Origin of the sequence: Cellvibrio fibrivorans, from assembly GCF_031457055.1 — a bacterium.
In the GTDB taxonomy this organism is placed as follows: Bacteria; Pseudomonadota; Gammaproteobacteria; order Pseudomonadales; family Cellvibrionaceae; genus Cellvibrio; species Cellvibrio fibrivorans.
The window spans coordinates 115,343-230,685 of record NZ_JAVDVX010000003.1 but is presented as its reverse complement, the minus strand read 5'-3'; the positions used below and the strand labels follow the sequence as shown (position 1 = coordinate 230,685).

The 115,343-nt window shown below is 47.3% G+C and carries 91 protein-coding genes and 1 tRNA gene (1 of these 92 cut by a window edge); 37 read left to right on the top strand and 55 right to left on the bottom strand.

The window, feature by feature from the left end; translation table 11 throughout:
- From J2X05_RS09630 to J2X05_RS09550, 17 genes are all read left to right on the top strand, one after another.
- Nucleotides 1-1,910 carry the 3' portion of a TniQ family protein gene (locus J2X05_RS09630; RefSeq protein WP_310071840.1) on the top strand. 79 nt of this gene lie to the left of the window's left edge, so 1,910 of the gene's 1,989 nt are visible here — the last part of the coding sequence; the start codon falls outside the window, past its left edge; it ends in the stop codon at nt 1,908-1,910.
- A gap of 191 nt (nt 1,911-2,101) precedes the next feature.
- Nucleotides 2,102-2,560, top strand: a complete 459-nt coding sequence (locus tag J2X05_RS09625) for a hypothetical protein (protein WP_310071837.1) — start codon at nt 2,102-2,104, stop codon at nt 2,558-2,560.
- Between the two features lie 1,041 nt (nt 2,561-3,601).
- Nucleotides 3,602-4,606: a hypothetical protein gene (locus J2X05_RS09620; protein WP_310071835.1), complete on the top strand. Its 1,005-nt coding sequence runs from the start codon at nt 3,602-3,604 to the stop codon at nt 4,604-4,606.
- Between the two features lie 379 nt (nt 4,607-4,985).
- On the top strand, nt 4,986-5,447 hold the full coding sequence (locus J2X05_RS09615; RefSeq protein ID WP_310071833.1) for an REP-associated tyrosine transposase: 462 nt from the start codon (nt 4,986-4,988) through the stop codon (nt 5,445-5,447).
- A 179-nt stretch (nt 5,448-5,626) separates the two neighbouring features.
- Nucleotides 5,627-6,463 (top strand): hypothetical protein, encoded by an 837-nt coding sequence (locus tag J2X05_RS09610; protein WP_310071828.1) that lies wholly within the window; start codon nt 5,627-5,629, stop codon nt 6,461-6,463.
- A gap of 105 nt (nt 6,464-6,568) precedes the next feature.
- Nucleotides 6,569-7,201 (top strand): hypothetical protein, encoded by a 633-nt coding sequence (locus J2X05_RS09605; RefSeq protein WP_310071826.1) that lies wholly within the window; start codon nt 6,569-6,571, stop codon nt 7,199-7,201.
- Between the two features lie 68 nt (nt 7,202-7,269).
- Nucleotides 7,270-8,283 carry an energy transducer TonB gene (locus J2X05_RS09600; protein ID WP_310071824.1) on the top strand — a complete coding sequence of 338 codons (1,014 nt, stop codon included), beginning with the start codon at nt 7,270-7,272 and terminating at the stop codon, nt 8,281-8,283.
- 789 nt (nt 8,284-9,072) lie between these two features.
- Nucleotides 9,073-10,248: a polysaccharide lyase family 7 protein gene (locus J2X05_RS09595; RefSeq protein WP_310071822.1), complete on the top strand. Its 1,176-nt coding sequence runs from the start codon at nt 9,073-9,075 to the stop codon at nt 10,246-10,248.
- Nucleotides 10,249-10,469: 221 nt separating this feature from the next.
- Nucleotides 10,470-10,868 (top strand): hypothetical protein, encoded by a 399-nt coding sequence (locus J2X05_RS09590; protein WP_310071819.1) that lies wholly within the window; start codon nt 10,470-10,472, stop codon nt 10,866-10,868.
- Nucleotides 10,869-10,895: 27 nt separating this feature from the next.
- Nucleotides 10,896-11,537 carry a thiopurine S-methyltransferase gene (gene tmpT / locus J2X05_RS09585; RefSeq protein ID WP_310071817.1) on the top strand — a complete coding sequence of 214 codons (642 nt, stop codon included), beginning with the start codon at nt 10,896-10,898 and terminating at the stop codon, nt 11,535-11,537.
- Between the two features lie 34 nt (nt 11,538-11,571).
- Nucleotides 11,572-12,738: a hypothetical protein gene (locus J2X05_RS09580; RefSeq protein WP_310071816.1), complete on the top strand. Its 1,167-nt coding sequence runs from the start codon at nt 11,572-11,574 to the stop codon at nt 12,736-12,738.
- Nucleotides 12,739-12,786: 48 nt separating this feature from the next.
- Nucleotides 12,787-13,182, top strand: a complete 396-nt coding sequence (locus J2X05_RS09575) for a hypothetical protein (RefSeq protein WP_310071815.1) — start codon at nt 12,787-12,789, stop codon at nt 13,180-13,182.
- Between the two features lie 160 nt (nt 13,183-13,342).
- Nucleotides 13,343-14,527: an immunoglobulin-like domain-containing protein gene (locus J2X05_RS09570; protein ID WP_310071814.1), complete on the top strand. Its 1,185-nt coding sequence runs from the start codon at nt 13,343-13,345 to the stop codon at nt 14,525-14,527.
- 134 nt (nt 14,528-14,661) lie between these two features.
- Nucleotides 14,662-15,186, top strand: a complete 525-nt coding sequence (locus J2X05_RS09565; protein WP_310071813.1) for a lipocalin family protein — start codon at nt 14,662-14,664, stop codon at nt 15,184-15,186.
- 19 nt (nt 15,187-15,205) lie between these two features.
- Nucleotides 15,206-15,850 (top strand): sulfotransferase, encoded by a 645-nt coding sequence (locus tag J2X05_RS09560; RefSeq protein ID WP_310071811.1) that lies wholly within the window; start codon nt 15,206-15,208, stop codon nt 15,848-15,850.
- A 327-nt stretch (nt 15,851-16,177) separates the two neighbouring features.
- Nucleotides 16,178-17,737 (top strand): pectate lyase family protein, encoded by a 1,560-nt coding sequence (locus J2X05_RS09555; protein WP_310071810.1) that lies wholly within the window; start codon nt 16,178-16,180, stop codon nt 17,735-17,737.
- A 417-nt stretch (nt 17,738-18,154) separates the two neighbouring features.
- Complete coding sequence (locus tag J2X05_RS09550) at nt 18,155-19,798, top strand: family 43 glycosylhydrolase (RefSeq protein ID WP_310071807.1); 1,644 nt, start codon at nt 18,155-18,157, stop codon at nt 19,796-19,798.
- An 88-nt stretch (nt 19,799-19,886) separates the two neighbouring features.
- Here the strand turns inward: J2X05_RS09550 and J2X05_RS09545 are convergent, their stop codons facing one another.
- Complete coding sequence (locus J2X05_RS09545) at nt 19,887-22,601, bottom strand: TonB-dependent receptor (protein WP_310071804.1); 2,715 nt, start codon at nt 22,599-22,601, stop codon at nt 19,887-19,889.
- Nucleotides 22,602-23,220: 619 nt separating this feature from the next.
- On the bottom strand, nt 23,221-24,735 hold the full coding sequence (locus tag J2X05_RS09540; RefSeq protein ID WP_310071802.1) for a mannan-binding protein: 1,515 nt from the start codon (nt 24,733-24,735) through the stop codon (nt 23,221-23,223).
- Between the two features lie 252 nt (nt 24,736-24,987).
- Between J2X05_RS09540 and J2X05_RS09535 the strand changes: the two genes are divergently transcribed.
- The 3 genes from J2X05_RS09535 to J2X05_RS09525 all read left to right on the top strand — a co-directional run bounded on the left by J2X05_RS09535 (nt 24,988) and on the right by J2X05_RS09525 (nt 27,122).
- On the top strand, nt 24,988-25,461 hold the full coding sequence (locus J2X05_RS09535; RefSeq protein ID WP_310071799.1) for an acyl-CoA thioesterase: 474 nt from the start codon (nt 24,988-24,990) through the stop codon (nt 25,459-25,461).
- Complete coding sequence (locus J2X05_RS09530) at nt 25,458-25,862, top strand: DUF2956 family protein (RefSeq protein ID WP_310071795.1); 405 nt, start codon at nt 25,458-25,460, stop codon at nt 25,860-25,862. The genes J2X05_RS09535 and J2X05_RS09530 overlap by 4 nt, the downstream gene beginning before the upstream one ends.
- 81 nt (nt 25,863-25,943) lie before the next feature.
- On the top strand, nt 25,944-27,122 hold the full coding sequence (locus tag J2X05_RS09525; protein WP_310071794.1) for an acyltransferase family protein: 1,179 nt from the start codon (nt 25,944-25,946) through the stop codon (nt 27,120-27,122).
- 66 nt (nt 27,123-27,188) lie between these two features.
- Here the strand turns inward: J2X05_RS09525 and J2X05_RS09520 are convergent, their stop codons facing one another.
- On the bottom strand, nt 27,189-28,178 hold the full coding sequence (locus J2X05_RS09520) for a glycosyltransferase family 2 protein (protein WP_310071791.1): 990 nt from the start codon (nt 28,176-28,178) through the stop codon (nt 27,189-27,191).
- 247 nt (nt 28,179-28,425) lie between these two features.
- On the opposite strand from J2X05_RS09520, the gene J2X05_RS09515 reads away from it, so the two are divergent.
- A complete protein-coding gene (locus tag J2X05_RS09515; RefSeq protein WP_310071788.1) occupies nt 28,426-29,586 on the top strand; it encodes a glycosyltransferase in 1,161 nt (386 codons plus the stop codon).
- Between the two features lie 14 nt (nt 29,587-29,600).
- On the opposite strand, the gene J2X05_RS09510 is transcribed toward J2X05_RS09515, so the two are convergent.
- A complete protein-coding gene (locus tag J2X05_RS09510; protein WP_310071784.1) occupies nt 29,601-30,671 on the bottom strand; it encodes a stealth family protein in 1,071 nt (356 codons plus the stop codon).
- Between the two features lie 155 nt (nt 30,672-30,826).
- Here J2X05_RS09510 and J2X05_RS09505 point away from each other — a divergent pair, with 155 nt between their 5' ends.
- Complete coding sequence (locus tag J2X05_RS09505; RefSeq protein ID WP_310071781.1) at nt 30,827-33,682, top strand: valine--tRNA ligase; 2,856 nt, start codon at nt 30,827-30,829, stop codon at nt 33,680-33,682.
- A gap of 201 nt (nt 33,683-33,883) precedes the next feature.
- On the opposite strand, the gene J2X05_RS09500 is transcribed toward J2X05_RS09505, so the two are convergent.
- The 15 genes from J2X05_RS09500 to pgi all read right to left on the bottom strand — a co-directional run bounded on the left by J2X05_RS09500 (nt 33,884) and on the right by pgi (nt 51,726).
- A tRNA-Ser gene (locus J2X05_RS09500) sits at nt 33,884-33,974 on the bottom strand.
- 245 nt (nt 33,975-34,219) lie between these two features.
- A complete protein-coding gene (gene csrA / locus J2X05_RS09495) occupies nt 34,220-34,411 on the bottom strand; it encodes a carbon storage regulator CsrA (protein ID WP_062060719.1) in 192 nt (63 codons plus the stop codon).
- A gap of 223 nt (nt 34,412-34,634) precedes the next feature.
- Entirely contained in the window at nt 34,635-35,882 is a 1,248-nt protein-coding gene (locus tag J2X05_RS09490) for an aspartate kinase (RefSeq protein ID WP_310071776.1), read from the bottom strand.
- A gap of 34 nt (nt 35,883-35,916) precedes the next feature.
- Nucleotides 35,917-36,456, bottom strand: a complete 540-nt coding sequence (locus J2X05_RS09485; RefSeq protein ID WP_310071774.1) for a hypothetical protein — start codon at nt 36,454-36,456, stop codon at nt 35,917-35,919.
- Between the two features lie 309 nt (nt 36,457-36,765).
- Entirely contained in the window at nt 36,766-39,396 is a 2,631-nt protein-coding gene (gene alaS, locus J2X05_RS09480) for an alanine--tRNA ligase (RefSeq protein WP_310071772.1), read from the bottom strand.
- A 61-nt stretch (nt 39,397-39,457) separates the two neighbouring features.
- Nucleotides 39,458-39,652 carry a Trm112 family protein gene (locus J2X05_RS09475; protein ID WP_310071770.1) on the bottom strand — a complete coding sequence of 65 codons (195 nt, stop codon included), beginning with the start codon at nt 39,650-39,652 and terminating at the stop codon, nt 39,458-39,460.
- 90 nt (nt 39,653-39,742) lie between these two features.
- Nucleotides 39,743-41,575: a C13 family peptidase gene (locus J2X05_RS09470; RefSeq protein WP_310071768.1), complete on the bottom strand. Its 1,833-nt coding sequence runs from the start codon at nt 41,573-41,575 to the stop codon at nt 39,743-39,745.
- A gap of 57 nt (nt 41,576-41,632) precedes the next feature.
- Nucleotides 41,633-42,448, bottom strand: coding sequence for a M23 family metallopeptidase (locus J2X05_RS09465; RefSeq protein WP_310071766.1), 816 nt, complete (start codon nt 42,446-42,448; stop codon nt 41,633-41,635).
- Between the two features lie 79 nt (nt 42,449-42,527).
- On the bottom strand, nt 42,528-43,973 hold the full coding sequence (pyk, locus tag J2X05_RS09460; RefSeq protein ID WP_310071764.1) for a pyruvate kinase: 1,446 nt from the start codon (nt 43,971-43,973) through the stop codon (nt 42,528-42,530).
- Nucleotides 43,974-43,984: 11 nt separating this feature from the next.
- Nucleotides 43,985-44,989, bottom strand: coding sequence for a type I glyceraldehyde-3-phosphate dehydrogenase (gap, locus tag J2X05_RS09455; protein ID WP_310071762.1), 1,005 nt, complete (start codon nt 44,987-44,989; stop codon nt 43,985-43,987).
- A 126-nt stretch (nt 44,990-45,115) separates the two neighbouring features.
- A complete protein-coding gene (gene eda / locus J2X05_RS09450) occupies nt 45,116-45,751 on the bottom strand; it encodes a bifunctional 4-hydroxy-2-oxoglutarate aldolase/2-dehydro-3-deoxy-phosphogluconate aldolase (protein ID WP_007642915.1) in 636 nt (211 codons plus the stop codon).
- 87 nt (nt 45,752-45,838) lie between these two features.
- Entirely contained in the window at nt 45,839-46,549 is a 711-nt protein-coding gene (pgl, locus tag J2X05_RS09445) for a 6-phosphogluconolactonase (protein ID WP_310071758.1), read from the bottom strand.
- Nucleotides 46,543-48,030 (bottom strand): glucose-6-phosphate dehydrogenase, encoded by a 1,488-nt coding sequence (zwf, locus tag J2X05_RS09440; protein ID WP_310071755.1) that lies wholly within the window; start codon nt 48,028-48,030, stop codon nt 46,543-46,545. Before zwf ends, pgl begins: the two co-directional genes overlap by 7 nt.
- 96 nt (nt 48,031-48,126) lie before the next feature.
- Nucleotides 48,127-49,953, bottom strand: a complete 1,827-nt coding sequence (edd, locus tag J2X05_RS09435) for a phosphogluconate dehydratase (protein WP_310071752.1) — start codon at nt 49,951-49,953, stop codon at nt 48,127-48,129.
- A gap of 111 nt (nt 49,954-50,064) precedes the next feature.
- Entirely contained in the window at nt 50,065-51,726 is a 1,662-nt protein-coding gene (gene pgi / locus J2X05_RS09430) for a glucose-6-phosphate isomerase (RefSeq protein WP_310071750.1), read from the bottom strand.
- Nucleotides 51,727-52,158: 432 nt separating this feature from the next.
- Here pgi and J2X05_RS09425 point away from each other — a divergent pair, with 432 nt between their 5' ends.
- Entirely contained in the window at nt 52,159-53,244 is a 1,086-nt protein-coding gene (locus J2X05_RS09425) for a beta-N-acetylglucosaminidase domain-containing protein (protein WP_310071749.1), read from the top strand.
- 10 nt (nt 53,245-53,254) lie between these two features.
- On the opposite strand, the gene J2X05_RS09420 is transcribed toward J2X05_RS09425, so the two are convergent.
- Entirely contained in the window at nt 53,255-53,923 is a 669-nt protein-coding gene (locus tag J2X05_RS09420) for an alpha/beta hydrolase (protein ID WP_310071747.1), read from the bottom strand.
- Nucleotides 53,924-54,125: 202 nt separating this feature from the next.
- On the opposite strand from J2X05_RS09420, the gene ppnN reads away from it, so the two are divergent.
- Nucleotides 54,126-55,538, top strand: coding sequence for a nucleotide 5'-monophosphate nucleosidase PpnN (gene ppnN / locus J2X05_RS09415; RefSeq protein ID WP_310071744.1), 1,413 nt, complete (start codon nt 54,126-54,128; stop codon nt 55,536-55,538).
- Nucleotides 55,539-56,017: 479 nt separating this feature from the next.
- On the opposite strand, the gene J2X05_RS09410 is transcribed toward ppnN, so the two are convergent.
- From J2X05_RS09410 to pdxH, 9 genes are all read right to left on the bottom strand, one after another.
- Nucleotides 56,018-57,265, bottom strand: a complete 1,248-nt coding sequence (locus tag J2X05_RS09410) for a DUF1552 domain-containing protein (RefSeq protein WP_310071742.1) — start codon at nt 57,263-57,265, stop codon at nt 56,018-56,020.
- Nucleotides 57,266-57,307: 42 nt separating this feature from the next.
- Nucleotides 57,308-60,682, bottom strand: a complete 3,375-nt coding sequence (locus J2X05_RS09405) for a DUF1592 domain-containing protein (protein ID WP_310071738.1) — start codon at nt 60,680-60,682, stop codon at nt 57,308-57,310.
- A 24-nt stretch (nt 60,683-60,706) separates the two neighbouring features.
- Entirely contained in the window at nt 60,707-61,822 is a 1,116-nt protein-coding gene (locus J2X05_RS09400) for a cellulose binding domain-containing protein (RefSeq protein WP_310071735.1), read from the bottom strand.
- Nucleotides 61,823-62,010: 188 nt separating this feature from the next.
- Nucleotides 62,011-62,619, bottom strand: a complete 609-nt coding sequence (locus J2X05_RS09395; protein ID WP_310071732.1) for a DUF2214 domain-containing protein — start codon at nt 62,617-62,619, stop codon at nt 62,011-62,013.
- A 543-nt stretch (nt 62,620-63,162) separates the two neighbouring features.
- Nucleotides 63,163-63,699 (bottom strand): tRNA adenosine(34) deaminase TadA, encoded by a 537-nt coding sequence (tadA, locus tag J2X05_RS09390; protein ID WP_310071730.1) that lies wholly within the window; start codon nt 63,697-63,699, stop codon nt 63,163-63,165.
- Nucleotides 63,696-63,965 (bottom strand): DUF1653 domain-containing protein, encoded by a 270-nt coding sequence (locus J2X05_RS09385; protein ID WP_310071728.1) that lies wholly within the window; start codon nt 63,963-63,965, stop codon nt 63,696-63,698. Before J2X05_RS09385 ends, tadA begins: the two co-directional genes overlap by 4 nt.
- Nucleotides 63,966-63,975: 10 nt before the next feature.
- Nucleotides 63,976-65,178 (bottom strand): CaiB/BaiF CoA transferase family protein, encoded by a 1,203-nt coding sequence (locus J2X05_RS09380; RefSeq protein WP_310071725.1) that lies wholly within the window; start codon nt 65,176-65,178, stop codon nt 63,976-63,978.
- Nucleotides 65,171-66,169: an NAD(P)H-quinone oxidoreductase gene (locus tag J2X05_RS09375; protein WP_310072529.1), complete on the bottom strand. Its 999-nt coding sequence runs from the start codon at nt 66,167-66,169 to the stop codon at nt 65,171-65,173. The genes J2X05_RS09380 and J2X05_RS09375 overlap by 8 nt, the downstream gene beginning before the upstream one ends.
- Complete coding sequence (pdxH, locus tag J2X05_RS09370) at nt 66,169-66,813, bottom strand: pyridoxamine 5'-phosphate oxidase (RefSeq protein WP_310071724.1); 645 nt, start codon at nt 66,811-66,813, stop codon at nt 66,169-66,171. The genes J2X05_RS09375 and pdxH overlap by 1 nt, the downstream gene beginning before the upstream one ends.
- Nucleotides 66,814-67,052: 239 nt before the next feature.
- Here pdxH and J2X05_RS09365 point away from each other — a divergent pair, with 239 nt between their 5' ends.
- From J2X05_RS09365 to J2X05_RS09345, 5 genes are all read left to right on the top strand, one after another.
- Nucleotides 67,053-67,646: a gluconate 2-dehydrogenase subunit 3 family protein gene (locus J2X05_RS09365; protein WP_310071721.1), complete on the top strand. Its 594-nt coding sequence runs from the start codon at nt 67,053-67,055 to the stop codon at nt 67,644-67,646.
- A gap of 2 nt (nt 67,647-67,648) precedes the next feature.
- Nucleotides 67,649-69,349, top strand: a complete 1,701-nt coding sequence (locus J2X05_RS09360) for a GMC oxidoreductase (protein ID WP_310071719.1) — start codon at nt 67,649-67,651, stop codon at nt 69,347-69,349.
- A gap of 190 nt (nt 69,350-69,539) precedes the next feature.
- Entirely contained in the window at nt 69,540-70,163 is a 624-nt protein-coding gene (mobA, locus tag J2X05_RS09355) for a molybdenum cofactor guanylyltransferase MobA (RefSeq protein ID WP_310071717.1), read from the top strand.
- Between the two features lie 75 nt (nt 70,164-70,238).
- Complete coding sequence (locus tag J2X05_RS09350; protein WP_310071715.1) at nt 70,239-70,643, top strand: VanZ family protein; 405 nt, start codon at nt 70,239-70,241, stop codon at nt 70,641-70,643.
- A gap of 13 nt (nt 70,644-70,656) precedes the next feature.
- On the top strand, nt 70,657-71,271 hold the full coding sequence (locus J2X05_RS09345; protein WP_310071712.1) for a DUF1287 domain-containing protein: 615 nt from the start codon (nt 70,657-70,659) through the stop codon (nt 71,269-71,271).
- Here the strand turns inward: J2X05_RS09345 and J2X05_RS09340 are convergent.
- From J2X05_RS09340 to J2X05_RS09320, 5 genes are all read right to left on the bottom strand, one after another.
- Nucleotides 71,240-72,253 carry an alpha/beta hydrolase fold domain-containing protein gene (locus J2X05_RS09340; protein WP_310071710.1) on the bottom strand — a complete coding sequence of 338 codons (1,014 nt, stop codon included), beginning with the start codon at nt 72,251-72,253 and terminating at the stop codon, nt 71,240-71,242. The genes J2X05_RS09345 and J2X05_RS09340 overlap by 32 nt on opposite strands.
- A 162-nt stretch (nt 72,254-72,415) precedes the next feature.
- Nucleotides 72,416-74,029, bottom strand: coding sequence for a dihydrolipoyllysine-residue acetyltransferase (gene aceF, locus J2X05_RS09335; protein WP_310071707.1), 1,614 nt, complete (start codon nt 74,027-74,029; stop codon nt 72,416-72,418).
- A gap of 95 nt (nt 74,030-74,124) precedes the next feature.
- Nucleotides 74,125-76,776, bottom strand: coding sequence for a pyruvate dehydrogenase (acetyl-transferring), homodimeric type (gene aceE, locus J2X05_RS09330; RefSeq protein WP_310071705.1), 2,652 nt, complete (start codon nt 76,774-76,776; stop codon nt 74,125-74,127).
- A gap of 452 nt (nt 76,777-77,228) precedes the next feature.
- Nucleotides 77,229-80,189: an insulinase family protein gene (locus tag J2X05_RS09325; protein ID WP_310071703.1), complete on the bottom strand. Its 2,961-nt coding sequence runs from the start codon at nt 80,187-80,189 to the stop codon at nt 77,229-77,231.
- A gap of 72 nt (nt 80,190-80,261) precedes the next feature.
- Nucleotides 80,262-80,522, bottom strand: a complete 261-nt coding sequence (locus J2X05_RS09320) for a sulfurtransferase TusA family protein (RefSeq protein WP_310071700.1) — start codon at nt 80,520-80,522, stop codon at nt 80,262-80,264.
- Nucleotides 80,523-80,742: 220 nt separating this feature from the next.
- Here J2X05_RS09320 and J2X05_RS09315 point away from each other — a divergent pair, with 220 nt between their 5' ends.
- Nucleotides 80,743-82,221 (top strand): M48 family metalloprotease, encoded by a 1,479-nt coding sequence (locus tag J2X05_RS09315; protein ID WP_310072527.1) that lies wholly within the window; start codon nt 80,743-80,745, stop codon nt 82,219-82,221.
- 22 nt (nt 82,222-82,243) lie between these two features.
- Here J2X05_RS09315 and J2X05_RS09310 read toward each other — a convergent pair whose 3' ends face one another.
- From J2X05_RS09310 to J2X05_RS09300, 3 genes are all read right to left on the bottom strand, one after another.
- Complete coding sequence (locus J2X05_RS09310) at nt 82,244-84,811, bottom strand: sensor domain-containing protein (RefSeq protein WP_310071698.1); 2,568 nt, start codon at nt 84,809-84,811, stop codon at nt 82,244-82,246.
- A 195-nt stretch (nt 84,812-85,006) separates the two neighbouring features.
- On the bottom strand, nt 85,007-85,228 hold the full coding sequence (locus J2X05_RS09305) for a SlyX family protein (RefSeq protein ID WP_310071695.1): 222 nt from the start codon (nt 85,226-85,228) through the stop codon (nt 85,007-85,009).
- Nucleotides 85,221-86,429 carry a serine hydrolase domain-containing protein gene (locus J2X05_RS09300; RefSeq protein ID WP_310071692.1) on the bottom strand — a complete coding sequence of 403 codons (1,209 nt, stop codon included), beginning with the start codon at nt 86,427-86,429 and terminating at the stop codon, nt 85,221-85,223. Before J2X05_RS09300 ends, J2X05_RS09305 begins: the two co-directional genes overlap by 8 nt.
- Before the next feature lie 100 nt (nt 86,430-86,529).
- On the opposite strand from J2X05_RS09300, the gene yciH reads away from it, so the two are divergent.
- The 4 genes from yciH (at nt 86,530) to J2X05_RS09280 (ending at nt 88,095) form a co-directional block, all read left to right on the top strand.
- Complete coding sequence (gene yciH / locus J2X05_RS09295) at nt 86,530-86,859, top strand: stress response translation initiation inhibitor YciH (protein WP_310071689.1); 330 nt, start codon at nt 86,530-86,532, stop codon at nt 86,857-86,859.
- Between the two features lie 2 nt (nt 86,860-86,861).
- Nucleotides 86,862-87,083 carry a DUF3820 family protein gene (locus tag J2X05_RS09290; RefSeq protein ID WP_049629270.1) on the top strand — a complete coding sequence of 74 codons (222 nt, stop codon included), beginning with the start codon at nt 86,862-86,864 and terminating at the stop codon, nt 87,081-87,083.
- 74 nt (nt 87,084-87,157) lie between these two features.
- Entirely contained in the window at nt 87,158-87,694 is a 537-nt protein-coding gene (locus J2X05_RS09285; protein ID WP_310071686.1) for an energy transducer TonB, read from the top strand.
- Nucleotides 87,695-87,831: 137 nt separating this feature from the next.
- Nucleotides 87,832-88,095, top strand: a complete 264-nt coding sequence (locus J2X05_RS09280) for a rhodanese-like domain-containing protein (protein ID WP_310071683.1) — start codon at nt 87,832-87,834, stop codon at nt 88,093-88,095.
- A 60-nt stretch (nt 88,096-88,155) separates the two neighbouring features.
- On the opposite strand, the gene J2X05_RS09275 is transcribed toward J2X05_RS09280, so the two are convergent.
- On the bottom strand, nt 88,156-89,172 hold the full coding sequence (locus tag J2X05_RS09275; protein WP_310071680.1) for a hypothetical protein: 1,017 nt from the start codon (nt 89,170-89,172) through the stop codon (nt 88,156-88,158).
- A 161-nt stretch (nt 89,173-89,333) separates the two neighbouring features.
- Here J2X05_RS09275 and J2X05_RS09270 point away from each other — a divergent pair, with 161 nt between their 5' ends.
- Together J2X05_RS09270 and J2X05_RS09265 are read left to right on the top strand one after the other, a co-directional pair.
- Nucleotides 89,334-91,877, top strand: a complete 2,544-nt coding sequence (locus J2X05_RS09270) for a YgiQ family radical SAM protein (protein ID WP_374725267.1) — start codon at nt 89,334-89,336, stop codon at nt 91,875-91,877.
- Nucleotides 91,878-92,002: 125 nt separating this feature from the next.
- The gene (locus tag J2X05_RS09265; RefSeq protein ID WP_310071678.1) at nt 92,003-94,201 is read left to right on the top strand and encodes a bifunctional serine/threonine-protein kinase/formylglycine-generating enzyme family protein; all 2,199 of its coding nucleotides are present in this window, start codon (nt 92,003-92,005) and stop codon (nt 94,199-94,201) included.
- Nucleotides 94,202-94,273: 72 nt separating this feature from the next.
- Here J2X05_RS09265 and J2X05_RS09260 read toward each other — a convergent pair whose 3' ends face one another.
- From J2X05_RS09260 to pyrH, 16 genes are all read right to left on the bottom strand, one after another.
- A complete protein-coding gene (locus J2X05_RS09260) occupies nt 94,274-95,221 on the bottom strand; it encodes an acetyl-CoA carboxylase carboxyltransferase subunit alpha (RefSeq protein WP_310071675.1) in 948 nt (315 codons plus the stop codon).
- Nucleotides 95,222-95,470: 249 nt separating this feature from the next.
- Nucleotides 95,471-95,920: a CBS domain-containing protein gene (locus tag J2X05_RS09255; protein WP_310071673.1), complete on the bottom strand. Its 450-nt coding sequence runs from the start codon at nt 95,918-95,920 to the stop codon at nt 95,471-95,473.
- A gap of 186 nt (nt 95,921-96,106) precedes the next feature.
- Nucleotides 96,107-99,640 carry a DNA polymerase III subunit alpha gene (gene dnaE, locus J2X05_RS09250; protein ID WP_310071669.1) on the bottom strand — a complete coding sequence of 1,178 codons (3,534 nt, stop codon included), beginning with the start codon at nt 99,638-99,640 and terminating at the stop codon, nt 96,107-96,109.
- A 27-nt stretch (nt 99,641-99,667) separates the two neighbouring features.
- Nucleotides 99,668-100,276 (bottom strand): ribonuclease HII, encoded by a 609-nt coding sequence (gene rnhB, locus J2X05_RS09245; protein ID WP_310071668.1) that lies wholly within the window; start codon nt 100,274-100,276, stop codon nt 99,668-99,670.
- A gap of 17 nt (nt 100,277-100,293) precedes the next feature.
- Complete coding sequence (lpxB, locus tag J2X05_RS09240; RefSeq protein ID WP_310071666.1) at nt 100,294-101,439, bottom strand: lipid-A-disaccharide synthase; 1,146 nt, start codon at nt 101,437-101,439, stop codon at nt 100,294-100,296.
- 94 nt (nt 101,440-101,533) lie between these two features.
- Nucleotides 101,534-102,304 carry an acyl-ACP--UDP-N-acetylglucosamine O-acyltransferase gene (gene lpxA, locus J2X05_RS09235; protein WP_310071663.1) on the bottom strand — a complete coding sequence of 257 codons (771 nt, stop codon included), beginning with the start codon at nt 102,302-102,304 and terminating at the stop codon, nt 101,534-101,536.
- Nucleotides 102,305-102,337: 33 nt separating this feature from the next.
- Complete coding sequence (gene fabZ, locus J2X05_RS09230; protein WP_310071660.1) at nt 102,338-102,775, bottom strand: 3-hydroxyacyl-ACP dehydratase FabZ; 438 nt, start codon at nt 102,773-102,775, stop codon at nt 102,338-102,340.
- A 30-nt stretch (nt 102,776-102,805) separates the two neighbouring features.
- Complete coding sequence (gene lpxD / locus J2X05_RS09225; RefSeq protein WP_310071657.1) at nt 102,806-103,831, bottom strand: UDP-3-O-(3-hydroxymyristoyl)glucosamine N-acyltransferase; 1,026 nt, start codon at nt 103,829-103,831, stop codon at nt 102,806-102,808.
- Between the two features lie 17 nt (nt 103,832-103,848).
- Nucleotides 103,849-104,361 (bottom strand): OmpH/Skp family outer membrane protein, encoded by a 513-nt coding sequence (locus J2X05_RS09220; protein WP_310071654.1) that lies wholly within the window; start codon nt 104,359-104,361, stop codon nt 103,849-103,851.
- Between the two features lie 37 nt (nt 104,362-104,398).
- The gene (gene bamA / locus J2X05_RS09215; RefSeq protein WP_374725273.1) at nt 104,399-107,059 is read right to left on the bottom strand and encodes an outer membrane protein assembly factor BamA; all 2,661 of its coding nucleotides are present in this window, start codon (nt 107,057-107,059) and stop codon (nt 104,399-104,401) included.
- A 72-nt stretch (nt 107,060-107,131) separates the two neighbouring features.
- Nucleotides 107,132-108,484, bottom strand: a complete 1,353-nt coding sequence (gene rseP, locus J2X05_RS09210; protein ID WP_310071650.1) for a sigma E protease regulator RseP — start codon at nt 108,482-108,484, stop codon at nt 107,132-107,134.
- Between the two features lie 22 nt (nt 108,485-108,506).
- Nucleotides 108,507-109,706 (bottom strand): 1-deoxy-D-xylulose-5-phosphate reductoisomerase, encoded by a 1,200-nt coding sequence (ispC, locus tag J2X05_RS09205; protein ID WP_310071648.1) that lies wholly within the window; start codon nt 109,704-109,706, stop codon nt 108,507-108,509.
- The gene (locus J2X05_RS09200; RefSeq protein WP_310071646.1) at nt 109,707-110,561 is read right to left on the bottom strand and encodes a phosphatidate cytidylyltransferase; all 855 of its coding nucleotides are present in this window, start codon (nt 110,559-110,561) and stop codon (nt 109,707-109,709) included.
- Nucleotides 110,554-111,288, bottom strand: a complete 735-nt coding sequence (gene uppS, locus J2X05_RS09195; RefSeq protein WP_310071643.1) for a polyprenyl diphosphate synthase — start codon at nt 111,286-111,288, stop codon at nt 110,554-110,556. Before uppS ends, J2X05_RS09200 begins: the two co-directional genes overlap by 8 nt.
- Before the next feature lie 142 nt (nt 111,289-111,430).
- Nucleotides 111,431-111,988, bottom strand: a complete 558-nt coding sequence (gene frr / locus J2X05_RS09190) for a ribosome recycling factor (RefSeq protein WP_310071639.1) — start codon at nt 111,986-111,988, stop codon at nt 111,431-111,433.
- Nucleotides 111,985-112,719 (bottom strand): UMP kinase, encoded by a 735-nt coding sequence (pyrH, locus tag J2X05_RS09185; RefSeq protein ID WP_133683125.1) that lies wholly within the window; start codon nt 112,717-112,719, stop codon nt 111,985-111,987. Before pyrH ends, frr begins: the two co-directional genes overlap by 4 nt.
- Before the next feature lie 227 nt (nt 112,720-112,946).
- On the opposite strand from pyrH, the gene J2X05_RS09180 reads away from it, so the two are divergent.
- A complete protein-coding gene (locus J2X05_RS09180; RefSeq protein ID WP_310071634.1) occupies nt 112,947-114,266 on the top strand; it encodes a GGDEF domain-containing protein in 1,320 nt (439 codons plus the stop codon).
- Between the two features lie 84 nt (nt 114,267-114,350).
- Here J2X05_RS09180 and tsf read toward each other — a convergent pair whose 3' ends face one another.
- Nucleotides 114,351-115,220, bottom strand: coding sequence for a translation elongation factor Ts (gene tsf / locus J2X05_RS09175; RefSeq protein ID WP_310071632.1), 870 nt, complete (start codon nt 115,218-115,220; stop codon nt 114,351-114,353).
- Nucleotides 115,221-115,343 lie beyond the last annotated feature (123 nt).

Below are 115,343 nucleotides of genomic sequence, written 5' to 3'. Positions count from 1 at the left end.
AGGCAAATGGCCATGAATCGGCTCACCGTCTATTTACACTTGTCTTGGATCGTGAAGATAAATTTATCAACCATGGAGACTTACATGATCAAACTCGTTTTGATAATCTGATTAAACTCGTAGGGTTTAATTTATCGCACGAGCTGGTTTATCCAAAACTAATTTCCACTAACTTTTCAGACGTAGCTATCAATGACATCCAATATCCACAATCCTTTTTTCGAAAAGATGGAATAGCATATTGCCCAGACTGCATCAGGGAATACGGATACTTAAGAAAGATTTGGCGTTTTATCCCCTACTCAGTCTGTCACATTCATGGAAAAGAAATCATTACAATCTGCAAAAAATGCCACAGGGAAACCAACGCATTTCGCGGGTCTATTAACTATTGCAAGAAGTGCGATGCTGAACTGCCAAGCTCACCATCAGTAGATGCGTCCAAATTTCGCTTCCTCTTTGAAAACCACATTTTCAAATCACAGGATGATGCCGACCAATATAAGAATCTATGGCTATTTATTGAAAAATTTACCAGAGAACTAAATACCTCATTAACTCCCTACGAAACCAACGAAATACTATATGAGATGTATTGTGATCATAACAAAGCAGCAAACTTGCTAGCTTCATCCATATACACAAAAGTTCGCGTTAAAAACCCTCATGATTTCCTGGATTGGATTAATTTACAGTTCAGCCTACCGACGAGCTTCATCAATCCTTTATTGCATGAGCTGATAAACAGGGAAGAACTTAATGACCTGCAAACGTATATACAAGCAGACATATCCAAAAAACAGGCTGCCGAACTTCTCCGAATAAGCCCAAAAAAATTAAATACCTACATAGAGAAAGAAATTGTCGTTTGGCCAACGACTACAAGCCGGGAAGCAAAGGCACCGTTAGATATTCTAAAAAAGGCAAATGCAGATATTCACCAAAGCAAGGCGTTTTTCAAACCCAGGAAGCTGGCTTTACCAAATGAATATACCGATTTTCCGACGGCTGGAGATGAGCTTATGATCAATACAGAATATGTTCGAAGTCTCTGTAAACATAATTGGCTTAAAACGGAGGAACTGCTGGTAGAAGGGCAATTCAGAAAAGTCATCCTCAAACAGGATCTGATCGACTTCGACACGCAATATGTACTTGTTGGGACACTCGCGAAAGAGCTTGAGGTAAACTCAACGAATCTTGCTGAAAAACTTAAATCCATTGATATAGAGCCTATCGCAGGCCCCTCAATCGATGGACTTCTAACGACATTATTTCGGCGCAGTGACTTGGAAAAAATTTCCAAGGAAATGATAAACGGTATTAAGGTTTACAAGACCAATGCTGGCCGAAAGCCCAATGGCTCTCGAACGCAGGCACAGGACGTCAAAACAAGCGTATCAGTTCCAGAGGCATCTCAGCTGCTACAGCTCAGCCAACAAAAGGTAGCCACGCTGGTTAGAAAGGGAATTTTGAAAAGAGATAACTGCGAAAAGGTTAAAATTTTCATAACTCTTGAATCCGTTACATTTCTAAAACATCAAATTAATCGGACGGATCTAATTAGTATCGATGGCGCATGTAAGCTGATTGGCTGCACCAAGCAGTGGCTTTACATCAATATAATCAACAAGGAAGTTTTACCCATATACGATTACAAATATTGGACTCTGATGTCCCTCTCTGACGCACAGAGGATGATGGATATACGTGATACTCACTTTACTTCATACGAAGCTAGCAAGTTTCTTGGGCGGCACCGCACCCATATAAATAATCTGAAAAATCGAGGTCAAATAATACCCTGTCACGCACCATTCGACACAGAGAAAAAGCTCGACCTGTACCCAATAGACGATATAAATTTTCTGCGTTTAAAGGAAAAATTTGGTATGGCCGCCGAAAGATAATTGGAAGTGCGCATAAATGTTCATCTGAGGCATGGGACGCATAACTGGATACGCACTCACTGTATATAAAAACATACTGTATTCTTGACCATACCAGAAATCAAGGATAGTATATTATTTAACCGATTCCAAATTCAATTAGATCGGGAAATTACCTACCTTGCTGACCCATACTAAAAGGAAACCTCATTATGCTAAGCCCTGATGTGTTTACTGCGCTAACTGAAAGCGAGCCACTTAAAACAATAGTGCTTTCAGCTTTTTTATTTGGATTATTTGACACAGTGCTGAAAGGAAAGCTCAATCGGTTAATCGACCACTTAGTCCGGCTCCTCGTTAGAGCAATTCCTCTGATAATTGCCAAAATAAAACAGGAGATTAGAAGTCACTTCTCCGCTATTCCTGCCCCGTCGCCCTTAACACGAAAAATTTCGGCTTGGGGAATGGTCGTTGTAGAGGTTCTTTTTGCCGCGCTGATGACCGTCTATGGGATAGTTTTTATGATTCTGACGGCGATGATCATACTTAAAGATGATCCAAGCATGATCAAAGTATTGATTGGGGGATTAATGGGAGTTTTAATGCTCTTTATAGCCTACTACTACAGAGCCGGGGCACATAAAACAGCAAGAGATAATAATCTCCTCTAGATCTGTCCATTTCCTTGTGAGAGACCTAGGTAAAGCAATATGGCATTGTTTAACTGATCGCTTTCGCTATTTATCGGTCACCCCTGTAATGCTGATATCTACCCGCCATATTTTGGCTAGAAACTAAACTGCGTCCAAAAACTCCCCGCCCAAAACAACAAAACCGCCTTTCGGCGGTTTTGTTGTGACAGATCAGTGGTTAGTTGGTCTGTCGTCGTGCAGATACTTTGTCGGCTCTCTGATTATAAGCTGCTTTGTTACGGTGTAAACCCTAATTTATCTATACACAGATAAATAGTTTATTGCTATAAAAAACCCATATTCAATAGCCCTAAATCGAAGTATTTTTTATGTCACAGGTTGTGTCGTTTTTTCCGGAAAATGACATATGATGTGTCGCAATGAGATGGTAGGTTGTGTCGCGGCGGAGGGGTAACCTATTGATTTTGCTGAGCGAGCTATGACACCGGTTGTGTCGTTCGCCGAAAGAACTGCGGTGGAGCGAGGCGGTGCCTTTCCATCAAAGAGGAGTGCTCAAGATTCTTGAATTCCCCGTCGCGTTTGACAAATTAGGGTGAAGATTTTGAGGTTCGACACTCCGATGCTGGTATTCGAACTATCAGCAAAAATCCATGAAAGAGGTTGCACTCCTCTGATTGGCGTGGTGGCCAACCACGTTAAATATGGGTGATTAATTTTATCCTGAGCCGGCTTGGGACTGACTGAGGAACACAAGATGTTCACTTTTAGTACCAAGAGAGTAACAATTACAATAGACATTACCTCGATTATTAGAGCATCTGCGCTTTTAGTCTTGGTGTATCCGTTGTAAGAAAAATGTGGGGGCAATCTTGCCCCCATTTTTTTGTCCCAAATAAGCACATAGGATTGACTTGATGTAGGTTGCTGGTGAGCTTGCGAACCGCAACATTCGTAAGCGCAAATGGCACATTACTTTGTGAATGCGCAAGGCCTATTAACAGCACATGTATTTTGGGTTGCGCTTGGTAGCGGGTGTTTTAATTTAAAAAAGGAGGCGCAATGAACAACAATCTACAGGCGACAGAAAGCCGAAACAACGCGGGGGGATTAATCTCTTATGATCAATCTCAAATTGACTTATTTTTTACCATGCACCAAAAAGTAAACTCGAAAAATGAAGAGATATCCAAATCATATACAAACAATATTTTAGTATCATTCAATGATCTGAAAGAACTGCATCAAAAAACCGTTCAATCAATAGAATCAACTAAACCAATTAAAAGCACAATTGGTGTGAGAATTGCCATCTCTCACAATGAAGGCGAGTCTGAAAAATTCAATTCTTTTGAAGACTTTGAAAAACATAATATAACAAGCCCAAACCCAACATCAGACATAACATTTATATACATTTTCTCAATATATGATCAAGAGAAATCCGACTTTGAAAACTACAAAATAACCAACAGAGTGCGCTCACGAGTAGCCGAACTAGATCAACTAGAAAAAGAGGCACCACCGTTTATTTCATCAGCAATAATATCCAGCATGGTCACTCAAACAGCAAAAATATCCATTGAATATGCGGATTATGTAAAGGCACGCCACTTTACTGCAATGTTTGACGAATGGATAAAAGGATGTGATGAGTCGAAAAGCATAAAAGCAATGAACTACTTTAAAAGAATATCACACCTAATTCCCAAACTAGGAAAACTTGCTATTTATGCATTGCTAGCAATTTTTACAACTCAAGCGATTGATACAAATTTAATAAATAACGATCTCTCAGTAAAATTTATTGTCATGTATGCTTCTGTATTCGTTATAACAGGCGGCGTGTGTGAGTTATTTTTGCGAAAAATTGAAACCTCAATTGATGGCTATCTTGCAATTTCTTATCTGAATATTAATAAAGGCGACGCAAAGCTGATAAAGCGATTTTCCAATAGAAATATAGTCTCCATAGTTTGGTCAGTTATTGGGGCAACTGGGACAATTGTCATAGGCTTGGGCACAAGCGCAGCTTACGATGTAATAAAATGGTTGATTTTAAAATAGCTCGCAAGCTTATCTTGCTAATCTCAACCGGCATATTGTTTTGTAAATGCGAAAAACCAATGAACGGAACATGTATTTTGGTTTTGGTGGTTGCGGGTGCATGGTCATGTTGCGGTTCGCTCCTCAACAGCAACCTACGTTAGAGCACCACCTTGACATGGTGGGGGTCAAAACGGAGAGACCGTAGGTTGCTGGTGAGCTTGCGAACCGCAACATTCGTAATCGCGAACGGCACATTTTTTTGTGAAAATGAAAAACCAATTAAGGGCACATGCATTTTGGTTTTGGTTGTTGCGGATGCATGGTCATGTTGCGGTTCGTTCCTCACCGGCAACCTACGCTGCCATGAAATAAATTGGGTTAATTACAGGGAGGGTTTATGCAATACCGGCGGGTTTATGTTGAGGGTGGGTGTTATTTTTTCACCCTGGCGCTGGCGGATCGCAAGAGCGATTTATTGGTGCAGGAAGTTGATTGTTTGCGGGCGGCATTTAAAACGGTAAAACAAAACCATCCATTCGAGATCAACGCGATGGTGGTAATGCCGGATCACCTGCACTGCTTGTGGACATTACCGCGCAATGATTGTAATTACTCCATGCGCTGGTCATTAATCAAAGCCAACTTCTCCCGCCGCATTGCCAAAGACGAATTAATAAAAAATAGCCGCCTAAAAAGAGGCGAGCGCGGAATTTGGCAGCGCCGCTTTTGGGAACACACCATCCGCGACGAACGGGATTTTTACAACCATATTGAATACATACACCACAATCCTGTTAAACACGGTTACGTAAGCAACGCGCAAGACTGGCCATATTCAAGCATCCACAAGTTCGCGTAGGTTGGGCAGCCATGCCCAACACCACAAACAACAAAACAGGAACAATACAATTAAAAACACAGAAGCACATTGTTATTTTTTGGCTTAACCGGAAAAATGGACATATTGGGCATGACTGCCTACGCAGCCCGGCCTTACCTACACTAATAAATAGCGGCATCTGTAAATAAGGAAAGACTATGAAGCTCAAGCGTGTAACATCATTTGCAACCTTGTCGGGTACAATTTTATTGGCCTATTTGCTAACCGCCTGCACCAACACAAGTACACAATCTGATCACCAACACGATCACGACGACTCCGCCATCACGCAATACAATCCCAAAATTTTAAATTGTGTTGGTCCCAGTGGATACCACGTCTATGAAGCTGACTACACCTGCCCTAGCAATGGAAAAAAATTCAAAGCACTGGAGTTGGGTACCCACTCCACCATGGGATTGCATTTGGATTGGCAACCCATTTCTTATATGCGCTTTCCCGTCGCCATTCCGGTATGCCATAACGGGTTTATTGTTGACGAAGCAGACATTAATGGAACAGCATTAGCTGCGCGCAAAGCCTATATTGAATCCGCAGAATACCAACAACTCTATAAACAAAAACACGCATCTTTTTTCTTGTTTGCCAAACAATCAGAAGCCTTAAAAGAAAACCTGGATAATCTCTGGTGGTATTACTTGCAAGCGACCTGGGAAGCAGATGGCTGCGGCGACCACAAGAAATATGATCAGTACGCCGCATTAGTGATTGAAAAAGCCAGCGCCCAAAAAGCCAAGCTGACCGATAAGGATGAAGAGTATTGGCCTATGAGCATAATCATTGCCGACATGTATCGCCGCACCGGTCAGTTCGAAATAGCTCAACAACAATTAAACGCCATAGGCACACCAACTTTTGAAAAACAAAAAAGCAATGATTTTTACTTGCTCGCCAAAAAAGTCATGCAGCAAGCAATTGACAATAAAAACACTAAAGCTGTGCCCATCAAAGAAATGACTAAAAAAGCTGAGTAGCAGATAGATAGAAGCGGGCTGCGCAGGCTGAGGAACGAAATGCAACACTCGTCCTCATCGATGGCACACCATTTAATTCAAGCGAAAAACCAACAGAGAACCACTATGAAAATAACGAAAGGATTTATCTCTGCAGCAACCTTGGCCACATTGGTTAGCATGTCCGGTTGCGACAATTTTTGCTTTGGAGATGACTTAGTGTGTTTTATGGATGACATTGAAATCAAGGAGCGTATTTATCAGCCAGAGGCTAATACATTTACAGTAACCTTGGATGCCGAAGGTGAATTTAATTCGCACCAGTTCACTCTGGGTGAACTGCAAACAATTGACGAACTCAGCTTTGGCATACGTGATGCCAGTGTGCTCAGAAAATACGCCGCCATTAAAAAAGTGCATACACTCACTGCTGCAGCATTCAAAACCTACCAACAGGAATATGTAATACCCGGCAAAGACTGCCCGGTGTCATTTATGCACCAGAATCTGCAAAGCATGTTACTGATCCCTGCCAATGAAGCAGTCGCAAAACAGCTGGAATTTTTTGATATTCCGTTTGACGGAAAAGGCACTCCATTTAAGTTACGCGGCCATTATATGCAGCACAAACATTCCTATTTTATTGATGGCGGAAAAACGTTTACGCTAACCCTCCCTAAATATGAAAGCGCGATGAGCAATTTCGGCAGCGCACGCCACACCTTCATTTATTTCTTGGTAACGGAAGTATACCCTTAATAAAAAACGCACTCGTACCCCACTTACAACCCTTAACACTACGCCAACAACATCGGGACCAGACAAATATGAAAATTGGAATTTTCACCTTTTATATAATGTTAATTGCTACCCTAACGATACAATTTGCCAATGCAGCCGAAGATAAAAAAGAACTCAACGAACAGGAGATACATTTTTCGCAAGCCACAAAGCTGGGCAACGCTGGCCTCAAGAAAATTGTAAAAATAGCTGCATATGACAATAAAAATTCCGATGTAAAAAAAGCTATCGAAACGGCAAAACAAATACAAACAGGACCTGACTTTAGTAAATATAGCCACGTAGATTTAGCACAATTTTATAGTCACGTCGGCTGGCTATATGCTGAGGATAATAATCCATCTGAAGCAATCAACTACTACATGCTCTCGCTGGAAAATCGCTCGCCCTACGACTATGGCTCCTACAGATTTTCAATCAACCAACTATTAGCAGCTAGCGTCAAAGCAAAAAAAATGGACGAAGTTTATAATGCCCTAGCTCCGAAACATCTTCCTAGCCTATCACTGAACCAAATACTGTTGATCGCTGAGCTTTACTCACAAAATCTACGATTTGATTTAGCGGAGAAGCTATTCGCTTTGGCGGATGAAGAATCAAAAAAATACAATGACACTCAACGCTATCTTTATTTTGCAACTTATATAAAAAATGCAACGCTCCATAAACGTCAGGACGTCTTGGAAAAAATTGCCGCTCAATACTCCAGCGAAAATAAAACCATAAAATGGAGCCAACTGGTAGCCTGGAAAAAGAATGTCGCAGATGAATGGCTGCCGATAAAAAAGGTGCCACCACTCTATCCGAGAACAGCCCTTGCTCGTGGAATCAATGGATACACCGTTGCTGAATATACGGTTGACGTGAATGGAAAAACCAAAGATATAACCATCATTGAGGAATATCCAGAAGGTTACTTTGGCAAAGAGAGTATCAAGGCTGCAAAACAATTTCTCTACAAACCCTATATTGGTCCCGATGGTTTACCCGTCGAAATGCACAATTTACGAAATCGATTCACGTTTTACATAAACCCTTAACCTACAAATGAGAAAGTGATTATGCTGGTCATTTGAGGAGAAAAAATCAGCGTATACACGAGAACCTCAAGAACAGTAGTAAAGTAAGCACGCAACTGCAATGTAGATAATATTAGTTCAGCGCACCTGGTGGGGTTTTGCTGCACCGGCCGGCGCCCCTCCGCAATTTAAAATAACCAACAGCAGGGGCGGTCAGAAGGATAAGTTGTGTAGGGGCGCAACCTAGCCATGTGCATTTTTCCAAACAGCCTATACCTCATAGAAACACATAACCAAAACCTCAATTAAAGGTACAAGCATTTTCAATCTGTAGGGGTAAACACCTCTACCCCGCAAGAAGGGAGTTGTTGTTACCTAAGGGATGGGTCGGCCTGATTTATCAACCCGTTATCAAAGAGAGATTAAGAGCGAACTTTGCTTGTGAACGACGTGCTGTTTAACGTAACGCCTGTGCCACAGCAAACCACCCGGAGCCTGAAACCTTGCGCCACTCCAGCCTGATCAATCCGGCGGCTGTGCACCACAAAATCAACCCAGTTCACACTTCCGCACTCCAAGTTGGCGCCCAACTAACCATCTGTGCATTCTGACGCGGATGACTAGCATAAAAAAATACACTTATTAGTATTTGTCATTGCTGCTTCACGCTTTTTTGCCATGACGGCGAACGATTACAAATAATCTCTATAAGTCTTGTAATCGCACCGGTCAGAGGGAAGGACATTAGCGAAACCTACTGCAGCAACTATTCATTCGACTATAAAAATAATTTCTCGAGGTATTTTACATATGCGCAATAACCTATTGAGTCAACTCGGCACAACACTGCTGTTCATCGCCGTCCCTGCTTTATGCACGCAGGCCTGGGCGCAAACACCAACACAAATTAGCAATGCGACGATCAAGGCGTCGGCCAGCAGTAATGATGGGCATCTCCCGGCGTTCACTTTAGACAACAGTCTGGATCCAAACTCGCGCTGGTCTGCCCAGGGTGATGGTCAGTGGATTAACTATGATATTGGCTCGATCAAAACCTTGGCGCATATGAATATTGCATTTCACCAAGGCGATATTCGCAAAACCAATATTGAAATTAAAACGTCTACCGATCAAACAAATTGGAAAACGGCCTTTAGCGGTTACAGCTCCTCGTCCACGTTAGGCTTTCAACGCTTCGACTTAAAGGCGACTCAAGGGCGTTACGTAAGAATTATCGGGCATGGCAACACCAACAATAATTGGAATAGCATCACTGAAGTTCAGTTGTTCGCAACGGCGCCAACCGAGCCGGTCTGTAATGGCTGCACATCTCAACAAGAACTGCAAAAGTATTTTGATGTAGAAGGTCTTTCGCCCTATGTCAGCACTGGCCTTCTGCGTTTTGATGCACTTGCGTCTAAACATGTCACACCCAATGGCCACGGCTGGCGCAATGAGTTAACGATTAAAAAATCACTGCGAACCGCATTTAATAAAACCTATGAGCGCCTTTCTGCAAAGGTGAGTGTGAATTTATCCAAAGGCTCCAAAACCATCATTTCGCAATTTCATGCTGCCGATACGGGCACTTTGGTAAAGGTATATGTGTCGGATACATCTGAATCAGGCTTTTCTAACAGCGTATCGACTGATGGCATTTTTGATGTTTATGTGCGAATGAAAAACGAAAGCGGTAAAGAGCAAAAGTTTAGCCTTGGTTCAATCAAAAGCGGCGGCAGCTTTTTACTGGACATCGTGAATAATTATGGCGATGTAACCGTAAGTGCGCTCGGTACCAGTGCCTACCTGCGTGTTAAGAACGATCCGGGCGCATTCTTCAAATTTGGTAATTACCTGCAAGCTCAAGATCCAGACACTATGGATCAGGTAGAAAACAGCAGTATGTTTGGCGATTTCTATCGAAAAAATAACATCACCACCAGCATTGTAGAATTTACCAACCTAACTTACGTACGCATCCAGTAAGTAATTGATAAAGCGCTGAGGTTCAATATTTATCTCAGCGCTTTCACATTAAAATAGAGAAGCACCCCGCCCCTAAAATTATCCTCTCTACGCTCCCTAATCCGCACACCACTTTATGTGCAAACCCCCTAACCTTTGCTATTCTGGCTGCCGTTAACTTCTTGCTCATGCTTTACTAACACCATCAATTACCCCACTTGTTAAACACTCTAGGGAAGTCTATGAAACCGCTATCGTTATTCTTGCTGTTAACCCTCGTCAGTACACCTGCCCTCGCCCAAGACTGCGACCCACTAGTGACAGCCCAGCAGGCAAAAGCAAAAACCGAACAGATCGATGCGGATTATGAAAAGAAATTCGATGCCTTGGGACTTGAGCTGCAAAAGAAAGCAGGCATGTCCGATGAACAACTTATGAGAGTAAAAATGGCCGCAGTCTTAAACGACGAAGTAATGAACGAGCAACGTGACCTGCAAGCGGACATGATGACAATGATGACCGCTATTAGCAAAAAAGACTGCGCGACCATCGAAAACCTTGCCAAGCTCAATCATGAGAGAGCCATAAAACAGTGGGAAATTTCCCTTAAAAATATGGAAAATGAAATAAAGAAATATTAAAAAATCGCCTATATAAAAGAGCAATTTATGCAACACGACTTCTGGCATAAGAAATGGCAAGAAAGCGATATTGGTTTTCACAACAATGATGCACACCCGCTATTAGTTAAACACTTTCCCGCACTGGATTTGGCAACTGGTAGCCGGATATTTTTGCCTTTATGTGGAAAGACTTTGGATATTCATTGGCTGCTCGCGCAAGGCTTTCAGGTAGTGGGAGCAGAGTTAAGCCCTATCGCCATCGAACAGCTTTTTGATGAGTTGGGAGTAGCACCCGAGATTACGCAGCTAGAAAACCTGCAACATTATCGAGCGCCCAATATCGATATTTTTGTAGGTGATATTTTTACTGTCACTGCAAGCTTACTCGGCCAGGTCGACGCCATTTATGATCGCGCAGCGTTGGTTGCCCTGCCCTTTGATATGCGCACGCATTACACATCCCACTTAAAAACAATCACTCATAACGCCAAACAGCTGATGATTTGTTTTGTATACGACCAAAGCCAACTCGCAGGCCCACCTTTCTCTATCAGTGATGATGAGGTAAAAGCGCATTACAGTTTCGACTACGCACTCAAGCTATTAGAAAGCGTCGAGGTCTCAGGAAAATTAAAGGGCCAGTGCCCTGCTTTCGAAAATGTTTGGTTACTGGATAACAGACTTTAAGCCAATTCAAGCTTTTTCTGTACTAGGACGACTCATGCTCAAGAAAACCTTAACCAGTTTGGTATTCATCGCCTGCGCTACAAGCAACGCGCAATCGCCGCATGAAAATATCATTGTCAATGGCAGCTTTGCGCAAGGTACTCAGGGCTGGCGACTGGAGCCGGAGATAGAGGTATCAGTTCCGCCCTCACCAGACCCGGACGTTTTTGCCAATGCCCCAGCCTCCTTGTTAATGCGCGCACAAGAGGCGCCGAAGGATGGCTATATTCATTCGCGCAACGCGCGCCAATGCATTCCTATTGGCGATGCACGAAAGCTGCAATTCAGCGGCAATTTTCTTTACCCGGATGAGTTGCCCGCAAGCAACTATGGCCACAGAGCCAATCTAATTTGGCATTACCAATCTGACTGCTCTGGCAGCGCGCAATTCGGTACCTATCTTGAACCTGAAATTAAAAATGGCTGGCAAGCGCTGCTGATTGACGACTTGAGCCCCGCATTGAATGCACAGGCAGTTGAAGTGGAAATTACGCAAGACCAACAACTATCGCGTAAAGATTTTGGCGTTTTGGAATCGGCTTATTATTGGTTGCTTGAAAAATTAGGGGTCTTTGGCGACGATACACTTGCCAGAGGCTATTGGGACAATCTCAATTTACAAATCACCCAATTGGAAGAACCGGAACACCCCAGTAACCAATTTGATGGAGCACCGAGTGTGCCAACTAATACGAATTTATTGCGCAATGGCAGCTTTGATACCGGGCTTGAACACTGGAAACATTATCACAGCGAATGGAGCACCGATGAAGGTTACAACTCTGAGGGAGCCATTCGCATCACGTTAACGTCCGATGACGGCTCCATGGGCACGGGTGTATTTGAACAGTGCGTTAACATCGGCTACAAACGTCAATTTAAAATGGGCGTGAGTTTTAAAGCGGATGAACATTCAAATCAAACCGGCGGTGGACGAATGAGAGTGAGCTGGTATGAAGAGGAAAACTGCCAGGGTCGCCATAGCACCGATGGGCGTCACGTTGATCCACAGAAAATCGCTGGTTGGCAGCCACTGTCTGTCCCGCTGTTAGAAGCAGCACCTAATTCGCGTAGCGTCTCAGTCGATGCAATCCAAACGATTGATGGCAAGGGTGAGTTCAGTGCCTATTGGGATGATATGTATTTTATGGCGATTGAATAAACGCACTTTACAAAAAATATTTTTTATTTTTTCTACGCGGATATATTTATGAAAAAATCAAGCATCCAGGCATTCATGTTGCCATCGATATTACTGCTGTTAACCGCATGTAACGATAAAGCAGCCCCCTCCACTTCCAACATTGCTTCAAGCACAGCAGCCACACCAGTTGCAACCGATGCATGGGTTGGTAAGTGGAATGGCCCCGAGGGAACATTTCTTGAAATTTCCGGTAACAATGGAAACTATAAGATCACCATTCAAGATCTTGACGGTCCCAAGCAATTTCAAGGTATGAATAAAGGCAACGAAATATCCTTTGAGCGCAATGGAACCACTGAAACAATTCAATCCAGCAACGGAACTGATACCGGAATGAAATGGCTTGCTGAAAAAGCGGATTGCCTGCGAGTACGCCTGGGTGAAGGTTGGTGTAGGGACTAGGATTGCATTGCCAGCGCGCACCGCGCACTCAAACCTGGCGGATTATTTTGTTTTAATGCAGTAGATAAAAGTAAAATTAATCAAGCTTTGGCTTTTCAGAGAACACGTTACATCACAGCAAATCACAATTAACGCCATAGCTCATTATCAAGTGGATAAAATGATACAAAATAATTTGACTTTTTTTGCAGCGTTGGCATTTGTTTTTTTGCTCATTGGCTGCGGTGGAGGATCCTCCAGTTCAGAAAACCGACCACCAGTAGTCTCCAACTCATCTGTTCCCGCGCCACTACCACGCGAGTGCATACTGCAACCGGTAGTCGCTGTAGCAACAGATGCACCGCTGATCACACTCAATGGCGACCGGGTGATAGATATTCCCTTGGGAGGCACTTACCTGGATGCCGGTGCAATCGCGAAAGACCAAAATGGCAATGATTTAACATCCCTAATAAGCACAACGGGGCTAGATAAAATCAATACTAATCAACAAGCAGATTATTTTATTCGCTATGACGTTAAAGATTCCGCTGGCCGGATCGCTGCATCCAAACATCGCATTGTGCGGGTATTCACTAATACGCCCAAAAAATACAGCCTGCGTCCTTTTGATAGCACCAGTGCGCCTATGGGATTTCTTGAACATCTACCTGTATATATCGGCAGCGAGCCGCATAAACAATATCCGCTGTTAATTGTTGCTCACGGTTGGGAGCATTTTGTTCAGCAGTCCCCCGTTAATAACCGTTTACTGACATTGCAATATGGCGCCAATATTTATCGGGTATTCGACGAAAATCGCTGGCCTGACTCGCGCCCATTTATCGTACTGGAACCGCAGCGCTGTCTGGACATTGGCGATAATGAGTGGCATCAGGTTGATCAATTAATTGAATGGGCATTGGCAGCCTACCCTGTGGATCCACAACGGATCTATATGACAGGCATGAGTGCGGGCGGCTATTTCACCTACCGCTATCCTCTGCTCTATCCCAATCGTCTTGCCGCGATTGCCCCTATGTCGGCTGGAGGCCCGGTCGAGAATCCCACTGCAATTACGCAATTTTGCAAAGCCATGACGCAGCTACCAATATGGGCATTTCACGGTGATGCAGATTCCACAGTCCCCGTAAACCACACGTTTTATACAATCGACATTCTCAAGCAACAATGCCTGACCAGCCCTACACCTAAAGTCACTATAGTCAGCAATGGTGATCACGTTATTGCCAACCAAATATGGGACGACAGTTATATCGGCAAAGGTGATTTAAAATATGACCGCCAAAGCGAGTCCATTTACGATTGGTTTTTACGCTTCACGCTCGACAAAACTAACGAATAAAAAATCCTCTGTATGTTAAGCCTTATCGGTGGTACTGCGCACCGATAAGCAGAATACAATAGGCCAAAATTGAAATTGGTTTTACTTGGGATTCAATCGAAAAACCCATTTTCAATTTTTACAGGAGCATTGCCATGAAGTATTTTTTATTGAGTATCACCCTGCTATTAGCCAGTTGCACCGGCATGCCGGAAAATATTAAACCCGTAGCGCAATTCGAACTGCCGCGCTACCTGGGCACATGGTATGAAATAGCTCGCCTTGACCACAGTTTTGAACGCGGTTTAAGTCATGTAACGGCTAACTACACCCTGCGTGATGATGGCGGAGTGAAAGTCATTAACCGCGGATACTCGCAGGAAGACCAAGCGTGGAAAGAAGCCGAGGGCAAAGCCTACTTTGTTGATACGCCGGATATTGGTTATTTGAAAGTGTCCTTCTTCGGGCCGTTCTATGGCTCATATGTTGTATTTGAGTTGGATAAAGAAAATTATCATTACGCGCTGATCAGCGGCCCGGATAAAGACTATTTCTGGATACTCGCTCGCCAGCCACAAATGGACCCCGCCCTTCTTCAGCGCCTGATTGCACAGGCAAAGTCGCTCGGCTTTGCTACCGAAAAATTAATTATTGTGAATCATTCAGGCACACCGCAATAAGCGGTGCATCCACAACACTATGAACAAACTCTTCATCATCGGCCTACCCCGCACCGGCACTACCAGTATCAGTGTGGCGCTGCTGGATTACGGGTTTAAGGTTGCCCATACCGCCTACACCAAGCGTGCCTTTGAGTTGGCCGATGTTATTTCCGATGCACCCTGTTTTGCAGACTATAAAGAGTTAGATCAATTATTTCCCGAATCAAAATTCGTTTATTTGGATAGGGCGTTGGAACATTGGGTGCCCTCCATGCAAATGCTACTGAATAAAATGCTACCGGAATTAGCACCAAAATCGGGTTATCTCAATCCGGTTTTGAAACGCTGTATCAATAAAACCTTTGCGCCATTAACGACAGACAATTCATTAGATACAGAGCATTTGGAGCGCTGTTATCGTGCACACCAACAAGAAGTATTCCACTATTTTTCAACCAGGAATGACTTGTTAAAAATAGATATAAGCCACAGCGGAAGCCTACATAAACTGCTGGCGTTTTTAGGTATTAACACTGAGGACACAGGGGAATTTCCCCATTTAAATATCGGCAAGCTAGTAGACAACTGGAAGGAATATAAGCATCCCAATAAAGTTAATTCGCTCAGTGCTGGTAAGGAACACCGAAAATTTTTTGATTATCAAGACATAGTTATTCAGTAGAAAGACCGCGTCAATAGTTTACTCAGGTAGCATCAGGGCACAGGTGCGCGCAGCTCTGTCACTTTTTGAAACAGCCAAAATCAGTGCCAGCATTTTATTTGTATTTCTAATCCTATAAATGCAAGAATAGCTGCACGTCACACCTCCTTGGTAGTGCCGGGCACTTCCCCAAGCGCTGATCTACAGCAGGTATCGATAGCCGCACTGGGTAGTCACATATAACAATAATACTGCGTTGTTTTCTGGAAAGATGTAATTCCTCAAATTGCAGAATGGCATATCGGTCAATCCGTCCTTAATTTTAATAACTAAGACGAGATTGTAATTATGTTCACTATAAAAACAGCTAAACCTCTTGAGAGAGATATAACCTTCACCTTGAAAACCATCGCTGCCGCCGTCGCTTTCTGTGCTGGCAGTTCAGCTTATGCAGCGGCAACCGGTGGTTTCTCCACTACCGATGGTGGCAACGTATCAGGCGCTCAGTCTTTTACCGCATCCACTTACGAACAAATCAACACTATCATCGCCAACGCCAAACTCGATGCCAATGGCAACAAAGTTACCGGCGGTGCTTATCCTGTTGTCATCACCTACACCGGCAATGAAGATGCGTTGATCAACCAAGTCATTAAAGATCACACAGTTGATGCCGCAGGCAACTGCCCCAAGCCACGCTGGAATGATGCTTACCGCTTTGTGGAAATCAAAGAATTCACCAAGGGTGTCACCATCCTCGGAGCAAATGGTTCATCGGCCAACTTTGGTATTGTGATTAATAAATCGAACAACGTGATTGTGCGCAATATGAAAATCGGCGCACTGGCCGGCGCAAATAACGATGCGGATATGTTGCGTATCGACAGCGGCAGCAATGTGTTGATCGACCACAACGAATTGTTTGCGGTGAATAACGAATGTAACGGCTCACCCGATGGCGACCTGACGTTTGAAAGCGCGATCGACATTAAAAAAGATTCGCACAACATCACTGTGTCGTACAACATTATTCGCGATAGCAAAAAAGTCGGTCTTGATGGTTCAAGCAGCACTGATATTGCCGGCGGCCGTGAGATCACTTTCCATCACAATATTTATCGCAACGTAAATGCGCGTTTGCCACTGCAACGCGGCGGTTGGACGCACATGTATAACAACTTGTACGACGGCATTACCGGTTCCGGTATTAACGTGCGTCAAGCGGGTTATGCATTGATTGAAAGCAACTGGTTCCAAAATTCCGTTAACCCGGTTACCTGCCGTTACGACAGCAGCAACTGCGGTAAGTGGGATCTGCGCAACAACAACATCACCAACCCAGGTGACTTTGCCACCTATAACATTACCTGGACCAGCGGCGGCACCATCGATGCCAACAACTGGACAACCACTGCAACCTTCCCGATTAGCTTGCCCTACAGCTACGCACCGGTAACGCCCCAGTGCGTGAAGGATAAGCTTGCGCAATTTGCAGGTGTTGGTAAGAACGGTGCGCAACTGACGGCGGCAGCTTGTAGTGGTGCGGCATCGTCCGTGGCTGCATCAAGCAAACCTGCCAGTTCAGTCGCAGCTTCCAGCAGACCAGCAAGCTCAGTAGCTGCATCCAGCAGGCCAGCAAGCTCAATTGCCGCATCCAGCAAACCAGCAAGCTCAGCCAGTGGCGCTCCGGTGTTAACGGGCACCGGTGATTATCCCGATGGTTTCTCCAAATGCGCTGACTTGGGTGGTACCTGTTCAGTCACTTCTGGCGATGGTTGGGTAGCCTTCGGCCGCAAAGGCAAGTGGGTCACCAAGCGCGTTTCTGTACCGGGTTCAATCGCCTGTACCGTTGCTGCATTTGGTTCCGATCCACTGGGCGATCCTAACAAGTGTTCTTATAAGCGTTAATTGTGTGGCGGCAAAACGGCTTCGGCCGTTTTGCCCAATGCCATCTGATTAAACATACTATCTACAGCGATGTGCTGGCTCGATTGATGACTCCCATCTCGCCTGATCAGCTTCCTGCGTTTTACTTTCCCCCTCTTCAAGCTGCACCCTTCACGTATCACCGGCATCTGCGTTTTACCAGCAGAAGTATCATCGATACTTAGGTAATGATATGTAATAAATTTCAATCAGAGCTGACAGCTTTCCGGTTTTGCGCGATCCTGCAAATCTGAATTGTTTGCATCGAATCAATAATAAAATCTTTTATCCGGCATGTATTTTCGGTCTCCACCAATCCAAAGTAGCTCAGTAGATATAACCATCAGCAAGACAGTTATATTCAAGAACTACCCGCATAAAAATGATTGTGAGACGATTATGAAAAAAAATTATCAACTGTTATTCAGTATGTTATTGGTCGCGGCAAGTGCCGGAAGCCACGCTGGCGAAAGCCGCACCAACAATCAATGTACTCCGCACTTAGGCAACGCGTTTTTGAAACATTGCCAGCAATGGGCACAGGGCATTGAAGGCCAGCGTAAAGCTGATCTCGGCAATGGCAACTATCTAAATCCGATTATGGCTGGCGATCATCCCGACCCCAGCGTGCTTAAAGATGGCGATGATTACTACATGACGTTTTCATCGTTTGAGGCCTACCCCGCGCTGACCATCTGGCATTCAAAAGATTTGGTGAACTGGCAGCCCATCGGCCCCGCACTGAAAAAATATGTCGGCAGTATTTGGGCGCCGGAATTGACCAAACACAACGGCCGATTTTATTTGTACATCCCCGCAAAATTACCCGGCAACAACAATATTTACGTGATCTGGGCGGATGATATTCGCGGCCCTTGGTCTGAGCCTGTCGCACTCAATAATGACCGAATTGATCCGGGCCATATTGTAGGCGAAGACGGCAAGCGCTATTTGTTTTTATCCCACGGTGACCGCGTGCAATTAAGTGATGACGGGTTAAAAATTGTGGGCGAAATGGAGCACGTCTACGATGGTTGGCAATATCCGGAAGAGTGGGACGTAGAAAGTTACGCGCAAGAAGGCCCCAAAATGATGAAGCACGGGGACTACTTTTACATGACGCTCGCACTCGGCGGCACCGCTGGCCCACCAACAGGCCATATGGTGGTTTCTGCACGCGCAAAATCGATTCATGGCCCCTGGGAAAATTCACCTTACAATCCGATTATCCGCACTGAATCAGCAGCAGAGAAATGGTGGTCAAAAGGTCACGCAACCTTAGTAGCTGGACCCGCCAGCTCTAGCAAGAAACCTGATTGGTACATGATGTATCACGCTTACGAAAATGGTTTTCACACGCTCGGCCGCCAAGCGATGATGGAGCCGATTGAGTGGACCAAAGATGGCTGGTTCAAAGCCAAAGGCGTTGATGTAGGTAAACCGATTCGCAAACCAAAAGGTGGTAAAGCCGTGCCGCACGGCATGGCGTTATCCGATGATTTCTCCACTAATAAATTTGGCATCCAGTGGAGTTTTTTCCGCGGCGATGTCACTGAAAACCAGCGAGTGAATTATAAAAATGGTGCACTCGAATTAAGCGCGAAAGGCACTTCGCCCAGTAACACATCACCGCTGACATTTTTAACGGGTGATCAAGCGTACCAATTTGAAGTGGACATGGAAATCGACCCGGATGCACAAGGTGGCGCGCTGTTGTTTTACAACGATAAACTTTATGCCGGTGTGGGCATTAATAAAAACGGCATGGTGTTGCATCGCTACGGTATGGATCAACGCACCACAGCCAAACCCGCTGATATGCAAAACACATTGCGCATCCGCGTTACCAACAATCGCCATATCTTAACAATTCACACCAGTACTGATGCAGGAAAAACCTGGGTGAAATACGGTGTGCAAATGGACGTGACTGGCTACAACCACAACGTTGCTTACGGATTTATGAGTTTGCGTCCAGCAATTTATGCTGCGGGCAAAGGTAAAGTGCGTTTTAGCAATTTGGTGTATCGCGCACTGCCGTAAATAAAACCATTTCAATTTCTTGATCAGCAATAAATAAAAAAGGGATGCCAGTTAACTGGCATCCCTTTTTAACAACTTACAACGTTAATTAAAACTTGTAGCTGGCACCTACAAAGTAACTTGCGCCGGCTGAGTGATCCAACACTAAACGAGCAACACCTTCAGTCTCGTATTCATGCTTGGACTCATCGGTGATGTTGACGCCTTTGAAGGTAATCTTCAGCTGGTCGGTAACATCATAGCTTGCTGACACACCAACGTAATTACTATCATCCACTACACGAGTCTGCCATGGAGTAGTGCTGGAAGTATTGGAATAGTATTCACCACGATAAGAGTTGCTGATACGCGCCTGAAATCTCTCACCTTCCCAATAAAGAGTGAAGTTGTAAGAATCTTTCGATACGTTTCTCATCGGCGAGCCACTATCAAGCTCTGCCTCATCCACCAGAGTGTAGTTCGACTGAATGCCAAAACCACGTACCCAATCTGGACCAGGCAGGAATGACAACTGTTGTTGCCAGGAAATTTCTGCACCCTGGATATTACCGCCACCACCATTAACTTTACGGCTCACATCAAAAGGTTCATTGCGCAGGCTGTCAGCTTGAGCACCGAGCAGGCTGTCAGGCAAGCCGAGTTGCGACCACGGAACGTCTTGAGTAACTTCAGACGTTGGGAAAGATTCAACATCTTTTTGGAAGAGAGTTACACCCGCCAAAGCATCTTCCGAGTAGTACCACTCCAACCCCAAATCAAAAGAGTCTGCACGGAATGGTTCAATCAATGGGTTGCCGTAACTCACTTGATAGTTACCAAAAGTAGAAACAGATCCACCCGGGTTCAAATCAGTTAACTCAGGGCGCGCCAATACTTTGGCTGCCGCAGCGCGCACCACTAAATCTTCAGTCAGGTTATAAGCCAAACTTAACGACGGCAGTGTATCGCTGTAGTTATTTTTAGACACAACGGGCATCACAGTGCCATTTACAACGGTGATGCCACCTGCAACCAAATCGGTTTCCGCTTCACGCACACCAACATTACCGCGCAAACGGTTGCCAAATAATTCGGTATCTATATCCAACTGCGCGAAGTAACCAAACACCTCTTCCTCTACTTGGCGTGTGTTGTTAGCAACAGCAGTGAACTTCCAACAGCCTGAATCAAGGAATTCATTTCTACGGTTAAAGTCAGGGTAGAAGAATGTTTGGCCACCAGCAGTTTTAACAAAACCATCATCGGCAGTGAGCGCTGGCGTAATTCCGCAAGCATTACCATCTTTTGCACCACCGTTGGCTACATCAACAGTAGAGAACGGGTTATCGGCTTGCATTTGGGTAATTTCATAACCGTATGATTTTTGCGTTGCACCAAACTTGACGGTGTAGCCATCAGCGATATCGTAAGCAAAATCGATTCGCGCCATATCAGTGTCTGATGTGGCATCGTAAATACGGTCACGATATTCAGAGAATTCCCAGTTAGCAGGGTTTGAGGTATCGAAACTGTAATTGAGCACCGGCGATTTCATGTTGGTGTAATCCCAACTGATGGTATCGCTTGGGTCGGCATAGGTAACGTAGTCGCGCGTATCGTTGCTGCTAAAGTGTTCGTAGATTACAGTCACTTCGCGGTTATCCAATACAGATTCTGTTTGACCAGCCAAGATATTCATGCGGAAGTTGTCAGAGAACTCATGTTTCAAGTCCAAAGAAAACTGCGTGAATTCAGAAGACCAATCCGCACGAAACGCTTCAGAGCGGAAGTCAGCATCGGTAACTTCGGCTTTCACCAACGTCATGTTGGAATCAACCAGATAATCCAACACGCTCATTTGACGCATACCGGTGGCATCGTTACGCGCAAGTGAAATGGCTTCCATAAATGGTTCATCGCGAGTCACATCAATTTTTGAATAGAGACCATCAACACTTAGCAAAGTCGCATCAGCAATTTGCCATTGAAAACTGGTAGTAACACCCAAACGATCCTGGTCGTTAGTTTTATCGGCGTAGCGCGCAATACGTGGATGCCACGAGGAGCGAACCAAATTTGCATCTGCACCGCAATTTGCAGTAGTACAAACAAAACGGTTAGATCCTGACTGTTGGTTCCAACGGCCTGTTTCAGCACCAGTTAAAGGCGCTTCTTTTTGTGAATAGGCAATTGACGTCAGAAAGCCAAATACATCGTTATTAAAACTCAGCAAACCGGACATGCGCGGCTTAACACTGCCCGAACCATCGTAGTAGCCTGCTTCAACGTTTGCGGCGGCTGCAAATGAATCATAATCAAATGGACGCGCGGTACGCAGACCCACAGTCGCACCGAGCGAACCGTCTTCCAATTCACCGGAAGTCGATTTGTATACATCCAAACGGCTGAACAGCTCAGAAGCAAATACGTTAAAGTCAAACGCACGGCTGGTGCGCACACCACCTGAACCCGCTGCAAGTGACTGTGCTGGCATACCGTTTACGGTAATCATGGTGTAGGCATCACCCAAGCCGCGCACGGTGATAGAACGACCTTCTCCATCGTCCTGCTCAATTGCAACACCTGGAATACGCCCGAGTGATTCAGCCAGGTTTTGGTCTGGAAATTTACCGACGTCTTCAGCAAATACTGAATCGACGATACCGGTTGCTTCGCGCTTTACGTTAAGCGCATTTTTCAAACTCTGCGCATAACTACCCGTCACTACAACTTCTTCAACAGTATTGTCTTGTGAATGAACAACAGGTGCCAGCGATGCAGCTGCAATGGCTAACACAAGCGGATTAAGAGTGAATTTTCTCATGGCTATTCCCAGGTTTTATTGTGATGAACTCAATTCGTTTTTATTGGTATTAGAGACGCGAACATGCCGATGGGATTTAGCTGCAGAGCTAATTTTTTTATAAGTGCTTTTTTATGGCCGACAACCACAAGAAACCTATTCGTTAAAAAAGCCACCACAACGCAGTGGCAAGCATGGGGAATAGGCATCCTCACAGATGGCCTAAAATTATTATTATGTTCACCAGAAATATTTGCAATCACCCGCTGAGTCTTTTTATCGGATAATATATTTTTGTGTATTTAATACACACTTTTTGCAATGAATACGTTTACATTGCACAGTTACACCAATTTGATAACGATTACATTAAACTTGTAATATAAAACGGTGAAAAACCGGGATAAACAACAAAAACAATTTAAATATCAATAAACATAAAAAAGTAGGATAAACATCCCAATAAGGTAAGCATCAAAACCAGGTTCAAGCCGGAGCCTGAATTACCCTGTTGCAGGAACCGGGCTGCTTTCGGGGGGGAAGTTGACCAGCCAAACAATATGGAACCCATTAAACGAAAAACCGCACCTTTTTGAGGGGCGCGGTTTTTGTTTAACAAGTGAATCGAAAAAAGTGTTAATTATTTTCCACAACAACCACATACTGTCATAGGTAATTGCTGGCCGGTTTTTGCATCCTGATTTGTCCATTGGCCATTCCATTGTAATTGCGACGAAGAATTACCACAGGTGGTTGGGCAGTTAGCATTCGCCTGCTGTTGGTTGTTGATAAGGTTTGCTGCCTGCACATCCAAACACTGGCCGGAACCTATAGCGATATCATCAAAAATATGGCTCAAGCTGCCTGATGTCGTATTTTTCCCGGAAGCAGGAGATGCTGTACCGGTGTAATTATGGCAACCGAAACAATTGGATATAAATTGCGTGCCCGGGTCCGTATTCACCGCCTGATATTCCGTTTCAGCAACCGTATTAGCCAGGCGCAATGAGCCGCGTTGATTTGAAATTTGCGCCAAGCCAATTTTATTCGGGATATTCGAATCCTGTGTAATATCGCTAACCCAAAGTGCACCCACATTAAAATAATTCGTCAACACCGCAAAATTACCCGTTAGATACGGCTGCACACCCGCATTTACCGATTGAATATCGCTAACATTTTCCGAATATTTCAGATCACCTTCAGCAGAACCGTAAGGATATTCACGGCAAATTTCTGTTGGGTTACCAGTAACCTTTTTTTGCGCGGAGGGATTATTAAATCGGCACTGCACAATGCCGAGTGCATCTTTGCTTTGCAAATCGGCCGTGCAGGTTTGGCTTGCAAACGACCAGCCTGTTTTAGTGGAGGGCGCTGAGCAATCGGGTGCATTGACTTTATGCTCATAGGTCGCCCACACAAATTCAGGGTGATCCGGTGTTGCTACCGCTACGTGGAAACCAATCATCCCCAATTTGGTAGTGCCTTTTTCCGAACCGATTTGCGCATCAACGGTAATAAATTTGCTGGCATCGTCACCCTTACCTAATACCTTCCATGCCGTTTTTAATTCCGTAGTACCGCCGGGGAAATTTTGTTGCTGTTTGATGCCATTGACATCGCACATATTTTTACTAAAGCGCACATCGTAATAGACCACATTGCGATTCTGGTCATAAATAGTCGCTCCACCTCCAGCTTGGCCGATGCGCTCGGGAATGACAAAAGCAGTGCCCGCCTCTTCTGGTTTGCTGGTGCGAATGAAAAATGTGTGTGAATCATGTTTATCATCGCAAGAATTTGCCGGTGTTCCATCAGCATTGACTTCAAGTTCGTGGTACTGGCTAGTGTCTTCAAAGTTCCGGATTTTAGGATCAGTTTTGGATTGCGCCATTAAATAAGCAAAGGTTTGCCAGGAGAACTGGTAAAAATCGCAGAAGGTTGAATCGCCAACACCTGCACTTTGTTTCACCTCAGTGGGCATACTGGGTGCAGTAAACCAAGTGGGGTCAGCAGCACAAGGCACAGCAGCCGCTGACGACGTTGCTGCTTTTTCATTCGCAGCCATTACACTGGCTGCACCAAAACCAGTTGCACACAAGAGTGCGACGCTTAAAGCTACACGGGTTTTGTTATTGAATTTATTCTTCATCATAACTATCTCATCCTTCAGCAGAAAATAATCACACCGATACAAAGTATCAGCAACGATAGAGGCAAATCCCTGAATGATCCGCCCTGTCAATAACGCTAGACGTAACCAGCCTAGTTGGCGAATTGCGAATGAGTTATTACAGCCTATTACGCAAGGGCAAGTTGAGTAGGGATTACACAAGATGGAGTGATTAAAACGCCAAAGTGATTTATCCTCCCAGCCAGACCAATGATTACACAAAGAGGCACCAACATGAGCAGCCCACAGCGCGATATCACCCTACGTTTTTTGGCAGAGCCACAAGATGTCAACTTCGGCGGAAAAGTTCACGGTGGTGCCGTCATGAAATGGATTGACCTAGCGGCCTACGCTTGCTCAGCCGGTTGGAGCAGCCGCTATTGCGTTACCGTTTATGCAGGCGGGATTCGCTTTGTATCGCCCATCCATGTGGGTAACCTGGTTGAAGTCAGTGCAAAAATTATCTACACCGGAAAATCGTCCATGCATATTGCAATAGAAGTGAACGCATGTGACCCCAAATCACTCAACCGTCGCCTGACAACGCATTGCATAGTAATCATGGTCGCCGTGGATGAATCCGGCCAACCCGTCCAAGTGCCTACGTGGATACCGAAAACCGATGAAGATAAAGAACAACACGCCACCGCAATAAAACTGATGGAAATGCGCAAAAAAATTGGCGAAGAAATGCAGATTTTTGTTTGACCACTGTTCACCCCGCAACATTTGAGATCCAAGTTATGACACAGCCCCCAGCAGCAAAAACCAAACAGAAAAAAGACGCGCGCGATCTTCGTGCTGAAGCGTTAAAAATAGCTAACACTATTAAAACAGAAGGCCAGACTCCGGTTGAGACCAAAGCGATTGCCAATGGTATCCAACGGGGAATGGAAATGTTTTTGCGGCAGCAAAGTGAAAAAACACGCGAGTTGGATAAGCGGGTAAAAAAAGTTAGACAACTATCCAATCAAATAACGCAACAAAAACCAGCAGATGAAAAAGAAGTAAACATAACTGTACAAACCAATCCCCGCTTACCTTGGGTGCTACTTGCGCTCTCGTGGGGGTTGTTTTTGGTGGTAGGAGCTGTAAAGGCTTTTATTTAAAAAAAGCAATTGATGATGAAGCCACACTTCAATCTATGACAATACATTTTTAACAATAACCCGAGGAAATCAGGAAGACCTATGCATCACCCTATGGATATACATGACAATAATCGTCTCTACGGACTGGATACCCTTCGCGCTATCGCTATTCTTATCGTGCTGATCTATCACTACAAAGTGGTGGTAAGCAGGGAAAATATTTTCGGGTTTATGAGCCAACTGGGCTGGACTGGTGTCGATTTATTTTTTGTATTGAGCGGTTATTTGATTGGCAACCAGATTCTCTCAGCCTTTGCCAAAGGGCAGGATTTTTCCCTCAAACTGTTTTACATTCGCCGCTTCCTGCGCACCCTGCCTAATTATTATTTTGTGCTTGCGCTCTATTTTGTTTTTCCAGTTGCACTGAGTGGAACAGACACAGCACCACTCTGGTCGTTTCTCACCTTTACCCAAAATCTGGATTTGCGCGCAGGTGAAACCTTCACTCATTCCTGGTCGCTGTGTATTGAAGAGCAGTTTTATTTAATTTTTCCAGTTATCGCCTTACTTATTGCTTATGCCAAACGATCCATCCCTCTTGCATGGGTGGCAATTGCCGCCGCCATGTTGCTCGCTATATTTTTACGGGGATCTAATTGGTATAAACATGAGGAGGCTGCAATTTCCATGCAATCCTTTATGGAGCATATCTATTACTCCAGCTTTACCCGCTTTGATGAATTATTACCCGGGGTAGCGATTGCGCTACTGAAAAATTTTCATCCTGCTACCTATGCTGCAGTACTGCGCAGAGGGAATCTTTTATTAGCTATTGGATTGATAAGTACAGGAATAATGTTTTATGTATTTAAAAACTACGCCTACATCGAAGGCTACGGAACCACATTGACGGTAACCGCTTTGGGTTATTCGCTTCTGGCAATCTGCTTTGCCATTTTGGTACTCGCCGCACTCAGCCCAAACTCAGTATTGCATCGCATGCGAATTCCTGGCGCCGCGAGCATCGCACTTTGGTCTTATGCAATTTATTTAATTCACAAACCCATATTTCAGGTATTGAAGGCGCCGCTCACAGAATATGGCATTGATATTAATGGCTGGCTCGGGGTGGTGATTATTATGGCGGTGAGTATTGTTTGCGGATGGGCGCTCTACTTTTTTGTAGAAACACCTTTTATGAATATTAGGGGAAAATATTTTCCATCAAATTCAAGAGCAGAATTAACGCTAGATAAAAATCTACAACCAAGTCAGTAGAACCAAAAAATTGGCACCCCAGGAGATCCCCCCCCTACCAGCTATAACCAGAAAAGCAGTGCTGCATTACTGCAGCACTTTCAACGCCTTCATTAGTCGAAAGAAATCACCATTAAGCAGGTAATACTTAACCAACCCCTTTCTGCCCATGCCAATATTATGGTAGAGACGCGATCTATAGGCAGCTTTATCTAACGTAATATTTTCACCAATACGCCGACTTTCTTTAACAGCAGAAATGTAATTTCGGACGCAAAATCGGACAAAAAAATAACGGGTAGCGACTTTCATTTTTGGCAATTTTTTAGACCATAGCGCCCACACACCATCGACTCCCGACATCATGTGATCCACTTTTTTAACCGAGAATGACGCAAGAATACTTCCTTCGCGCTGGCGATAGCGAACCCACACTTGCGGACAGTAGTAATAAGTGCGCACATCCAACGCAAGGCGCGGAGTCGTCACCATATCCTCAAAATATTTCCCTTCTGGAAATTGCAGGCCCTGCGACCACAAGCTGCGCTTTGATACTTTTGACCATGCATGCAACTTCCCCTTCTTATATAACCCTTTAAACAGGCTTTCAGGATCTTCCAACAAACAATTTGTATTGCCATCGAAGGTAGTAACCTGCGACTCCTTTTTGTGCTTGCGAGAATTGATGCCAACGCCAGGCCGCCATATCTGATAGTCACACATAACCAAATCTGGTGAATGGCGATTGACAATACCTCTAAGCTGATCAATTGCTCCATCAGCTATTACATCATCGGAGTCCAGAAACCATACATACTCACCGGTAGCCGCAGCCACGAGCGAATTACGCGCAGCACTAAGTCCACGATTATGTGCATGTTGCAGAATTTTTACAGGATGAGGGGTTTTTGTTGCAAGTGCGTGTAAATACTCGAATGAACCATCGGTTGACTGGTCGTCGAGAGCGATGATTTCAATATTCTCATCGCACTGAGAAAGAATGGATTGAAGACAATCATCAAGATAATCCTTGACGTTGTATACGGGAATTAAAACACTTAACCAAGGCGTCGCCATAGTTATATTCCTTTAGCACTTCATTTTCGTAGATCAAAAAAGTGTTAACTATTCTTGTTATTGTCCTTTTTTAACAGCCACCATACTTGCGCTCGCATTTTATACCTACAAGCATAAAAAGCAAACAAGATAGAGCCCGCAAAATTCATAATTAACTTGCCACTTTGTAATGACCTGTGTAACTTTTGATTGCAATACCATCCGATACAACCACCTCCAGTTAAGACCTAATATTCAAAGAATGCTTATGAGCAAAAAAGTCATTATTTATCAAGATGGTTTGCTGTCTTATTCCGAAACGTTTATCAAGCAGCAGGCGCTTGCGCTTGTTTCTTGGAAGCCTATTTTAGTCGGGCATAAATATCTTGGTCGCAGCCTTGACTTCTCGATGATTCAGTCGCAATTACTCTTACCGAAGAGAAGCCCTCTCCCCCGCCGCTTGCTCTATATGGCTTATCGCTGGCTCAATAAAGCCGATCCAGCTGGCATCAATACATTAAAAGATATAAATGCGGATCTGGTTCACGCACACTTCGGAACATCGGCGGTTGACATTTGGCCTTATGCAAAAGCATTGGATTTGCCTATGTTGGTCACACTGCATGGTTTTGATATAAGTATCTATAGAGAATGGTGGGAATCCGGTAAACGTGGCCGCAGAAAGCGTAAGTATCCGCAACAATTATTGAAACTTGCCCAAGAACCCAAAGTGCATTTTCTGGCAGTGTCCAGCGCAATTAAAGAGCGTGCTATTAAGTTCGGTATTCCGGCCGAAAAGATTACCGTGAGTTATATAGGTGTAAATACTGAAGATTTTACTCCAGGTCCAGTTCCAATATTAGAGCGAAAAAACCGAATTCTTTATGTTGGTCGTCTTGTGGAAAAGAAGGGAGCAAAATATCTGATTGATGCCTTTGCGGCAGTTAAAAAGGCCGTTCCAGATGCTGAACTAATAATTGTTGGCAAGGGCGGAATGGAAGAGCAATTACGCAATCAGATAAATCAATTAAACTTATCTGACGTCACTTTCACTGGTGCGTTAACCAGCACCCAAGTCAAAGAGCAAATCGATAATTGCAAAATATTTTGCTTGCCGAGCATTACAGCCAATAGTGGTGACGCAGAAGGCCTGCCGATCTCTATTCTTGAGGCACAAGCCAGTGGTGTATTCGTGGTCAGCTCATCATCTGGAGGAGTTGGCGATAATCTGATAGACAGAGAAACCTGTTTTACGTTTGCCGAGAAAGATAGCAATGCACTAGCGAGCATACTGACCAACATACTCGCTACTCCAGAAAGCTATTTGGACATCATTAATAATCAGCAGGAGCTAATAAAAAGCAAGTTCCAACTAAGGAGCTGCGCTTTAGAACTTGAAAATCTCTACGCCATTTATTCCAAACAATGATGACTTGTCAAAACTCAAATACACTTAGATTCAGAGTAAAATTCACGGTCAGCAGCTGCTTCCTGCGCCAGGAAATGATCTAGATCACCAATACGCTTATCAATCCAGCCAAGAATTGTAGCCAGTGCTTCCGGTGATGCGTTTTCAAGACTCTGAAAGCATGCAAACACATAGGACGCGTCACGGTCAGCCTGAGCGAGCTTGGCTTTTATCCGTATCAAAGCCTGATCACCAGGCTTAATTTGTAATGTTCTTAGCTGATTATCTACTACTGCCAGCCCCATTTTTAATAGACAGTGGGCGCTGAAGCCCTCTGGAACAAATTGCAGCGGTGAACGAAAACGAAAACTGATATTGGTCTTCAAGATTTCTGGATATCGCTCGCAATAGTCACGCCACACTGATTTTCGCCAAGGATGTGGATTATGCTCTAACTGAAACACATTCTGCATGTAACCAAACATTCTTGCACTATTTTCCTGAACACCGATAAATCGCACCCTAGAATTAGAAGTATTTTTTTCTCCTACACCAAAACATCTTTTAAACCAATTGACTATTTTTTTTATCAATCGTCGCTCTGTTTGAACCTTCCATGAGCCACGCAGCACCACCTTTTCATCTCGATAAAATGCACTAGGAGACAATGAGCGAATTAAACAAAAATCATCATTCAAAAATATAAAGCGCTCTGATAAACCCGGGATTCGCCAAAGCAAACTCGCAATGGACATACTACTGAATGACGGAAGGCAATCTTCATACCCAGAAAAAATTATCCGGTGATCTATTACTTTCACACGCGACTCGTATTTTGTGCCAGCAAGTTTTTTAATAAAACCGGGAGCCTGATTATCACTCACCACAAATATAGTGCCAATCCAAGGTGCAAATTTAAGTAAGGATACAACACAATATTCAATTTCATTAAGACTATGAAAACGTGCCGTACTCGCAGCCCTAGGACGTTGCCCACCAATACTCAAAATATACTTCTCAAGCTTTTCTTTATGAGCAGGATCAGCACCATCCACCCAAGTTATCACCGCATCTATAGGAGAATGTTGTATTACTGAATCGGTCATAAGCAACCCAAGACTATTGAGGAAGTTGTATGTGATTATTCTAACCTATCAGATGTTCGACTAGGCCATACCAGCGCCAGAATGTATAATCGCCAGCCTGTTTTTACGCCTATTGATCAGCCGCGCAGCGGCATCCGCAAGAGTCTGTTATTGCTATGGAAAAAACCTACGAACCCCATGCTATCGAACGCCAGTGGTACCAAACCTGGGAAGAAAAAGGCTATTTTAAGCCTGCTGGAGACGGAACTCCCTACTGCATGATGATTCCGCCACCGAATGTCACTGGTAGCCTGCACATGGGGCACGGGTTTAACAATGCGGTGATGGACACGATGATTCGCTATCGCCGCATGAAAGGCGACGATACTTTGTGGCAAGTGGGTACCGACCACGCAGGCATTGCGACCCAAATGGTGGTTGAGCGTCAATTGGCGGCGCAAGGTGTAAGCCGCCACGATCTCGGCCGCGAAAAATTCCTCGAAAAAGTCTGGGAATGGAAAGAGCAATCCGGCGGTACTATCACCCGCCAAATTCGCCGTTTGGGCTCATCCGTCGATTGGAGCCGCGAGCGCTTTACCATGGATGACGGTTTATCAACTGCGGTACAGGAAGCCTTTGTGCGCTTGTTTGATGACGGCCTGATTTATCGCGGCAAACGCCTGGTGAATTGGGACCCCAAATTGCACACCGCGATTTCTGACCTGGAAGTGGAAAACCACGATGAAAAAGGCTCACTGTGGAATCTGCGCTATCCATTAGCGGATGGCGCCACCACCGCTGACGGCAAAAATTATTTGGTCGTTGCAACCACTCGCCCTGAAACCATGCTGGGCGATAGTGCCGTGGCGGTTCACCCTGAAGATGAGCGCTACAAATCGCTGATCGGTAAATTTGTTCTGCTGCCATTGGTTAATCGTTTGATTCCAATTGTGGCAGATGATTACGTTGATCGCGAGTTTGGTACTGGCTGCGTGAAAATTACTCCCGCACACGATTTCAACGACTATGAAGTAGGCAAGCGTCACAATTTGCCTTTGATTAATGTGCTCGATAAAAACGCCGCGATTTTAGGTGTTGCACAAATTTTTAATTTGGATGGAAGCCTCAATACCCAACTCGACGGCACCCTGCCCGCTCAATACGCTGGACTTGATCGCTACGAAGCGCGCAAGCAAATTGTCGCTGCATTTGAAGCAGCTGAATTGCTGGAAAAAATTGACGACCATGGATTGAAAGTACCGCGCGGTGATCGCTCAGGCGTGGTAATCGAACCATGGCTAACTGACCAATGGTATGTAAGCACCAAACCATTAGCAGAACCGGCAATCGCCGCCGTTGAAGACGGCCGCATCCAATTCGTACCGAAGCAATATGAGAATATGTACTTTTCCTGGATGCGCGACATTCAGGATTGGTGTATCAGCCGTCAATTGTGGTGGGGTCACCGTATTCCTGCATGGTATGACGCAAGCGGCAAAGTGTATGTTGGTCGAAATGAAGCGGAAGTACGCAGCAAATATAATCTTGGTGCAGATGTAAAACTGAATCAGGATGAAGATGTACTGGATACTTGGTTCAGCTCCGGTTTGTGGACCTTCTCAACACTCGGCTGGCCAGAGCAAACAGAATTCCTGAAAAAATTCCATCCGACCGATTTGTTGGTGACCGGTTTCGATATTATTTTCTTCTGGGTTGCACGCATGATTATGCTGACCATGCATTTGGTGAAGCATGAAGATGGCACGCCGCAAATTCCGTTCAAAACCGTATACGTACATGGTTTGGTGCGCGATGGCCAAGGCCAGAAAATGTCGAAGTCCAAGGGTAACGTGCTCGACCCACTCGATATTATCGACGGTATTGATTTGGAAACACTGGTACAAAAACGCACAACCGGTTTAATGAATCCAAAAGATGCCGGCAAAATCGAAAAGCAAACCCGCAAAGAATTTCCGGAAGGAATCCAGGCTTACGGAACAGATGCATTGCGCTTCACGTTCTGCTCGCTTGCATCAACTGGCCGCGATATTAAATTCGATATGGGCCGCGTAGAGGGCTATCGCAACTTCTGCAACAAAATCTGGAATGCCATGCGTTTCACATTGATGCAATGTGAAAATCACGACTGCGGGCAGGATGGGTCAAGTGATTATGAATTGTCGCTGGGCGATCGCTGGATTATTAGTAAATTACAAATCGCAGAAAAAATAGTAGCGGAAAATCTGGATAACTATCGACTGGATTTAGCCTCACAAGCAATTTATTCGTTTGTGTGGGACGAATACTGCAGTTGGTATCTGGAAGCGACCAAAGCGGTTTTGTTTAATGCCGATGCAACGGCAGCACAAAAGAAAGGAACCCGTCGAACACTGGTGCGTGTGCTCGAAACCATTTTGCGTTTGGTACATCCACTGATGCCATTTATCACTGAAGAAATTTGGCAAATTATCAAACCGCTCTCGGGTGCAGCGGGCGAAACAATCATGCATGCACCCTATCCGCAAGCGGATGACAGCAAAATCGATCAACAGGCACTAAACGATGTTGAATGGCTGCAATCGGTAGTTGCAGGTGTGCGCAATATTCGCGGCGAGATGAACATCTCTCCCGCTAAAGATTTACCGGTGCTATTTAAAAATGGGACCAGTGAAGATAAGCAACGCTTGAACAACAACCAGCAATTCCTGAAGAAATTAGCATCATTGGAAAGCGTTACCTGGCTAAACACCGGTGAGACCGAACCTATGTCTGCCACAGCCTTGGTTGGCCAAATGGAAATTTTAGTCCCTATGGCCGGACTGATTGATAAAGATGCCGAGATCGCTCGTCTCACTAAAGAGAGCAATAAATTAATTCAGGATATTGAGCGCACTGAAGCAAAACTTGGCAATGCCGCGTTTGTTGAAAAAGCACCTGCTGAAGTTGTTGCCAACGAGCGCAATCGTGTTGCGGAAAATAAAATTGCAGTGGAAAAGTTGCGCGAACAGATTCAAAAAATCAGCGCACTGTAACTATTAATTATTTGCGATTTATGAAAAGCCGATGCATAAACATCGGCTTTTTTATTGGAAGGTTTTTGTGTTAACGCTGATTGCGCTGCGCTCAGCCATAGCGCTCGACCTGGGCGGCCTTACCCAACCTACAAAATAACTTTTTAATCCCAGAAAAATAAAAAGCCCAATCTTTCGATTGAGCTTTTTAATTGAATTCAATGGCGGAGAAGGGGGGAGTCGAACCCCCGATACCCTTTTGAGGTATGCTCCCTTAGCAGGGGAGTGCCTTCGGCCACTCGGCCACTTCTCCACGTCTGCTGAAGCGGGATAAGCTCCGTCTCAGCAGGTGCGGCATAATACCATAATTCTCTAAAATTCAAAGTCTTGAAGACAAATTTACAGAACAAAATGACGATTATTTTGAGTATGAATAATTAACATTCAATTAGAGAAATATTTAAAAATTTAACCCCTATAAACGCCTACGCGGCGGATGATTTCTCATACCGCCGCGTAGTTGAAAAGCGCCGAACAACAAAACAATTAAGTAAAAACTTAGCTGTCTTGCTCTTCCTGATTTTGCTTTTCGCGCTGAATACGCTGATAAATTTCTTCGCGATGCACAGCAATATCTTTAGGAGCGTTGACACCAATACGAACCTGGTTGCCTTTGACACCTAACACGGTAACGGTAACCTCGTCACCCACCATCAAGGTTTCGCCAATACGGCGAGTTAAAATTAACATCTTTAATCTCCTTCACTCATCCTGTAAGAGTACGACTTAGACACCCCTTGCCACCATCGACCCCCGAATACCCCCTGTCGCGTCCTGACAACCGAATGCCTGGATTTAAGTATCGTCTACTTTTTGCGAAAGGGAAGAAACCCCCAACATTTTTCTGTCTATTTTTTAAGTAAACAGTAATGCGACTCAAACACCTTAACTAAACCGCCTTTTATTAGAAGGCCTAGCCCCTCACTCGGCCTTCTGACGGTTCGGCATCCAAACCAAAAGCGGTGTGCAGACTGCGCACAGCCAACTCCAAGTAACGCTCATCGATGATCACCGAAATTTTAATTTCTGATGTGGTGATCATTTGAATGTTGATACGATCTTCTGCAAGAGCAGTAAACATGCGCGATGCAACACCTGCATGAGAGCGCATACCAACACCCACGATAGATACTTTAGCTACCTTATCATCACTACGCACTTCGCGTGCACCAATTTCTTTGGCAACCGCTTCCAGTACAGCAACGGCTTTGCTCATATCATTTTTGTGCACAGTAAACGTCAGGTCAGTAGTACCATCTGCTGACACGTTCTGAACAATAACATCTACCTCAATATTAGCGGCACCAATAGGCGCGAGAATTTTTGCTGCCACGCCAGGAGTATCAGGTACACCAGCAACGGTTACTTTGGCTTCATCACGGTTAAATGCAATACCGGAAACAATAGGTTGTTCCATAGTTGAGTCTTCCTCATCGAGGGTAATAAGGGTTCCAGGGCCTTCTTTGAAACTGTGCAGAACACGCAGAGGCACCTTGTATTTGCCGGCAAATTCAACTGAGCGAATCTGCAGAACTTTGGAACCCTGGCTGGCCATTTCCAACATTTCTTCAAAGGTAATCTTTTCCAGACGACGGGCACGCTCGCATACACGTGGATCAGTGGTATATACGCCGTCTACATCGGTGTAGATCTGGCATTCATCCGCCCTCAGTGCAGCAGCAAGCGCAACACCGGTAGTATCTGAACCGCCGCGACCAAGCGTGGTGATATTGCCTTGCTCATCCACACCCTGAAAACCGGCAACAACGACCACACGACCTGCTTTAAGATCGGCACGCATATTCTCTTCATCGATAGACTGGATACGCGCTTTGGTGTGGGCATTATCCGTTAGGATACGGACTTGGCCGCCGGTGTAAGAGCGCGCATCTACGCCACGCTTTTTTAGTGCCATACACAAGAGTGCAATAGTCACCTGTTCGCCGGTAGACACCAATACATCCAATTCACGAGGATCGGGGGTATCCTGAATTTGTTGCGCCAAGCCGATCAGGCGATTGGTTTCCCCGCTCATAGCTGAGAGTACCACAACCATTTCATGACCTTGGGCATGAAAACCTGCCACCTTATCGGCAACCTGCTCTATACGCTCAATCGAACCAACTGAGGTACCACCATACTTCTGAACTAATAAGCTCATTACACAGCCTATCCTTTATCAATTGAAAGCTAATTTACACCGGGTACAAATACACCATCTGACCATATTCATTGGCAAGACGAACCAAAGATGGCTCTTCATTTGTTGAGTACCTTGTACGATAAAAAAATGCTTCTCCAGAATCGAGACGCAACGTCACTGAAACATCATCCAAGAATAAAGCGCTATCCGCTTGCCCCTCTGCCCGGACAGGCTCTTTTCTCAGATAAACACGCTGATCAAACTGCGCACCATCTGAGACCTCCAATGGGTAGGCACTTAAACTATTACTACCATTGCCTTGAGAATCCCATGCTGGTGGATAATCACCACCAGTCGCACTAAAACCAAACTTGTAAGTATGGCCACTAACAAAACTCATACCCGTCTGCTGATAGCGGAGCGGAAACTCCCGACCACCATAATGCTTGGTAACTACACCGACATAAACAGGGTCGGCAGTGGTGGCAGAGGCACCATTTACAACAACGTAAACTTCGATAGATTGAATTAGCGGCATGGCATTTTCCTTTTGATTAAAGAACGCTGAAACAACACTTATTGTCGACTGCATTCACTTGCACATGATTTGTGCACTAAAGTGAGCAAACATATCACTCACCGTTAAATTCCTGCTTAATCTCAACTCAACACATCACTCACTACTTACATGATTGCCTAAACCGAAAAAATCAGCCCACAGCAATCGACAACTTCTACTACCCGCTGTTGACACTAGTACTAAATACTTAGGGTAAGCCCCTAAATCATCTGGCAACCAGATCACAAAAAGGCGCCAATTAAACACCAGATTGCGACAAAAGTTAACTCAAATGGATGATTAAAAGCGGATTAATCACACTTCCTTCATCTTTCTGTACAGCTATTGACCGAGTTGGGTTTTTACCCAAGGCACTACTGAAGCCAAAGCAGCATCCAGCCCTGCGACATTGGTACCACCGCCTTGCGCCATATCCGGACGGCCGCCGCCTTTGCCACCCAGTTGTGCTGCAACAAAACCCATCAAATCCCCAGCTTTCACTTTGCTAGTTACATCCTGGGTAACACCTGCAATGAGCGCCACTTTATCGTCTTCAACGGTGGCCAATAGCACTACCGCCGAGCCAAGTTTGTTTTTGAATTGATCTGCCGTCTCACGCAAGGATTTGGCATCTGCACCCTCAAGATTCAAGGCCAGTACTCTAACACCTGCGATATCCACAGCCTGTGACAACACATCACCACTCCCAGCAGTGGCCAGTTTGGTCTTCAGGACAGCGAGATCTTTTTCCAACTTACGATTGTGCGCAACCAGCGCATCCAGTTTTTCTATCAATGTGTCGCGATTGGCTTTTAAGCTGCGACCAGCGGTATCCACCAGCGCTTCAACCTGATCAAACAACGCCAGAGCTTTTGCACCAGTAATAGCCTCAATACGACGCACACCGGCAGCAACACCAGATTCAGAGGTAATACGGAACAAGCCTATATCACCAGTGCGATTAACGTGAGTACCGCCGCAAAGTTCGACAGAGAAGCCATCACCCATGGTCAGTACACGCACAGTATCGCCATATTTTTCGCCAAACAGCGCCATCGCACCTTTGGCTTTGGCTGCATCCATATTACACAGCTCGGTGGCAACCGCCGAGTTGGCGCGAATCTGGTCATTGACCAACAATTCAATGGCTTTTAACTGCTCGGCAGTCAATGCCTCAAAATGAGAAAAATCGAAACGCAGGCGCTCGGAATCTACCAACGAGCCCTTTTGAGTCACATGTTCACCCAGAATTTTACGCAGCGCAGCATGCATCAAGTGGGTGGCCGAGTGGTTTAAGGCAGTCGCCTGACGCACATTGGCATCAACCTTGGCGGCAAAACCGTCGCCCACCGATACAGCACCTTGCAGCACACGTACAACATGCACATGCGATGCGCCCTGCTTCTGGCAGTCGCGCACCTCGAGGCGATTACCACCTAACTCCAGATAGCCACAGTCGCCTGCCTGACCACCGGATTCAGCGTAGAAAGGGGTGCGATCAAGCACTACTGCACCATCTTCACCTTCAACCAAACGCTCTACTTTTTTGCCATCCTTAACCAGTGCGAGAACCTTGCCCTGCTCTGCCAAAGAGCTATAACCAAGGAATTCACTGGCGGGCAAATCGAGGCCGGCAGCGTTGTAATCCACTTTGAAACTACCAGCAGCGCGAGCGCGAGCGCGCTGTTCAGCCATAGCGGCTTCATAACCCTCCTGATCAATGGTCAGGCCTCGCTCACGAGCAATATCAGCTGTCAGATCAACCGGAAACCCATAGGTGTCATAGAGGGTAAAAACGATTTTGCCAGGGACTTCAGTCCCGGAGAGTTTGCCCAGAGCATCCTCAAGGACGGCGATGCCTTTATCGAGCGTCTTTTCAAACTGCTCTTCTTCTTGCAGCAGCACTCGCTCGATTTGCGCCTGGTTCTTATGCAACTCGGGGTATGCATCACCCATTACTTCCGCCAGAGCTTTAGCCAACTTGTGGAAAAAAGGTTGCTTTTGGCCGAGTTGGTTGCCATGGCGGATCGCGCGGCGAATGATGCGGCGCAGCACATAGCCGCGGCCTTCATTTGATGGCACAACACCATCGCTGATCAGAAAGGAGCAGGAGCGGATATGGTCAGCAATCACACGCAGGGATTTGTTTTCCATGTCGTGGTTGCCAGTCGCATCAGCGGCAGCTTGCAACAAATGCTGAAACAGGTCGATTTCATAGTTGGAATGCACATGCTGCATTACGGCTGAAATACGCTCCAAGCCCATTCCCGTATCGACGGATGGCGCTGGCAGCGGATGTAAAACACCGTCTGCAGTGCGGTTGAACTGCATGAACACGTTGTTCCAGATTTCTATGTAGCGATCACCATCTTCTTCTGGTGAACCAGGTGGGCCACCCCAGATATCCGCGCCATGATCGTAGAAAATCTCGGTGCAGGGGCCACATGGTCCAGTATCACCCATAGCCCAAAAGTTATCGGATGCGTAAGGAGCACCCTTATTGTCACCAATCCGGATGATGCGTTCTGCAGGTACGCCCACCTCTTTATTCCAAATATCATAGGCTTCATCGTCTGATGCATAGACGGTAACCCAGAGTTTTTCTGCGGGAATATTGAGCCAATCTTTTGCGGTGAGGAATTCCCATGCGTAGCGAATAGCGTCGTGTTTAAAGTAATCGCCAAAACTGAAGTTGCCCAGCATTTCAAAGAAAGTGTGGTGACGTGCGGTATAACCAACATTTTCCAGATCGTTGTGTTTACCGCCAGCGCGCACGCAGCGTTGGGAACTGGTAGCGCGATTGTAGGAGCGCTTGTCACCGCCAAGAAAAACATCTTTGAACTGATTCATGCCCGCGTTAGTAAACAGCAGCGTAGGGTCATTTTCAGGAACCAGCGAACTGCTGGCGACAATGGTGTGACCTTTGCTCTCAAAGTATTTCAAAAAGGCGTTGCGAATTTCAGCGCTCTTCATATTGCATCCACTAAATGTTCGAATTAATGCGATTTGTATAAAAAGATAGGAACTCGCCTAATCAGGCGCGATGCTCTTCTATTTCTTCGGCGCTCAGTTTACGCGCCTCATGCTCCAGCATCACCGGTATGCCGTCGCGAATGGGATAGGCTAAACCACTATCCCAACACACCAACTCTTGCTGCTCAGGGCGATACTCAAGTTCACCCTTGCTCACCGGGCACACCAAAATACTGAGTAATTTTTTATCTATCATGGTCTTAGGTCACGCTTAGGCCAGTTGGGGGCGGTATCTTACACTGCATTTTGCAGCCCTGTCTCTACAGCCATGGGGCTATAGCGGCAATTAAGGAGCTAAATCGCCGGAAAGCGGTGGGATAAGTCCGTTTTGCCAGCGCTTTACCTGCCCCACAACCCGTTTATTCGAGTAAATTTGGGGATGCGATTTGGTAATTTTTTGTTCTTTTTCCCAAGTGGAAACCATCTTCTTTGCCTTCACAAAGGCCTGCTCAAAATCAACTCCGGGTTTGAGCGACTCCTTGAAGTAGGCTTTGCCAAAATAGGTGAACAGGCTGTCATCGGCGCAGCCAAAGGAGGTCTTATCGGCAGCTGCGGCGGTCATAATCAGGCTCTGCTCATCCTTAAGGTCATCAATAAAACCACCGGAAAAACAGGCCGACAACACAACAACGCGATGCTTGATGCCAGTAGCCTTTAGCAGATCACCAAGCCACTTTGCTTCTACATCCGCTAGTGCAAGACCATTGTGGTTGAGTGAGATTTTTTTATCCTTGGAACCATGGCTGGTGATATACAAAAAGAAAATATCCTGCTCCTTATCCATGCGTTCAGCAATACGTGTAATCGCTGCACGGATACTGGTTAATGTCGCCAGCGGACGTTCATTCAACGAGCGCTGGCTATTGGCCAAATAAATCGCCGTTGCGCGGTTGCCATATTGAGCGCTAAATAAATTTTCAATAAATTTACTTTCTCGACGAAATACTTCTTCAGTGCCATATCCAGCCACAACTAAACTGTACAATTCAATTTTTTGAGGATTTGATGTCTGCAGGGAATCCAACGCGAGTTGTAATTCACCGGATTCTTTATAGAGTGCGTGCTCCGCAACTTCTTCAGGGGTAAAAATTTTTACTGTCTCGCCCCCATCGACCAAACGACCATATTCCCAGCGACCGTCAATTCGACTAACACCATCGATAGGTGTTTGGTAAATCAATATGCCTTTGCCGTGTTTGCTACCATAGGAAAATTCGCCTTCGTAGATATCCCCATTACTGGCAATCAATTTTCCTTGCCCATCGTATTTTCCAAATTGAAATTCACCGGTGTATTGTTCGCCCTCTTTTGCGGTATAACTGCCTTTACCTTCCAACTGACCATCCTGATATTCTCCCTCCCAGTGATTGCCCTCGACATCGGTTTGAATTCCCTTGCCATTCAGCCGCCAGTTTTTAAATTCACCGACATAAGTGAAGCCATCATGGCTGGTGTAAGTTCCTGAGCCAGCAAAATTATCACTTTGAAATTCACCGCTGTAGCGATTGCCCCGTCCATCATCGAACACACCTTGACCGTGCATTTTTCCCGCGACAAAATCCCCAGTGTATTTTTCACCCGTTGCGCGCTGCAATTCACCCTTTCCTTGAATTACACCGTCAACCACTTGACCAATATAGAAAGATTTATCGGCGAACGTCCATTTGCCGCTACCATGCATTTTATTTTTTTCAAAATCCCCTTGGTAAACATCTCCACGTGGATATGCGAGCTTGCCCTTACCGTGAAATTGATTCCCGGCAAACTCACCTTCATAGCGACTACCGTCCGGATACGTCAATAAGCCACGCCCTTCCATTCGGCCACGCACATAATCCCCGCTGTAATTACCTGAGTAAGCAGAAACAAATTTACCTTTTCCATGCATGAGCCCCGCTAAAAATTCGCCATCATACTCATCGCCATTCGTCCAGCGCATGCGTCCCTGCCCTTCCAACTGACCTTGAGCGTTAAGATCGCCAACATAGCTCGCACCATCAGCAAAATTGAGCGATGGGGACAAAGCGAAGCGCAAATCGCGAAATGTGCCTTGCACCGCAATCAAGGTAAGAACAACGCCAGTTAAAAAAGCAACCACAATCAGAGCAATAGGCTTCATACACAATCCGTTATGAACGCTGACAAAAAATAATTGAATAACAACAACTGAAAAAAATTATTCGGCAGGCATAGGCTCAACCAACAATTGTGGATCAACGCGCTCTTCAAACCAGTTCATCCGCCAGTCAAGATGCGGGCCAGTAGCTCGACCGGTTTTACCCACTTTCGCAATAAATTGCCCCTGGGTAATCGCATCGCCTTTTTTCACCAGCACTTCACTTAAATGAATAAAAGTCGATGACAAGCCGTGGCCATGATCGATAATTAATGTCCCACCCGAAAAGAACATATCCGGGTGAACGAGCGTCACTACACCACCAGCAGGTGCTTTTACTAAAGTACCTACGGGCTTGGCTATATCAACACCGTAATGCGGTGAGTTGGGTACGCCGTTATAAAATCGCTGGCTGCCGTACACACCCGTTACCGGCCCAATCAGTGGCCATTCGAATTTCTGCGCAAAAAATGTCAGCGGTAAATCGCCTTTACGCGCATCGGCTGCCATTTGCGCTTCGCGTTTGGCTCGCTCAACTTGTGCCGGATCAGGCTCTACCGTTTGTTGCGGAACACCAGTTACTTTTTGAATATTGTAAGTACGCGTTTTCACATCAAATCGATGCTCTTGACGAGTACCAGCACTGTCAATTGTGACCAGAGTTGCCGCTTTCTCTGCATCGCGACCTAATCCAATGACAAACTGACCTGCAGCAGAAATTTGCAATGGTTTGCCGCGATATTCCACCCGGATTCCCTGCAACACCTTGCCAATAATCACACCACCCTGCTGCCACTCACCGGTCAATTCCAGTGCTGCAGACGCCATGCTGGCGAGTATAAATAAGACAAGTGCGACGAACTGTTGTAACTTCACGATTGACTCCAATAGCAATCAGTAAATTTTGGACAAAAAAAACGGCAGACTAGCTGCCGTTTTTTTCGTTGTCACACACTTATTTCATTGTTTCATCAACACGCAGAATCTTCATGGTATTGGTACCGCCCAGCAAGGTGGTATCACCGCTGGAAACGATGACCAAATCACCATCGACCAAGGTGCGCTGTGATTTGAGCATCGCAATTGCGCGCACAAAATCATCTGCACAAGGAGCGCTATTGGTGTCAAATGCAATAGGTTGTACGCCGCGATACATTGCCACTTTGCGCTGGGTGCTCACGTGACGAGAGAACGCAAAAATGGGCAACTGCGAACCAACACGCGACATCAAGCGCGGTGTACTACCTGATTCGGTAAAGCAAATAATCGCCTTAACACCATCAAGATGGTTGGCTGTAAACATAGACGCCAACGCGATTGATTCATCAACACTGCTGAAAGCCTGATCCATACGGTAGTTATCAAAACTCGCCGTGGGATGTTTTTCAGCACCGAGAATAATACGCACCATAGCTTCAACAGTTTCAACCGGAAAATTGCCGGCCGCTGTCTCCGCCGATAGCATTACCGCATCGGTGCCATCGAGCACTGCGTTAGCAACGTCGAATACTTCAGCACGCGTTGGCAGCGGGCTATTGATCATCGACTCCATCATTTGCGTTGCGGTAATCACCGCTTTGTTGAGGGCACGTGAGCGAGCGATGATGCGCTTTTGCACACCGATCAGCGCTGCATCGCCAATCTCGACACCCAAGTCACCACGTGCAACCATCACCGCATCGCTTGCCATGATAATGCCATCAAGTGTTTCATCATCCGCCACGGCTTCTGCGCGTTCAACTTTAGAAACCAAACCGGCACGACCACCTGCAGCAACCATCAATTTACGTGCGAAATCCATATCCTCTGCAGAGCGAGGAAAAGAAACCGCGAGATAATCCACATCGATTTCAGCAGCAGTTTTGATGTCGGCAATATCTTTTTCTGTCAGTGCTGGTGCAGTCAGGCCGCCACCTTGGCGGTTGATGCCTTTGTTGTTGGACAAAGGACCCGCCACCTTAGTGGTGGTATAAATACGTGTGCCTTCGATTTTGTCGACAGTCAGAACTACGCGGCCATCATCGAGCAACAACACATCGCCGGGCTTACAGTCATTGGGTAACTCTTTATAGTCGATACCCACTTGCTGCTGGTTACCTTCATCGCGCCCCAGGGCTGCATCCAACACAAACTTGTCGCCTACTTTGAGATGAATTTTACCTTCGGCAAAACGTGCAACACGGATTTTTGGGCCTTGAAGATCGCCGAGCACCGCCACAAAACGGTTGTGCTTGGCCGCCAATTCACGAACCATTTCTGCGCGACGCTTGTGATCTTCCGGCGAGCCGTGCGAAAAATTCAAGCGAACCACATCCACACCCGCCAAAATCAATTTTTCCAATACTTCTGCAGATTCGGAAGCAGGTCCCAAAGTACTGACGATTTTTGTACGTCTTAACATGATGGGCTCTCTTATTTAGCGGACATAAGTGCAAGGGTGTTATCCAACATACGGTTGGAGAAGCCCCACTCGTTGTCGTACCACGCCAATACTTTTACCCACTTGCCGTACACCTTGGTCTGCAGTGAGTCGTAGTTGGAAGAATGCGGATTGTGATTGAAATCGATTGAAACCAGAGGCTCATCAACGAAAGCCAATACCCCTGGCATTTCAGTTTCAGCTGCTTTTTTCATCGCAGCATTAATCGCTTCAACGCTAACTTCTTTTTCTACCAATACGTTCAGGTCAACCAGAGAAACGTTGATAGTTGGCACACGAACAGAAATACCATCCATCTTGCCTTTCAATTCAGGCAACACTAAACCTACTGCTTTAGCAGCACCGGTAGTGGTTGGGATCATGGATTGGGTAGCTGAGCGCGCACGGTAAATATCTTTGTGGAATACATCAGACAATACCTGATCATTGGTATATGAGTGAATGGTGGTCATAGAACCTTGCACGATAGTGAAGTTATCGTTCAACACTTTGGCGACCGGTGCCAGACAGTTAGTAGTGCAAGAGGCGTTAGAGATGATGGTGTCAGTCGCTTTCAACACTTTGTCGTTTACACCAAATACCACGGTAGCATCCACGTCGGTACCTGGAGCAGAGATAATGACTTTCTTGGCGCCAGCAGCCAAATGCAAACCAGCTTTTTCTTTGCTGGTGAATATGCCGGTACATTCGTACACCACATCAACATTCAATTCGCCCCAGGGCAACTTGGCTGGATCGCGCTCGGATGTGATGCGGATAGCATCGCCGTTGACGAACATGGTATCGCCTTCAAATTTCACGGTGCCGTTAAATCCGCCGTGAACAGAATCATATTTGGTGAGATGGGCATTGAGGTGCGCATCACCCAGGTCGTTGATACCTACGATCTGGATTTGGCTGCGCTTGCCTGATTCATACAAGGCACGCAGTACATTGCGACCGATACGACCGTAACCGTTAATTGCCACTCTAATCATTACATTCTCCTAAGTAAGCTGTTCAATAATTTTTGCTGTAGGGGCGCTGCTTGCTACGCCCTGTTCAGGCGTTTGATACGCCCAGTTCTTGTATTCATTAAGGGCGCTGCAAGCGGCGCCCTCAGGTTAACCGCGTGGCAAGCTGGCTGCTTCACGAGCGAGACGCTCAATCTCATCCCAGCGTCCGGCTTTCATCAATTCTTTCGGCGCCATCCAGGTACCACCAACACAATGCACGTTTGGCAATGCCAAATAGCTCGGTGCTTTTGCCAAATCAATTCCACCGGTTGGGCAGAACGTAATCTGCGGCAAAGGGCCGGCAATTGACTTCAACATAGGCACACCGCCTGCAGCTTCAGCAGGGAAGAACTTCTGATGGGTAAATCCTTGTACGTAGAGATTCATTGCCTCGGTTGGTGTTGCAACACCGGCTAACAGCGGAACCGGGCAGGCTTTAGCCGCTTCGATCAGCGCCGGTGTAGTACCTGGGCTAACCAAAAAGGTTGAACCCGCTTTTACCGCTTTTTCCAAATCTGCCGGAGTAATAATGGTGCCGGCACCAATTACCGCGTCATCAGGCAAGTCTTCTACCATGGCACTGATAGCATCCAGTGCACAGGGGGTGCGCAGGGTAATTTCCAACACTTTCAACCCACCGTTATAAAGCGCTCTGGCCAAGGGCACAGCATCTTCAATGCGCTCCACCACCATAACGGGTACGACTGGCGCTACTCTGACAATTTGATCGATAGTTAAAGCCACTGTATGTCCCTCGTTGTTCAAAAAAGTTCGAAAGAATAATCTGCCCTAAAAAAACCTTCCGCAGATCAGTTCGGAATTCGGTAAAAATCAAGGCGCCCAATAAACCACAACCGGCACTTTTTGCTGTTGCAACACTGCACGGATCGGCATTTCTTTTATATCGGTACCCGCCTGGGCTGCACGTAATACTGCCAATTTTTCATCGCCAGTCAGTAGCAACACCAAGGTTTTGGAGCGGAGCAAACCAGCCAATGTCAAGGTCATGCGCTCGGTAATTGCACCGGTTACTTCGCTTTGCTTGGCGATAATCGCCGCGCACAATTGCTCAGACTCCGGATTCAACGCCTCATCTAACCCCTGCGCATGAGGAAATAATGATGCAGTGTGCCCATCGGAACCCATGCCGAGTATGGTGACATCAAAAGGTTGCGCTAGTTGCTGATAAGCGCTTTCACAATCATCCAAACCTTCAGCTGCGGTTTCCGCTGAGTTTTTCATACCGACCAGATTGGCCACGGCGGCTTTATTCTGGATCAGGTGTTTTACGGTAAAAGCTTCATTGCTTTTATCGTGCGCAAAATCCACCCAGCGTTCATCAACCAAGGCGACGTAAACAGATTCCCAATCCAGATCGGAGTTGCTCAAAGCTTTGTACAGCGGTTCAGGTGTACTGCCGCCCGACACCATAAAAGTCGCTTCACCGCGATCTTCAATTGCCTCACGCAACGCTGATTCACATTCCGCCTGCAGCGCGGCTATCATTTCCGCGCGGCTGTCAAATAAACGCTCGCTTACCATTCCTGATCCGCCCCTGACAACACTTCATCGATGGAGAACCAGCGACGACGATCACTGGCCATCAGCTGTGCTGAGGCTTGTGGACCCCAGCTACCGGCCATGTAGCCGTGCGGTTTGTTTTCCGGACGTTGCCAGGCTTCGATAATCGGGTCGATCCAAGCCCAAGCTGCATCCACTTCAGCGCGGTGGATAAACAAACTGGCATCGCCAGCGGCAGCATCCAACATCAGGCGTTTATAGGCATCTGAATAGAAGTCTTTATAGGTATCGGCGAAATTCAGGTTGAGCACAACCGGGCGCAAATGTGTCTCGTGCTTCTCCAGATCTTTGGACACCATAATGATCTTGATGCTTTCTTCCGGTTGCAGACGGATGATCAAGCGGTTTGGCGTGGCCATGCCAGCTGATTCAGGATATACACGGTGTGCGACATCTTTGTACTGGATAACGATTTCGGCAAAACGCTGCTTCATACGTTTACCGGTGCGCAGGTAGAAAGGCACATTCGCCCAGCGGGAATTGTCGATGTAAGCGCGGATCGCAACGAAAGTTTCGGTATTGCTCGCTTGCCCCAGCTCATCGAGATAACCGGGAACAGCCTTGCCGCCCATTTCGCCGGCGACATACTGGCCGCGCACAGTATTGTACTTAACTGTGTTGCCATTCAGAGGACGCAGGCTTTCCAATACTTTCAGTTTTTCCGCGCGGATGCGATCGGCAGTCATCTTATTCGGTGACTCCATCGCCACCAAGCAGAGCAACTGCAGAATGTGGTTTTGCACCATATCGCGCAGCGCACCAGCGCCATCATAGAAGCTGGCACGACCTTCGAGGCCAACAGTTTCCGAAATGCTGATCTGTACGTGATCGATAGATTTCGCATCCCACAGATGCTCAAACATGCCATTGGCAAAACGCAGCGCCAGCAAGTTTTGTACGGTTTCTTTACCGAGATAGTGATCGATACGGAAGATAGCATCTTCACTGAAGTATTCAGCGATCTGACTATTAATTTCCTCTGCCGTTTTGGCGTCATAACCCAAGGGCTTTTCCACCACTACACGGGAGGTGGCGGTAATCAAACCAGTCTCGTGCAAATGTTTGCAGCAGATACTGAACACTGAGGGGGGGGTAGAGAGATAGAACACACGCTGGCTGTTGCCACCGCTATTTAGCAATTGCGCCAAAGCGTCCCAATGCTCATCTTTAGTACCAATATCGACAAATACCGGAAACAGGCATTTGGAAAATGCATCCCAAGCGGCAGCATCAAACTCATCTGAGTTGAGGTGTTTTTCTGCAGCATCGCGCACCTTGTCTTTGTATTCAGCAACCATCTGGGTATTGCGGCAGGTTGGAATAATGCGTGAGCCTGCGGCCAAAGAGCCTTCGCGATGGGCGCGATAGAGACCGGGAATCAACTTGCGCAGAGCCAAATCGCCAGCGCCACCAAAGATGACAAAATCAAATGCTTCAAGCATGAGGGGTAATCCTGTTTGTGAATCTTGAAAAGTGGATTTACTTTTTAAAAACGAAGACCCCGAACACAGGTTCGGGGTCCAGGATTTAACGGGCAATTACCAGTTAAATACAGTAGCTCCTTCTTCAGCCAATCCCACTGTGGCGCGGAGGGGCGCAAACAATTCACGCCCCATACCATAGTGAACTGCTGATAAATCACACTGGGCAGGTTGGCGAGCACTTAGCTCTTCCTCACTAACCAGCAGTTGTAATGTGCCGGATTCAGCATCCAATTCAATCATGTCGCCGTCGCGGATCAAGCCGATGGGACCGTTATCCAAGGCTTCCGGCGTCATGTGGATCGCTGCCGGAATCTTACCAGAGGCGCCAGACATACGGCCATCAGTCAGAAGGGCCACCTTAAAACCGCGATCCTGCAATACACCCAGCGGTGGAGTAAGCTTATGCAACTCAGGCATTCCGCAGGCCTTTGGCCCCTGGAAACGCACCACTGCAATAAAGTCTTTTTCCAGATCGCCGCGCTTGAACGCGGATTGCAACTCTTCCTGGCTGTGGAACACAATCGCTGGAGCAACCACTTTGCGATGATCCGCTTTGACTGCGGAAATTTTGATCACTGAACGGCCAATATTACCTTTCAGCAACTTCATGCCACCCTCGGGTGCGAAAGGTTTGGCAACCGGGCGCAAGACTGCATCATCGAGGCTTTCCTGTATCCCTTCACGCCAAACCACCTCGCCATTTTCCAAAAATGGCTCTTTGGAATACGCCGACAAGCCTGAACCACCCATAACGGTTTTTACATCGTCATGCAGCAAACCGGCATTGCGTAGCTCGCGCATCAGGAAGCCCATACCACCAACAGCCTGGAAGCGGTTTACATCGGCCAATCCATTCGGATAGATGCGGCACATAAGCGGAATTATATCTGAAATGTCAGACAAATCCTGCCAATCAATCAACACGCCTGCAGCACGGGCGATAGCAACGATATGCATAGCATGGTTAGTTGAACCACCAGTGGCCATCAAGCCGACAATACCGTTAACAATCGATTTCTCGGTCACTATGTCGGACAGAGTTACCAACTCATCGCGAGTAATTCGGGCAAGTTGATGTACCGAAGCGCGGGTCAAGGCCTCACGCATAGGGGTATAGGGGTTGATGAAGGTGCTGCCGGGTAAGTGAATCCCCATGATTTCCATCAACATTTGATTGGTATTGGCGGTGCCGTAGAAAGTACAGGTACCGGCGCTGTGATAAGAGGCGCTCTCTGCGGCCAAGAGCTCCTTGCGCCCTACTTTGCCCTCAGCAAATAATTGGCGCGCCTTGGCTTTTTCGGCATTTGGCAGACCGGGAGTCATCGGACCTGCGGGAATAAAAATAATCGGCAGCTGACCAAACGACAGTGCTCCCATCATTAAACCGGGAACAATTTTGTCACAGACACCCAGACAAATAGCACCGTCAAACATATCGTGTGACAGCGCGATTGCAGTACTCATCGCAATCACATCGCGGCTAAACAGTGACAGCTCCATACCGGGGAATCCCTGGGTTACGCCGTCGCACATCGCCGGTACACCGCCTGCCATTTGTGCGGTCATCCCCATTTCTTTGGCAGCCGCCTTGATGGGCTCCAGATACTCTCCATAGGGCACATGGGCAGACAACATTTCATTATACGCAGAGACTACCCCGAGGTTCGCAGCTTGGCCTTCAGCCAAGGCTTCCTTGTCGGAGCTATTGCAAGCGGCAAAACCATGGGCAAGATTTGCACAACCCAGATGGTGACGAGCAGGCCCTTTACTGCGGAATTTGTTGACGCGCGCAAGATAGGCGGCACGGGTGTCGCGGCTGCGGGCAATAATCCGCTCGGTGATTTCAACAAGTCTTGGATCTGTGCTTAATACGTCAGTCATGGGAATACCATTGCTCTTGGGGCTGTATCTAGCGCAAATCGGCTGATTTGCGCGCAATCGCGCCGGGTACGTTGCCCGGCGCTCTGCTTATGAATCTCTCGGAACTACTATTTAATTGGCTTTGGCGCGCTTGTAGAGATCAATCAAGTTGCGCGTTGAAGCATCGTGTTTTGGATTGGTTTCTTTTGCCAAATCCAATTCAGGCTGAATCCCCGCAGCGAGGACTTTACCCAACTCCACGCCCCATTGATCAAATGAATGAATGCGCCAAATGATACCTTGAACAAAAATTTTGTGCTCATAAAGCGCGATCAGGGCACCTAGCGAGCGAGCATCGACTTTATTTAACAAGAAAGTGTTAGTTGGGCGATTACCGCGATGCACCTTATGTTCCACGATCTCCTCAATGCGTGCAGCACTCATCCCTTTTGCACTTAACTCGCGGCGCACCTGGTCCGCATCAATTCCCAGCATCAAGGCTTGTGTCTGCGCGAAGAAATTCGCCATCAACGCGTCATGATGACCTTCCACTGGCACAGTCGGGGCGATTGAACCAATAAAATCGGCTGGGATAATATCGGTACCTTGGTGCAACATTTGGTAGAAAGCATGCTGGCCATTGATACCCACCTCGCCCCATACCAGCGGAACACTGCCATAACTGATCTGCTCACCCGCCCAATTAACAGACTTACCGTTACTCTCCATCTCCGCCTGTTGCATATAAGCTGGGAAACGGTGCAGGCACTGGTCATACGGCAGGAGCGCATGGGCAGGATAACCGAGGAAGTTGCGGTTCCAGATTCCCACCAATGCCAGCATTACCGGCGCATTTTCCGCCAGCGGCGCTGTCTGGAAGTGCTGATCCATCTCATAAGCGCCTTGCAGCAAATCATCAAACAGTTCGTAACCGAGCGACAATACGATCGGCAAACCAATCGCCGACCAGAGTGAGAAACGGCCACCGACCCAATCCCACATATCAAAAATATTTTCTTCGGCGATACCGAAACCAGTTACCAATTTACGATTGGTTGAGACCGCCACAAAGTGTTTGGCAATCTCTGCTTTATTACCCGCTGCCGCCATAAACCATTGCTCGGCAGTGCGCGCATTGGTCATGGTTTCTTGCGTGGTAAAGGTTTTAGAGGAGATAACAAATAAGGTAGTTTCCGGATTCAGGCCGGCCAATACCTCGGCAATTTGTACACCGTCGATATTAGAGACAAAATGCATATTGAAGCGTTTATCGCTGTAATCCTTGAGCGCTTCACACACCATCAATGGCCCTAGGTTGGATCCGCCAATACCGATACTGACAATGTCGGTAATAGTTTTGCCGGTAAAACCAATCCACTCACCCGAACGCAGTTTTTCGCTCAGTTTGCGCATACGCTCAAGCTCGGCATTAATTGCCGGACGCGCGTCAGCGCCGTCGATCACAATCGGCTTGGAGGATTTATCGCGCAGGGCAACGTGCATAACCGCACGGTCTTCAGTGGCGTTGATGTGCTCGGCAGCAAACATCTTGGCGCGCCAACTTTCAACATTGGACTCTTTGGCCAATGCCAGCAGCGCCGCTTTGGTTTCATCAGTAATTAAGTTTTTGGAGTAGTCAAATAACAGATGGGATAATTGCAGGGAGAACTTGGCAAAACGTTTGTCATCAGCGGCAAATAAGTCTTTCAGGTGTTGGGACTTCATTTGAGCTGCGTAGGCAGTTAGGGTTTTCCACGCAGGCAAATCGGTAGGGCGCACATCAGGGTTAGTCATTTCTACTCCACAAACAAAAATGCGTAGGTGATATACCTAAACAAGTGGTTGATTTCTATTCTGTTAGTTTGAGTCCGACCCGACTCCGACAAGTAGTGAAGGATAAACTTCCTACCAGTTTCAAAGTTATATGCTTACCATCCTAGAATTAAGCCTTTAAGCGCAAACGAAACTGATAAGCTGCGAATACGCCGAACGTTCGTGCCAATACAATCAGCAGCGGTTGCGTGGCAACAACACAAAAACAGCATAATTGCCGCGAGAATTGCGCTGTTTAAAAAGGCCGCTATGATAGGCAGATGGGTTTTAGGTGTCAATTAAAGCGCAGTGTTTACAGGGTCGATTGCCCTTGTTAGATCAGCTAAAAAATACAGTCGCTCACCAAGAGAATCCCAAGGTCATAATTACTCATTCAGCCTATAGATCCCACTTATGCATACGAATAAAAACTACACAGCATCTCTTGGTGTCATTGAAGGATTTTTTGGCCGCAGTTGGAGCTGGCAGGATCGAAAAAATTACGCGCAATTTCTTGCACTAAATGAGTACGGTTTTTATATCTACGCACCAAAAGACGACAAAAATTTACGCAGACAGTGGCAAATAGATTGGCCTGTTGATATTAAAAAATCACTGGCTAATTTACGCCAGATTTATCGCGCAGCTAATGTGCAGTTCGGTATCGGCCTCAGCCCCCACGAAATTTATCTCGACAACACGCGCAACCAGCGCGCGCAACTAGACTTGCGCATCCAACAGATTAATCAATTGGAGCCCGATATCCTATGCATTTTATTTGATGATATGCGCGGCGACATTCCCGGGCTCGCACAGATCCAGATCGATATCGCCCATCAGACAGCAGCGGCCAGCAACGCCAAAAAAATTATTTTCTGCCCCACTTATTACAGTTTTGATCCAGTACTGGAACGCGTATTCGGCCCAATGCCGGAGAACTACTGGCAAACCTTCGCGCAGCAACTGGATAAAAGTATCGATATGTTTTGGACCGGGGAAAAAGTCTGCTCAACCAATTACCCTGCTGAACATCTCGCACAAGTAACCGAGTTAATTGGCCGCAAACCGTTTTTGTGGGATAACTACCCGGTTAATGACGGCGCAGTGAAATCCAACTTATTGCAGCTGCGCGCATTTGATCAGGGCCACAGCCAATTAGCTGATAAAGTAGCCGGGCATGCCGTCAACCCAATGAATCAACCCTGGCTTTCGCAAATTCCCTTGGCCAGCTTACCCTTGGCTTACCGTGAAAAAGAAAATTACTCTGCAGATGCCGCCTTTACTAACATCTGTAGCTATCTATGCGGCGATGTTTTAGCGAAACAATTGCAACAAGATACCCATCAATTACAAGATCTCGGGTTGAAAAAACTTTCTCAACAAGAGCGATATCTTTTACAGACCACTTATCAGCGCTTTGGTAACAACCCATATGCGCAAGAAATCATTGCCTGGTTAAATGATGAATACCAATTTGACCCCGCATGTCTGACTGAATAATTAAACATTTTTATTTTATCAACACTGATTGAATCCAATTTGACATGGATTCAACTTGTTCCATGCATACGGTGTGTTCCATTGGATAGGACTCATAACGCACATTGCAACCGCGATCTTGTAAAAAGCGATAGGCGCGCTGCCCTAACGCCTCGTTCACTACAGGGTCAAGAATGCCATGCTGAATTAATATCGGCGTCTTTTGATTTGCGGCGTGAATACTAGCTGTGGTATGAGTGGCAAAATAGCTCGACAAAATCAACAACCCTGCCAGTGATTTTTCGTAGGTCAACCCCGCGTGATAGGCAACCGCTCCACCTTGGGAAAATCCCACCAGGATAATTTTTTCACTAGCCACACCACGCGCAATTTCACGCTCTACTAAACGCTGCACAGCTTCAGCACTGGCGATTAATTGCGATTCATCCACTTTACGTTCCAGATTCATCTCCAAAATATCGTACCAGGCAGGCATGATATATCCAGAATTAATGGTGACGGGAATTTGTGGCGCATGCGGAAAAATAAACCGTACCGATAACTCCTCAGGTAAACGTAACTCTGGCACTAAAGGTGCAAAATCATTGCCGTCTGCTCCCAAACCATGGAGCCAAATTACGCTAGCAGTAACAGGTATCTGCGGCTGATTTAGCTTTTCAACACAAGGTAAATATTCCATAAGGGTTCTCGTTTACGTAAATTTTGCTTAATTTTTGTTCAGAATTTTTATTGATGTGTAATATTGCTGACAATTACTCAATTGGGCAAGCGCACCGATACGCACATTCAGCAAAATAACACTACACTTGCTTCATAGCCTCAAAAACGCCATATCAAAACTGCTTATTGGAACAACTGCATCCGTGATGCTAAGGAACACCATGAATAACGTGAATCATAATCAACCTATCGCGCAAACAGCAGGCGCGTACGAAACAGTAAGCGCCATTATCGCCCCCATTGATCAACTCAATATTCTTTCCAAGGTTGAAGTCGCCAAGTTATTAGACTCCAGCCAAAGCGGTCTATACAAATTATTTCGCAGTTGTGCCCTTGCCGTACTCAATACGGGCAATGATACGGATAACGGCAAAGAACTACTGGAACGCTATAAAGATTTTGATATCAGCATCGTACAAGAAGAGCGCGGTATAAAACTCGCGGTGAAGAATGCACCCGGCAACGCGTTTGTCGATGGCAAAATGATTCGCGGTATTAGCGAGCATTTATTTACGGTATTGCGCGATGTGATTTACAACAATGATGAACTCAGTCGCAATCCAAAATTTAATGTGGGGACGTCTGAAGGTATAACCGATGCCGTGTTTCACATGTTGCGTAATGCCAATTTAATGAAACCGGGTCTTGACCCCAATCTGGTGGTTTGCTGGGGCGGTCACTCAATCAACCGAATTGAATATGACTACACCAAAGAAGTAGGCTATCAATTGGGCCTGCGCGGTTTGGATATCTGCACCGGCTGCGGCCCAGGCGCAATGAAAGGCCCCATGAAAGGCGCAACCATTGGCCACGCCAAACAACGCATCACCACTGGCCGATACATTGGAATTACAGAGCCGGGAATTATTGCTGCTGAAGCTCCTAATCCCATCGTAAATCAACTCACCATCATGCCTGATATTGAAAAGCGCCTTGAAGCCTTTGTGCGTCTTGGTCATGGAATTATTGTATTCCCAGGCGGTGCAGGTACCGCAGAAGAAATTCTCTATATCCTTGGTTTGCTGTTGCATCCGGATAATAAAAACATTCCTTTCCCGCTTATTTTTACCGGCCCGGAGACATCAGCTGAATATTTTGCACGGATCGATAAATTTATCGGTGACACGCTTGGTGCAGAAGCGCAAGCGCATTACAAAATTATCGTTAATGATCCTGCTACTGTTGCACAGGAAATGAAAGACGGTATTAGAAAAGTACGCGAGTTCCGCAAACATAGCGACGACGCCTACTACTTTAACTGGCAATTAAAAATCAGCCCGGACTTGCAACAAACGTTTGTTCCCAGCCATGAAAATATGCGCAACCTCGAGCTACACAAAAACCAACCGGTCAACCAACTGGCCGCCAATTTGCGGCGCGCATTTTCCGGGATTGTAGCGGGCAATGTAAAAGAAGAAGGTATCCTGGCAATTGAGAAACACGGGCACTTTGAGCTACATGGAGATTACGAAATCATGCACCCCGTTGATGAATTACTGGAATCCTTCGCTCGCCAAAGCCGGATGAAATTACCAGGGCGCGAGTATATACCTTGCTATAAGGTTATTAAGTAACCGCTTACATAGACTCAAGTGATCTAGGATGTAGTCAATGTCTCACAAAAACTAGCGACTTTAGCGACTATTCTCACACCCGCTACAGCAGCATAATAACCACACCAAGGAAGTAGACAATGATGTGTGCTGGCCAGGCAAGGTCAATGGATGCGCCCACCTGTTAGGGAAGCGATGTCGGATGACATCAAAGGATTGCACTAGCGCAGGAGGAAAGGCGGTCAGGGATTCGAAAGGAAAATCGACGCAAATTGACTACTTCTATTTAGGGAAAGCATTGTATGGGGCCGCTTTTGCGGCCCCTACTCATTTGTGGGTTTGCAAAAGCGAAAGAATCACCAATTAACTTACAAAAAAACAGACAATAAAAAAGCCGGACTGCGCATGCGTCAAATGCACCGCAACACCGGCTTAAAAACAGCATCCCTGCTATTGATCAGTAATCCTCTGTGATTTAGCAATTATCTAGTAGTTGGCGGTTAAAAAAGTCCGGAAATGGTGCTGGCACCCCAATTCCTAAACAACGCCCCATTTGCCCCCTGATTTGCCTTGAGTGCCAAACCAACTGTCTGGAACAAAGCAACTTGACTCAAACCACCTACATCAATCACTCCACCGCGCACACCACCACCAGCCACTAACATTGGGCAATTTTGTCCACTGTGAGCATCGACGTTACCCATGTCAGATACCTGGGTAACTATGGTAGATGCCAGCAAATTTTTGGCCTGTAATTTATCCAGTAACTGTGCTGTAAGCGACATGTAGTAACGCACATCCTGATCGTAATAACCGGCGTAATTAGGGTTACCTTGATTATGGTGAGAATCATGTGATGGGCGCGGACGGTAAGCGCCGGTCGTGTCAGTGATCATGGCTCCATCAAGTACATGAGTGTGCTCGTCAGTCCCAAACGCCAGTGATACAGACGAAGACAAACTGCACTCCAATGCCAATACTGCGATATCGGTCATTAGCTTTGAAGTTGCGTCAAAACCAACTGCAGTAGTATTGGGCGGGGCAGAACAAGTGCCACCTGGATTAGCCGCTGCAATAGATGCCTCTATTTCACTGATCGCATTAAAGTGGCTATCTAGCTTTTGCTTCTCATGTTGGCCCAACTTGGTTTTCAGATCATTGACCGCTGCATAATGGAAATCCACCATGGATTTGCGCGGTGCAACAGTTCCGCCACCACCGCCACCACCGCCCGCGAACAAAATATCCAACGCGGCTTGAGGGCTGGTGATAGTTGGAATACCCGCGTTGTCACGTGACAATTCAGATACTGCTGTAGTACCCAGATTCAGCCACTTCACCGGAGCATTAGAGTTGGCACTCAGCACCTTGCCGAGGTTTACGTCGAAGCTTTGTTTGCCCCAAGGGTTAGGGTCATTAAAGCGGTTGAACATAACGCCGTGGCCGCCATTCATCATGGTGGCATTTTTTAGCAAGGCGACACGGCCTGCCGAGAAATGACTCTGCAAGGGAGTGGACTGGGTTGGCAATGTGGTGCCCGTCGGGAAATACTTTGCGGGAGTACAACCACCCGGCATAAATACGGTAACGGATTTATTGGGCGAACCAGTTTGCGCTTCTGCTACCCGAGCCATCATCACGCCCGCAAGTAAACTGGACGCCTGTATCGCACCCATAGCGATACCCGAACGTTGCACAACACGCAGGAAGTTCCGGCGCTCTTGATCGAAGTAATCTTTATAACTCATTTTTTTGACTCCAATTCGTTAACAAGGAGAATGGAGCGCGCCTTAGCGCGCCCACTCCTGCCGGTAAATCACAGAATCCAACGCGGGAACTTCCTGCAACATCGCGCGCGGACCATTGCTGTTCAGAACATTGGTCAACTTTTCAATATTGCAGCGATAGGCGTTGTGCTCACCGGGTGACATTTCGAACGGCACTTCACGGCTTTCATCCCTGTCGATCAGGAAGTAAGAGCTAACACCGCTGCTGTAACTCACAAACTGGGTTGCCAAACAGGTTTTGGCCTGCTGGGACACCAGCGGATGCTCGACAATCGTACGCGCGAGGTCTTTTGCGCCGTTGAAAGTAATTTCAGGCTGGTGAATCACGCGATCCGGATCATTAGTGAACTGCAGTTGCTGGTAGGGTGAGAAGAAAGTCGCCACTGTATCGATTGCATTGCCACGCAGATCAGTGGTACGGATGCGGCCGGCAGCATCGAAGTTTTCCATGCCGCCACCCAGTGGATTGATGATTTCCAGGTGACAATTGGAGCAAGTCGTTGGCTCGGTGATTTTGTCCGCAATCATCCGCTCGGTGGTTTTTGGATCGTTGAAGAAGGCAGCATGTTTCTGTGCCAACGCTTCACGATCCAAAGAAACACCCGATGGCGGCTCAGGAATGTCCTGACACATCAATTTACGGCGCACGGCAACTGCACGAGTGATCAAGTTGGCATCATTGTCTCTTGCATAACGCGACATAAAGGCGCCCGAGGTCAAGATACCGCCGCGATCGCTGGTGTTTGCACGAATAAATCCGTCTGTATCAGCACCGGTAGCGCTGTAAGTCAGGCCATAGTGAGTCGCCAGACGTTGGTTCACGTGCGTGAAGGTTGGGTTGTACACCGTGGCAAAGGTAGTGGATGATTCAAGCACTGCGTAGGCAAAGTTTTTACCCAACTCTTTCTGCATATCACCCGCCAGAACGGCAAAGTTAGCAACACCGACTTTATTCTGGGTAGCCAGCTTTTCGGTGCCCAACCAGCGGTTGATGAAATCACCCATCAGTACTTTGGTGGTTGCCGAGTTCATCAACGTAGCAGCCTGTTGGCGTATCCCTGCGGCAGTATTCAAGTCACCACGGGCAGCTGCAGCCATCAAGTCCACAGAAGGTGTAGTGCCAGTGAAGGTGTAGCTCAGGTAGGTTGCCATCTCGTAGCCATTGAGCTTGTAGAGATTACCACCACTCAATTCACCCAACTCCGAGCGGTACAGGAATTGTGGCGCTGACAACATGGTCGCCAACGCAACCTTCATACCCTCTGTCACTGTGCGGCCACCAGTGGTGCCACGCGCCAAACCTTGATAGCTGGTTTGCTCGGCAGTGGTCAGTGGGCGACGGAAAATACGGGGCGCCAAATCACTGACCAACTTATCGGCACAAGCCGTGGTAGGTGTACAGGCCAGCACTGAACTCCAGCGAGTCGCAACCGAATCAGCAATACGCTCAGCAGTTGATAGGTAGGTTGAGTAGCGGGCGGTATCGACCAGCAAACCATTGTTGTTGAGGAACGAACCGGCAATGGCATCGTCCGGCAAACGTGAAACAACATCGTCTTGGTAGTTAAGCAAATCGCCCACTGAACGCTGGTATTCCGCGCGGGTCAGCAAACGCAGTGTGCGCTGGCCAGGTGCGGTAGTGGTATTCGGGCAAGAGAATGCGGTCGCCGGATTATCGGGAATACCATCGGCAGGTTTACGCCAAGTGAAGATAAAGGCTTCCAAATCCGCCGCACATTGACCAGTACAGGAACCGGGGTTCGTTTCTGGCATGTACTTAGCGATGTAGTTGCGCAGACTGAGATTTTCACCCTTGATCTGCGAGTAGTGAGCACGATTAGGGTTAACCGGAATCGCGAAGCTACCGTCCGCAAATTTCACTCCATCAACCCCATGACAACCCACACAACCACGCTGTGTCCAAAGATTTTGACCGCGGGTTGCGTCGCCCAAATAAGGAACACTGCTCGAACTGCCCGAGCTGCGACTGGACGCACTCGTGCTGACTACTGACGAGCTCACAGCCGACGACACCGACGAGGCAGAGGAAGAAGCCAGATTGTCATAGGTCAGGGTCAGAGGTGCAGTCGGTGCCGATGGAATGCTGTCGGTGTAGCTGATGACTTTATAGTCATAGCTACCAGAGGCTGTTAATGCATCCTGATAACCAACGCTGTTTGCAGCAGCATTGGCAGCAGTTGCCCAGCGGCCATCCGCACCTTTGCGGCGCACTAAGAAGCCACTTTCGTTGGCACTAACATCCGCCCAGTTCAAGCTGGCTGTGCCGGTAAAACCCACGGAGCCGGTCAGGTTGAGCGGCGTATTGGGCGCGGCAGCCAGGCTAATCGCTGGCACGTTGGTGGGGTTATCGCGGCTGAGGAACACTTTGAAATACACGGGTACTTTTTCACCGATGTTGCTCAAACCCGCAATTGCCCGCAAAGCTTCCACACCGGCATTCAAGTCAAAATCCACACTGTTGATAATGACGGGTTTACGCGGCGAAAAACTGACGCTGTTGCTGGCGTGCTTCACGACCAATGCGTCAAAGCTGATAGCCTTGGTTACACCATGCAGCACCAGATTGCCAGTCACCGACTGTACGCGCGTGCTACCGACAGCCAGGGTGTCCAGAGCCGCCAAGTCGAGCTGGCTAGTGAAATGCAAGCTGGGCAGGTAAGCAGATTCAAACAGCAGGCTTTGCATACGGGGATCGCGCACCGTGTTGTTAGTACTGATACTGGCCAAGGGGATAGTAAGGGTCGCCTGACCAGTCGACGACACGGTTCCTTGCAGTTGGCTGAAAGTGAGGTTTTCCGGAGTTTCAACGCCCGATATCGCCTTCTTCACTGACACGAAATGGAACGTCGATTTGGGCGCATCTAACAACCAACGCGCAGCGGTCACCGCTATTGAGCTGGAACTGCTCGATGCCACACTACTCGCGATGCTACTGGTAACACTACTGCTACTGCCGGCACTACTCGCCGTACCGCCGCAAGCAGCACCGTTCAGCGTGTAAGCAGCAGGGACTGCGCCTGGATTAGCCACAATAAGGCCAAAGACGACTGAGCCGTTGGCTGGGAGATTGCCGTTGTAACCCACATTTTTCACACAAACATTTTTGCCAGTTTGGGTGTAAGTCCCCTCCCACAGGCTGGACACAGTTTCACTACCCGCAAAGCTCCAGCAAAGTTCCCAGTTGGTTTTGGCGGCACCGGTATTGGTAAGCGTCACTTTGTACTGGGCACCGGCGCCCCAGTTGTTTTCGGTTTGGTAGGCCACGCTACAAGCGCCCTGTGCAAGCGCACTGGATGCGGCCATGGCGCCCCAGATGGCACCTGTAGCTAACATCGACATTTTCAATAAATTTTTCATGATAAGTTCCTATGCTCCATCCAATTAACGGGCGTCAAAGACGAGCGCAAAGTCCACTGGCACCGAGGCGTTAATGGAGGCAATGCCTACCGCCGCGCGCAGAGCTTCTACACCGTTGGTCAAGGAGTAGGTATCGGCTTTCGTCAATACCGGGGCGAGACTTTGTACCAACACACGGGTGGACGAGAGTTTCTGTACCAACACACGGGTGGTGACATTAGCGGTCACACCATGCAAATTCAGACTGGCGGTGATGTCATTTTGGCTGGACTGACCTACCGTAAGCCCACCGATAACACTGGCAGGAACAGCCAGAGTGACAGTCGCCGTTGGATAGGTAATTGTTTCGAATAAGAGGTCGCGCATACGCTGGTCGCGCAGCGCCACACCGGTATTCACCGAATTCAGGTCAATCGTCAAGGTCGCAATGCCGGCTGGGTTAATCTCTCCACTCAACCCGGTAAAGTTATGAGCTTCTACGTTGTGAGTGTTTTTAGTCGTGACAAAATTCAAGTAGGAATCAATGGAGTTCAAGGACCAGCCACCGCTATCAACTGAGGATACAGACGAAGAACTTGGCATGCTGGAGCGGCTGCTGGGCGCACTGGAACTTACCAGGCTGGAGCGGGATGAACTGCTCGGTGCAATCGAGCTGGATGATATAGAGCTGGGGGCAATGGAACTTGCCACACTGGAGCGAGACGAGCTGACTGCTGAGCTGGTTGCATTTCCACACAAGGTACCAGTCAACACAGGTACTTCTGCTGCAGCTGCACCTTTGCTGCCCTGAAAACCAAAGGTCACACTTTGATTGGGCTGGATAGTGCCGTTCCAACCCGCATTTTTGGCGGTATAGGGGTTGGTGCCGCTCATACTCACATCGTAGCTACCACTGATGCGGTTATCGCCAGTGTATTGCCAGCTGAGACTCCAACCCGTAGTTGCGGTAGCGGTGTCGTTAGTGATTTTGACCGATCCGGTAAAACCATTACTCCATTGGCCAGTGACTGTGTATTGGCAAGCGGCAAAGGCTTGTGTGGACAGCGTGGATAGAGCCAGCGACAAACCTATCGCATAACAGGAACGCCGTAAGGCACCTGTCAGGCGAGGGTTAACCACTGAGGCTTTAAGGCTACTCATAGTGTCTTCCTCGGAAATGTATGCCGATTGATACCGGCAGGGATTAACAACGGTGATAAAACTGCTTGTACGTTTTTGTTGTTATGGCTCTGAATCAGTGAGTCAGGGCTAGAGCTACAGCGTGTTGTATGACGATTATTTGTACATCGTCACTGGGTCAAACCCCGGCCAAGAGGCCGGGAAAATTATTATTCAAACTCGCGCGATACGTTGAGCGGCATCCGCTCAGTCAAAGTAGGTGGCTCGCAACTAGCCTTGCGCAAACTGCGCAGCACCTCACCAGCAACAATGCAGGCACCCACTAATAGCAAGGCATAAATCGACATTACAAACCCGTAATCAGCGGTGTAATTCCAAGGGCGGGCAATACCGAGGTAGCAGGAAAACAGCCATGAAACCGATGAAATCGCACCGGTCAATACCACCAGTACTTGCTCCAGAGAGGGCTGTCCCAGCAGCCCTTGGGCAGAGGTCACGCGGGGGAAACTAAAATAATGGAGTGCAATACCATTCAGGGTCAGGATGCTCACTACCGTGAACTTGGCCCAGAGTTTTTCATTCATCAGGTACTGTTGGGGATTCTCCAAATATCCAACCAGCACCAATACCAACCCGGAAATCCACAACACAATCAAGGCAACGAACATAACATTTGCCGACTGAACCAACTCCTTGACGATGCCAGCAGAGAGGCTCCTGCCTTTGGTTTTGGCCAATGCCATGTCCTGAATCAACAAGACACCGATGGCCACACAGGCTGCCAATAAATGGGCATAAACAATCAGGGTTTTTAACATAGTCGTCTGCGCCTTTTGTTGTAATTCTTGAAACCAATACCCACGAATATGCGCAGCTACCAGGCATAAACAGAAATAAATCCGTGCCCTGGCAGATCTGGACGGCATAACATCGAACAACTGGGTAACAGGAAGAAAGGCATAACCACTGCAGACAATTGCAGTAGGCAATACCCGGGTCTCTCGTTCTCTCGGCGGCTGGTGTGGTTGTTTGCGCCTATTTATTCCATGCAGCGCTTATTACTTATAACTAAAACAGTTATTTTTGTTTTTGAAAATAATTTTCTTATTATTTTCAAATTGTATACTAAATTGAAAATAGTTTTCCATTCTATTACTTAATAATTTCACATATAAAACCAGCACAGAACTCACAAAAACAATGAAAATGACGCCAACATCAATAGAAACACGAAAATAATGATTAAAAAACAAATGCATAGACCAAAAGACAATAAAACCTAATGGGTCTCCGCAAAAAACCCGGAACCAATTTTTTATCTATAAAAATTCTGAGGTAGGAAAAGATAAGGAGGTAAGAAGTTACTCAGGCGACGAAATGAATTTTTGATTGCGCTTTTCTTGCCGGCGACGGGCAAAAAACTGACTGAGTTGATGTTGACACCGGTCTGACAAGACACCACCAGCATAGTCGATGCGGTGATTGAAGTAATTATTATCCAACAACCTGGATTTACTGATCACAGCACCCGCCTTGGGTTCTGTTGTTCCGAAGACTAAACGTGCTAAACGCGCATGAATCAGCGCTCCCACACACATGGTGCAGGGTTCAAGGGTGACGTAGATCGTCGAGCCGACCAAGCGGTAATTTTGCACCTGCATTGCAGCTTGGCGCAGCGCGATAATTTCGGCGTGCGCAGTAGGGTCATGGCTGCTAATCGGCTGATTAAAACCTTCGCCGATAATGTTCCCATCTTGCACAATAACGGCGCCGACCGGCACTTCGCCCATTGCTTCGCCTTTTTCCGCGAGCTGCAAGGCATAGTTCATCCAGTGGGAGTCCTCTGCCGAAAAAGTAATATCCCGCTGGGAAAAATGTTCTTGTCCGGTGTTGCTCACGATTTTTTTACTTCCACGAGCGGCGCCAGATAATTAGCAAGCTCCTGTTCCGTTAAGGCGCGCACAAAGCGAAACCTCGGAATAGTTTCACCCGCCAACTCAACCGTTTCGAGAAACATATCCAGCGGGCGCACCCACCAGGAATAATCGCCATACAAACAGCGATAAAACACCAATGGCTCGCGGGTTTCACTGTGAGTTGCCACCTGAAACACAAAATAGTCATTACCCTTGTAGTGGCGATACAAACCGGATTTCAACTTCATAGTGATTACCTTAAATAACGCCCGCGGTTTTTAGTTCATCGATTTGTACTTGGGATAAATTCAAGACTGATTGCAAGATTTCTTGTGTATGGCTTCCGATGTCACCACCCGGCCAGTCAGTGCGGCCGGGAGTGTCGGATAACTTGGGCAGTATCGCCGGAATCTTTAATGGCTTGCCATTGATTTCTACCTGTTCAAACATTCCACGCGCGTTGAAGTGCGGGTCAGCAAACATGTCCTGCACGTTATAAATCGGTCCACCCGGTACGCGCGCTTGCTCAAGAAGCCCTAAAATCTCATCGGCATCTTTACTCATACACCAAGCAGCCAGTGCATTGTCGATTTCCAATTCATGTTTAACACGACCGGCATTATTTGACATACGTGGATCATGCGCCATTTCGGGATAACCGGCGACTTCCATCAGGCGCTGGAAAATGGAATCACCATTACCGCCAATAACCACATATTTTCCATTTTTGCAGCGGTAAGTATTGGTGGGCACAATACCGGTTACCGTTGTACCGGAAGGTTCGCGAATTACACCTGCACCGGAAAATTCCGGCACTACCGCTTCCATTAAATTAAACATGGATTCGTATAGCGCAACATCCACGACTTGCCCTTCACCATCTATATTTCGCTCACGCTCCAACAGCGCTAACGCAATACCAAGTGCTGCATGAATTCCGGAGATGGTGTCACCAATACTCAAATTTGGACGCACTGGCGCCTGTTCGGGAAATCCGTTTACGTAGCGAAAACCGCTCATGCCTTCACAGACAGAGGCGAATCCGGGTTTGCTAGCGTAAGGGCCGGTTTGGCCGTAGCCGGAAATGCGCGCATACACCAATGTGGGATTCGACTGTTTAATCTCATCCGGACCAAGCCCCCACCCCTCCATCACACCGGGGCGAAAATTTTCGATCACCACATCAGCGCCATCAATTAATTGCCGCGCAATTTTTTGGCCTTCGGATTTTTTCAAATCCAGAGTGATACTTTTTTTATTACGCCCGATACTGCGCCACCAGTGCGAAGTGCCATTTTCCAGTACCCGCCATCCACGGATAGGATCGCCTTCCGGCGGTTCAATTTTTATTACTTCCGCACCGAAGTAAGCGAGCATACAACCAGCAAAAGGACCCGCAAGCAATTGCCCGATTTCGATCACACGAATGCCATCCAGGGGGCGGCGGTTTTTATCAGTCATCTTTATTATCACTTAGTGTTAAATCGAGAATAATTTTTCCTACATGTTGATTCGATTCCATGCGCATATGCGCAGCAGCAACCTGCTCAAACGAAAATACTGAATCAATCACCGGTTCAATCTTTTTATTACTTAATAACGGCCAGACATTTTCTTCCAGATCAATTGCAATGTCTGCCTTTGCCTGCCCTGATTGCGCGCGCAAAGTAGAACCGGTCAAGGTTAACCGCTTAAGCATCAGCGGCATAAAATCTACTTGTACCTTACTGCCCTGTAAAAAAGCGATATTCACAATGCGCCCTTCTTTTGCAGCGGCAGAAAAATTGCGCTGGATATAATCGCCACCAACCATATCCAGAATCACATTCACACCCTGCCCCTGGGTTTGCTCTTTAACTACCGAGACGAAATCCTGCTCATGATAGTTAATTGCAGCCGCACCCAAGGCAGTAATTGCGGAACATTTTTCTGCTGATCCAGCAGTTGCAAAAACTTGTATACCTAAGACTCGTGCTAATTGAATCGCTGTAGTGCCTATACCGCTGGAGCCGCCGTGAATTAACAGACTTTCACCTGCTGTTAACCGCGCGCGCTGAAAGAGGTTGTGCCATACCGTAAAAAAAGTTTCTGGAAGTGCAGCAGCACGTACATAAGAAAAATCCTGTGGAATTGGCAAACACTGCGCTGCAGGTGCAACAACATATTCAGCATAGCCACCCCCATTCACCAACGCACACACTTTATCGCCCTGTTTCCAGCGTTTTACGTTTGCGCCACAGTGGACAATTTCTCCCGCAGCTTCTAAACCCAAAATGGGTGATGCATCTGCAGGAGGTGGATACATACCCTGCCGCTGCAAAATATCCGGGCGATTGATACCGGCAGCATAGACACGAATTAAAACCTCATCGTCGTTTGGCTGCGGCGTTGCCATAGTTTGCAACTCCAACTGATCAACATCACCGGGATTTTTTAATGCAATAAATTTCATCATGGTTCAAGACGCTGAATATTCCAACTACCATCGGCTTGCAAATTATATTGAAAGCGATCATGCAGCCGTGCCACACCGCCCTGCCAAAATTCAATTTGATGGGGCTTAACGCGAAACCCGCCCCAAAAATCCGGTACCGGAATTTCACCTTTAGCAAATTTATTTTTCATGGATTCAAATTGCTGCAGCAAAAGTGCGCGCGATGAAATCGGGCGGCTCTGTTGCGATGCCCAAGCGCCCAACTGGCTGTCGCGTGGGCGCGAGACAAAATATTTCATAACTTCAGTTGCCGATAATTGCTCAGCTATTCCACAGACTTTCACCTGCCGCTCCATCAGATACCAAGGGAAATGCAAGCTGATTTTCGGATTTTGTTTTAGCTCTTGCGCTTTGCGACTATTGAGGTTGGTGTAAAACACAAACCCTTTTTCGTCGAGGTGTTTTAACAACACGATACGCTGCGACGGTTGGCCGGTTGTATCGACAGTAGCGATGGTCATGGCATTGGGATCGGGAATGCCGGATTTAATCGTCTGCTGCATCCAGCGATCAAATTGTTCAAGCGGATTGTCTGCCAGATCTTCGCGCTCCAATCCGCCTTGCGTATATTCGCGGCGAAAATCTTCTAAATGTAAATCCATAGAAACTCCAAAAAAAACAGATGCAAGCAGGATTCTGTTAAGAAATGTCAGACCATCATTACTTTTGTTCTGGAATTGACGATATCCCGGAATTCAGCACTGGCAGCAAAATGACTCACTAATTTACATCACCCACGCCTTATGGCAATGTTGACTATATGCTGTGCAAGTTTATGGGATGGTCCCAATCACTCGCCAGACTAACAATAAAATTGACACCAACAAAGGCAAGCTTCCCCATGAACAGACGCGAAGTTCTCAGATATACCGCCTGGATTACCGGTAGCGCGATATCAGCATCTCTGGCCAGTGTAATTTTGTCCGGCTGTTCAGAGCAGACTCCCGCACCAGACAGCGCGAAAAACATCGATGGCACATCCACATCCAACCTTTTGCACTTTTTTACACCGGAACAATTTACGTTGGTAGCGCTGCTGGCGGATACCATTTTGCCACGTACAGACAGCCCCTCTGCAACCGATGTAAAAGTGCACAGCACACTCGACACTATGCTGGGAAAAGTATTTGACTCCCACTACCAAGCAGCGTTTAAAACCCAATGGTCCGCGTTGGAAATTTATCTGAACCAGCAAGAGTTTTTGCAGCGCTTACCAGCCGCACAAGTAGAAACATTGCAAACGCTTGAGCTGAGTAAGAGCGATGATACAGCGGTTGCAAAAAAAGCTTTGGTGGAATTCAAACAACAAATCATCGCTTATTACCTGACCACAGAAACCGTCGCTAAAACGTTTTTAAATTATCTACCTATTCCCGGTGCTTACAAACCCTGTATTGCGCTGGACGAGGTTAACAATAAAGCATGGGCGCTCTAAAAATGATTAGAACTACTGAAACTGATTTTGACGCAATAGTTATTGGCTCTGGAATCAGCGGCGGGTATGCCGCGATGGAACTGTGCACCAAAGGCTATAAAACGCTGGTACTCGAACGCGGCCGTGCGGTAACCCATGGCGATTATCCCACGGCGATGATGGATCCCTGGGAGCTTCCGCATCAAGACCATGTTCCGCAAGCTGAAATTGCTACGCATTACCAAAAGCAGAATCGCTTGCCCTGGTGGGTCAAACAGGCAAACAAACATTGGATCAACAAAGACGACGAATATCCATACGAGGAAGATGAGCGTTTTGATTGGATTCGCGGCCATCATACAGGTGGGCGCTCATTGATGTGGGGGCGCCAATGTTATCGCTGGAGCGATATTGATTTCGAAGCCAATAAAAAAGAAGGCATCGCCATTGACTGGCCCATTCGCTATTCCGATCTGGAACGCTGGTATGACTACGTTGAAACCTTTGTGGGTGTTAGCGGGCAAAAGGAAAATCTAAAACAGGTGCCGGATGGAGTATTTTTAAAACCCTTTCCACTCAATTGCGCCGAACAACATTTGCGCGAGACGGTGGCCAAGAAATTCCCCGAGCGAGTGGTAACCCCGGGGCGCGTCGCGAATTTAAGTGAGTACAAACCGGAAGTGCACAAGGGGAAACGCGGCCAATGTTTATCACGCGATCGCTGCTGGCGCGGCTGCCCATTCGGCGCCTACTTCAGTAGTTTGTCAGCGACCTTACCGGTCGCGGAAGAGACAGGTAACCTGACACTGCGCCCCAACAGTATTGTGCAGGAAATTACCTATGATCCAGCCAGTGGCCGAGCCACGGGAGTACGCATCAAGGATGCGGAAACGGGTGAACAGCTGGCGATATCAGCGCGAATCATCTTCTGTAATGCCAGCACAGTGGGCACCACCGCCATTTTACTGAACAGCCGCTCGGAATCCTTCCCCAACGGGCTGGGTAATAGCAGTGGCGAATTGGGCCATAACCTTATGGATCATCATTACGGTATGGGTGCTTCCGGCATTTTGCCGGGTCATGAAGATACCTACTATTCCGGCCGCAAACCGACCGGCTTTTACATCCCCCGCTTCACCAATATTGATGAGCAGAGTAAAAAAGCTGATTACCTGCGCGGTTTTGGTTACCAGGGTGAAGCACGCCGAATTAACAATGCGCCAGAGGGCGTTGTTGGCAGTGCACTTAAAGAAGCGATCTTTAAACCCGGTGCTTATAGCGTTCGTATGACTTGCTTCGGCGAAATGCTGCCCTATCACGAGAACCGGATGTATCTCGATTTCAGCAAAACCGATCCACAGGGCATGCCACTGATCACCTTTGACGCCAAGCTGCGGGATAATGAGCATAAACTGCGCGCTGACGGCGTAAAGTGTGCGGTAGAAATGCTGGAAGCTGCCGGCTGTACCAACATCACCTCTTACAACAACGCTACTGCGCCGGGAGCTTGTATCCACGAAATGGGGACTGCGCGCATGGGGCACGACCCCAAAACCAGTGTGCTGAATAAATGGAATCAAATGCACGATGTACCCAATGTGTTTGTGACTGATGGCGCGTGTATGACCAGTTCTGGTACACAGAACCCTAGCATTACCTACATGGCCTTGACCGCGCGCGCGGTAGACTATGCTCATCAACAAATTCTGGCAGGTGCACTCTAAATACAATTGGGCAGGGACCGCCCCTTGTTACAAATCCGCAGACTGACAAATCCTTCACATAAAAAGCATGGTGATGCGTCCGCCCAACAGCTACACTATCACCATGAGCAAACAAGGATTAACGCGCCACATGCCGGGATGCGCGGTCCACTAATCCCAGACCATGATTCTGACCCAGCCAAACACACCTATGAGTAATTCCCCATCCGTTGTCGGTATTATCCTTGCCGGCGGACTTGCCAAACGCATGGGCGGCGGCGATAAATGCCTGCTGCCTCTTGCCGGTAAAACCTTACTGCAACGGACTGTTGAACGCGCCCAGCCACAGGTTGCGTCGCTGCTGTTAAATGCCAACGGCAATAGTTTGCGTTTTGCACGCACCCGCCTGCCGGTCATTCCCGATATTTACCCCGGCAATCTCGGCCCGCTGGCCGGTGTCCATGCAGGACTATCCTGGATGCAATCCACAAATCCAGATGCGGAATGGTTGGCCAGTTTTGCGTCTGACACTCCTTTCTTTCCTGCAGACCTGGTCACCAAATTGTTTGATGCAGCCACTAGCCAGAATGCACAGCTTGCCGTTGCAGCATCCAAAAATCGTACTCATCCAATTTTTGCGCTCTGGCATGCATCACTGCTGGGCAAAATTGAACAGCAGCTACAAACTGGTGATATCCCCCGGTTACAGGATTGGATCAAACAGCAAAAGTTGGTAGAAGTAGAATTCACCGCTGAAGGTTATGATCCGTTCTTTAATATCAATGTCCCGCAAGATCTATACGCTGCAGAACCTCTGGTCGCACTGGTCAAGTAAACTTAGTTCGCGGCTGCAATCGCCCCGCACAATCCAAACTGTTATGCTCTCCCGATCTTTTGCGGAGATTTGACCATGTTTTGGCGATTGTTGTGTGTTGCACAGTTTTACAGTCTGTTAGCAATTTATACCTATCTTGGCCTGACCCCCCACCCTGAAAATTCCATTCCTGTTTTCAACGATTTGCTGATGCATTTTGCCGGCTACTGCGTAGCGGCCATCTCCATTAGTTTTGCTCGGCCAACCTGGCCACTTTGGCAACGCGCCGCATTTTTAATTGTCTATTCAATTGCGATTGAACTCGGCCAACATCTCAATCCACCACGCACTTTTAGTGGCATGGATATTTTGGCTAATGGCAGCGGTGTATTGTTGGGGTTGATGACCGTCGTGTTGCTGGAAAAAACCATTTCGCCTTTTGCAAAATTGCTGTATTGGAAAACCACAGCGCAATTGACTGACATTAAATCCGGAAAATAAAAGGACGGGAGCAATGAGCAGATTATTTACTGCACTCGTTAGTAGCTTAGTCATTTTGATTGCACAACACAGCAGTGCAGAAAACATTGCCCGCACGACAAATAAGACTCAAACACTCGTCGCAGCGGCAGTTGCGCAAACACAGGACAATGTCACTTATAACGGCGCTTACTTTAACATCTCCTACCCAATGGGTGACGTACCCGCACAATACGGCGTATGTACTGATGTGATTATTCGGGCTTACCGTAAACTCGGTATAGATCTGCAACAGTTAGTGCACGAAGATATGCGCGGAAATTTTTCGCTCTACCCCGCAAAAAAGAATTGGGGACAAACCAAAACCGATAGCAATATCGATCATCGCCGCGTACCCAACCTGCAAACTTTTTTTACCCGCCACGGCAAAAAATTAATCGCATCCAGTGAATCGCAAGATTACCAAGCAGGCGATTTGGTCACCTGGATATTGCCCGGCAACTTACCGCACATTGGCATTGTGAGCGATCAATACTCTGCGGATGGCCTACGACCATTAATCGTCCATAATATTGGCGCAGGCCCAAAACTTGAAGACATGTTATTTGACTATACGATTAGCGGGCATTATCGCTACGCGTTATTTTGAATTGTTGATCTAAAAAACCCGCCACTACATCCACGGAGGGTTGCAGCCAGGGATCAAACAACCAAAAGGAATGGGGAGAATCCGGAATTTGCGCAACCTTATATGGAATCCCGAGCGGCTTCATTTTTTCAATCATTTCTTTATGCCCAACACTAAATCGCTCTTGGGCACTGATTAAAAATAAAATCGGCGGAGTATTTTTATTCACATAAAACAGTGGTGATGCCTCGTGCCACAATTCTGTTTTTTCGGCGTAGCGTCCACCAAACCAGGCACCGGCCGCTGACGGATTTTTGCGTGGATCGTCCTCATGGAAACGCGCAGCCTCCGAGGTAAAATCTGATAAACCATCGATATTGACAATCGCCTGTGCGGCGCTAGATATAGAGGATTTTTTTGCTTTTGGATCAAATTTTTCCAATCCATTCGTGACCCCCGTCAAGCTTGCAATCTGCCCGCCCGCTGAACCACCACCCACTGCGATCTGTTGAGGATTCACACCGTATTTTTTGGCATTGTTACGCAACCAGCGAATTGCGGCTTTCACATCGTGAACCGCTGCCGGATATTGCGCCTCTGGCGATAAACGATAACTGATAGTCGCCGCCACATAACCGCGCTCTGCCATACCAATCGCCATAGGTGTGAAATTAGTGCGGAAACCCGCGCGCCAACCACCACCATGAACAAACACAATGCCCGGCTTTTGCTGAATCAACGCAGATTTAGGTAGATACAAATCCAACTGCAACGCGCGCTGACCGTAGCGAATATAAGTGATATTTTTAATTTCTTGCACAGATACAGGAACAGCACGGCTGGCAATATCAATAAAAGGATATTCACCAATCAGTTTTTGGTAAGTCGTTTCAGGAGTATAAGTATTGGCAGGGTCATCGAATCGGGTAATGTTTTGGCAGCCAAGTAAAGCCGCAAACCACACCAAAATTGTAAAATGCAGAATATTGTTAACATGGGTCATCGTTATATCACTCAGCAGAGAAATCAAATGACCGAATAGATGCCGATATAATTTTTTATCTAGTGTAACGGGCAAGATTTGAAAAGCAACACAGGCTAGAAACAAAAAGGATCAGACACAAAAAAGGCCAGCAATTGCTGGCCTTTTTTTAGCTGCACAGTATCACAATAACAAGCGACGCAAGTCACCAATTACCGATACAAGATAAGTCATAAAGCGACCTGCATCTGCACCATTTACTGCACGGTGATCGTAAGACAATGACAATGGCAGCATATTGCGAGAAATAAACTCTTTACCATTCCACACAGGCTTCATTTGCGCACGGGATACGCCCAGAATACCCACTTCGGTAGGTGCAGATACCATTGGGGTAAAACCGTTACCGCCCATAGCACCCAAGCTGGAAATAGTGAAGCAACCACCCTGCATTTCTGCAGGAGTCAATTTACCATCACGTGCTTTTTTGGCGAGCACATTGATTTCATCGGCCAGTTCAAACAAACCTTTTTTATCAACATTGCGCACAACAGGAACCAACAAACCGTTGGGTGTATCTACCGCGATACCGATGTGTACAAATTTCTTGTGCACGATGCTCTCACCATCCTGATGTACAGACACATTGAATGATGGTTCAGCAACCAAGGCTGCAGCAACGGCTTTCACGATAAATGGCAATGGAGTCAATTTGCTGCCGCGCTTTTCTGCTTCAGCTTTCATGCTATTGCGGAAGACTTCCAGATCGGTGATATCAGCATCATCGAATTGGGTGATACGCGGAACATTCAACCAACTGCGGGTCATAGCATCAGCAGTCAGTTTCTTGATTTTGCTCATTTTAACGATTTCGATTTCACCAAACTTGGAGTAATCGACAACGGGTAACGTTGGAATACCTGAACCGCCAAAAGATGCACCGGATTGAGCTGCTTGCACGATAGGTTTAACGTAAGAACGTACGTCATCTTTCAACAGACGACCACGTGGGCCAGTGCCAGAAACTTTGCCCATATCAACACCAAGTTGACGAGCCAGTTTGCGTACAGCTGGACCAGCGTAAACATCACCGGTTTGTGCAACATCAGCAACCGGAGCAGGCGCCGCCTTTGGTGCTTCAGCTTTAGGAGCGGGTGCAGCCGCAGCTGGCGCAGCTTCTGCTTTTGCAGGTGCTGCCGCTGGCGCAGCGACAGCGGCACCGCCAGTTTTAGCCAACAGGCCAATTACAGAACCCTGGGAAAGTTTATCGCCCACTTTTACTGCGAGGCTCACAATTTTACCGGCGGCTTCTGCAGGAATTTCCATCGATGCTTTATCAGTTTCCAATACGATCAATGAATCGCCTGCAGCAACTTCATCGCCCACTTTTACTGAAATTTCGATTACTTCTACGCCTTCAGCGCCGCCGATATCGGGAACAACCATCGGCACTTCGGCAGCAGCTGCGGACACAGGTGCCGCCGCGACTGGTGCTGGCGCAGCAGCGGGCGCTGCCGCTGCAGGAGCTGCAGCTTGCGGTGCCGGAGCAGCGGCGCTGCCTTCAGCTTCTACTTCCAGCAATACTGCATCTTGCGACACCTTATCACCCAAATTCACTTTGATAGCGACAACCTTGCCTGCTTTATCGGCTGGGATCTCCATTGAAGCCTTGTCGGTTTCAAGCACGACAATCGAATCGCCTTCGGCGATCACATCGCCCACTTTTACGGAGATTTCGATAACTTCAACGCCTTCTGCGCCGCCAATATCAGGCACTTTAATAGTTTGAATTGCCACTGTAGTAGTTCCTCGCTAATCAGTTATTTCTACATTTGATAAATGTTTTGGACGGATACAAACAACATCGCCCTCTTTGTGAGAGGGCGACGGTTTTATACGCTCATTGGATCCGCTTTTTCCGGGTCAATGCCAAATTTCTTAATGGCCTTGGCAACCACTTCGGCTTTAATTTTGCCTTGGTCTGCCAAAGATTTGAGTGCGGCAACCACCACGAAGTAACGGTTTACTTCGAAGAAATGGCGCAATTGGGTACGGGTATCACTGCGACCAAAACCTTCTGTACCCAAAACGGTGTATGAGCCAGGAATATAGGCGCGCAGCTGTTCAGAGTAGGTTTTCAGGTTGTCAGTTGCGATAACAAATGGACCGTCGTTCGCTTCGAGTACTTGGGTAACGTAGGGTTTGCGCGGCGTAGCAGTCGGGTTCAACATATTCCAACGGGTAGCACGTTGACCATCACGGGTCAGTTCGTTCACGCTGGTTACGCTCCACACATCTGCTTCAACATCAAAATCACTGCGCAGGATTTCTGCAGCGAAACGCACTTCACGCAAAATAGTACCTGCACCCATCAATTGAACACGATTTTTGGCTTTGCCAGTCCCTTTCTCCAATTGATAGATACCTTTGATAATGCCTTCTTCGGCACCTTCAGGCATATCAGGATGTTGGTAATTTTCATTCATCAAAGAGATGTAATAGAACATATTCTCTTTGTCTTGATACATACGCTTGATACCGTCCTGAATGATCACCGCCAATTCATAGGCATAGGTTGGATCATAGGTGCGGCAATTAGGAATAGTGTTAGCCATAACATGGCTGTGACCGTCCTGATGTTGCAAGCCTTCACCATTCAAGGTAGTACGGCCAGCGGTCGCGCCTAACAAGAAGCCGCGCGCTTGTGAATCGCCCGCTGCCCATGCGAGGTCACCAATACGCTGGAAGCCAAACATGGAGTAGTAAATGTAGAACGGAATCATAGGTACGCGGTAGTTGCTGTAGGCAGTTGCCGCAGCAATCCACGAGGCCATAGAACCAGCTTCGTTGATACCTTCTTCCAAAATCTGACCGGTAGCCGATTCATGGTAAGACATCATTTGGCCAGCATCATGCGGGGTATATTTTTGACCTTCGGATGAGTAGATACCGATAGTTTTGAACATACCTTCCATACCAAAGGTACGGGCTTCATCCGGTACGATTGGAACAATTTGCTTACCGATTTGTTTGTCTTTTACCAGCGAAGACAAAATACGTACAAAGCTCATGGTGGTGGAAATTTCACGCTCACCTGTGCTCTTCAACTGCGCGGCGAATGCATCCAGAGCTGGAGCAACAACGGGATCGAAATCCGCTTTACGCGAAGGCAAATACCCATTCAGCGTATGGCGACGAGAACGCATGTATTGCATCTCTGGACTATCTTCGGCTGGACGATAGTAAGGCAGAGCTTCAAGCTCTTCATCTTTTATCGGCAACTCAAAACGATCGCGGAATTTTTTAAGATCTTCAACGGCAAGTGACTTGGCCGAGTGAGTTTTGTTGATGGCTTCACCCGATGAACCCATGCCATAACCTTTAACAGTTTGCGCAAGGACCACCGTTGGCTGGCCTTTGGTGTTTACGGCATTGTGATAGGCATTGTATACCTTCTTAACATCATGGCCGCCGCGAGCAAGATACAGAATATCTTGGTCGCTCATATCACTCACAAGCTCTAACAGCTCAGGATATTTACCGAAGAAGTGTTCACGGGTGTACGCCCCCCCGTTGGCCTTGTAGTTTTGCATTTCGCCATCGACAACTTCGTCCATGCGCTTTTGCAGCAAGCCAGTTTTGTCTTTTTCCAACAGGCGATCCCAACCAGCGCCCCACAGAACTTTAACTACGTTCCAGCCAGCGCCACGGAATACGCCTTCCAGTTCTTGCACGATTTTGCCGTTGCCGCGTACCGGGCCGTCCAAACGTTGCAAGTTACAGTTGATCACAAAAATCAGGTTGTCGAGCTTCTCGCGCGCCGCGAGAGAGATAGCGCCCAGGCTTTCCGGCTCATCACACTCGCCATCACCTAAAAATGCCCAGACTTTACGGTCGCTGACCGGAGTCAAACCACGCGCTTCCATGTAGCGGTTAAAACGCGCTTGATAGATAGCCTTGATCGGCCCCAACCCCATAGATACGGTGGGGAACTGCCAGTAGTCAGGCATCAACCATGGATGAGGATAGGATGACAATCCACCGCCATTAACTTCACGGCGGAAGTTATCCAAATGGGTTTCGTTCAAACGCCCTTCTACATAAGAGCGGGCATACATGCCGGGTGATACGTGGCCTTGGAAATACACCAGGTCACCTGGGACATCGCCATCGTTACCGCGGAAAAAATTGTTGAAGGCTACATCATACAAAGTAGCGGATGAGGCAAATGAGGCGATATGGCCACCGAGGCCTTCATCGTTGTCATTGGCCTTCATTACCATGGCCATAGCGTTCCAGCGAATAATGGAACGGATCTTACGCTCCATTTTCAGATCGCCGGGATAATCAACTTCTTTGTCGACAGGAATGGTATTGCGATAGGGAGTACGAATAGATGAAGGCTGTTCAATGCCATGGTTAACGGCGGACTCAGACAGTGATTTCAACAACTCAGCAGCGCGGTCTTTACCGGCGTGACGAACAACTGACTTAAGGGCGTCCAGCCACTCTTTTGTTTCAATGGCATCAATATCTTGTAGCATTCAAATCTCCTCAGCTATGCGCGCAGGCGCATATCACGTAGCAGTAGTATCTAATACAGGAATTTGGATCTGGGCATCGCACAAAATTTGCACACCTATTCAAAATGTGCAGAACTTTCATGGAGTTACAGGAGGAATATTCCTTTTACTTGTGTAAAAAATCCCCGAATTCTTGCATAAGTGGGAATTTTTTACCAGCCCTCGCCAATTTGGTAACACTCTGGAGGGGCACAACTTTAGTGCACAAATCGCTGAACCAAGCGTTTCAAATATAGCTACGCTATTAAAAAACCATGTTCGCAACAGGGCTGGCATTATTACCCAAAGTTTTGCGATTCACCAAGCAGTAATCAGTAAAAAGAATGATAATTTTCTTTTGGGGTGCACCAAAAAAAAGCATAAGAATGAATGAACTTGGAGCGAAGGCTTATATATCTCGCAACACATGAATATCAAGGCAGTGCAATGCTTTGCATTTGCTGTTTATGAATCAACAAATCATCGACGAGAAAAAAGTTTTCACTCTCTACCGGCACATCAGAGGTTAACCAGAGACGTCTATTTTTATCCATGAATACCGCCCGATAAAAATTATCAAGTGATTCCGGCGTGATGCGTGCAACAGCATCTGCAAGATCAAGACGACGCGAAAAATGATTATCGAAAGTTGTGATGGCACTCCAGTAACGTTCACCCTGTTCTTTGAGTGAGCGCGCCGGTTCGCGTAATTTTTTAATTAGCGATTGCTGGTTAATAGTAAAATTTTCACCTATTTGCACCTGCTGCTCATCTAAAAAAAGATCGATCTCCTCGATAATTTTTTCTTCCCTAACACTGGGCGACTGCACCACCAGTAAACTATTTTCAAGATTGAGTAGAGGTGCAGCTATTGCAGCCACTACATAGCCCAGCTGCTTTTCGGTACGCAATTGATTATAAAATTCCGGTTGCAGCAACTGCCTCACGAGCATCATATGTGCAGCATCATCAATTGATGTAGAGGGGTTCTGGATTAATAATTCAACCACATTATCGGCATGCTCCACTGGATAGGCATAGAGCCAAGGCTTCTCCAACCCCTTGGGCAGCAGCAATAATTTTGCAGCAGGAAGCTCGCGCCCGGCCTGACGATTCAATAATTCATGCTCAACCAGTACCGCGAGCTTTAATGCCTCCGCGCGAAAATAATTGCCATAAAAAAGTGCGTCCATTTTTGCATCGATTAACTGGCGGCTGGCAAACTGCGCGAATTGTTCCAGTGTTTTATTTTCCAGGGCCGCAATTAACTGCGCATTACTCCAGTAAGGATCAGATTGAAGTACGGGCAATTGTTTGGCAAGCACCTGATAAGGTAAGTCTTTATTCTGATTGCGCCAGGTGCGGAGCAAATCTTCTTTGATAAGCGCAAACCGCTCTCCGTTAAACTTGCTGGTGCGCATAACTTCCATCATTTTATTCATCAGCAATCCCTGACGACTGGAATAACCAAATATACTCAGTTCATAGCCGCGCACATTGGCGGTTATTGTGTGATCTATCCCTGCGAGCCGTGCAGGGTAGGAAAATTCATTGAGCTGATCAGAAACCAACGCTGCAAACAATTGTGCCAGTGCAGCACCTTCTGCACTGGCAGCAACCAAGGGCGACTTGATACGCAAATTAATCAGCGCACGCGGTTGCATAAACTGCTGATCTTGTGCAAACCATACCCGCATATTTTTGTTGCCAAGAATTAACTGTGGCTTGATATCCGCCGTACCAGTTTCCTCCAGCATTGATCCTGATTTAACCGCCAACCGCTTGGGGATAAACAGATTTTTTTCGGGCAAAAATAACTCTTTGCGCACGGCTGGTTTCAAATCCAATAACTCAGGAATACCCGCCCGCACAACAAACGGGGCAGAATAAAATGGCGATACGCGATAAGGTTCAACATCGGGCGCGGTCAATACCAGCAACAGGTTGTCGCTGGTTAAGTAGGATAAACTTTTTTTGATTAGCCTCTCATCGTAAGCAGTGTAAACATAGTCCCCACGCAAAATATCTTTAGGTGCATAGGTTTTCATAGACTCTGCCAATGCGCTAACCGTTTGCATAGGTGGGCGTTTTTCCTGAAAGCGGAATTCCAAATCGGCCAACTGTTGCAGCTCGCTATAGCGCCAGGGAGACAAACCGCGCGGCTGCAGTTGCTCGATGCAGTGAAATACCAGTGACACTATTTGATTGCGCGCACGCACGCCCTGCGGGGTCAATTGGATACTGAGCTGGAATACGGCATCCTTACGACTCTGTAAACCCGTGTTGGCGTAAATGGCCTCAGCCCATCCCAACCGTTTCAACAGAGACAATAAACTCCCCTCTGCTTCATGCCCCAATAAATTGGCAATATAAGCAAATGGTTTTTTTTCGTAGAATTGATCAGGATTGGGAATCGGAAAATTAAATGTCAGCTGGCGCAGTTCTTTTTCCGGCTTGATATCTACACTGGCAGGTAAGCGCTGTTTATCAAACAATGGGGGATAATTATCAGCAATATGAATATCGCGCTTGGGTACCGCACTAAACCGAGCGCGTACACCAGCTTCCAACTCATCCAGATTTTCACGCCCGAGCACCACCAAATTCATCAAGTGCGATGAATAATGTTGCTGATAGAACGCAATCATATCTTCGCGTACCGGATGCCCTTCCCTGTCAGCGAGGGTAGTTAAATTGCCTACTGAAAATTTCGCACTGGGATGTTGAGGATTCATCAGCTCGCGATAAACATCCCATTCGCGGCGCCCGTCATCTTTTAACTTTGCCAAATACTCAGAATTTACCGCGTTGCGCTCGCGTTCGACATATTCAGCGCTAAACAGGGGTGCCACAAAAAATTGCGCAAAACGATCCAGCGCAGGATCTAACTGATCGTTATCGATTTCAAAAAAATAGTTGGTGTTTTCAGCTGCAGTATAGGCGTTAAAACTGCCGCCATACCGGGAGATAAATTCCTGATACTCACCCGCCTGCGGATATTTTTCCGTCCCCAAAAACAACATGTGTTCCAGAAAATGGGCGAGCCCCGCGCGATCCACCGGGTTTTGATTTGCGCCGACGTTAACATCCAATGCAGCAGCTGATTTTTCAGTGGAGGGGTCAGAGATAAGCAGAACACGCAGCTGGTTATCTAACACCAGATAACGATAATTGCGTTTATCGTTTTCACTTTTGATAACACCAGCAGTGGTATTGAGGTCGATTGTTGCATTAAAGATTGAATTTGCGCTACGTTGAACACTGTTCTCCTGCGTGTTGCCGCCCGTTGCACTGCTACCTTGGGCCGACAACAATTGACTGGCAAACAGGCACGCAACTGCCGCTAGCCAGGGAGCACTCGCATTCAGATTAAATCTGCAACACCATTTCACCATAACAAACTCACTTAGCCATCAGTAATTATGCAACTCTCAATTACTGATTGATCAAATTTTCACGCTCTGGCGCTACGCAACAGACTTTTTCAGCAGGTAACAATAGACCGCATCCAACTCTGCAAAGGCTAATAATTCCTGTCCGCTTAACTGTGCATAAGCCTGAAAATCGCGCACTGACCCGGCATCAGTAGCCAGCACTCTCAGCACTTGGCCGGCGGCCATATCGCGCAATGCCTGTTTTGCCTTGAGCAGCGGCAGAGGACAGCGCAAACCACGGGTATCCAACTCACGTGCGACAGGATGGGTAAAGCAGTCGATAGTTTCACTCAAGGCTTGTTACCAGTAGCTAGCACAAAGAACATCTCTCTATAGCCTGCCACCTCCATCAGGAGTATTTATTCCCGCTGAGCAGAACTGGCAATAAGGCTTATGGTCATAAAAGGTTGCTAACCTAGTCTTTACGCGTCAAAAAGGCTAGAGTTATGCCCTATTTTTTTGCCGCCGCACCTATCCGGGCGGGTTCCAGCAGGAGTCAATCAGTACCGTGCCAATGCCTTTTCAGCGCTGCATCTCTACCCTCCACCAACGCCTGCTTGCCCCTGTCGGCCTGGCATTCCTGTTAGTGAGTGGCTTATTCGCCAACCCTTATGCGAGCCATGCCGAGGTAGAACTCCCCAATTTGGGTGATACCAGCTCAATCATGATTTCGCCTGCGCAAGAGAAGATGCTGGGGCAACGCTGGCTCAGAGCCTATCGCAGCCAGGTGCCTACTACATCTGATCCATTAATCATCGATTATTTGGAGCAGTTGTTTAACCGACTAATCCCACACAGCCAACTGGATGAGAAGCGGATTGACCTGGTTGTCGCCGAAAATAACACGCTTAACGCCTTCGCGGTACCCGGGAATATTATTGGCGTGCACACCGGCCTGCTAATGTACGCCAAGACTGAAAACCAATTAGCCGCCGTACTCACCCACGAACTGGGGCACTTGAGCCAGCGCCACTATGCGCGCCGGCTCGAACAGCAAAAGAACATGATGATGCCGATGCTCGCCGGCATGCTGGCGGGTTTAGTATTGGCCGCCAACAGCAATAGCGATGCCGGTGTCGCCGCGATTATGGGCACCCAAGCCGCTGCGCAGCAGGCGTCGCTCGCGTTTAGCCGCCAGAACGAGCAGGAGGCTGACCGCATTGGTATGCAGACCATTGTTGAAGCAGGCCTTGACCCTTACGCCGCCGCCGATATGTTCGAGCAAATGGTACGCGCCAACCGTCTTAATCGCCGCCCACCTGAATACCTGCTCACCCACCCGGTAAGCGAAACCCGAGTGGCTGATGCGCGCAACCGCGCTATGCAATACGTACGCAAACCGGTGGAAGACAATTTGGAATTCCAACTTGTGCGTACCCGTGTAAGAGTAGGTGCTGAAGAGACACCGCAAATCGCTGCCAGAATGTTTAAAAGTGAATTGGAGAAAGAAAGCGATAACCCTGATGCCAGCCGCTACGGACTGGTGCTGGCACTAACGGAAGCCAGCCAATTTGATGCCGCCCGTGATGCTCTCGCCCCACTACTGGAAAAAGATCCCACGCGGATTACCTACCAAATTATGCGCTCCGATATTGAAATCGCCGCCGAGCGTTACAAGGCCGGGTTGGAAATTCTTGAAACACAATTAAAGCAATACCCAGACAGCTACCCCTTGATCATTCGCCACGCCGAAGCTTTGATGAAAGCGGGCATTTATCAACAGTGCGCGGATATTCTGGAACGCTATTCGCGCAAACGTAGTAAGGACGACTATGTGTGGTATCTACTGGCAGAGGTAAACGGTTTGGCAGGAAATATTCTCGGGGTACACGAAGCGCGTGCAGAATATTTTATTTTGAATGGTGTTTATGATCGCGCACAAATCCAATTGCGCAACGCGCTAAAGCTGACACAAGGCAACACTTACCGCACAGCATTGATTGAAGAGCGTTTGAAATATGTAGAAGCGCAAATGCAGGTCGAAGGTTTCTAACGATTATCCACACAGCCATCGTTTACGATGGCTGCTTTATCCAACCCGATTCAACAATCCATTCATCGGCATTAATAACTGCCATTGGCCTGCCAATAAAATAACCCTGGGCTTCATCGCAACCCATCTCACTCAGGCGCGCCAGCAGCGCTTCATTTTCTACGCCTTCTGCTACCACCGTTAACCCTAAATTGTGAGCGAGATGGATAGTGGAATTAACGATCAATTCATCTTGCAAATCTTCCAGCATATTGCGCACAAAGGAGTTGTCGATTTTCAGTGTTTGCACCGGCAAACGCTTGAGATAGGCAAGCGATGAATAACCTGTACCGAAATCATCAATCGCCAAATGTACGCCCAACTCATGCAATGCATCCAAATTGCGAAGTGCGCGCGTTGGGTCGGTCATAATGGAACTTTCGGTAATTTCCAATTCAAGTCGCGAGGCAGGTAACTTGTACTTTGCCAATAAGCGCTCAACCAATTTGGGTATATTGTCATCCATTAAATTGCGTGCCGATAAATTCACCGCAATACTTAACGACATGCCCTGATCTTGCCAGCGGCGGCACTGCTCAATCGCTTTTTCCAACACCCATGCCGTGAGCTGGTGAATTAAACTGGTTAATTCGGCGATGGGAATAAAATCCGCAGGAGGAACAAATCCTAATTCAGGATGAATCCACCGAATCAGAGCCTCAAAACCGTAACAACGCTGCTCGTCCAATAACACTTTGGGCTGGTAATAAAGACACAATTGATTTTCGCGAATAGCACGCCCCAACTCACTCACGATTGCGAGGCGTTTGGTTGAGTGAGGGTCATATTCAGGGCTGTAAATCGACAACCCCAGCATTTGCCCTTTGGCATAGTACATAGCGATATCGGCATAACGCATCAATGCATGATGATCTTGCGCTTGCTGCGGTGATATGGCGATACCGATACTCGCTGAAATTTGTGTGGTAAAACCATCTAGATCAAATTCCTGCGCAAGCGCATCGAGTAGACGATGACCAAATACCACTGCTTGATGGGTACTACGAATACGAGGTAAAAACACCGCAAATTCATCGCCACCCAAACGCGCTACGGTGCCTGGCACTTCGGACATTTCGTTGGCCAAGCGTGGGCCGATTAATTGCAATAAATGATCGCCCACGTTGTGCCCGAGCGTATCATTGATTTCTTTAAAACGATCCAGATCAATTAATAAGAGCGCGCTGATTTGGTCTGCGCTGCGCTGCGCAAAACACTCCTCCATATCAGCATAAAGTTTTTCGCGATTGGGCAAGGCAGTGAGAGAGTCATGAAAGGATTGGTAGCGCAACTTATCTTCGTAACGTTTGCGCGCCGTGATATCTTTGGTGGTACCCCATACACGCTTGAGAAAACCATCTTCCACAATACCCGTGCAACAAATCTGGAAATAATAATTTTTACCGCGATGGTCCTGCCGCACTATATCGTGATCGATCATTTCATATTGGTTGTTAACAAAAAAATGAATATCAAACACATAGTTTGTCGAACCGCTTTCCATCAATCCCATGCCCAAAATATCGTCCAATGAATTGGCACCGAGCATATTTAACAAGACTTTGTTCGCTTCAACCAAGCGGGCACTCTGGGCAATTTTTTTTACTTGTGCCTCCAACTCCAGATTAACCGCAACCGGTGGTTGCATGTCGTAACACCAGATTGCCTCTGAGCTATTGGTGATAAACGCTTTGTAACTGGCTTCGCTTTCCTGCAGGGCATCGCGTGCACTTTTTTCGCGCGATAAATCCTGCAACTGTACCAGCACGCGTTCGGTATTACCCTGCCGGTCGCGGATGGGTAAAAAACTTGCGCGGAAATATAAATTTTTATCGCTGATAAAACGACTGCGATGAATATTGCCCAACGAGTAATTCATCTCCAACGTTCGTATTGCTCCGTCAAAATACACAGCGCGAATCGCGGCATAAAGATCAGGGTCAGAACAGACACGCTTATCGCGCAAAATAGAATAAAAACCAGTGGCACTTTCCGCTTGGCGATGCGATAAATGAAACAACCGCTCCATGGCCTGATTCATATGCAAAACAATTCCATGTTTATCAGTGATCACACTGGGGATTGGGCTCTCGGCAAATAGCCCAGACAAAAACTGCAATGCATATTCATCGCTCGGGCTTGCCAGCCAGTGATGGGCACTGATTACCATTCCCTCAAAACGACGCCCCACTACATCTGACCCCGATTGTAATCGCCCCACAAAACGCACACGTGGCTCGCCGGCGATGCCAACCAAACGCACATCGCATGAACGCAACCGCTGGGTGTCCTGATCCTGGGGATCGGCATTAAAGGATTGGAGAAAAAGGTATTTATCGGCTTTGGGTAAGAGCGATAATAAATCGGAAAGCTGCGCTAACTCCGGGGCAGATTCAGTCAATGATTCAATGAGTTCAGGGGAGATATGTAGATCCCCGCTAATAACATCCGTGTTCCAAGACGCAATGCTGGACGCATCCAACGCGTTTTCGATGGCGAGATCAGCTGGCAATGGGCTTGCCGGGTCACTCGGTGAACTGGAATGCTGCATAGTCAATAAAATCGCCCTATACCCAATTAAGATTCGTCAAATCCAAAGTGTAGACAAGAATTTTTTGAACGCGTCTTAATCAGGCATTAGTTCGCAGTTATTATTATTTATGCAGATTTGTGCGCCATCCAATCTTAATGCAGCGCCAAGCAATCGCCCCACCAGAAACCAGGGAAAAGTATCAGCGAATAACTGTCAATAATGCGGCGGCCGGTCATTGGTAATATCAGTTTCACCAGCCTGTGCCGGGTCGCGCGCTAATTCATCCAGCCGCTGCGCCAGCAGGCGTATTTGCTGTTTCAATTGCACTAGCTCGGCATCTTGTTTAGTGATCACATCATTCAATTGTGCAAGCGTATCTTCCTGATAAGCCACGCGGGTTTGCACATCAATTAATTGCTCTTCGATATCAGACATTTTCCAACTCCAGAATGTGATAAGCCGCATCGATCAAACGCACCGCGCGCTCGTCGATCAATAACCCCTGCCCCATGCGATGGGTCACGTAACCAAAACCCAACTCAAAATCCGGATCTGCAAAACCAATACAACCACCTGCGCCTGGGTGACCAAAGGCACGCGCACCGCGACCGTAGCGACAATCTGCGCGGTCATGTTGCGATAACATAAATCCATGACTAAACCGCAGCGGCAAACCCAGTGTGCGATCATCCTCAAATGTCTGCTGCTGCCAACAGAGTGGCAACACCGATCCATCCAGTAAATGTTGCTGTGCGTTTGCCGGAGCGCTACAAAGAGTGCCATAAATAGTTGCCAAAGCCCGCGCATCCGCGTGTGCACCCGCTGCCGGAATTTGTGCCTGGCGCCATTCGCGTGAATTCGTTGCCGTCATCAAACTGATGGGATTGGAAAACGCGCGATTGGTGACGCCGCGAGGATCAGCTTTCATCAATTTTCCTAACGCGATGCTATCAGCACCCGTCGAGCTGGCCGCTCCCCCCAAAGGGCGTTTAAGCGGGCCGGTGTCGGCAATCGCATCCAGTAAATAATCTGGCACACCGAAGTGACAATTTACTTGCAAAGGCTGGGCTATGCGCGCTTGAAAATAATCATTGAAACTTGCATAGCCGCTAGCGCGCCTGACCAGCTCACCCAAAATCCAACCAAACATAAACGGCGAATAACCCTGCGCGGTGTTAGGTTCCCACCAAGGCATCTCAGCAGCAGCGACTTGGGTCATCAAGTCCCAATTAAAAATTTGTTCGTTGGGAATATGCTGATGAAACGCTGACAAACCCGCGCGATGACACAACAACTGGCGCAGCGTAATTGCGCCTTTATCGGCATATACAAACTCCGGCCAGATACTGGCAACCGGCTCATCCAAGTGCAACTTACCCTCAGCTACCAATTGCAAAATACAGAGCGCAACCAGCCCTTTGCCTGCCGAAAAAATATTGACGAGCGTATCCTCGCTCCACTCAACCTGCTCCAACCCCGCCAGCTTATTGCTGCGTTGCCCAGCCCAAATATTCACCACCAATTTACCGCGATGTACAAGCGCCAAACCGGCCCCCTCCTCGCCTTGGGTAAAATTAGCGGCAAAGGCATCGATAAGCTGTTGCCACTGTGGCAACCATTGGCCGTTTATTGTCATAGATCGATCTCTTTAAAACGCATTTTCGGTAAAAAAGTTGCGCGCATTCTACCAGTGCCCGAGGTTAGAATTGGCAGCTTGTTTCCCGTGAGCCGTCATCATGAACAAAGATAAAAACTCCCGCCTCGTCTATTCCACCGAGACTGGCCGTATCAAAGACGAAAAACCTGCAGCAAGTACTCCGCAAGGCGATGGAATAGTGCGCATCCGCCGCGAGACTGCCGGCCGAAATGGCAAAGGTGTCACCACCATTACAGGCGTGCCACTCGATGAAGCCAAATTAAAAGACCTCGCCAAAGCCTTGAAAGTCACCTGCGGTGTGGGTGGGTCTTTGAAGGATGGAATAATCGAAATTCAGGGCGACCAGCGAGATAAACTCAAAGCCGAGCTGGAAAAGCGCGGCTTCACCGTGAAATTGGCGGGTGGCTGATCGTGGACGAATTCCCCTTTGATCCCCAACTGCTCAAAGAATTAGTCACCACACCCATGCCCTATGGTAAGTACGCAGGCCATGTGATAGCCGATATTCCCGAACATTATTTGATGTGGATGGGACGCGAAGGCTTCCCCAAAGGCAAACTCGGGCAGCTGCTGGGGTTGATGTATGAAATCCGCCTGAATGGTTTGGAGCCCTTGCTCAAACCACTGAGATAACGCTGGCCTATTTATTGCAAAACCCCTGTCAACGAACCAAAACCGCCGTTTTTCTGACAGAGGGGCATTAGCAAATGAATAACGAGCTTTTTCTACAATTAACTGACACTTCCCTGAAGATTGGTCTGGGTGCTCTTATTGCCGCCGTTACCGCATGGATTGTCCTGCGCAAGGCTAATCAGCAGCCAGCCACCAGCGCGCGCGACAACCGCCGCCTGCAAATTCTGGAGGAGGTTTCCACCCAGGTAGGCACGGTTACCCATATCTTCGCCAAGTATTCGTCGCTGGTCGTAGAATCCATCCAATTTGGTGAGCGCTGGCCGCAGGCACGCCGCGTTGAGCTGGATGCAGTCAATACCGAATTGGTGGCCGAATTTAAAAAACTGGCCGAAGCTGAAGCAAAATTATTGATGTTGGGCGAGAAGAATCTGGAGCGTAGCCTGCGTTTGTACGGTGCCAAAATTGCGGTCTACCGCAAGCAGGTTTACATCGGCCGCAAGGATATTTCACTTGAGCAAATCACCGCCCTGAAAAATACCATCGTGCAAGTCCGTGAACAGTTCTACGATATGCTCAGCCGCAAATACGACCGTTTATTGGCTAGCGCCTAACCGCCAAAAACCAGTCGGCAAAAAATAGACTACGCCCGCTCTTGCGGGCGTAGTTGTTTGCGACTGGTAATTCCCGCCTTGGGATTGTTATCCTACGCGATTGCCCCCCCATTTGAATAATCACAGGTTTATTGGCTATGTCTACCAATCCATTCTCTGGTCTTTGGATCGATGTCCGCACTACAGACGAATTTAACGCAGGTCATATTGAAGGTGCAGTGCATATTCCCTACGAAGAGATTGCACTGCGCATTAGCGAGGTGACCGCCGATAAAAATGCCGTAATTCATTTGTACTGCCGCTCAGGAAATCGCTCCGGTATTGCACAACAAACTTTACGCGCAATGGGATTTAATCATGCTGTGAATGAAGGGGCATACGAGGCGCTCTTGCAGCAATGAGTTCAATGCTGAGCCCATCCGCTTACAAATTCTGAGCGGGCCCCTGCTCAACTACCAAGATCAGTCCTCCATATCTACATCGCTAGAATATTCGTCACTTGAATAGTCTTCACTGGAAGAGTCATCTGGCTCTTCCTGAGCTCTCTGCACAAACAGGTCACGATCATTTTGATTAAACACTTGGGTAAACCTTGCCTGCGAAATGTTGCCGTAGTACTGGAAAAGATTCTCCATATAGGGGTCCCAATTTGCATGCGGGTTTTGGCAGAAATTATGGTATCGCTGGAAGTACTGCATGTGTGGCTGGGTAACCGCACCATTGTAATTAGGTGCTGCGGGCATACCATTCAGGGGATTCAGGGAATTATGTGTTATATCGGCAGCTTTCCAATTTGCTGGCGCGATCCCGTTAGGGGCTGATATATCCAACTTGGCAGTGATATGACCCCCTGCAGGTCCAGCCTGCGCCGCAGATGTCAGATCGACAAATACCTGTTGTCCACCCACCGCCTTTTGATAATCGGGGCGTGAGTTCGCCAATGGATATTGGGTCGCCCAACCAAGTCCGGGAGCGAGCTGGTTTAGCTGTTCCTCAACACAATACCCCCACATAGCAGCCGTCGGATTAGCCATATAAGCCGCTTGGGTTGGCGTATGTACGTACCCCATTGGGGGGTTGGCTATTCGATTCTGCGCCGTGACTTCAGCTGCAGCTATTTGGCCGTCAAGATTTGCAATTTCATTAAGTTCATTAGGCCCCGGGACATAAGTAGCACTCGGAGATACTAACATCTGAATAGTGTCAGAGGCCGATTGAAGAGGATTTACATGCTCCCGGTTAGGTTCACGCGCGGATGCCCCGGGGATAGACTGTTTCTGCGCAATGATTGATGACCGGATTGACGCCTGTACTTTACGCTGTGTCACCTTCAGAGGGCTGGAAGACATCATGCCTTGCAGCTGTAATTGCGCAGTTGAACTGGTACGTTTATCGTCAAATTGCGTTATACCAGCCTGCGGCCCTTGCTGGTTCTGCACATTTTGGACAGGCGTGCGGTCTGCATTACTATATCCCATTATCAAGCCTCGATTACCAAGTGATTCTTGCCATCGGCTTTGAAGCCTACCAGATAAGTCGCCAGTCCAACATAACACCGGGTTTCACTATTAGCGCTGTATAGGCGCGCAGGATTCTGGGACAATGGCTACTTGATTCTTACCCAGCGCAGTACCGAAGCATGAACAGCACCGCCAAACACCTTTTTTCCTACCCAAAACCCAACATCCATAGCCAGGCTAAAACCTACAAGCCAGCCCCCTTTCTGCCGATGAGCCGTGCAGAGATGGATAAACTAGGCTGGGAAACCTGCGACATTATCGTCGTCTGTGGCGATGCCTATGTGGATCACCCGAGTTTTGGCATGGCAGTGATTGGCCGGTTTCTCGAATCCCAAGGGTTTCGCGTGGGGATTATCGCCCAGCCCGACTGGCGCAGCGCCGAGCCATTCAAAGCCCTCGGCAAACCCAACCTGTTTTTTGGCGTAAGCGCGGGCAACATGGACTCCATGATCAACCGCTACACTGCCGACCTTCGCCTGCGCTCGGACGATGCCTATACTCCCGGCGGCCAAGGCGGTAAACGCCCCGACCGCGCAGTAACCGTATACAGCCAGCGCTGCAAAGAAGCCTACAAAGATGTGCCGATTGTGCTAGGTGGAATCGAAGCCAGTTTGCGTCGTATCGCACAGTACGATTACTGGAGCAATGAAGTACGCCGCTCGGTATTGATCGACGCCACTGCGGATATTTTGCTGTACGGCAATGCCGAGCGTGCGATTGCCGAAGTGGCGCATTCACTCGCCGCCGGCAAAAGCATTAAAGAACTCGACAGTATTCGCGGTACCGTGGTTATCAAAAAAGAACCGCCCGCTGGCTGGACGGAAATTGATTCCACACGCATCGATTGGCCGGGTAATATCGATAAATTGCCTAACCCCTATGAGTACCAACATAACGCAAAATCCGTAGTGGATGCTGCGCAAACGGATATCAATAACTCGCAGATTGGCTTGCGCCAACTTGATCCGGAAAAAATGGCGGAGCAAATTGCGACATTGAATCCGGAAGCAGCCGAACAACTCGCTGTTAATCAATTAAATACGCAAGGCTGCCCCGCACAAGGTATTGAAAGCGAAAAAGCATTCGACCCCAATGAACCGCAGCCAATTCGCATTATTCCCATGCCGTTGCAAAACCGCAGTGAAATGATGGATGCGGAAAAAGTGTACGTGCGTCTGCCCTCCTTCGACAAAGTAAGGAATGATCCGATTTTGTATGCGCATGCATCGCGTGTTTTGCATCAAGAAGCAAATCCCTACAACGCGCGCCCGATGATTCAAAAACATGAAAACCGCGAAGTCTGGATTAACCCGCCACCAATTCCATTGGAAACCGATGAACTGGATGGCGTATTTGATTTGCCTTATGCACGCGTGCCGCATCCGGTTTATGGCAAGCAAAAAATTCCCGCCTACGACATGATTAAAACCTCGGTGAATATCATGCGCGGTTGTTTTGGCGGCTGTACCTTTTGTTCCATCACCGAACATGAAGGCCGTATCATCCAAAGCCGTTCGCAGGAATCAATTCTCAAAGAAATTGAAGATATCCGCGATAAAGTGCCGGGCTTTACCGGCCATATTTCTGATTTGGGTGGCCCTACGGCGAACATGTATCGCCTTACCTGCAAAGATATGCCGACGCTATCCAAATGCCGTCGTTTATCGTGCGTGTATCCGACTATTTGTAAAAATTTAACCACCAGCCACAAATACACCACGAATTTATATCGTGAAGCGCGCAAAATTCGCGGTGTAAATAGAGTATCCGTTGCTTCTGGTTTGCGCTATGACCTCGCGGTGCTCGATCCCGAATACGTAAAAGAACTAGTGACCCACCACGTGGGCGGTTATTTGAAAATTGCACCAGAGCACACCGAAGAAGGTGTGCTCTCGCAAATGATGAAACCGAAAATGAGTAGCTACTACGAATTCAAACGCATGTTTGATAAATTTTCAAAAGAAGCGGGTAAGGAACAATTTTTAATTCCCTATTTTATCGCAGCGCACCCGGGCACGCGCGATGAAGATATGCTCAACCTTGCGCTCTGGTTAAAGAAAAATAATTTTGAAGTAGACCAAGTGCAAACCTTTTATCCATCGCCCATGTCATTGGCGACAGCGATGTATGTGAGCGAGCGCAATCCACTGAAAAAATTAACCTACAAGAGCGGGAAGATTAATATTCCGCGCGGCATAGAACAGCGTCGCCTACAAAAAGCGTTGCTGCGTTACCACGATCCAGCCAACTGGCCGATTATCCGTGAAGCACTGCGCGCCATGCGTAAGCCACACTTGATCGGTAGTAGTGCCTCAGCATTGATCCCGGATGAACAGGCGGATGCACGCAACACTGGTCGCGGCCACAGTCCGAACGCACGTGTGCAAGGAAAACCAGCGGGCAAGCCCGCTACAGGTAAATTCACGGGCAAGACGAACAACCACCAAGCTACTGCCAAAAGCGCAAGCAAACCTGTAGCAAAAGCTTTTGGCGATAAATTTGAAAGCGCCAAAAAATTCAATGCCCAAACCACCGCACCTAAAGGCGCTGGCGCACCAGTAAAAAAGGAATTCACAGGCACTAAGGCGGGCAAGCTACAGCTCATTAACAAGCGCCCTTCCGGACAAAACCCGCGGCATAAACCTGGTGCACCCAAGAAATAATACTCGACCTGCTTTGTACAAATGGATTTGTGCAAACTAGCCAGTTTCTATTCAGCAAATTCCGCTAAAATAGCCGCTCGCACAACCTCCCTGATTGCCAATACAAATCTGATTTATTTATAAAAATGCAAATCCCCGGCTACACACTGATCAAAAAAATCAACAGTGGCGGTATGGCGACTGTTTACCTAGCCACCCAACACAGTGTTGGGCGTACTGTTGCACTTAAAATCATGAAGCCGTCTTTGGATCAAGATCCGGAATTTCACCAACGCTTTCAACGCGAAGCTACTATAATCGGCCAACTCTCACATCCGAATATTATTCCGATTTACGACATAGGTCGGCATGAAAAATTTAATTATATCTCCATGGAGTTTTTACCCAAAGGTTCATTGGATGAAAAAATCACGCAGGGAGTTGCGACTGACACTGCATTAAAAATTACCTTGGGAATTGCTGCTGCATTGGAACATGCTCACAGCAAAGGCTACGTTCATCGCGATATCAAACCAGAAAATATTTTGTTCCGCGAAGATGACTCACCCGTACTCACCGATTTTGGCATAGCACGCACAATTAAATCTAAAGCGAATATGACGCAAGTGGGAGCAGTAATCGGTACGCCCTATTACATGAGCCCGGAACAAGCCAAGGGCGAGACCAGCGATGGGCGATCGGATTTATACAGCCTTGGTGTAGTGCTCTATGAAATGCTTACCGGCAAGCGTCCGTTTCAAGCAGATAGTTCGCTCGCATTGGGAATAAAACATATTCATGAGCAAGCCCCCAAGCTTCCACTGAATGTATTTGCACTGCAATCGATAATGGACAAACTGCTCGCCAAAAAACCGGAGCAGCGCTTCCAAACAGCGCGCGAGCTGATTGATATACTCGAACCTATTGCCAGCAACAAATCGCTGATGATGGTTGGCGGTGGGACTGTGAAATCTGTTCAATTAATCAAGACATTAGGCAGTCTCGTAGCACAAGACCTACGATTTTTTGCAAATAGATCTGCCGCGTTTTTTAATGCGAGAGCGGGGAAACTTTCCACATCCCCAGCAGAGCCAACTATCATCACCAGCTCGCAGTTAGAGCAGACACTTGTCGCGGCACCTGGTTATATGGCTGGTCCAACATCAAGCATATTTAACGATAGCCGCAACAAACTGCGCTGGGTTTATGGTTCGCTAGGTTTACTTGTACTATTGGCGATAGGTTTTATGTTTGTTGATGAACAACCCAATACCAGCACACGTGAACAATGGGCACAGCTGTCTGCAAACGGGAGTGATGAGACAACAAACGCCCACCAAAATGTGAGCGACAATTTATTGCCGCTAACTATTAATCCTATACCCGCTGAAGCGCGGGTTCGCATACTCAATATCAAAGATAAATATTCAACCGGTATGCCACTCGCCCCCGCTGCTTACCATATAGAAATCAGCCACCCGGGTTATGCATCCAAGACCAAATGGATAAGGCTTAATGCACGTAACCAAACCTGGGACATTGCGCTACAAAAATCAGCACAAATTGCCAACCCAAACCAACTGCCATTACCAGAAATGGTAGAGGTTTATAGCAATTCATTTTTAATGGGCGATGCCAATAGCAGCACTGCTAATACGGTAGTGCTGGAAAATAATTACTTAGTCAGTCGCTACGAAATTACATTTAATGAATACGATTTTTTTGCGCTAGCAACCAATCGCGCACTACCTGACGATATGGGCTGGGGCCGCGGTGAGCGCCCGGTCATTAATGTCAGCTGGGATGATGCCATCGCCTACGCCAATTGGCTTAGCAAAACTACCGGTAAAAATTATCGCCTACCAACAGCAGCCGAATGGGAATATGCCGCGCGTGGAAACACGACCAGCAGTTACTGGTGGGGTAACAATGAAAATGACGCACATGAGCGGGCGAATTGTCGCCGTGGCTGCAAATCATTCTGGGCAAGCTTCTTTAACAATAAAACGCAGCCGGTAGGCAGTTTTCCGCCCAATGATTTTGGCATCCACGATACCGCTGGCAATGTCGCCGAATGGGTAAATGATTGCGCTGATAAAACTCCCGCATCAGCCTGTATAAAACGCGCAGTGCGTGGCGGATCATTTGCCAGTAAAGTTGAAGCCATTACGGCTTATTCGCAAGTGGCAATTACTGCAAGCAAATCGCGCAAGTCCATTGGCTTGCGCTTGGTACAAGAAACCCCGGCACAACAAATAGAGAATGAAATCAAAAACGAAAACAGACCGCGAAGACGCAATATTTTTCGTGAGATTTCCGATAGCATTTTCAAGCGGGAAAATTAATCTTCAATTAACTCCCATAAAAAAACCGCTGACTCTCATCAGCGGTTTTTTTATTCAAAATTTTATTTTGGATTAATTACCATAGCTCATCAAGCGCTGATAACGGCGTTCAAGTAATGCATCAACTGGTTCTTTGCTCAAACGATCAACCTGCGCCACTAAACGTTCCTGCAGTTTTTTCGCCATATCGTCCACATTGCGATGGGCGCCGCCCAGAGGCTCGGGAATAGTTTCATCAACAATGCCCAAGTCTTGCAAAATTTTTGAGGTAACACCCATTGCTTGCGCTGCTTCTGGTGCTTTAGCAACGGTTTTCCAAATGATATTGGCGCAACCTTCAGGGGAGATAACGAAATAGGTGGAATACTGCAGCATGTTGAGCTGGTCACCTACACCGATCGCCAAGGCGCCGCCAGAAGAACCTTCACCGATTACTGTACAGACAATCGGGGTGCGCAGACGCGACATAACTGCCAGGTTTTGTGCGATAGATTCAGAAATACCACGCTCTTCCGAGTCGATACCAGGATAGGCACCGGGAGTATCGATCAAGGTCAATACCGGGAGCTTGAACCGCTCAGCCATTTCCATCAAGCGCAGAGCCTTACGATAGCCTTCAGGGCGCGGCATACCGAAATTGCGCATAACTTTTTCACTGACAGTACGGCCTTTTTCTTCGCCAATTACCATCACCGGTTTGCCATCCAGACGTGCCACGCCACCAATAATTGCCGCGTCATCGCCAAAATGACGGTCTCCATGCAACTCGTCAAACTCGGTAAACACACGGGAAATGTAATCAGAGGTATACGGGCGGTGCGGGTGACGAGCGACTTTCACAATATCCCAAGCGGTCAGCTTGGAATAGATGGTCTCTGTCAGCTTGGTACTCTTTTCACGCAACTTGGCGATTTCATCGGCGATGTTCACATCGGAACTGTTGCCCACTAGTTGTAATTCTTCAATCTTGCCTTCGAGTTCGGCGATGGGCTGTTCAAAATCCAGATAATTCAGATTCATAGCGAGCTCTTGATCCGGGTAGCAAACTACCATTTTGACTTATAGGGTGAGTGCTGCAGCCTGCTACTGATGGCTTTTTAGTCAGTCTAACAGGCAGCACAATTGGGGCGCTACCTTACGCGAAATGGGCGATTTAGTCGATCTTTTCCAGCGAAAATGAAGGGAGTGCCCGGACCTTAAACCGGACTGAAAAGATGTGGCGTCAGGATTTGCCCCACTGAGGAACAAACCCCTAAGCATTAGACGCTATTACATAACTTGTACCAGAGAAAATAATGGGCGCTCACGGCCCGGTGAGAAGTAGCTCCCACTGTGTTGTTTTAAGGCCTGCAAGATATGCCGGCGATTGATCAACCCCACCAGCTTGCCGTGCTCAGTGACAGGATAATTTTTAGGTTTGTTACCGAGCATGATTTCCGCGATCTCCAGAATACTGGTATCCGGAGTAACACTCAGCACATCACGCCGCATAATGCTGGTGACCAGAGCTGAATCCTCAGCGTAGAAAGCGCTGTTTAACATTTCTTTAATACAATCTTGTTCCGACACAAAACCCACCACTGCCATGCTCGCATCCACCACTGGTGCGCCAGTAATATTCCATTTGAGTAAATGCTCAACCACCTCGCGCACGCTGGCATCCGCGTTGATCGCCTGCACATTAGCCTGCATATAATCTTTAACAAGAATTGATGACATGTTACTGCCCTCCATCATTCAGTTTTTTTACCTTCTATTAGAGTTTAGATGGATGTGAGCAGCACAAGAGACTGAGAAAATCTGTCGAAGTTAGCTTTTTAGAATAAGTTTATATAAACAACAGTTGCGGGTGAAAAGAAAAAGGCTGCAGATAGCAGTCTTTCGGGCAAAGATTACATACAAGTGTCAATAAACAAGACGTACTTTTGTGCTGCCATAGCTATCGCGCAAGCGCTGCAACAATTCGTCTTCCGGGCGTACGTTCCACTGGCTACCGAAACGCAATTGTGCGCGCGCATCGCTACGTAAATAATCAACGACAATCGCGCAACGCGCCTCTTGCTGTGGCGTTTGACGATAGGGATCAAGCATTTCACCCAACTCGCGCGAAAAACTAGCTGGCAGTGCGCCGGATTCCAACTCCAGCCATAGTTCACGCACTTTTTCCTGACGCACATCGGCAAGCAAGCGCAGATTATCCGCACTCATTTTTAACATGCCACTGAAGTCATCGTATCTGACCTGACCGCTAATAACGAGCAAACCGTCTTTTGATAACACATCGCGCGAGTTATTAAACGTTTCGGCAAAAAGTGTGATGTCCATGCGGCCGGTGCGATCATCAATTGTCAGGATCGCCATGTTATCGCCGCGTTTGGTTTTCACGATGCGCTGGGAAATAACCAAACCGGAAATGGTCTGCGTACCTTTTTCAGGTTTTAAATTGGCGATACGCGAACTAACCAAATGAGTGAGTTCACTTTCGTATTCATCAATGGGATGGCCGGTGAGATACAACCCGAGCGTTTCTTTTTCTGCGTTCAGACGCTCTTTCATTGTCCAAGTACGCACACGGCGAAATTCACTGTACACATTGGTACTGGAGTCGTCACTGGCAATCACTGCGCCAAATAAATCCATCATACCGGCATTCGTATTTGCCATTGCTTGCTCAGCTGTTTTAACAGCTTCACCCATCGCTGCAAACATCACCGCGCGATCATGGTCAATATTGTGTTGCGGTGTATTGCTCGTCGGCCCAAGATTATCAGCAGCGCCGGAGCGGATAATGGCTTCCATTGCACGCTTGTTTACTTTGCGCGGATCGACACGAGCACAGAAATCAAATAAATCTTTAAAAGGACCACCTTCATTGCGCGCAGCAATAATCGATTCAACCGGGCCTTCACCCAAACCTTTAATTGCACCCAATCCGTAAATAATTCGGCCTGCATCATCCACCGTAAAATGAAACTCGCCGGAGTTAACATCCGGCGGTAACAATTTTAATTTCATGGTGCGGCATTCTTCAATAAAGGTAACCACCTTATCGGTCTTATCCATGTCCGACGACATAGTCGCCGCCATAAAATGCGCAGGATAATGTGCTTTTAGCCAAGCGGTTTGATAGGAGACAATTGCATAGGCCGCAGAGTGAGATTTGTTAAAACCATAACCTGCAAACTTTTCTACCAAGTCAAAAATTTTAATCGCCAGCTCAGGATCAACGCCCTGATTTTTTGCGCCGTTTTCAAAAACCTCTCGCTGTTTCGCCATCTCTTCCGGCTTTTTCTTACCCATCGCCCGGCGCAACATATCCGCACCGCCGAGGGTATAACCAGCCAACACCTGAGCGATTTGCATGACCTGCTCTTGATAAACAATAACGCCATAAGTTGGCTCAAGCACCGGCTTTAAACTTTGGTGCTGAAATTTTGCATCGGGATACGCGACTTGCGCGCGCCCGTGTTTACGGTTGATAAAGTCATCCACCATGCCCGATTCCAATGGGCCGGGACGAAACAACGCCACCAATGCAATAAGATCTTCAATATTGTCTGGCTGTAATCGCTTGATCAGGTCTTTCATACCGCGCGATTCCAACTGGAATACGGCGGTGGTTTCAGCGCGTTTTAATAAGCCAAATGTTTTGGGATCATCAAGTGGAATTGCACTTATATCAAGCGGAGCTTCGCCTTTTTTAACGCGCTGCTTATCGATCATAATGCGTGCCCAATCGATAATCGTGAGCGTGCGCAAACCGAGGAAGTCAAACTTCACCAAGCCCGCCTCTTCCACATCACCCTTATCAAATTGGGTAACCAAACCTCCGCCAGTTTCATCGCAATAAAGCGGCGAAAAATCCGTAAGCTTGGTGGGAGCAATAACGACACCGCCGGCGTGCTTACCGACGTTACGCGTCAACCCCTCAAGCTGCACCGCCATCTCCCAAATTTCACCGGCATCGCTATCCTGCTCGATAAATTCTTTAAGTTGCGGCTCTTCTTCAAGCGCTTGCGCAAGTGTCATACCCGGAGTGGGGGGAATCATCTTGGAAAGTTTATCGGCGAGACCGTAAGATTTTCCCTGCACCCGTGCCACATCGCGCACTACCGCTTTTGCAGCCATGGTACCGAAGGTAATGATTTGACTTACAGCATCGCGGCCGTAATTATCGGCAACGTAAGAAATAACCTTGTCGCGGTTGTCCATGCAAAAATCGATATCAAAGTCCGGCATGGAGACCCGCTCAGGGTTTAGAAAGCGCTCGAACAGCAAATCGTATTGCAGCGGATCAAGATCGGTAATTTTTAATGAATAGGCAACGAGCGATCCAGCACCCGAACCACGACCCGGCCCAACGGGAATGTCGTGATCTTTCGCCCATTGGATAAAGTCCATTACAATCAGGAAGTAACCAGGAAATCCCATCTGGTTAATAATATCCAACTCAAAGGTCAAACGGTCTTCGTAGACTTTACGGCGCTCCGCATAATCGGGGGAAGATTTGTCAAGAATACGTTCAAGCCGCTGCTCCAAACCTTCGTGCGAAATTTTCCGGAAAAATTCTGCTTCAGTAAGACCTTCCGGCACCGGATATGCAGGTAAAAAGTATTTACCCATTTGAATTGTAACCGTACAGCGCTTGGCAATTTCGATGGTATTGGTGATGGCTTCGGGGATATCACTAAATAATTCCGTCATCTCTTCCGCAGAGCGTAGGTATTGCTGATCGCTGTAGCGACGCTCCCGTCGGGGGTCATCCAATGCACGACCCTCACTAATACACACACGCGCTTCATGTACTTCAAATTCGCTGGCTTTTAAAAAGCGTACATCATTGGTTGCAACAACGGGGCAATTCATTTCTGCTGCCAGTGCAACTGCTGCATGCAGGTGATTTTCATCGTTTTCGCGCCCGGTACGCTGTAACTCTAAATAAAAGCGATTGGGAAAATCACGCATCCACCCCTGTAACAACTCACCGGCTTGCGGTGTTCTGCCACCGAGTAACGCCATACCCACATCGCCAAACTTTCCGCCGGACAGTGCAATTACGCCTTCGCTGTACTCACTAATCCATTCGCGCTGCAAGTAGGCAACACCTTGTTGCTGGCCATGACGCCACGCGCGCGAAATTAATTCGATAATATTTTTATACCCGCGATCATTCATCGCCAATAAGGTAATGAGTGTTGGCTTACCTTCACTATCGTTACTCGCAATCCAAAAATCACTACCGGCAATGGGCTTGACACCAGCACCTTGTGCAGCCTTATAAAACTTAATAAGGCCATAAAAATTGGTCTGATCGGTAATCGCACAAGCTGGCATATTTAATTCTGCCGTGCGCTTAACGAGCGATTTAATCCGCACCAAACTATCGCTCAGTGAGAACTCAGTATGTAAACGCAGGTGGACAAAATTAGCAGCAGGCATAAGTATTTTCTGAAGGGCGTTAGGGCATTAAAACAATTTCATTTGTTCAATTTTGGCACGCACTGGCGCATAGGAAGTGCGATGAATGGGTGTAATGCCCAATCTATCCAAGGCATCCATATGCACTTTGGTGGGATAACCTTTGTGATCAGCAAAACCATATCCCGGATAAGTTTTATCCAACGCAATCATTTCACGGTCACGGGTTACCTTGGCCAGAATGGAAGCTGCGCTTATCGCGGCAACTCGGCTATCACCTTTCACAACTGCTTCAGCAGGGTAATGCCATTTAGGTAATTTATTGCCATCTACCAGCACATGTTCAGGCTGAATATGTAGTCCTTGAACCGCGCGAGTCATAGCAAGCAAACTAGCTTGTAAAATATTAATGCTATCAATTTCAGCAACAGACGCGCGCGCAATACACCAGCTCTTGGCTTTTTGTTGAATTTCAATAAATAGCTGCTCACGCTTTTTTTCAGTGAGTTTTTTGGAATCATCCAAACCTGCAATAGGATTTTCCGGATCAAGGATAACAGCAGCTGCAACTACATCACCCGCTAGCGGTCCGCGACCTACTTCATCACAACCAGCACCGAGTAGACCTTGATACGCACTGATAAAAGGTTCAAGCACAAAGACACCTGCGTAATTTACTGTTGTTTAATCAAACGAGCCACTGCATCCGCTGCTCGGGCACTCGCGTCACGTTTTAATTCGATATGCATTTGAGCAAAGGTTTGACTTAATGTTTGTGCTTCTTCAGGGTTTTCAAAATAGTTCATCACTGCCGTACTGAGTGTTTCAGGAGTGGCGTTGTTTTGTAACAACTCCGGCACCAACATTTTTTGCGCCAGTAAATTAGGTAATGACACCCAAGGCGTTTTTACTAACCAAGATAAAATCTTGAATGTGAGTGGTGCCATCTTGTAGGCAACCACCATGGGTTTTTTCAACAACAAGGCTTCAAGCGTGACCGTACCTGACGCCAATAAAACCACATCAGCTGCTGCCATAGCCTCATGGGAATGGCCATTAATTAATTCGATAGGAAAATCGACAAACTCATTCAATTCAATATGCAATTGGCGGTAGCGATCCGGACTGGCCGCAGGAATAATAAATTGTAAACTGGGATCTTGTTCTAAACAGTAAACGGCAGTGCGCATAAACACTTCACCCATCCGTTCCACTTCACTCGCGCGGCTTCCAGGCAACAGTGCAACTATGCGACCCTCCTCAGGCAAGCCCAGCAATTTACGTGCGGCAATTTTATCGACGTGCAATGGAATTTCGTCGGCAAGATGATGCCCAACAAATTCCACCGGCACGTGATGCTCCTGATAAAACTTTGCTTCGAAAGGCAAGAGCGTCAACATTAAATCAACTGCACGCGCAATTTTAATAATGCGTTTCTGTCGCCAAGCCCAGACTGAGGGGCTCACATAATGAACGGTTTTAATACCTTTTTCTTTAAGTGATGCTTCAAGAGGAATGGTAAAGTCGGGTGAATCCACGCCGATAAATACAGCGGGAGGATTAGCGATAAAATGCTCGCGTAAAAATTTGCGGATACGCAACAATTCCGGCAGGCGCTTCAAGGGCTCAACTAGCCCCATTACCGCTAAACGGTCCTGTGGGAAATACGAGTGAAAACCCTGCGCTAACATGCGCGGGCCACCGATACCGGAAAATTCTGCTGTGGGAAAGTGGCGACGCAACTCTTGCATCAGTGCTGCGCCAAGAATATCTCCGGATGCCTCTCCGACAACAATACCTATGTGTATGTGATCAGACACTAAGCCTCCGGATTTTTAGCGTGTTTTTCGAGGAGAAAACTGTGCGGGTAATTTTCTAGACAACTCTCTAGATGACGACACAACAAAAAAATATTTAACGAACAATACCGCGCGTTGAACTGTTTAAAGAATCAATCAACACCTGTAATGCTGGGGATTCTGCAGCTAATGGATTCAATTCCGTCAGTGCTTCATCGAGCGTCAAGCCACGTCGATAAATCGTTTTATAAGCCTTGGTTAGCAAATTGATATCGTCTTTGGTAAAGCCGCGCCGACGCAACCCTTCCACATTAATATTTTTTGCTTCAGCAGGGCTGCCATTGACCATCACATAAGCGGGTACATCTTTGCCAATCGCACTGCCCATACCAGAGAAACTGTGCGCACCGATTTTGCAAAACTGGTGAACCAAGGTAAATCCGCTCAGAATTGCCCAATCGCCAATGTGCACATGGCCAGCCAGCGCTGCGTTATTCACCAGAATGCAGTGATTGCCTATCACACTGTCGTGCCCGACATGGACATACGCCATTAACAGGTTGTGATCTCCAATCGTAGTCTCCCCCCGGTCCTGCACGGTACCGCGGTGAATAGTTACACCTTCGCGAATCACATTATTATCGCCAATAACTAAACGGGTTGGCTCACCTTTGTACTTCAGGTCAGGAGTATCTTCGCCGACCGATGAAAATTGATAAATACGGTTGTGCTTGCCGATAGTGGTCGGGCCTTTAAGCACAACATGAGAGGCAATCACACTGCCCTCACCTATTTCAACATCAGGGCCAATAACCGTCCAGGGACCGACCTGAACATCAGCCGCCAGTTTGGCACTAGGATGAATAATTGCAGATGAATCTATCAAAATATCTTCTCGCTAATATCAGGCTAACGCGAATTAAATTTTGCGATCTGCACAAAGAATAGTGGCAGATGCTGCCAATACGCCGTCAACACTGGCTTTACACTCAAATTTCCAGATACCGCGCTTTTCCGAAATAACCCGCGATTCCAGTTGCAAGCGGTCACCAGGAATTACCTGCCGCTTAAAACGCACATCATCCACACCTGCAAACAAATAGATCGATCCATCCTGCGGTTTTTTATTCATGGTTTTAAAGCCAAGGATACCTGATGCCTGCGCCATAGCTTCAATAATCATAACACCCGGAAATACAGGGCTTTGCGGAAAGTGACCATTAAAGACTTCTTCGTTAACAGTAATATTTTTGTACGCGATAATTGACTCACCTTCAATCAATTCCACCACGCGATCCACCAACAAAAAGGGATAACGGTGTGGTAGGTATTCGCGAATTTCGTTAACGTCCATCATGGTACAAACCCCAAGCGATCAATGAAAAATTTATTCCGCACCATGAGTGCGTTCGAGTTTTATTAAGCGTGTTGCCAAAGCATCTAAATGGCGAAAACGTGCTGCATTTTTACGCCAGTCTTTTGTTGGAGCCAAGGGTGTGCCGGATGAATAAGAACCCGGTTCAGAAATTGAAGCAGACACCATACTCCTACCCGTAATATGCACCTTATCTGCAAGTGTTAAATGACCGGCGATAGCAACTGCACCTGCAATAGTGCAACCTGCACCAATTGTAGTGCTGCCGGCGATGGCGGTATGAGCAGCTATGGCGGTATTTTTGCCTATGCGCACATTGTGGCCAATCTGGACCTGATTATCGATAATGGCACCATCACCGATAAAAGTATCGTCAAGCGCACCGCGATCAATGCAAGTACAAGCACCAATTTCAACCTTGTTGCCAATTTGTACTCCACCTAGTTGGTGAATTTTGATCCAGCCACTAGCATCAGGTGCGAAACCAAAACCATCAGCACCGATCACGCAACCGCTATGCAGCATGCAGTCAGCACCAATGCTAACACCATGATAAACACTGACATTCGCCGCAAGTCGTGTGTTAGCGCCCACAACACTATCATTACCAACATAGCTACCGGGGCCGACAATCACACCATCAGCCAAGGTTACGCCATCGCCGATGACTGCATTCGCGCCGATGGAAATGTCTTCACCCAAAAAACAATCTTCACCGATAACGGCGGTAGGATGAATGCCTGAGTATGGGGCACGGAGAAATTCAAATATTGCCGACAATCTGGCGTAAGCGACATAAGGATTCTTAATCACCAGCTTGTTACCCGCAAACTCGTCAGCAAGCTCCGCATTGATAAGCAATGCCCCAGCTTGCGTTGTAGACAAGTACTTTTTGTAGGCAGGATTAGCGATAAAACTTAAGTCTGCTGAGCCAGCAGACTGCAAAGTAGCAAGCGCGCTTATTTCGTGCTCTGCGTTACCACGCAACTCTGCACCCAGCAGTTGCGCTAATTCAGCCAATAAATAAGAACGCTTCATGTGCAGAAAGCCCGATCTTATTTGGCTTTATCAAGCAGGGCAGTCACCTTGGGAGTCAAATCATTTTCTGGTTTTGACATCATCACGGCCTTAGCGTCAACAATCATGCTGATATTTTCTGACTCGACTAATTGCTTAACAACAGCCTCCATCTTCGGACCGATCTCTTGCATGATTTGTTGCATCAAAGCTTGTTGCTCGGTCTGCAATTTTTTGCCTTGGAATTGGTAGTCCTGACCAAGGCTCTGCAATTTCTTTTCGCTCTCGGCACGCTTTTCTGCACTCCAAGTCAAACCATCTTTTTGATACTCAGTTTGCAATGCTTTGATGTCTGCTTGTAAGCCTTCTAACTTTGCTTTAGCGGCAGCAAATTCTGCACTCTTTTGTAATTTTTCAAATTTAGCTTTTGCTGCGGCAGTACCCATCACTGCACCAGTTGGATCGAGCACAACCACTTTACCTTGCGCCCATGAAACAGCCGACATCAGCGACAATGCAACTACAGCAAACATTTTTTGTGTAACAGTCACGATCTATTCCTCTTGATTTGATATTAAAAAATTATTGTTAGAAAGTTTGCCCCAAGGAGAACTGGAACACTTCTGTGCGATCATATTCGTTTTCCTTGAATGGCTCGGCAATACTGAAGGTCATAGGACCAAAGCCGGAAATCCAGGTTAAACCAAAGCCCACAGATGCGTTGATACGATCTATATCAACACCATAACAGTTGAGCTGTGTTGCGCCGCAATCTGTATCAAACACGTTGCCTGCGTCGACAAAGAATGTTGTTTGAATAGAACGTTGATCCTTGATGAAAGGTAGCGGGAATAAAATTTCTGCCCCTCCCTGAATTAGCACATTTCCACCAAAGGCACCACGGGTTCGACTGGTATAAGTACTACCCAGAACCGCATCACTGATCAATTCACCGGGATTACATATACGAATTACGCCATTTTGACCACTGGAACCAACCCCAGGCTCATCAGGGTCTTCACACAATATGTAAGCGCCCCCCCCGACCTCACCGGTATCGCCAATATAATCACCATCACCATTTAGGTCGTCCCAAATCGTCGGCGTGCTGACAGCAGTACGTTGCGGTGAACTACGCGGGCCGAGCGTGTTGCGCTCAAAACCACGTACTGAACCAAACCCTCCAGCGTAATAATGTTCAAAGAAGGGCAATTCATCCAGATCACCATATGCTCCGGCATATCCCAAACGAGTATGTAACCGCAAAGTAAGTGATCTTGTAAGCGGTGTAAATATTTGCCCTGTGTAATCAAATTTATAATATTGCAAATCACCACCGGGCAACGACAACTCGAATGTAAGTTGTTGTGATGCTCCACGATTAGCCAACACACCGCGGTTCAGTGTTGAACGCAACCAATACATACTTACTTGTGCATCGTTAAAAGTGTCACCATAGATATCCAGAAAGCCAGGTGCATTTAGCATTTCTTCGCTATATGTCTGTGGCGTAAAAATGCCATTAGGAAAATCGATACCATTATTCAATTTTTGAACTAACTCGTAATATTGTGCTTGCGTGATGTAGCCTGTGGTTGAATTCCAAAATGGTGAACGAATAATTTCCTGCGAAGAGTAACCAGTTGGTTCTACTTCCAGACTACGCAAACCAATATCAAAGCCGATACGCTCGATATCAGAAATCGGGTAACCAAAATTCAGCTTACCACCATAAACATTAGTGCTATATGGCGTTACGTTGTACGAACCGTAGTCGCTCTTGGTGTAATACAAACTCATACCACGGCTTACACCATCTGGCGTGAAGTAAGGATCGTTGTAATTGAAGTTATAAGCCGTTTGGTAACGGTTATGACTAAAACTGAAACCCACTTGCTTACCCGTGCCAAACCAATTGTTTTGCTGAATACTGGCAGAAAATAGTAAACCTGAATATTGCGCGTAACCAACCTGCAACCCCATGCTACCGGATGGCTGCTCTTCCACAGTGTACTCAACATCAATTTGATCAGACGTGCCGGGAACTTCTTTATTCTCTACTTTAACTTCCTTAAAGAAGCCCAAACGTTCCAGGCGCACTTTTGAATTTTCGATTTGTGCGGAGTTGGCTGAACCACCCTCCATCTGGCGCATTTCACGGCGCAAGACTTCATCAACCGTTTTGGTATTGCCGCGGAAATTAATACGATTTACATAAGCACGCTTACCTGGTTCGATAAAGAAGGTAATTTTTACCGTTTTATCAGCATCATTGCGCTCGGGCATACCTTCGACCTTGGCAAAGGTATAGCCTTCATTACCCAGACGTTTGGTGACATATTCTTCCGAGGTAGTCATGAGTATTTGCGAAAAAATTTGATCTTTGCGCATCAAAATCATGCTGCGAATAATTTGCTCGTCAATCGCAGGATCACCAGCAAGTTCTATATCGCTCACCCGGTAAATGTCACCCTCAGTGATATTCACGGTGATAAAAATTTTGGCCTTATCCGGACTCAGCGATATTTGTGATGAATCAATTTTGAAGTTCAGATAACCGCGATCCATATACCAAGACTCAATGCGTTCCAGATCCCCTTTCATTTTTTCTTTATTGTATTTGTCATTGCCGGAGATCCACGACCACATACCTGTCGTTTTCAACTCAAACAAGTCAATCAACTCTTCTTCGGTGTAACTACTGTTGCCAACAATGTTGATTTGTTTGATACGCGAAGGGCTACCTTCATCAATTTTTACCAATACTTTGACCTGGTTGCGCGGCATATCTTCAATTTCGATATTCACGCTTGCGCCATAGCGGCCTTGGTTCACATATTCACGCTGCAATGCCTGAGTGATGCCTTCCAATGTTGCACGCTGGAAAATTTGCCCTTCAGACAAATTATTGTCTTTCAAACTATCCATCAGGTTTTCAGTCTTGATGGCCTTGTTACCTTTCAGCTCGATCTTGTTAATTGCTGGGCGCTCTTTGATCACCAATACCAAAACATCGCCATCACGCTTGATAGCAACATCGGAGAAGTAGCCTATCTTGAATAATTCGCGGGTCGCATTTTGAATATCAGCCTGGGTCAGGACATCGCCAACACGGATAGGCATGGCACTAAAGACGGTACCTGCTGACACGCGTTGTAAACCTTCTACACGAATATCGCTTACACGAAAGGTTTGCGCCTGTACCGCAAAAGACAGGAATAGCGCTAGAAAACAGCCAATAACTCGCATCAAAACTCGCTTCATAGAATCTGTTCTAATCATAAATGAATGTTGGTCGCAGCCCGGCACAGAACTGCCAGATCAAAGCCGCATTATGTCGTTATACAGCGCCAGGATACTTAGACTGATCACCAGAAAGAGCCCAACCTGATACCCCAGCATCTGCACTCTGTCGGACACCGGTTTCCGCTTAATTACTTCAATCAAGTAATAAAATAAGTGCCCGCCATCCAGTACCGGGATAGGTAAAAGGTTGAAGACTGCCAGGAATACACTGAGCAGGGCGACAAAACCAATAAAGCTCCTCAGGCCGCTCTCGGCCGAAGAGCCCGCCACCTTAGCAATGGTTATCGGTCCACTCAAGTTTTTCGTGGAAATTTCGCCAAGAATCAATTTTTTGACTGATAAAAGAACAAATCCCGAGGTTTCCCAGGTTTTGTTGACGCCGGCCACAAAGGCACCGGAAATAGAATAGTCATAAGAGCGGATCATATCTTCAGGTATGGTATAAGCTTTTACCCCAACACCTATACGCCCAAGACGCTGCCCATCCTCCTCCACCGACTCTGGAATAAGGGTTACTTGCAATATCTGCGCATCTCGCTCGAAATTGACTTGCAATGCATTACCTGGATGCTTGCGCACGTATTCAACCCAGGTTTGCCAGTCGTCGATAACCAAGTCATCGACCTTGAGAATCTTATCTCCCTCTTTAAGACCGGCTTTCTCAGCGGGGCTGGCGGTAAGAACTTCGCCAACAATAGGAGGGATTTTGGGGAGGTATAAGGTAATGCCTAAACCCTCTATCGGATTGGGGTCAGCTGCGTCACGTAACCATTCAACCAAATGTGCTTCAGATTCATAATTAAATTGCGAGTCAGGATAGGCGACCTTAAAGCTAATCTTCCCTGTTTCGCCCAGCCGATTGAGTAGCGCTTTATTGAGCGCTTGCCAGGTTGGCGTTGGCTCTCCATCGACAGCGATAATTTCCTGTCCAGACTCCAACCCCGCTTGGGCTGCTACAGAACCCGGCTCGACCTTATCAATCACAGGAATTAAATCGCGCTGCCCTTGAAGCAATAAAAACCAAAACAGCAGTATTGCCAATAAAAAATTAGCTAGCGGGCCAGCCGCTACTATCGCAATACGCTGCCATACCGTTTTATTGTTAAAGGCCAAATGACGCTCTTCGGGAGCGACGTCGCCCTCGCGCTCATCCAGCATTTTGACATAGCCACCCAAAGGCAATGCAGCCAAGGCATACTCGGTACCTTGTTTATCCCGCCATGACCAAAGCACTTTGCCAAACCCAATGGAAAAACGATGCACCTTCACGCCACAGCGTCGCGCGACATAAAAATGTCCGAATTCATGGATTGAAACCAGAATCAGCAAAGCCACCAGAAAAGACACAATCGTCTGGATTAATTCCATGGATACTGCCTCGGGATAAAAGTCACCAACGCGCAATCAACTGCTGCGCCAGAGCGCGAGCTTCTGCATCTGCACTTTGGATCTGCGCTAGATTGAGTGGATCACAGGATGAAAGATGCGAAAGCACATGGTCGATCACCAAGGCTATCTGGTCAAAGCGAATTGATCGATTCAAAAATGCCGCCACTGCGATTTCATTGGCAGCATTAAGTATTGCCGGTGCAGTACCGGAAACTTCTGCAGCTTGCTGTGCCAAGCGTAAGCAGGGAAAACGCTCATAATCCGGCGCACTGAAGTCAAGCCGGGCGGTGGCGATAATATCAAGGCTGGACACACCTGATTCAATACGCTCCGGCCAAGCCAATGCATGGGCGATAGGTGTGCGCATATCGGGATTACCCAACTGCGCCAATACCGAACCGTCAATATATTCGACCATAGAGTGAATAACGCTCTGCGGATGGATTACCACTTGCACGCTCTGCGGGCGGGTATTGAATAGCCAGCAGGCTTCTATTAGCTCCAAGCCTTTGTTAAGCATAGTGGCTGAATCGACCGAAATTTTTTGCCCCATACTCCAGTTGGGATGGGCGCAGGCTTGCTCAGGTGTCACTTTGGCCAAATCGGCTATGGGTGTATTGCGGAACGGGCCGCCAGACGCCGTCAACAGGATTTTCCGCACACCACTCGATTTAAGGCCTTCAGCCAGATAATCGGTGCGATGATTGGGGAGGCATTGAAAGATGGCATTGTGCTCGCTATCGATGGGCAACAGGATTGCACCATGCTCAGCGACAGCGCGGGTAAACAAGCCCCCCGCCATCACCAGGGCTTCTTTATTGGCAAGCAACACTTTTTTGCCCGCCTTAACCGCTGCCAATGTTGGTAGCAATCCAACCGCACCCACAATTGCGGCCATAACCGTATCGACTTGCTCATGCGCTACAACCGCTGCTAAAGCATCGGCACCTTGCAACACTTCGGTTGCACAATCCTGGCGGCGCAATTCGCGCTCCAACTCAAGAGCAGCAATGGGATCATTTAACACCGCATAACGAGGCTTATGAATTAAGCACTGTGTTGCCAATAGCTGCCAGCGACGATCGGCACTTAGCGCAAATACCTGATAGCGCTCCGGATGGCGAGCAATAACATCCAACGTACTGACGCCGATTGAACCAGTCGCGCCAAGGATAGTAATTTGCTGAGGTATAGCCTGCATTTAAACACCCACACCAGAGCTAAATGCGCCGCTTGCCAGCAGCGCCAACGCAAATACCGGCGCACCGGCAGTAATACCGTCTACACGATCAAGAATGCCCCCGTGGCCGGGTAAAATGCTGCCACTGTCCTTTGCACCTGCATGACGCTTGACCATACTTTCCAACAAATCACCCAACACCGAGATCAAACTGGTAGGAACAATCAACACCAGCATCAATAAAAGGCTCTGATTGAAAACCTGGCTGACAATAAGAGCCAGCAGACAATTCGCTAGAAAACCGCCAGCAAATCCCTCCCAAGTTTTGCCCGGACTCACTGCCGGTGCCAACTTGTGCTTACCAAAACGGCGCCCGGCAAAATAGCCACCACTATCTGCTGCAGCGACAACGAGCATCAGCAAGAGCACCAACCAAGCGCCATTGTTTTGCTGGCGAACATAAACCAAGGCTACCCACGTAGGGATGAGTACCATCACCCCCATCGCTAACCGCAGGGCTTTGTGTCCCCAGAGCACACTACTACTGGGATAACCCTGCACGAGCAACAACGCCAATGCCCACCAACCACAACCCACGGCTAATAGATCACGGATAGCCTCGTTGTTGAGCCGGGGGCTGGCCTCGCCTTCAAAACCCAAATAGCGTGAAGCAACAACCAGCAGGATCAGTAGCGCAAAAGAATAAACAAGGCGCTGCCACAGGGCGGAAAATCCAGACAAACTAGCCCATTCCCAAGCGCCAATTAATAAAACAGCACCAATAAAAAATGAAAAATAACCCGCAGGCAAACCAAATAAGGCCGCGAGGAAAATAACGGCAAGCACCAGGGCGGTAATAACACGCTGTTTAAGCATGGAGTGCCCCCGCATCGATTTGGTCACCAGTCATACCAAAACGGCGTTGGCGCTCATGGAAACTGGCAGCGGCTTTTTTCAGCTCGTTACCATCAAAATCCGGCCAGAGTTTTTCGCTGAAAAATAACTCGGCATAAGCGCACTGCCATAATAAAAAATTACTGATGCGCACTTCACCACCGGTTCGGATCAACAAATCCAGCGGTGGCAAGTCAGCGAGACAAGTGTGCTCGTGCAAGGAATATTCAGTAATCGTCGCAGGATCCAATTCACCTGCCGCAACCTGGAGTGCGAGCTTTTTTGCCGCCTCAGCAATATCCCAGCGGCCACCGTAATCGGCAGCGATGACCAAGGTGGTTTTACCACCGCGTGTCAACTCTTCTGCGGCAGCTATGGCTTTTTGGATGGAAGGACTAAAGCGCTCGCGATTGCCAATCACACGCAGCGCTACATCTTTTTTCTTGAGCGCTTTGGCTTCATTTTTGAGATACAGCAGAAACAGCGACATAAGTGCCTCCACCTCCACTGGTGGACGACGCCAATTTTCACTGCTGAATGCAAACACCGTGAGCACTTCCACACCCACTTCCTGACACGCCGCCATCACATCGCGGATACGCTCAACACCGACTTTATGGCCAGAAACTCCCGCCATACCGCGCTGTTTAGCCCAGCGATTATTGCCATCCATAATGATCGCCACATGGCGAAGACTATTGTCAGTCACGCATACTCTCCCGGCAGCAGGCTTTATCGAATAGATCGATGACCCGTTTTTGCTTTTTTGTAATCTGCTATTTATAGGTGTTGTGTAGTGGGCGAGATTGGGGTGACCGTAGACAGCGCCATCCCCAACCGGGTGATGCGGATTAAACAGCCATCAAATCCACTTCTTTCGCAGCGAGAGCCTTATCAACTTCGGCGATATATTTGTCGGTAATTTTTTGGATTTCGTCCTGTGCGCGGCGATCATCATCTTCGCCAATTGCCTTATCTTTCAGCAGCGCTTTTACATCACCCAATACATCGCGGCGCACATTGCGCACAGCAACACGGCCATTCTCTGCTTCAGCACGCGCCTGCTTGATAAAATTCTTGCGCGTTTCTTCAGTCAACATCGGCAGCGGAATACGAATCAGGCCATTGTTAGTGGACGGATTTAAACCCAAATCGGATTTCATAATCGCTTTTTCAATCGCCGGAACCAAATTGCGCTCCCAAGGGCTGATAGACAGGGTGCGTGCATCTTCGATATTAATATTGCCCACTTGCGCCAAGGGTGTTGGAGTACCGTAGTAATCAACAAGAATGCCATCCAACAAGCTTGGATGCGCACGGCCAGTGCGAATTTTATTGAAATTCAGACTGAGCACTTCAACGGCCTTTTTCATACGCGCTTCGGCGTCTTTTTTGATGTCATTAATCATGATTTGTCCTCTTCAATCAAAGTACCTTCGTTGCTACCTACAACGATATTTAGCAGTGCGCCGGTTTTATTCATGCGGAATACCCGCACCGGCATGTCGTGCTCGCGGCACAAACAAATAGCCGTCAAATCCATCACACCTAATTTTTTATCCAAGACTTCGTCGTAAGAAAGACGATCGTATTTAGTTGCGGTTGGATCTTTTTTCGGATCAGCAGAGTAAACACCATCCACCTTGGTTGCCTTCAATACGATATCGGCATCGACTTCAATACCGCGCAAACAGGCGGCAGAGTCAGTAGTAAAAAAGGGGTTGCCGGTACCGGCAGAAAATATAACCACTTCACCGGAGTTCAAAAAACGCACCGCGCGGCGGCGGTCATAATGCTCAACCACACCACTCATGGGGATAGCTGACATAACACGGGACGATATATTTGAACGCTCCAGCGCATCGCGCATCGCCAAGGCATTCATCACTGTGGCCAACATGCCCATATGGTCGCCGGTAACACGATCCAAGCCAGCCGCACTGAGCGCTGCGCCACGGAATAAATTACCACCGCCGATTACCAATCCCACCTGCACACCTATGCCCACTAATTGGCCAATTTCCAAGGCCATTTTGTCGAGCACCTTGGGGTCAATCCCGAAACCCTCGGTACCCATCAGCTCTTCGCCGCTGAGTTTCAATAAAATACGCTTGTACTTTTTATCTCTTGGGCCGGACATAAATGCTCTCCAAAACAATGAGTTAGCCGCTAATACCCACCCATACTGAGGGGCCGAAAAAATCGGTGCAGTGTAACAGAAATCAGTCCCGCAGGTGGCTAGAGTTGCTCACTTTTACCGGGAATGGGGAATGGATCAGCATCTTCCAGACCATTTGCAAAATCGACATTGAAAATATCCCCTTCTAGTCAATACTTGAATCAAGCTAACTAGGCTCCAGACCAATAATGAATGATAAAAACGTTAACTCGATCTTACTCGCCGCAATCCTGATTACCGCTTTTTTGGTTATAGGGGTGCACTTTATCCCCAACAAAAAAGTGGTGTTACTACCAGACAGTAGTGCGAGACTTTACTTACTGACCCTTGCCCTGCCCGATGGCACCCCCTCATCCGAGTGGACAAACGAGGCCCATACTGCGTGGAAATGCAACTACCCGGAAAACTACAAAACAGATTACCTTCCCTGTGCACTCACGATAGACCTCTCCAAATCAGCCGACACAGGCATGGACCTATCCATCTACGAACATCTAGTGCTGCACTTGAACTACAGCGGAAGCGCAAATAAAGTGCGCATTGCAATTCGCAACTACAACCCCGCTTACTCCAAACCCAGCGATAACAACAGCACAAAATTTAATGCGATTCAAATCCACACCAGCGAACTCAACAAGGAAAATCGCATCGCACTACCAGCATTTGTGGCAGCAGACTGGTGGCTAAGCCAATATAATATCCCGCTGTCAGGTTCCTCGCCGGAAATGGACAATGCCATGGTAATCACGGTGGATTTCGGGGAACCCATCAAACCCGGCACTCACTCTTTCTCTATTGATAAACTCGAGTTACATGGTGAATGGATCAATATTGAGTACTGGTATCTGGCTATTCTTTGCCTCTGGATGCTTGGAATACTCGTTTACGCGATTACACGCCTGATCCAGCTGAGCAAGCAAACCAAACACGACACCCAGATCATCAACAAACTCAGCAGCAGCAACGAACAACTACAAGAAGAAACCAATAAATTTCGCCGCCTATCCACGGTTGACCCACTAACGCAGATCTACAACCGGTTTGGCATCGACCAAATAGTGGCAAGCCTCGCCGGACGCGGCCACATCAAAGCACCCGATCAACCCGACTATGCACTGATGATCATCGATATAGATCACTTCAAACGCGTAAACGACCTGCGCGGGCACGATACGGGCGACCGCGTTTTACAACACGTCACCCAAATTATCCAGCAACATGTGCGCGCCGGGGATTATGTTGGGCGCTGGGGTGGCGAAGAGTTTATCGTGCTATTGCCTGGCGCCAGCAAAACCACGGCAATGGGACTCGCAGAGATTATCCGCGCCGCCATATTCAACTCACAGTGCGAAACAGATAAACCACTGTCTGTAACCGCCAGTTTTGGTGTGGGGCAACAATTGCCCGGGGAGGATTTTGCGAGCTGCTTCAAACGCACTGATAACGCCCTATACAAAGCAAAAGAGCAGGGTCGAAACTGCTGCATTTATGCAGACGAACCCATGTAGCTCAAGCAAACAAAACACTGGAGCATAAAAAACCCGCACAGGTTACCCGTGCGGGTTTTTACATGGCAAATTAGTGAAAGCTAATTACGCCTTTGAAGCAGCAACTTGTGCAGCAACTTCAGCAGCGAAGTCGACTACTGCAACTTCGATACCTTCGCCCACTTCCAGACGCACAAAATTCTTCACAGTTGCACCCGCTGCTTTAGCGAATTGGGCAACAGTTTGCTCCGGGTTCTTAACGAAAGCTTGATCAACCAAGCTAGCTTCTTTCAGGAATTTGCTGATACGGCCAACAATCATCTTCTCGACGATCTCAGCTGGTTTACCAGCCATGTCTGGTTGAGCACGGATGATTTCTTTTTCTTTCTCTACTACGTCAGCTGGCATCTGGTCAGAGCTAACCACTTGTGGGTTAACCGCAGCCACGTGCATAGCAACGTCTTTAGCAGTTTCTTCGTTGCCACCTTCCAATTGAACCAATACCGCGATGCGGTTGTTCAAATGCAAGTAACCACCAACTACGCCGCCTTCAACCAAGCTGATGCGACGAACGCTGATTTTTTCACCGATTTTCTGTACCAGTGCTTCACGTGCCGCTTCCAACTCGCCCGCCATAACAGCAGCAACGTCGGATTGCTTGGTAGTGAAAGCTTTATCCAACACAGTGTTTACGAAAGCGAGGAAGCCAGCATCGCGCGCAACGAAGTCAGTTTCAGAGTTAACTTCTACGATTACGCCGTAGCTGTTATCCGGTGCAACTTTAACCGCAACAACACCATCAGCTGCAGTACGGCCTTCTTTTTTAGCCGCTTTCAAGCCAGATACTTTACGCAGGTTTTCGATCGCCAAATCAACGTCACCATTGGCTTCGCCCAACGCTTTTTTACATTCCATCATGCCCAAACCAGTACGGTCGCGCAGTTCTTTTACCAATGCAGGAGTAACAGCTGTCATGGTTGTTTCCTCTATAGAAATGTTCGAATTCAATTTTGAAAAAAGGGGGCTAAGCCCCCTCTTCCGACAACTCTGTGCCTGCATGCAGGCTACTGGAGTTTTATGGTCGTTTGATTACTGCTT

What these genes read in the sequence shown, in the direction of transcription:
- J2X05_RS09560 (WP_310071811.1), top strand. Translation starts at nt 15,206, where the DNA reads ATGAACAAACTCTTCATCATCGGCCTACCCCGCACCGGCACTACCAGT.
- gap (WP_310071762.1), bottom strand. Translation starts at nt 44,989, where the DNA reads ATGATTAGAGTGGCAATTAACGGTTACGGTCGTATCGGTCGCAATGTA.
- tsf (WP_310071632.1), bottom strand. Translation starts at nt 115,220, where the DNA reads ATGACAGCTGTTACTCCTGCATTGGTAAAAGAACTGCGCGACCGTACT.
- ispC (WP_310071648.1), bottom strand. Translation starts at nt 109,706, where the DNA reads ATGCAGGCTATACCTCAGCAAATTACTATCCTTGGCGCGACTGGTTCA.
- J2X05_RS09620 (WP_310071835.1), top strand. Translation starts at nt 3,602, where the DNA reads ATGAACAACAATCTACAGGCGACAGAAAGCCGAAACAACGCGGGGGGA.
- J2X05_RS09575 (WP_310071815.1), top strand. Translation starts at nt 12,787, where the DNA reads ATGAAAAAATCAAGCATCCAGGCATTCATGTTGCCATCGATATTACTG.
- J2X05_RS09305 (WP_310071695.1), bottom strand. Translation starts at nt 85,228, where the DNA reads ATGTCTGATATCGAAGAGCAATTAATTGATGTGCAAACCCGCGTGGCT.
- alaS (WP_310071772.1), bottom strand. Translation starts at nt 39,396, where the DNA reads ATGAAGAGCGCTGAAATTCGCAACGCCTTTTTGAAATACTTTGAGAGC.
- J2X05_RS09255 (WP_310071673.1), bottom strand. Translation starts at nt 95,920, where the DNA reads ATGTCATCAATTCTTGTTAAAGATTATATGCAGGCTAATGTGCAGGCG.
- J2X05_RS09470 (WP_310071768.1), bottom strand. Translation starts at nt 41,575, where the DNA reads ATGAAGCCTATTGCTCTGATTGTGGTTGCTTTTTTAACTGGCGTTGTT.
- J2X05_RS09365 (WP_310071721.1), top strand. Translation starts at nt 67,053, where the DNA reads ATGAACAGACGCGAAGTTCTCAGATATACCGCCTGGATTACCGGTAGC.
- J2X05_RS09385 (WP_310071728.1), bottom strand. Translation starts at nt 63,965, where the DNA reads ATGAAGTTGAAATCCGGTTTGTATCGCCACTACAAGGGTAATGACTAT.
- J2X05_RS09515 (WP_310071788.1), top strand. Translation starts at nt 28,426, where the DNA reads ATGAGCAAAAAAGTCATTATTTATCAAGATGGTTTGCTGTCTTATTCC.
- J2X05_RS09425 (WP_310071749.1), top strand. Translation starts at nt 52,159, where the DNA reads ATGCATACGAATAAAAACTACACAGCATCTCTTGGTGTCATTGAAGGA.
- J2X05_RS09600 (WP_310071824.1), top strand. Translation starts at nt 7,270, where the DNA reads ATGAAAATTGGAATTTTCACCTTTTATATAATGTTAATTGCTACCCTA.
- frr (WP_310071639.1), bottom strand. Translation starts at nt 111,988, where the DNA reads ATGATTAATGACATCAAAAAAGACGCCGAAGCGCGTATGAAAAAGGCC.
- J2X05_RS09325 (WP_310071703.1), bottom strand. Translation starts at nt 80,189, where the DNA reads ATGGTGAAATGGTGTTGCAGATTTAATCTGAATGCGAGTGCTCCCTGG.
- bamA (WP_374725273.1), bottom strand. Translation starts at nt 107,059, where the DNA reads ATGCGAGTTATTGGCTGTTTTCTAGCGCTATTCCTGTCTTTTGCGGTA.
- J2X05_RS09400 (WP_310071735.1), bottom strand. Translation starts at nt 61,822, where the DNA reads ATGAGTAGCCTTAAAGCCTCAGTGGTTAACCCTCGCCTGACAGGTGCC.
- pyk (WP_310071764.1), bottom strand. Translation starts at nt 43,973, where the DNA reads ATGTTAAGACGTACAAAAATCGTCAGTACTTTGGGACCTGCTTCCGAA.
- J2X05_RS09565 (WP_310071813.1), top strand. Translation starts at nt 14,662, where the DNA reads ATGAAGTATTTTTTATTGAGTATCACCCTGCTATTAGCCAGTTGCACC.
- J2X05_RS09340 (WP_310071710.1), bottom strand. Translation starts at nt 72,253, where the DNA reads ATGACCCATGTTAACAATATTCTGCATTTTACAATTTTGGTGTGGTTT.
- J2X05_RS09350 (WP_310071715.1), top strand. Translation starts at nt 70,239, where the DNA reads ATGTTTTGGCGATTGTTGTGTGTTGCACAGTTTTACAGTCTGTTAGCA.
- J2X05_RS09270 (WP_374725267.1), top strand. Translation starts at nt 89,334, where the DNA reads ATGAACAGCACCGCCAAACACCTTTTTTCCTACCCAAAACCCAACATC.
- J2X05_RS09475 (WP_310071770.1), bottom strand. Translation starts at nt 39,652, where the DNA reads ATGATAGATAAAAAATTACTCAGTATTTTGGTGTGCCCGGTGAGCAAG.
- J2X05_RS09615 (WP_310071833.1), top strand. Translation starts at nt 4,986, where the DNA reads ATGCAATACCGGCGGGTTTATGTTGAGGGTGGGTGTTATTTTTTCACC.
- pgl (WP_310071758.1), bottom strand. Translation starts at nt 46,549, where the DNA reads ATGGTAAGCGAGCGTTTATTTGACAGCCGCGCGGAAATGATAGCCGCG.
- lpxD (WP_310071657.1), bottom strand. Translation starts at nt 103,831, where the DNA reads ATGAAGCGTTCTTATTTATTGGCTGAATTAGCGCAACTGCTGGGTGCA.
- J2X05_RS09285 (WP_310071686.1), top strand. Translation starts at nt 87,158, where the DNA reads ATGAATAACGAGCTTTTTCTACAATTAACTGACACTTCCCTGAAGATT.
- J2X05_RS09300 (WP_310071692.1), bottom strand. Translation starts at nt 86,429, where the DNA reads ATGACAATAAACGGCCAATGGTTGCCACAGTGGCAACAGCTTATCGAT.
- J2X05_RS09405 (WP_310071738.1), bottom strand. Translation starts at nt 60,682, where the DNA reads ATGAAAAATTTATTGAAAATGTCGATGTTAGCTACAGGTGCCATCTGG.
- J2X05_RS09380 (WP_310071725.1), bottom strand. Translation starts at nt 65,178, where the DNA reads ATGACTGATAAAAACCGCCGCCCCCTGGATGGCATTCGTGTGATCGAA.
- J2X05_RS09275 (WP_310071680.1), bottom strand. Translation starts at nt 89,172, where the DNA reads ATGGGATATAGTAATGCAGACCGCACGCCTGTCCAAAATGTGCAGAAC.
- J2X05_RS09580 (WP_310071816.1), top strand. Translation starts at nt 11,572, where the DNA reads ATGCTCAAGAAAACCTTAACCAGTTTGGTATTCATCGCCTGCGCTACA.
- J2X05_RS09260 (WP_310071675.1), bottom strand. Translation starts at nt 95,221, where the DNA reads ATGAATCTGAATTATCTGGATTTTGAACAGCCCATCGCCGAACTCGAA.
- aceE (WP_310071705.1), bottom strand. Translation starts at nt 76,776, where the DNA reads ATGCTACAAGATATTGATGCCATTGAAACAAAAGAGTGGCTGGACGCC.
- J2X05_RS09555 (WP_310071810.1), top strand. Translation starts at nt 16,178, where the DNA reads ATGTTCACTATAAAAACAGCTAAACCTCTTGAGAGAGATATAACCTTC.
- edd (WP_310071752.1), bottom strand. Translation starts at nt 49,953, where the DNA reads ATGACTGACGTATTAAGCACAGATCCAAGACTTGTTGAAATCACCGAG.
- pgi (WP_310071750.1), bottom strand. Translation starts at nt 51,726, where the DNA reads ATGACTAACCCTGATGTGCGCCCTACCGATTTGCCTGCGTGGAAAACC.
- J2X05_RS09315 (WP_310072527.1), top strand. Translation starts at nt 80,743, where the DNA reads ATGCCTTTTCAGCGCTGCATCTCTACCCTCCACCAACGCCTGCTTGCC.
- J2X05_RS09605 (WP_310071826.1), top strand. Translation starts at nt 6,569, where the DNA reads ATGAAAATAACGAAAGGATTTATCTCTGCAGCAACCTTGGCCACATTG.
- rseP (WP_310071650.1), bottom strand. Translation starts at nt 108,484, where the DNA reads ATGGAATTAATCCAGACGATTGTGTCTTTTCTGGTGGCTTTGCTGATT.
- J2X05_RS09520 (WP_310071791.1), bottom strand. Translation starts at nt 28,178, where the DNA reads ATGGCGACGCCTTGGTTAAGTGTTTTAATTCCCGTATACAACGTCAAG.
- J2X05_RS09280 (WP_310071683.1), top strand. Translation starts at nt 87,832, where the DNA reads ATGTCTACCAATCCATTCTCTGGTCTTTGGATCGATGTCCGCACTACA.
- J2X05_RS09525 (WP_310071794.1), top strand. Translation starts at nt 25,944, where the DNA reads ATGCATCACCCTATGGATATACATGACAATAATCGTCTCTACGGACTG.
- zwf (WP_310071755.1), bottom strand. Translation starts at nt 48,030, where the DNA reads ATGCTTGAAGCATTTGATTTTGTCATCTTTGGTGGCGCTGGCGATTTG.
- J2X05_RS09200 (WP_310071646.1), bottom strand. Translation starts at nt 110,561, where the DNA reads ATGCTTAAACAGCGTGTTATTACCGCCCTGGTGCTTGCCGTTATTTTC.
- yciH (WP_310071689.1), top strand. Translation starts at nt 86,530, where the DNA reads ATGAACAAAGATAAAAACTCCCGCCTCGTCTATTCCACCGAGACTGGC.
- J2X05_RS09395 (WP_310071732.1), bottom strand. Translation starts at nt 62,619, where the DNA reads ATGTTAAAAACCCTGATTGTTTATGCCCATTTATTGGCAGCCTGTGTG.
- pyrH (WP_133683125.1), bottom strand. Translation starts at nt 112,719, where the DNA reads ATGTCCGGCCCAAGAGATAAAAAGTACAAGCGTATTTTATTGAAACTC.
- J2X05_RS09540 (WP_310071802.1), bottom strand. Translation starts at nt 24,735, where the DNA reads ATGATGAAGAATAAATTCAATAACAAAACCCGTGTAGCTTTAAGCGTC.
- J2X05_RS09490 (WP_310071776.1), bottom strand. Translation starts at nt 35,882, where the DNA reads ATGAGCTTATTAGTTCAGAAGTATGGTGGTACCTCAGTTGGTTCGATT.
- J2X05_RS09420 (WP_310071747.1), bottom strand. Translation starts at nt 53,923, where the DNA reads ATGGAATATTTACCTTGTGTTGAAAAGCTAAATCAGCCGCAGATACCT.
- J2X05_RS09505 (WP_310071781.1), top strand. Translation starts at nt 30,827, where the DNA reads ATGGAAAAAACCTACGAACCCCATGCTATCGAACGCCAGTGGTACCAA.
- J2X05_RS09180 (WP_310071634.1), top strand. Translation starts at nt 112,947, where the DNA reads ATGAATGATAAAAACGTTAACTCGATCTTACTCGCCGCAATCCTGATT.
- J2X05_RS09345 (WP_310071712.1), top strand. Translation starts at nt 70,657, where the DNA reads ATGAGCAGATTATTTACTGCACTCGTTAGTAGCTTAGTCATTTTGATT.
- ppnN (WP_310071744.1), top strand. Translation starts at nt 54,126, where the DNA reads ATGAATAACGTGAATCATAATCAACCTATCGCGCAAACAGCAGGCGCG.
- J2X05_RS09310 (WP_310071698.1), bottom strand. Translation starts at nt 84,811, where the DNA reads ATGCAGCATTCCAGTTCACCGAGTGACCCGGCAAGCCCATTGCCAGCT.
- J2X05_RS09610 (WP_310071828.1), top strand. Translation starts at nt 5,627, where the DNA reads ATGAAGCTCAAGCGTGTAACATCATTTGCAACCTTGTCGGGTACAATT.
- pdxH (WP_310071724.1), bottom strand. Translation starts at nt 66,813, where the DNA reads ATGGATTTACATTTAGAAGATTTTCGCCGCGAATATACGCAAGGCGGA.
- csrA (WP_062060719.1), bottom strand. Translation starts at nt 34,411, where the DNA reads ATGTTAATTTTAACTCGCCGTATTGGCGAAACCTTGATGGTGGGTGAC.
- J2X05_RS09595 (WP_310071822.1), top strand. Translation starts at nt 9,073, where the DNA reads ATGCGCAATAACCTATTGAGTCAACTCGGCACAACACTGCTGTTCATC.
- J2X05_RS09485 (WP_310071774.1), bottom strand. Translation starts at nt 36,456, where the DNA reads ATGCAGTCGACAATAAGTGTTGTTTCAGCGTTCTTTAATCAAAAGGAA.
- J2X05_RS09550 (WP_310071807.1), top strand. Translation starts at nt 18,155, where the DNA reads ATGAAAAAAAATTATCAACTGTTATTCAGTATGTTATTGGTCGCGGCA.
- J2X05_RS09510 (WP_310071784.1), bottom strand. Translation starts at nt 30,671, where the DNA reads ATGACCGATTCAGTAATACAACATTCTCCTATAGATGCGGTGATAACT.
- J2X05_RS09375 (WP_310072529.1), bottom strand. Translation starts at nt 66,169, where the DNA reads ATGAAATTTATTGCATTAAAAAATCCCGGTGATGTTGATCAGTTGGAG.
- J2X05_RS09265 (WP_310071678.1), top strand. Translation starts at nt 92,003, where the DNA reads ATGCAAATCCCCGGCTACACACTGATCAAAAAAATCAACAGTGGCGGT.
- fabZ (WP_310071660.1), bottom strand. Translation starts at nt 102,775, where the DNA reads ATGATGGACGTTAACGAAATTCGCGAATACCTACCACACCGTTATCCC.
- J2X05_RS09545 (WP_310071804.1), bottom strand. Translation starts at nt 22,601, where the DNA reads ATGAGAAAATTCACTCTTAATCCGCTTGTGTTAGCCATTGCAGCTGCA.
- J2X05_RS09360 (WP_310071719.1), top strand. Translation starts at nt 67,649, where the DNA reads ATGATTAGAACTACTGAAACTGATTTTGACGCAATAGTTATTGGCTCT.
- J2X05_RS09410 (WP_310071742.1), bottom strand. Translation starts at nt 57,265, where the DNA reads ATGAGTTATAAAGATTACTTCGATCAAGAGCGCCGGAACTTCCTGCGT.
- J2X05_RS09590 (WP_310071819.1), top strand. Translation starts at nt 10,470, where the DNA reads ATGAAACCGCTATCGTTATTCTTGCTGTTAACCCTCGTCAGTACACCT.
- J2X05_RS09535 (WP_310071799.1), top strand. Translation starts at nt 24,988, where the DNA reads ATGAGCAGCCCACAGCGCGATATCACCCTACGTTTTTTGGCAGAGCCA.
- J2X05_RS09570 (WP_310071814.1), top strand. Translation starts at nt 13,343, where the DNA reads ATGATACAAAATAATTTGACTTTTTTTGCAGCGTTGGCATTTGTTTTT.
- tmpT (WP_310071817.1), top strand. Translation starts at nt 10,896, where the DNA reads ATGCAACACGACTTCTGGCATAAGAAATGGCAAGAAAGCGATATTGGT.
- J2X05_RS09625 (WP_310071837.1), top strand. Translation starts at nt 2,102, where the DNA reads ATGCTAAGCCCTGATGTGTTTACTGCGCTAACTGAAAGCGAGCCACTT.
- mobA (WP_310071717.1), top strand. Translation starts at nt 69,540, where the DNA reads ATGAGTAATTCCCCATCCGTTGTCGGTATTATCCTTGCCGGCGGACTT.
- dnaE (WP_310071669.1), bottom strand. Translation starts at nt 99,640, where the DNA reads ATGCCTGCTGCTAATTTTGTCCACCTGCGTTTACATACTGAGTTCTCA.